At 64.2% G+C, this 115,343-nt stretch carries 105 protein-coding genes and 3 pseudogenes (2 of these 108 running past the window's edge); 70 read left to right on the top strand and 38 right to left on the bottom strand.

Translation table 11 applies throughout. The features are described 5' to 3' along the window. From IVB18_RS27620 to IVB18_RS27585, 8 genes and pseudogenes are all read left to right on the top strand, one after another. On the top strand, positions 1-47 hold the final stretch of the coding sequence (locus IVB18_RS27620) for a DUF2946 domain-containing protein (RefSeq protein WP_247983577.1). 340 nt of this gene lie to the left of the window's left edge; only the last 47 of its 387 coding nucleotides appear in the window; the start codon falls outside the window, past its left edge; its stop codon occupies positions 45-47. Positions 48-185: 138 nt separating this feature from the next. After that, positions 186-2,360 (top strand): annotated as a pseudogene (locus tag IVB18_RS27615) (TonB-dependent receptor). 139 nt (positions 2,361-2,499) lie between these two features. Next, complete coding sequence (locus tag IVB18_RS27610; protein ID WP_247983576.1) at positions 2,500-3,030, top strand: copper chaperone PCu(A)C; 531 nt, start codon at positions 2,500-2,502, stop codon at positions 3,028-3,030. Positions 3,031-3,062: 32 nt separating this feature from the next. Next, positions 3,063-3,581, top strand: coding sequence for a YcnI family protein (locus IVB18_RS27605; RefSeq protein WP_247983575.1), 519 nt, complete (start codon positions 3,063-3,065; stop codon positions 3,579-3,581). Further along, positions 3,581-5,143 carry a CopD family protein gene (locus tag IVB18_RS27600; RefSeq protein WP_247983574.1) on the top strand — a complete coding sequence of 521 codons (1,563 nt, stop codon included), beginning with the start codon at positions 3,581-3,583 and terminating at the stop codon, positions 5,141-5,143. The genes IVB18_RS27605 and IVB18_RS27600 overlap by 1 nt, the downstream gene beginning before the upstream one ends. Before the next feature lie 154 nt (positions 5,144-5,297). Continuing rightward, positions 5,298-6,617 carry a proline--tRNA ligase gene (proS, locus tag IVB18_RS27595; protein ID WP_247983573.1) on the top strand — a complete coding sequence of 440 codons (1,320 nt, stop codon included), beginning with the start codon at positions 5,298-5,300 and terminating at the stop codon, positions 6,615-6,617. 73 nt (positions 6,618-6,690) lie between these two features. Next, positions 6,691-7,971 (top strand): lipoprotein-releasing ABC transporter permease subunit, encoded by a 1,281-nt coding sequence (locus tag IVB18_RS27590; RefSeq protein WP_247983572.1) that lies wholly within the window; start codon positions 6,691-6,693, stop codon positions 7,969-7,971. 7 nt (positions 7,972-7,978) lie between these two features. After that, entirely contained in the window at positions 7,979-8,683 is a 705-nt protein-coding gene (locus IVB18_RS27585) for an ABC transporter ATP-binding protein (RefSeq protein ID WP_247991745.1), read from the top strand. A gap of 117 nt (positions 8,684-8,800) precedes the next feature. Here IVB18_RS27585 and IVB18_RS27580 read toward each other — a convergent pair whose 3' ends face one another. Then, the gene (locus IVB18_RS27580) at positions 8,801-9,880 is read right to left on the bottom strand and encodes a zinc-binding alcohol dehydrogenase family protein (protein ID WP_247983571.1); all 1,080 of its coding nucleotides are present in this window, start codon (positions 9,878-9,880) and stop codon (positions 8,801-8,803) included. A 108-nt stretch (positions 9,881-9,988) separates the two neighbouring features. Between IVB18_RS27580 and IVB18_RS27575 the strand changes: the two genes are divergently transcribed. The 3 genes and pseudogenes from IVB18_RS27575 to IVB18_RS27565 form a co-directional block, all read left to right on the top strand. Further along, positions 9,989-10,762 carry a helix-turn-helix transcriptional regulator gene (locus IVB18_RS27575; RefSeq protein WP_247983570.1) on the top strand — a complete coding sequence of 258 codons (774 nt, stop codon included), beginning with the start codon at positions 9,989-9,991 and terminating at the stop codon, positions 10,760-10,762. A 127-nt stretch (positions 10,763-10,889) separates the two neighbouring features. Further along, positions 10,890-12,650 (top strand): IS1634 family transposase, encoded by a 1,761-nt coding sequence (locus IVB18_RS27570; RefSeq protein ID WP_247983291.1) that lies wholly within the window; start codon positions 10,890-10,892, stop codon positions 12,648-12,650. Between the two features lie 97 nt (positions 12,651-12,747). Then, positions 12,748-12,921 (top strand): annotated as a pseudogene (locus tag IVB18_RS27565) (transcriptional regulator); the annotation flags it as partial. A 96-nt stretch (positions 12,922-13,017) separates the two neighbouring features. Here IVB18_RS27565 and IVB18_RS27560 read toward each other — a convergent pair. After that, positions 13,018-13,317, bottom strand: coding sequence for a hypothetical protein (locus IVB18_RS27560; protein WP_247983568.1), 300 nt, complete (start codon positions 13,315-13,317; stop codon positions 13,018-13,020). A 379-nt stretch (positions 13,318-13,696) separates the two neighbouring features. Beyond that, entirely contained in the window at positions 13,697-13,906 is a 210-nt protein-coding gene (locus tag IVB18_RS27555) for a hypothetical protein (RefSeq protein ID WP_247983567.1), read from the bottom strand. On the opposite strand from IVB18_RS27555, the gene IVB18_RS27550 reads away from it, so the two are divergent. After that, a complete protein-coding gene (locus tag IVB18_RS27550) occupies positions 13,905-14,654 on the top strand; it encodes a hypothetical protein (RefSeq protein WP_247983566.1) in 750 nt (249 codons plus the stop codon). The genes IVB18_RS27555 and IVB18_RS27550 overlap by 2 nt on opposite strands. 165 nt (positions 14,655-14,819) lie before the next feature. Then, positions 14,820-14,978 carry a hypothetical protein gene (locus IVB18_RS27545; protein ID WP_247983565.1) on the top strand — a complete coding sequence of 53 codons (159 nt, stop codon included), beginning with the start codon at positions 14,820-14,822 and terminating at the stop codon, positions 14,976-14,978. Between the two features lie 33 nt (positions 14,979-15,011). Here IVB18_RS27545 and IVB18_RS27540 read toward each other — a convergent pair whose 3' ends face one another. The 5 genes from IVB18_RS27540 to IVB18_RS27520 form a co-directional block, all read right to left on the bottom strand. After that, positions 15,012-15,473: a GNAT family N-acetyltransferase gene (locus IVB18_RS27540; RefSeq protein ID WP_247983564.1), complete on the bottom strand. Its 462-nt coding sequence runs from the start codon at positions 15,471-15,473 to the stop codon at positions 15,012-15,014. 38 nt (positions 15,474-15,511) lie between these two features. Beyond that, positions 15,512-16,837 carry an MFS transporter gene (locus tag IVB18_RS27535; protein ID WP_247983563.1) on the bottom strand — a complete coding sequence of 442 codons (1,326 nt, stop codon included), beginning with the start codon at positions 16,835-16,837 and terminating at the stop codon, positions 15,512-15,514. Between the two features lie 404 nt (positions 16,838-17,241). Then, entirely contained in the window at positions 17,242-17,511 is a 270-nt protein-coding gene (locus IVB18_RS27530) for a hypothetical protein (protein ID WP_247983562.1), read from the bottom strand. A 159-nt stretch (positions 17,512-17,670) separates the two neighbouring features. Next, the gene (locus IVB18_RS27525) at positions 17,671-17,922 is read right to left on the bottom strand and encodes a DUF3551 domain-containing protein (protein ID WP_247983561.1); all 252 of its coding nucleotides are present in this window, start codon (positions 17,920-17,922) and stop codon (positions 17,671-17,673) included. A 1-nt stretch (position 17,923) separates the two neighbouring features. After that, positions 17,924-18,208, bottom strand: a complete 285-nt coding sequence (locus tag IVB18_RS27520; RefSeq protein ID WP_247983560.1) for a DUF3551 domain-containing protein — start codon at positions 18,206-18,208, stop codon at positions 17,924-17,926. Between the two features lie 251 nt (positions 18,209-18,459). Between IVB18_RS27520 and IVB18_RS27515 the strand changes: the two genes are divergently transcribed. Continuing rightward, positions 18,460-19,188, top strand: coding sequence for an outer membrane beta-barrel protein (locus IVB18_RS27515; protein WP_247983559.1), 729 nt, complete (start codon positions 18,460-18,462; stop codon positions 19,186-19,188). Positions 19,189-19,625: 437 nt separating this feature from the next. On the opposite strand, the gene IVB18_RS27510 is transcribed toward IVB18_RS27515, so the two are convergent. After that, on the bottom strand, positions 19,626-20,861 hold the full coding sequence (locus IVB18_RS27510) for an IS701 family transposase (RefSeq protein WP_247983558.1): 1,236 nt from the start codon (positions 20,859-20,861) through the stop codon (positions 19,626-19,628). 252 nt (positions 20,862-21,113) lie between these two features. Between IVB18_RS27510 and dnaE the strand changes: the two genes are divergently transcribed. From dnaE to lpxB, 18 genes are all read left to right on the top strand, one after another. Next, complete coding sequence (gene dnaE, locus IVB18_RS27505; protein ID WP_247983557.1) at positions 21,114-24,617, top strand: DNA polymerase III subunit alpha; 3,504 nt, start codon at positions 21,114-21,116, stop codon at positions 24,615-24,617. A 141-nt stretch (positions 24,618-24,758) separates the two neighbouring features. Next, the gene (locus tag IVB18_RS27500; protein ID WP_247983556.1) at positions 24,759-25,250 is read left to right on the top strand and encodes a DUF2846 domain-containing protein; all 492 of its coding nucleotides are present in this window, start codon (positions 24,759-24,761) and stop codon (positions 25,248-25,250) included. Between the two features lie 146 nt (positions 25,251-25,396). Next, on the top strand, positions 25,397-26,137 hold the full coding sequence (locus tag IVB18_RS27495) for a carbonic anhydrase (RefSeq protein WP_247983555.1): 741 nt from the start codon (positions 25,397-25,399) through the stop codon (positions 26,135-26,137). 190 nt (positions 26,138-26,327) lie between these two features. Beyond that, positions 26,328-28,820, top strand: a complete 2,493-nt coding sequence (locus IVB18_RS27490) for a caspase family protein (RefSeq protein WP_247983554.1) — start codon at positions 26,328-26,330, stop codon at positions 28,818-28,820. Positions 28,821-29,036: 216 nt separating this feature from the next. Next, the gene (locus tag IVB18_RS27485; protein WP_247983553.1) at positions 29,037-30,029 is read left to right on the top strand and encodes a 30S ribosomal protein S2; all 993 of its coding nucleotides are present in this window, start codon (positions 29,037-29,039) and stop codon (positions 30,027-30,029) included. A 132-nt stretch (positions 30,030-30,161) separates the two neighbouring features. Continuing rightward, on the top strand, positions 30,162-31,085 hold the full coding sequence (tsf, locus tag IVB18_RS27480; protein ID WP_247983552.1) for a translation elongation factor Ts: 924 nt from the start codon (positions 30,162-30,164) through the stop codon (positions 31,083-31,085). 61 nt (positions 31,086-31,146) lie between these two features. Then, on the top strand, positions 31,147-31,863 hold the full coding sequence (pyrH, locus tag IVB18_RS27475) for a UMP kinase (protein WP_247983551.1): 717 nt from the start codon (positions 31,147-31,149) through the stop codon (positions 31,861-31,863). Positions 31,864-31,955: 92 nt separating this feature from the next. Continuing rightward, positions 31,956-32,519: a ribosome recycling factor gene (gene frr / locus IVB18_RS27470; RefSeq protein ID WP_247983550.1), complete on the top strand. Its 564-nt coding sequence runs from the start codon at positions 31,956-31,958 to the stop codon at positions 32,517-32,519. A gap of 10 nt (positions 32,520-32,529) precedes the next feature. Continuing rightward, a complete protein-coding gene (locus IVB18_RS27465) occupies positions 32,530-33,288 on the top strand; it encodes an isoprenyl transferase (protein WP_247983549.1) in 759 nt (252 codons plus the stop codon). Beyond that, on the top strand, positions 33,285-34,127 hold the full coding sequence (locus tag IVB18_RS27460) for a phosphatidate cytidylyltransferase (protein ID WP_247983548.1): 843 nt from the start codon (positions 33,285-33,287) through the stop codon (positions 34,125-34,127). Before IVB18_RS27465 ends, IVB18_RS27460 begins: the two co-directional genes overlap by 4 nt. A 4-nt stretch (positions 34,128-34,131) precedes the next feature. Then, complete coding sequence (dxr, locus tag IVB18_RS27455; protein ID WP_247983547.1) at positions 34,132-35,355, top strand: 1-deoxy-D-xylulose-5-phosphate reductoisomerase; 1,224 nt, start codon at positions 34,132-34,134, stop codon at positions 35,353-35,355. Between the two features lie 44 nt (positions 35,356-35,399). Next, positions 35,400-36,551 carry an RIP metalloprotease RseP gene (gene rseP, locus IVB18_RS27450; RefSeq protein ID WP_247983546.1) on the top strand — a complete coding sequence of 384 codons (1,152 nt, stop codon included), beginning with the start codon at positions 35,400-35,402 and terminating at the stop codon, positions 36,549-36,551. A gap of 176 nt (positions 36,552-36,727) precedes the next feature. Continuing rightward, a complete protein-coding gene (bamA, locus tag IVB18_RS27445) occupies positions 36,728-39,259 on the top strand; it encodes an outer membrane protein assembly factor BamA (RefSeq protein WP_247983545.1) in 2,532 nt (843 codons plus the stop codon). A 124-nt stretch (positions 39,260-39,383) separates the two neighbouring features. Beyond that, entirely contained in the window at positions 39,384-40,451 is a 1,068-nt protein-coding gene (gene lpxD, locus IVB18_RS27440; RefSeq protein WP_247983544.1) for a UDP-3-O-(3-hydroxymyristoyl)glucosamine N-acyltransferase, read from the top strand. Beyond that, positions 40,448-40,909: a 3-hydroxyacyl-ACP dehydratase FabZ gene (gene fabZ / locus IVB18_RS27435; RefSeq protein WP_247983543.1), complete on the top strand. Its 462-nt coding sequence runs from the start codon at positions 40,448-40,450 to the stop codon at positions 40,907-40,909. Before lpxD ends, fabZ begins: the two co-directional genes overlap by 4 nt. Positions 40,910-41,155: 246 nt before the next feature. Further along, positions 41,156-41,950 carry an acyl-ACP--UDP-N-acetylglucosamine O-acyltransferase gene (lpxA, locus tag IVB18_RS27430; RefSeq protein WP_247983542.1) on the top strand — a complete coding sequence of 265 codons (795 nt, stop codon included), beginning with the start codon at positions 41,156-41,158 and terminating at the stop codon, positions 41,948-41,950. A 20-nt stretch (positions 41,951-41,970) separates the two neighbouring features. Continuing rightward, positions 41,971-42,828, top strand: a complete 858-nt coding sequence (gene lpxI, locus IVB18_RS27425; protein WP_247991744.1) for a UDP-2,3-diacylglucosamine diphosphatase LpxI — start codon at positions 41,971-41,973, stop codon at positions 42,826-42,828. Beyond that, the gene (gene lpxB / locus IVB18_RS27420; protein ID WP_247983541.1) at positions 42,825-44,003 is read left to right on the top strand and encodes a lipid-A-disaccharide synthase; all 1,179 of its coding nucleotides are present in this window, start codon (positions 42,825-42,827) and stop codon (positions 44,001-44,003) included. The genes lpxI and lpxB overlap by 4 nt, the downstream gene beginning before the upstream one ends. A 112-nt stretch (positions 44,004-44,115) precedes the next feature. On the opposite strand, the gene gltA is transcribed toward lpxB, so the two are convergent. Beyond that, positions 44,116-45,420, bottom strand: a complete 1,305-nt coding sequence (gene gltA, locus IVB18_RS27415) for a citrate synthase (protein WP_247983540.1) — start codon at positions 45,418-45,420, stop codon at positions 44,116-44,118. A 156-nt stretch (positions 45,421-45,576) separates the two neighbouring features. After that, positions 45,577-47,001 carry a glutamate--tRNA ligase gene (gene gltX, locus IVB18_RS27410; RefSeq protein ID WP_247983539.1) on the bottom strand — a complete coding sequence of 475 codons (1,425 nt, stop codon included), beginning with the start codon at positions 46,999-47,001 and terminating at the stop codon, positions 45,577-45,579. Between the two features lie 142 nt (positions 47,002-47,143). Between gltX and IVB18_RS27405 the strand changes: the two genes are divergently transcribed. Continuing rightward, a complete protein-coding gene (locus tag IVB18_RS27405; protein ID WP_247983538.1) occupies positions 47,144-48,823 on the top strand; it encodes a glutamine--tRNA ligase/YqeY domain fusion protein in 1,680 nt (559 codons plus the stop codon). A 7-nt stretch (positions 48,824-48,830) separates the two neighbouring features. After that, complete coding sequence (locus tag IVB18_RS27400) at positions 48,831-49,223, top strand: nuclear transport factor 2 family protein (protein WP_247983537.1); 393 nt, start codon at positions 48,831-48,833, stop codon at positions 49,221-49,223. A gap of 276 nt (positions 49,224-49,499) precedes the next feature. On the opposite strand, the gene glnA is transcribed toward IVB18_RS27400, so the two are convergent. Together glnA and IVB18_RS27390 are read right to left on the bottom strand one after the other, a co-directional pair. Next, positions 49,500-50,930 (bottom strand): type I glutamate--ammonia ligase, encoded by a 1,431-nt coding sequence (glnA, locus tag IVB18_RS27395; RefSeq protein WP_247983536.1) that lies wholly within the window; start codon positions 50,928-50,930, stop codon positions 49,500-49,502. Between the two features lie 164 nt (positions 50,931-51,094). Then, on the bottom strand, positions 51,095-51,277 hold the full coding sequence (locus IVB18_RS27390; protein WP_247983535.1) for a hypothetical protein: 183 nt from the start codon (positions 51,275-51,277) through the stop codon (positions 51,095-51,097). A 244-nt stretch (positions 51,278-51,521) separates the two neighbouring features. Here IVB18_RS27390 and IVB18_RS27385 point away from each other — a divergent pair, with 244 nt between their 5' ends. Next, entirely contained in the window at positions 51,522-51,884 is a 363-nt protein-coding gene (locus tag IVB18_RS27385) for an SPW repeat protein (RefSeq protein WP_247991743.1), read from the top strand. A 64-nt stretch (positions 51,885-51,948) separates the two neighbouring features. Here IVB18_RS27385 and IVB18_RS27380 read toward each other — a convergent pair whose 3' ends face one another. Then, complete coding sequence (locus IVB18_RS27380) at positions 51,949-53,277, bottom strand: MFS transporter (protein WP_247983534.1); 1,329 nt, start codon at positions 53,275-53,277, stop codon at positions 51,949-51,951. A gap of 386 nt (positions 53,278-53,663) precedes the next feature. Here IVB18_RS27380 and IVB18_RS27375 point away from each other — a divergent pair, with 386 nt between their 5' ends. Beyond that, positions 53,664-53,897 (top strand): DUF2171 domain-containing protein, encoded by a 234-nt coding sequence (locus IVB18_RS27375; RefSeq protein ID WP_128925944.1) that lies wholly within the window; start codon positions 53,664-53,666, stop codon positions 53,895-53,897. Between the two features lie 94 nt (positions 53,898-53,991). Then, entirely contained in the window at positions 53,992-56,271 is a 2,280-nt protein-coding gene (locus IVB18_RS27370) for a ComEC/Rec2 family competence protein (protein ID WP_247983533.1), read from the top strand. 9 nt (positions 56,272-56,280) lie between these two features. On the opposite strand, the gene IVB18_RS27365 is transcribed toward IVB18_RS27370, so the two are convergent. Then, positions 56,281-56,556 (bottom strand): hypothetical protein, encoded by a 276-nt coding sequence (locus IVB18_RS27365; protein ID WP_247983532.1) that lies wholly within the window; start codon positions 56,554-56,556, stop codon positions 56,281-56,283. A 115-nt stretch (positions 56,557-56,671) separates the two neighbouring features. Here IVB18_RS27365 and IVB18_RS27360 point away from each other — a divergent pair, with 115 nt between their 5' ends. Continuing rightward, positions 56,672-57,334, top strand: coding sequence for a hypothetical protein (locus tag IVB18_RS27360; RefSeq protein ID WP_247983531.1), 663 nt, complete (start codon positions 56,672-56,674; stop codon positions 57,332-57,334). A gap of 106 nt (positions 57,335-57,440) precedes the next feature. On the opposite strand, the gene IVB18_RS27355 is transcribed toward IVB18_RS27360, so the two are convergent. From IVB18_RS27355 to IVB18_RS27325, 7 genes are all read right to left on the bottom strand, one after another. After that, the gene (locus IVB18_RS27355; protein ID WP_247983530.1) at positions 57,441-57,869 is read right to left on the bottom strand and encodes a hypothetical protein; all 429 of its coding nucleotides are present in this window, start codon (positions 57,867-57,869) and stop codon (positions 57,441-57,443) included. 191 nt (positions 57,870-58,060) lie between these two features. Continuing rightward, the gene (locus IVB18_RS27350; protein ID WP_247983529.1) at positions 58,061-58,261 is read right to left on the bottom strand and encodes a hypothetical protein; all 201 of its coding nucleotides are present in this window, start codon (positions 58,259-58,261) and stop codon (positions 58,061-58,063) included. Between the two features lie 171 nt (positions 58,262-58,432). Beyond that, positions 58,433-59,128, bottom strand: coding sequence for a transcriptional repressor LexA (lexA, locus tag IVB18_RS27345; protein WP_247983528.1), 696 nt, complete (start codon positions 59,126-59,128; stop codon positions 58,433-58,435). A gap of 175 nt (positions 59,129-59,303) precedes the next feature. After that, complete coding sequence (gene glp / locus IVB18_RS27340) at positions 59,304-60,515, bottom strand: gephyrin-like molybdotransferase Glp (RefSeq protein WP_247983527.1); 1,212 nt, start codon at positions 60,513-60,515, stop codon at positions 59,304-59,306. Positions 60,516-60,746: 231 nt separating this feature from the next. Continuing rightward, positions 60,747-60,941, bottom strand: a complete 195-nt coding sequence (locus IVB18_RS27335; RefSeq protein ID WP_247983526.1) for a hypothetical protein — start codon at positions 60,939-60,941, stop codon at positions 60,747-60,749. 160 nt (positions 60,942-61,101) lie between these two features. Further along, entirely contained in the window at positions 61,102-61,725 is a 624-nt protein-coding gene (locus tag IVB18_RS27330) for an HAD family phosphatase (RefSeq protein WP_247983525.1), read from the bottom strand. 9 nt (positions 61,726-61,734) lie between these two features. Next, a complete protein-coding gene (locus IVB18_RS27325) occupies positions 61,735-62,862 on the bottom strand; it encodes an alpha-hydroxy acid oxidase (protein ID WP_247983524.1) in 1,128 nt (375 codons plus the stop codon). A 305-nt stretch (positions 62,863-63,167) separates the two neighbouring features. Between IVB18_RS27325 and IVB18_RS27320 the strand changes: the two genes are divergently transcribed. Further along, positions 63,168-64,505, top strand: a complete 1,338-nt coding sequence (locus tag IVB18_RS27320; RefSeq protein WP_247983523.1) for a S41 family peptidase — start codon at positions 63,168-63,170, stop codon at positions 64,503-64,505. 7 nt (positions 64,506-64,512) lie between these two features. On the opposite strand, the gene IVB18_RS27315 is transcribed toward IVB18_RS27320, so the two are convergent. Next, positions 64,513-65,643, bottom strand: coding sequence for an IS630 family transposase (locus tag IVB18_RS27315; protein ID WP_247983522.1), 1,131 nt, complete (start codon positions 65,641-65,643; stop codon positions 64,513-64,515). A 38-nt stretch (positions 65,644-65,681) separates the two neighbouring features. On the opposite strand from IVB18_RS27315, the gene IVB18_RS27310 reads away from it, so the two are divergent. Continuing rightward, the gene (locus tag IVB18_RS27310; protein ID WP_247983521.1) at positions 65,682-65,963 is read left to right on the top strand and encodes a helix-turn-helix domain-containing protein; all 282 of its coding nucleotides are present in this window, start codon (positions 65,682-65,684) and stop codon (positions 65,961-65,963) included. A gap of 51 nt (positions 65,964-66,014) precedes the next feature. Here IVB18_RS27310 and IVB18_RS27305 read toward each other — a convergent pair whose 3' ends face one another. Continuing rightward, positions 66,015-68,735: an EAL domain-containing protein gene (locus tag IVB18_RS27305; protein ID WP_247991742.1), complete on the bottom strand. Its 2,721-nt coding sequence runs from the start codon at positions 68,733-68,735 to the stop codon at positions 66,015-66,017. 196 nt (positions 68,736-68,931) lie between these two features. On the opposite strand from IVB18_RS27305, the gene IVB18_RS27300 reads away from it, so the two are divergent. Beyond that, positions 68,932-69,096 carry a Flp family type IVb pilin gene (locus IVB18_RS27300; RefSeq protein WP_247991741.1) on the top strand — a complete coding sequence of 55 codons (165 nt, stop codon included), beginning with the start codon at positions 68,932-68,934 and terminating at the stop codon, positions 69,094-69,096. A gap of 1 nt (position 69,097) precedes the next feature. On the opposite strand, the gene moaC is transcribed toward IVB18_RS27300, so the two are convergent. From moaC to IVB18_RS27280, 4 genes are read right to left on the bottom strand one after another with little or no spacing between them, the layout of a single operon-like run. Continuing rightward, positions 69,098-69,616 (bottom strand): cyclic pyranopterin monophosphate synthase MoaC, encoded by a 519-nt coding sequence (moaC, locus tag IVB18_RS27295; RefSeq protein WP_247991740.1) that lies wholly within the window; start codon positions 69,614-69,616, stop codon positions 69,098-69,100. Between the two features lies 1 nt (position 69,617). After that, on the bottom strand, positions 69,618-70,439 hold the full coding sequence (gene trpC / locus IVB18_RS27290) for an indole-3-glycerol phosphate synthase TrpC (protein WP_247983520.1): 822 nt from the start codon (positions 70,437-70,439) through the stop codon (positions 69,618-69,620). A gap of 7 nt (positions 70,440-70,446) precedes the next feature. Further along, positions 70,447-71,460, bottom strand: a complete 1,014-nt coding sequence (gene trpD, locus IVB18_RS27285; RefSeq protein ID WP_247983519.1) for an anthranilate phosphoribosyltransferase — start codon at positions 71,458-71,460, stop codon at positions 70,447-70,449. An 18-nt stretch (positions 71,461-71,478) separates the two neighbouring features. Then, positions 71,479-73,377 (bottom strand): peptidylprolyl isomerase, encoded by a 1,899-nt coding sequence (locus IVB18_RS27280; RefSeq protein ID WP_247983518.1) that lies wholly within the window; start codon positions 73,375-73,377, stop codon positions 71,479-71,481. 231 nt (positions 73,378-73,608) lie between these two features. On the opposite strand from IVB18_RS27280, the gene tpiA reads away from it, so the two are divergent. The 3 genes from tpiA (at position 73,609) to IVB18_RS27265 (ending at position 76,703) form a co-directional block, all read left to right on the top strand. After that, positions 73,609-74,364, top strand: a complete 756-nt coding sequence (gene tpiA, locus IVB18_RS27275; protein WP_247983517.1) for a triose-phosphate isomerase — start codon at positions 73,609-73,611, stop codon at positions 74,362-74,364. Between the two features lie 154 nt (positions 74,365-74,518). Continuing rightward, positions 74,519-74,905: a preprotein translocase subunit SecG gene (gene secG, locus IVB18_RS27270; RefSeq protein ID WP_247983516.1), complete on the top strand. Its 387-nt coding sequence runs from the start codon at positions 74,519-74,521 to the stop codon at positions 74,903-74,905. Positions 74,906-75,071: 166 nt separating this feature from the next. Then, positions 75,072-76,703: a CTP synthase gene (locus tag IVB18_RS27265; protein WP_247983515.1), complete on the top strand. Its 1,632-nt coding sequence runs from the start codon at positions 75,072-75,074 to the stop codon at positions 76,701-76,703. Between the two features lie 4 nt (positions 76,704-76,707). Here the strand turns inward: IVB18_RS27265 and IVB18_RS27260 are convergent, their stop codons facing one another. The 3 genes from IVB18_RS27260 to IVB18_RS27250 form a co-directional block, all read right to left on the bottom strand. Then, positions 76,708-77,370 carry an rRNA adenine N-6-methyltransferase family protein gene (locus IVB18_RS27260; RefSeq protein ID WP_247983514.1) on the bottom strand — a complete coding sequence of 221 codons (663 nt, stop codon included), beginning with the start codon at positions 77,368-77,370 and terminating at the stop codon, positions 76,708-76,710. 100 nt (positions 77,371-77,470) lie between these two features. Beyond that, positions 77,471-78,847, bottom strand: coding sequence for a HAMP domain-containing sensor histidine kinase (locus tag IVB18_RS27255; protein WP_247983513.1), 1,377 nt, complete (start codon positions 78,845-78,847; stop codon positions 77,471-77,473). After that, positions 78,844-79,518, bottom strand: coding sequence for a response regulator transcription factor (locus IVB18_RS27250; RefSeq protein WP_247983512.1), 675 nt, complete (start codon positions 79,516-79,518; stop codon positions 78,844-78,846). The genes IVB18_RS27255 and IVB18_RS27250 overlap by 4 nt, the downstream gene beginning before the upstream one ends. A 199-nt stretch (positions 79,519-79,717) precedes the next feature. Between IVB18_RS27250 and IVB18_RS27245 the strand changes: the two genes are divergently transcribed. From IVB18_RS27245 to IVB18_RS27210, 8 genes are all read left to right on the top strand, one after another. Further along, positions 79,718-80,044: an NIPSNAP family protein gene (locus IVB18_RS27245; protein ID WP_247983511.1), complete on the top strand. Its 327-nt coding sequence runs from the start codon at positions 79,718-79,720 to the stop codon at positions 80,042-80,044. A gap of 120 nt (positions 80,045-80,164) precedes the next feature. Beyond that, the gene (gene kdsA, locus IVB18_RS27240; protein WP_247983510.1) at positions 80,165-81,013 is read left to right on the top strand and encodes a 3-deoxy-8-phosphooctulonate synthase; all 849 of its coding nucleotides are present in this window, start codon (positions 80,165-80,167) and stop codon (positions 81,011-81,013) included. Beyond that, a complete protein-coding gene (locus tag IVB18_RS27235) occupies positions 81,013-82,221 on the top strand; it encodes an MFS transporter (protein WP_247983509.1) in 1,209 nt (402 codons plus the stop codon). Before kdsA ends, IVB18_RS27235 begins: the two co-directional genes overlap by 1 nt. Positions 82,222-82,363: 142 nt before the next feature. Beyond that, positions 82,364-83,548, top strand: coding sequence for a hypothetical protein (locus IVB18_RS27230; RefSeq protein WP_247983508.1), 1,185 nt, complete (start codon positions 82,364-82,366; stop codon positions 83,546-83,548). After that, complete coding sequence (locus tag IVB18_RS27225) at positions 83,512-84,456, top strand: methyl-accepting chemotaxis protein (protein WP_247983507.1); 945 nt, start codon at positions 83,512-83,514, stop codon at positions 84,454-84,456. The genes IVB18_RS27230 and IVB18_RS27225 overlap by 37 nt, the downstream gene beginning before the upstream one ends. A gap of 161 nt (positions 84,457-84,617) precedes the next feature. Next, complete coding sequence (glsA, locus tag IVB18_RS27220) at positions 84,618-86,492, top strand: glutaminase A (RefSeq protein WP_247983506.1); 1,875 nt, start codon at positions 84,618-84,620, stop codon at positions 86,490-86,492. Positions 86,493-86,585: 93 nt separating this feature from the next. Beyond that, positions 86,586-87,041, top strand: coding sequence for a hypothetical protein (locus IVB18_RS27215; protein WP_247983505.1), 456 nt, complete (start codon positions 86,586-86,588; stop codon positions 87,039-87,041). After that, positions 87,034-88,266, top strand: coding sequence for a biotin/lipoyl-binding protein (locus IVB18_RS27210; RefSeq protein WP_247983504.1), 1,233 nt, complete (start codon positions 87,034-87,036; stop codon positions 88,264-88,266). Before IVB18_RS27215 ends, IVB18_RS27210 begins: the two co-directional genes overlap by 8 nt. 21 nt (positions 88,267-88,287) lie before the next feature. Here the strand turns inward: IVB18_RS27210 and queF are convergent, their stop codons facing one another. Continuing rightward, positions 88,288-88,749, bottom strand: coding sequence for a preQ(1) synthase (gene queF, locus IVB18_RS27205; protein WP_247983503.1), 462 nt, complete (start codon positions 88,747-88,749; stop codon positions 88,288-88,290). Positions 88,750-88,788: 39 nt separating this feature from the next. Further along, positions 88,789-89,766 carry a lyase gene (locus IVB18_RS27200; protein WP_247983502.1) on the bottom strand — a complete coding sequence of 326 codons (978 nt, stop codon included), beginning with the start codon at positions 89,764-89,766 and terminating at the stop codon, positions 88,789-88,791. 177 nt (positions 89,767-89,943) lie between these two features. Here IVB18_RS27200 and eno point away from each other — a divergent pair, with 177 nt between their 5' ends. From eno to IVB18_RS27125, 15 genes are all read left to right on the top strand, one after another. Then, positions 89,944-91,227, top strand: a complete 1,284-nt coding sequence (gene eno, locus IVB18_RS27195) for a phosphopyruvate hydratase (protein WP_247983501.1) — start codon at positions 89,944-89,946, stop codon at positions 91,225-91,227. Between the two features lie 33 nt (positions 91,228-91,260). Next, positions 91,261-92,400, top strand: coding sequence for a zinc-binding dehydrogenase (locus IVB18_RS27190; RefSeq protein ID WP_247983500.1), 1,140 nt, complete (start codon positions 91,261-91,263; stop codon positions 92,398-92,400). 112 nt (positions 92,401-92,512) lie between these two features. Next, positions 92,513-93,511, top strand: coding sequence for an MBL fold metallo-hydrolase (locus IVB18_RS27185; RefSeq protein WP_247983499.1), 999 nt, complete (start codon positions 92,513-92,515; stop codon positions 93,509-93,511). A gap of 181 nt (positions 93,512-93,692) precedes the next feature. Continuing rightward, complete coding sequence (locus tag IVB18_RS27180; RefSeq protein WP_247983498.1) at positions 93,693-94,244, top strand: NAD(P)H-dependent oxidoreductase; 552 nt, start codon at positions 93,693-93,695, stop codon at positions 94,242-94,244. A gap of 207 nt (positions 94,245-94,451) precedes the next feature. After that, entirely contained in the window at positions 94,452-94,769 is a 318-nt protein-coding gene (locus IVB18_RS27175; protein ID WP_247983497.1) for a septum formation initiator family protein, read from the top strand. Between the two features lie 217 nt (positions 94,770-94,986). Further along, entirely contained in the window at positions 94,987-95,949 is a 963-nt protein-coding gene (locus IVB18_RS27170) for a GAF domain-containing protein (RefSeq protein WP_247983496.1), read from the top strand. A 327-nt stretch (positions 95,950-96,276) separates the two neighbouring features. Further along, positions 96,277-97,794 carry an aldehyde dehydrogenase gene (adh, locus tag IVB18_RS27165; RefSeq protein WP_247983495.1) on the top strand — a complete coding sequence of 506 codons (1,518 nt, stop codon included), beginning with the start codon at positions 96,277-96,279 and terminating at the stop codon, positions 97,792-97,794. Positions 97,795-98,049: 255 nt separating this feature from the next. After that, complete coding sequence (gene pdhA / locus IVB18_RS27160; RefSeq protein WP_247983494.1) at positions 98,050-99,072, top strand: pyruvate dehydrogenase (acetyl-transferring) E1 component subunit alpha; 1,023 nt, start codon at positions 98,050-98,052, stop codon at positions 99,070-99,072. 29 nt (positions 99,073-99,101) lie between these two features. Beyond that, on the top strand, positions 99,102-100,493 hold the full coding sequence (locus IVB18_RS27155; RefSeq protein ID WP_247983493.1) for a pyruvate dehydrogenase complex E1 component subunit beta: 1,392 nt from the start codon (positions 99,102-99,104) through the stop codon (positions 100,491-100,493). Between the two features lie 3 nt (positions 100,494-100,496). After that, positions 100,497-100,799: a DUF5076 domain-containing protein gene (locus tag IVB18_RS27150; RefSeq protein WP_247983492.1), complete on the top strand. Its 303-nt coding sequence runs from the start codon at positions 100,497-100,499 to the stop codon at positions 100,797-100,799. Positions 100,800-100,801: 2 nt separating this feature from the next. Beyond that, a complete protein-coding gene (locus tag IVB18_RS27145; protein WP_247983491.1) occupies positions 100,802-101,254 on the top strand; it encodes a nucleoside deaminase in 453 nt (150 codons plus the stop codon). 61 nt (positions 101,255-101,315) lie between these two features. Continuing rightward, positions 101,316-102,665: a pyruvate dehydrogenase complex dihydrolipoamide acetyltransferase gene (locus IVB18_RS27140; RefSeq protein ID WP_247983490.1), complete on the top strand. Its 1,350-nt coding sequence runs from the start codon at positions 101,316-101,318 to the stop codon at positions 102,663-102,665. Positions 102,666-102,808: 143 nt separating this feature from the next. Continuing rightward, positions 102,809-104,230: a dihydrolipoyl dehydrogenase gene (gene lpdA, locus IVB18_RS27135; RefSeq protein WP_247983489.1), complete on the top strand. Its 1,422-nt coding sequence runs from the start codon at positions 102,809-102,811 to the stop codon at positions 104,228-104,230. Between the two features lie 227 nt (positions 104,231-104,457). After that, on the top strand, positions 104,458-105,699 hold the full coding sequence (locus IVB18_RS27130; RefSeq protein ID WP_247983488.1) for a threonine synthase: 1,242 nt from the start codon (positions 104,458-104,460) through the stop codon (positions 105,697-105,699). An 84-nt stretch (positions 105,700-105,783) separates the two neighbouring features. Continuing rightward, the gene (locus IVB18_RS27125) at positions 105,784-106,755 is read left to right on the top strand and encodes a tripartite tricarboxylate transporter substrate binding protein BugD (RefSeq protein WP_247983487.1); all 972 of its coding nucleotides are present in this window, start codon (positions 105,784-105,786) and stop codon (positions 106,753-106,755) included. Positions 106,756-106,849: 94 nt separating this feature from the next. Here IVB18_RS27125 and IVB18_RS27120 read toward each other — a convergent pair whose 3' ends face one another. From IVB18_RS27120 to IVB18_RS27105, 4 genes are all read right to left on the bottom strand, one after another. Next, entirely contained in the window at positions 106,850-107,236 is a 387-nt protein-coding gene (locus IVB18_RS27120) for a response regulator (RefSeq protein ID WP_247983486.1), read from the bottom strand. Positions 107,237-107,326: 90 nt separating this feature from the next. Next, positions 107,327-107,998 (bottom strand): response regulator transcription factor, encoded by a 672-nt coding sequence (locus IVB18_RS27115; RefSeq protein ID WP_247983485.1) that lies wholly within the window; start codon positions 107,996-107,998, stop codon positions 107,327-107,329. Next, positions 107,995-110,259 carry a PAS domain S-box protein gene (locus IVB18_RS27110; RefSeq protein ID WP_247983484.1) on the bottom strand — a complete coding sequence of 755 codons (2,265 nt, stop codon included), beginning with the start codon at positions 110,257-110,259 and terminating at the stop codon, positions 107,995-107,997. The genes IVB18_RS27115 and IVB18_RS27110 overlap by 4 nt, the downstream gene beginning before the upstream one ends. Positions 110,260-110,958: 699 nt before the next feature. Continuing rightward, positions 110,959-111,345 carry a hypothetical protein gene (locus IVB18_RS27105; protein ID WP_247983483.1) on the bottom strand — a complete coding sequence of 129 codons (387 nt, stop codon included), beginning with the start codon at positions 111,343-111,345 and terminating at the stop codon, positions 110,959-110,961. 68 nt (positions 111,346-111,413) lie between these two features. On the opposite strand from IVB18_RS27105, the gene IVB18_RS27100 reads away from it, so the two are divergent. Together IVB18_RS27100 and IVB18_RS27095 are read left to right on the top strand one after the other, a co-directional pair. Then, entirely contained in the window at positions 111,414-111,608 is a 195-nt protein-coding gene (locus IVB18_RS27100; RefSeq protein ID WP_247983482.1) for a hypothetical protein, read from the top strand. Continuing rightward, a complete protein-coding gene (locus tag IVB18_RS27095) occupies positions 111,605-111,970 on the top strand; it encodes a hypothetical protein (RefSeq protein WP_247983481.1) in 366 nt (121 codons plus the stop codon). The genes IVB18_RS27100 and IVB18_RS27095 overlap by 4 nt, the downstream gene beginning before the upstream one ends. Positions 111,971-112,044: 74 nt before the next feature. Here the strand turns inward: IVB18_RS27095 and IVB18_RS27090 are convergent, their stop codons facing one another. Further along, positions 112,045-114,246 (bottom strand): lytic transglycosylase domain-containing protein, encoded by a 2,202-nt coding sequence (locus IVB18_RS27090; RefSeq protein ID WP_247983480.1) that lies wholly within the window; start codon positions 114,244-114,246, stop codon positions 112,045-112,047. A gap of 324 nt (positions 114,247-114,570) precedes the next feature. On the opposite strand from IVB18_RS27090, the pseudogene IVB18_RS27085 reads away from it, so the two are divergent. Then, a pseudogene (locus IVB18_RS27085) lies at positions 114,571-115,343 on the top strand (adenylate/guanylate cyclase domain-containing protein) (it continues 957 nt past the right edge of the window).

The raw sequence follows: 115,343 nt of genomic DNA, 5'->3' as shown, positions 1-115,343 counted from the left end.
AGAGGGGTTCAGGCGCCCAGGCACGCGGGCCTCCTCGCTTTTCCTGATCTTGCGTCAAACTCGGGGCCCTTGGTGCAGCTCGCTGCCGCATCACGAGCGCTGTGCAATGGACCGGCTGGCTTGCCGGCGTCAGGAATTATTCCATGCTTTGTCTTCGTTTCTTGCGGACTGCGCGCGCGCGCGAAATGCTGATCGCCTCCGTATCGATTCTGCCCCTTCCACATGCTGCACTCGCCCAAGTCGGTCGCATGGAGCTTCCGCCAATTACTGTTGTGGCGCCGCAGGAGAAGCGTGCGCCGGCGGCCCGACCGCCGCGCAACGCTGTGCGATCGGCGCGCGTCACGCGAAGCGCGCTAACGGCTACGCCGCCGCAGCAAACCGGGAGCGAGCAGGGCACCAGGATCCCCGGTGCCCTGACGGTTCTGACTGCGCAGCAAGCGCTGGCAGAAATTAACCAGACTCCGGGCGGCGTGGCACTAGTCTCGGCCGAGGCGTACAGGAATTCGACGCCGTCCAATACGATCAAGAATGTTCTGGATTATGTGCCGGGCGTGTACGCCCAGCCTAAGTGGGGCGACGACACTCGTCTTTCGATTCGCGGGTCGGGCCTGTCGCGCAATTTTCATCTGCGCGGCGTGCAGCTTTATATGGACGGCATTCCGATCAATACTGCGGATGGCTACGGCGATTTCCAGGAGATCGATCCGAGCGCCTACAAATATGTCGAAGTCTACAAGGGCGGCAATGCGCTTCAGTTCGGCGCGAATTCGCTGGGGGGCGCGATCAACTTCGTGACCCCCAGCGGCCGTGACTCGTTTCCGAATGGCGTGTCGTTAGACGTCGGAGGTTTCGGCTTCAAACGGCTTCAGGCGAACGCAGGAGGCGTCGACGGGCCATGGGACGGTTTCGTTACCGCTTCCACACAGGCCGCAGACGGATTTCGCGATCACAGCTCCGGCTCCAGCAACCGTTTGAGCGGCAATGTCGGCTATCAGTTCTCTCCGGATGTCGAGACACGGTTCTACCTCAATGCCAACGAAGTGCGGCAGCGAATCCCAGGTACCGTGACCAGGACGTCCGCTTTGTCCAACCCGGAAGCCGCCGCTCCGGCCAATGTTGCGATGGATCAGCAGCGCAATATTGATACTGTCAGGCTCGCCAACAAGACGACCGTCCGTTTTGATGACACCAAAGTCGAATTCGGCGCCTTCGGCGTCGATCGTCATTTGATGCATCCGATTTTCCAGTGGCTGGACTATCGTTACAAGGACTATGGAGGGTTCGCGAAGGTCACGGATGACCGCATCATCGGTGGCTTCCGCAATAGGTTGGTCGCGGGCATCTACGTGCTGAACGGCAGCATCGACAACCAGCAGTTCGCCAATATTGCCGGGCAGAAGGGCGCACTGCTTTCTTCCTCGCTTGATCGGTCCGAGAATACCTCCGCCTATATCGAAGACAGCTTCTACTTCCTTCCGAACGTTGCCGTGATCGGCGGCACGCAATTTCTGTACGCGACCCGCAATCGGCAGGATCGTTTCCTCAGCGATGGGGATCAATCGGGGACAACGCGCTTTAACCTATGGTCGCCGAAAGGCGGTCTCTTGTGGCAAATCGATCCGACCTGGCAGGCCTTCGCCAATGTCTCGCGGAGCGCTGAGGTGCCAAGCTTCGGCGAAAGCGCGATTGGTCCCGGCATTCCGACCATCCCGTTCACCAGCATCCGCCCCCAGATTGCAACTACATACGAAATCGGAACGCGCATGAAACGGCCGGATTACGCCTGAGAGATGACGGCCTATCGAGCCAACATTCGCGACGAACTGCAATGCCTCTATAGCGCTTTCGGCAATTGCAACGTGACCAATGCGGACCGCACCATCCACCAAGGCATCGAGGCCGGTGCGGGCGCGGCAATTTTTCGTGACATCTTCGTCAATGGCTCCGCGCCGGACAAGATCTGGCTCAATGTCGCCTACACCTTCAACGACTTCCGCTTCGACAACGATCCGACCTTCGGGAACAATCAATTGCCGGGAGCCCCACGTCACTACCTGCGCGCGGAGCTCCTCTACAAGCACCCAACCGGTCTCTACTTTGGACCCAATATCGAATGGGTGCCACAGGCCTATTTTGTCGATAGCATGAACACACTGATGACAGAGCCCTACGCGCTGTTGGGATTGAAGGCGGGCTTCGACAACGGCGGCCCGTTGTCCGCCTACATCGAGGGACGCAATCTCACCAACAAGTCCTACATAGCCAGCGCGAGCATCATCGATCGGGCGACGGCGACGTCAGCTCTGTTTGAGCCGGGTTCGGGAAGAGCAGTGTACGTCGGGATGAGGTATCGATGGTGACGTGCGAGTGGCATTTGGGTCCATGCCGGGTCCACGGCAGGCCGGCGTTCCGAAGGTCGATGCTAATGGCGAGCGAAGGTCATCGTGGAAAAATGCAGGGCCATTCTCGGTCCGATTAATCATCAAAGAGGCAATCAACATGAAAAAAATCAAGCAGACCCTCCTCACGATTTCGCTGCTGCTGAGCGGCTGCGCCGTCGCACAGGCCGATGAAATCAAGGCCGGCGACCTCGTCATCTCGCAGGCCTGGAGCCGGGCGACGCCGGGCGGCGCGAAGGTCGCCGGCGGCTATCTCACCATCGAGAACAAGGGGACGGCGCCGGACAGGCTGATCGCGGTTTCGGCTGAAATCGCTGGCAAGGCTGAGGTCCATGAGATGGCGATGGACAACGGCGTGATGAAGATGCGCCTGCTCGACAAGGGCCTCGTGATCGATCCGGGCAAGACGGTGAAGTTCGCCCCCGGCGGCTACCATCTGATGCTCCAGGAGTTGAAGGGCGCCTTCAAGCAGGGTGACAAGGTGCCGGTGACGCTGCAGTTCGAGAAGGCCGGCAAGGTCGCCGTCTCCCTCGATGTCCAGGGCGTCGGCGCGCAGGCACCCGGCGATGCTGGCCATTCCGGCCACATGGACATGAAGAAAATGCCGGATCATTCGGGAATGAAGATGTGACGAGCATGATCTGGACTTCCGGGAGACCAAACATGGCAAAGACATCCTGGCTTATTGTTCTGGGCGTACTTGCGGCAACGCCGGCGAGTGCGCACGTCTTCCTCGAGAGCAAACAGGCCACGGTCGGTGGATCCTACAAGGCCGTCTTCGCCGTGCCGCACGGCTGCGCGGGCTCGCCCACGGTGAAGATCCGTGTGCAGATTCCGGAGGGCGTGATCGCGGTAAAGCCGATGCCGAAGGCGGGCTGGAACGTCGATGTCGTCGAGGGCAAATATGCCAGCGAATACGACTATCACGGCAACAAACTCGCCTCCGGCGTCAAGGAGGTGACGTGGTCCGGCGGCAAGCTGCCGGATAAGAACTACGACGAATTCGTCATGCATACCGTCCTGACCGACTCGCTCAAACCGAACGCGACCCTGTATTTCCCCGTCGTCCAGGAGTGCGAGACCGGCGTCAGCCGCTGGATCGAAATCCCGGCGGAAGGGGCCGGGCATTCGCGTGAGGGCAAGGCGCCGGCACCGGCCGTGAAGCTGTTGCCAAAACCCTGATGCGCCTGCTCGCCGCGCTCGCGACGCTGCTCCTCGTTGTCGGCTTCGCGACCGGCGCGGCGGCGCATGCGGCGCTGACCTCGGTCGAGCCGGCGAGCGGCAGCTTGCTTGCGACTGCGCCGAAGGCGGTAGTGCTGCACTTCAACGAGGCGGTGACGCCGGGCGCGATCCGGCTGATCGACGGTGCGGGCAGGGTGCGTGACGATGCGGCCGTCAGCGCATCGGGCGAGACCGTCTCGGTCGCGGTGCCGCCGGACCTGCCGCAAGGCACGGCGGTCGTGAGCTATCGCGTGATCTCGCAGGACGGCCATCCCGTCGGGGGATCAGTGATCTTTTCGATCGGCATGCCGACGGCGACGCAACCTCCCGGAAATGCGGACGGCGGACTGAACGCGCTGATCTGGCTTGCGCGGATCGGTCTCTATCTCGGGCTCTTTGTCGGCGTCGGCGGCGTGTTCTTTGCGCGCTGGATTGCATGGTCGATGACGGGCATGACCGTCCCACGCGTGGCGCTCGCGATCGGCCTTCCGAGCGCCATTGCCTCGCTTGGCATGCTGGGCCTCGATCTCCTCGGTCTTTCGCCAGCGGCTCTCGTGACCATTGCCCCCTGGAAGGTGGCGTTCGCGACCAGCGCCGGCCCCGCCTTGCTGGTTGCCATCGCCACGATGCTGTGCGGGCTGATGGCGCTGCGCAGCGACTGGTACGCGCGCGCTTTTGCCGCTATCGCTTTCGTCGGCGTCGGCCTGTCGCTCGCGATGACCGGGCACGCCGCAACGGCGCCGCCCGAGGCGTTGACGCGGCCTGCGATCTTTCTGCACGGCCTCGGCGTGGCCTTCTGGATAGGCGCCCTGGCGCCGCTTGTTGCGCTGGTGTCAAAGCCGACGGCGGCAGCGTTGCCGGTTGTGAACCGCTTCTCCCGCGTCGCCGTGCCAGCGATCGCTATGTTGGCGTTGACCGGTCTTGCGCTCGCGATCGTCCAGCTCGAAAAATTGTCTGCGCTGGTCGAGACCCGCTACGGCCTCATCCTCTCGATCAAGCTTGTGCTGGTCGTCGTGCTGCTGGCGCTTGCCGGGCTCAATCGCTTCCGCCTGACACCGGCCCTGGCGCGGAATCCGAAGGCCGCGACCGCGTTGAAGCGCTCGATCCTGCTGGAATGCGCGATCGCTCTCGGCATCTTCGCCGTCGTCTCCGGCTGGCGCTTTACGCCGCCGCCGCGGACCATCGTTCCGGAGACGCCGCTGGCGATCCACATCCACACCGACAAGGCTATGTTCCAGGTCCTGGTCTTGCCGGGCAAAGCTGGTGTCGACGACTTCGTGCTCCAGCTCATGACCGGCGAGGCGACGCCGCTGACGGCCAAGGAGGCGACGCTGACCCTGAGCCTGCCCGAGCGCGGCATCGAGCCGATGGAGCGCGCCGCGGAGCTCGGGCCCGACGGCTACTGGCATGTTCGCAAGGTCGAGCTTCCTTTTGCCGGTCGCTGGCACATGCGCGTCGACGCGCTGGTGACCGACTTCGAGAAGATCACGCTGGAGGATGAACTTGATGTGGCGCCGCCCTAAATCCGCCTCGGCCGGCAGCTCAAGCTGAACCTGAAGTCGACGGAAAAATGACAGGAATTCCGCCGCCTTAGCGGCTTTTCCTCACTCCCGGTCTTGTGTTTTCGCTCCCAATCCGGTTTCACTGCAAGCCGTCGCTGATTCTTCGAGTAATGCCATGCGGTTGTCGCGGTTCTTTCTGCCCATCCTGAAGGAAAATCCGAAAGAGGCGGAGATCGTTTCGCATCGCCTGATGCTGCGCGCCGGCATGATCCGGCAGGAAGCTGCCGGCATCTATGCGTGGCTGCCGCTCGGCTTTCGCGTGCTGAAGAAGATCGAGCAGATCGTGCGCGAGGAGCAGGACCGCTCCGGCGCGCTTGAGCTGCTGATGCCGACGCTCCAGCTTGCCGATCTCTGGCGCGAGAGCGGCCGCTACGACGCCTACGGCCCGGAGATGCTGCGCATCGCCGACCGTCACAAGCGCGAGCTTCTGTATGGGCCGACCAACGAGGAAATGATCACCGAGATCTTCCGCGCCTACGTGAAGTCCTACAAGAACCTGCCGCTCAATCTCTATCACATCCAATGGAAATTCCGCGACGAGCAGCGTCCGCGCTTCGGCGTGATGCGCGGCCGCGAGTTCCTGATGAAGGATGCCTATTCCTTCGATCTCAACGAGGCGGCGGCGCGGGTCGCCTACAACAAGATGTTCGTCGCCTATCTGCGCACCTTCGCGCGGATGGGGCTCAAGGCGATCCCGATGCGCGCCGAGACCGGCCCGATCGGCGGCGATCTCAGCCACGAGTTCATCGTGCTTGCCGAAACCGGCGAATCCGGCGTCTTCATCAATCGCGACGTGCTGGATCTGCCGGTACCGGGCGAGGACGTCGATTATGAGGGCGATCTGACGCCGATCATCAAGCAGTGGACGTCGGTCTACGCCGCCACCGAGGACGTTCACGACGCCGCGCGCTTCGAGCAGGAAGTGCCCGCGGACAAGCGGGTGAATACCCGCGGCATCGAGGTCGGCCAGATCTTCTATTTCGGCACGAAATATTCTGACGCCATGAAGGCGCTGGTGGCCGGGCCTGATGGCATCGACGTGCCGATCCATGGCGGCTCCTATGGCGTCGGGGTCTCGCGTCTGCTTGGCGCCATCATCGAGGCCTGCCATGACGATGCCGGCATCAAATGGCCGGAGGCGGTCGCCCCGTTCCGGGCCGTGGTGCTGAACCTCAAGCAGGGCGACGCCGCGGTCGATGCGGCCTGCGAGAAGCTTTATGCCGAGCTCAGCGCCAAGGGCGTCGACGTGCTCTACGACGACACCGACCAGCGCGCCGGCGCCAAATTCGCCGCCGCCGACCTGATCGGCATCCCCTGGCAAATCATGATCGGGCCGAAGGGGCTTGCCGACGGCAAGGTCGAGATCAAGCGGCGCAGTGACGGCGCGCGGGAGACGATGTCGCCGGCGGACGCGGTTGCTCGCCTGGTCGGCTGAATATTGTTCATCGCGCGATGTTGAGGCCGCCAATCCGGCCACATTTGACCCCGAATCATGGGACTATCGAGCGATGGATGAGACCATGACCGAAACCGCGAAAACCGCGCCTTTTGCGCCATTCGAGTGGATGCTGTCGGCGCGTTACTTACGGGCGCGCCGCAAGGAGGGATTCATCTCGGTGATCGCCGGGTTCTCCTTCCTCGGCATCATGCTGGGTGTGGCGACGCTGATCATTGTGATGGCCGTGATGAACGGCTTCCGCAAAGAGCTGCTCGACAAGATTTTGGGCCTCAACGGCCATATCCTGGTCCAGCCGCTGGAATCGCCGCTGACCGACTGGAAGGACGTGGCCGAGCGCATCAGCCAGGTCCAGGGCGTCCGGCTCGCAGCCCCCGTGGTCGACGGCCAGGCGTTGGCGTCCTCGCCGTGGAATGCCTCGGGCGTGCTGGTGCGCGGCATCCGTGCCGATGATCTGAACAACCTCACCTCGATTGCCAAGAACATCAAGCAGGGCTCGCTCGAAGGCTTCGACGACGGGCAGGGAGTCGCGATCGGCCGCCGTCTGGCCGACCAATTGTCGCTGCATGCCGGCGACAGCGTGACGCTGGTGGCGCCGAAGGGCGCGGTCACCCCGATGGGCACGACGCCGCGCATCAAGCCCTACAAGATCGTCGCGGTGTTCGAGATCGGCATGTCCGAGTATGATCTCGGCTTCGTGTTCATGCCGCTTGCCGAAGCGCAGGCCTATTTCAACCGCAGCAGCGACGTCACCTCGATCGAGGTGTTCACCACCAATCCCGACCGCATCGACGCGTTCCGCAAGGCGGTGACGGAGGCCGCGGGCCGCCCGGTCTTCCTGGTCGACTGGCGGCAGCGCAACTCGACCTTCTTCAACGCGCTCCAGGTCGAGCGCAACGTGATGTTCCTGATCCTGACCATGATCGTGCTGGTCGCGGCGCTGAACATCGTGTCCGGCCTGATCATGCTGGTGAAGGACAAGGGCAGCGACATTGCGATCCTGCGCACGATGGGCGCCTCGCAAGGCTCGATCATGCGGATCTTCCTGATCACGGGTGCTTCGATCGGCGTGGTCGGCACGCTGGTCGGTTTCTTCGTCGGCCTCGTGATCTGCCTCAACATCGAATCGATCCGGCAATTCCTGTCCTGGCTCACCAGCACCGAGCTGTTTTCGCCGGAACTCTACTTCCTCTCGAAGCTGCCCGCCGAGATCGACGTCGGCGAGACCACGGCTGTCGTCATCATGGCGCTGACGCTGTCGTTCCTTGCGACGCTGTATCCGTCGTGGCGCGCCGCGCGCCTCGATCCTGTCGAAGCGCTGCGGTATGAGTGAGGGGCTGATGGAGCAGCAGCAGGGGGCTGAAGATGTACCGGTCATTTATCTCCACGAGATAAAGCGGCAGTACTTGCAGGGCGAGGCGACGCTGACGATCCTGGATGGCGCCAAGCTCGCGCTGTGGCCCGGCCAGTCGGTCGCGCTGGTGGCGCCGTCGGGCTCCGGCAAGTCGACGCTGCTGCACATTGCGGGGCTGCTGGAGGCGCCGGATTCCGGTGAGGTCTATGTCGGGGGCAACCCGACCTCGCAACTGCCCGACATCGAGCGCACCCAGCTCCGCCGCACCGATATCGGCTTCGTCTACCAGTCGCACCGGCTGTTGCCGGAGTTCTCGGCGCTCGAGAACGTCATGATGCCGCAGATGATCCGCGGCCTGAAGAAGTCCGAGACCGTCAAGCGCGCCAAGGAGATCCTGTCCTATCTCGGCCTCGGCGACCGCATCACCCATCGCCCGTCCGAACTGTCGGGCGGCGAGCAGCAGCGCGTCGCGATCGCGCGCGCGGTGGCGAATGCGCCGCGGGTGCTGTTTGCGGATGAGCCGACCGGTAATCTCGATCCGCACACCGCCGACCACGTCTTCCAGGCCCTGATGCAGCTCGTCAAGGCGACCCGGGTCTCGATGCTGATCGCGACCCACAACATGGAACTCGCCGGCCGGATGGACCGGCGCGTGTCGCTGTCGGACGGCCAGGTCATCGAGCTCGAGTAAAAAACTCGAAAACAACCCCATGCACAGTAGCCGCCATTGCCGGCGTGATGCCTTCCAGCCATTTGAAACGTCGGGCAAAACGGCGGCGATCGTGCATCGCCGCCGCGTATGTGCAGATCAGGGCCGGATGACCGTCAATTTGAACGGCCCGGCATGGGCCGCGGCGTGAGCCACCGCCTCATTGGCGCGGTCGACGTCGAAGGCCGTCGTCTCGTATTCGTCGAGCCGCAACAGCCCCGCGCGCACCAGCGCGATCAGGCGGCTCGCGGCGTCCGGCGGGTACATCCAGACGCCGTGGATGGTGATGCAGTTGCGCATGATCCAGGGGTAGGGCAGGTCGAGCCCCGCGCCGCCCGCCATGCCGACGCCGCCCATCAGCACGACGCGCCCATAGGGCCGCACCGTCATGATCGCCGCGCGAACGACGGTGGTGCCGACCGACGGCGGCATGATGTCGAAGACGCAATCGATCGGGCCTTGCGCTACGCGCTTCATGGTCTCGCGGTCGTCGTCCTCGTTGCCGGACAGCTTGACCGGTTTCACGCGCGCGTCGAAGCGGCGGACGAGGTCGGCGAGAATCTTCTCGTTGCGGCCGGGCGCCACCACACGCGCGGCACCCATCGCGAGCGCGACGGAGACCGCCGCGCTGCCGAAATTGCCGGTGGCACCGCTCACCAGCACGGTCTCGCCCGGCTGAAGGTTGGCGGCGAGGAAGCCGCCATAGGGCACCAGCATCGTCCCCAGCGCGCACCATTGCGTGGCTTCGTCGGAGGTGATCGCGCCGAGCCGTTTCACGTTCTCCGTCGGCACCATCATCTGCTGCGCGAAGGAGCCATGACGAAAGTGCTTTTGCAGGCGCATGCCGCCTGCACCGGCGGCAGTGAGTCCTTGCAGGACGATGTCGGGCGCAATTGCGTCATCGCGCGAACGCACTGTCGGGTCGCAGAACACCCAATCGCCGATCGCGAGCTTCGTCGCGTCCGGGCCGATCGCACGCACCCGACCGATGCCGCCCGGGCCCGGGATGATCGGCAGATCGAGCGCATAGTTGCGCTCACCGCTGAAGACCTCGTTCATGTAAGACAGCACGCGGGTCGCGACGACGTCGACGATGACCTCGCCGGTGCCGGGCACCGGGTCGGGGACGTTCTCGATCGCAAGCGGCGATCCGAAGGATTTGAGTACGGCGGCTTTCATGATGTTCACCTCATATTCGGGTGAACGGCATATGGACCGGCCTTGAACGGCCGAGAAGGCCTGGTATTATCCTAGTATTCTATGGACCCTGCATCGGGGACTATCGTCATGGCCGACCCACGACGCGTCGAGTTCGGCGACTTCCTCAGGTCCCGCCGCGAAAAGCTATCACCGAAGACCGTCGGGCTTCCCGCGGGCCGGCGGCGGCGCACCGCGGGCCTGCGTCGCGAGGAGGTCGCGCAGCTCGCCGGAATCGGGGTCGACTGGTACATCCGGCTCGAGCAGGGCCGCACCGTCAGCCCGTCGGTCACCACCGTCGATGCGCTGGCCCGCGCGCTACGCCTCAGCAAGACCGAGCACGCCCATCTCAAGGTGCTGGCGCGCGACGGCGACAAGCGCGCCTTCACGCGCGAGATCGTGCCGCCGCCGATCCTGCGGATGATCGAGAGCTTGAATCGGCCGGCCTACATTGTCGGACGGCGCTGGGATGTGCTGGCCTGGAACGACGCCGCCGAGGAGGTGTTTGCGTTCGCCCGGCTGCGTGAGGAGGATCGCAACACCCTGCTCCTGATGATGACCAACAAGCAGACGCGTAAGGCTTACGGTGCGGGCTGGGCCGAAGTGGCCAAGGGCATGGTGGCGATGTTTCGCGCCACCCACGACGTCTGGGCGGGCGATCCCGCCTTCACGGAATTGCTGGCGCGGCTGCGGCAGGGCAGTCCGGAATTCGTCAAATGGTGGGAAGCCCACGAGATCCGCAGCACCGCGTCGGGCCTCAAGACCATGTCTCATCCGACCCTGGGCGTGCTGCATTTCGAGCACACGAGCTTTCAGGCCAATGACGATCCGGCGCTGAAGCTCGTGATTTACACGCCGGTCTAGCCCGAAGTTTGCGCTTGGTTTGACCTGAAAGACGAATCCTTTCGGGCGGATGGGCGGAGAGTAGTTTGCAGTTTGTATCCATGTAACGGGGATTCCCAAATCAGTCGAGATGTGATTCGATTTGGGAATGTTCATCGAGACGATTCCCAATCGAGGCTCGCCGCCTGCGGTGCTGTTGCGGGAGGCGTATCGCGACGAGCATGGCCGCGCGCAGAAGCGGACCTTGGCCAATCTGAGCAAGCTGCCGGTGGATTTGATTGGCGGACTGAAGGCTCTGCTCAAGGGCGGCACGGTGATTGGCACCGGACCGGACGAGATTCAAATCGAGCGCTCACTGCCTCACGGCCATGTTGCAGCGGCGCTCGGGACGATCCGCAGAATTGCACTGGATCGGCTGATTTTAAGCACGACGAAGGATGAGGCATCGCGACGCCATTACGATCTGGTGGTAGCCATGATCGTTGATCGGTTGATTGCGCCACGCTCGAAGCTTGGCTTTGTACGGGCGGTGGATCAGGAGACGGCAATCTCCAGCCTCGGATCGGTTCTGCGCCTGGGCAAGGTGAAGGAGCGCGAGGCCTATGAGGCGCTCGATTGGCTGGTCGAGCGCCAGGCGCGGATCGAGACCGGCTTGGCGCGGCGACATCTCCAGGACGGCGTGCTGGTGCTCTACGACGTCAGCTCGTCCTACTTTGAGGGCCGCTGCTGTCCGCTGGCGCGCTATGGCCATAGCCGCGATCACCGGGGCGACCGGCCGCAGATTGTCTACGGGCTGCTCTGTACGCGTGAGGGGCTGCCGATTGCGGTTGAAGTCTTCGACGGCAACACGGCCGATCCGAAGACGCTGAGTTCTCAAGTCCAAAAGATCAAGGATCGCTTCGGGATCAGCCGTATGGTGTTGGTCGGGGATCGGGGAATGATCACCTCGGCACGCATCCGCGATGATCTCAAGCCGGCGGGCGTCGATTGGATCACCTGCCTGCGCGCGCCGGCGATCCAGGCTTTGGCGGCGGAGAACGGGCCGCTGCAGCTGTCGCTGTTCGATGACCGCGATCTCGCCGAAATCAGCGCCCCTGACCTGTTCCCAGGCGAGCGGCTGATCGTCTGTCGCAATCGCGATCTGGCAGCCGAACGAGCGCGCAAACGCGAGGATCTGCTGGCCGCGACCGAGCACGAACTTGCCCGCGTTCAAGCGCAGGTCCAGCGCAAACACTCTGCGTTGCGCAGTTCCGCCCAGATCGGCATCGCGGTTGGTGCGGTTTTGGACCGCAAGAAGATGGCCAAGCACTTCGACGTCGAAGTGGCCGATGGCTATCTCTCATGGCAGCGACGGATCGAGCAGATCGAGGAAGAGGCTCGCCTCGACGGCATCTACGTCATCCGAACCAGCATACCCGCTGGGCATCTCGACGCTGCAGAGGCGGTTCAGGCCTACAAGGACCTGTCGCGAGTCGAACGCAGCTTCCGGTCCATGAAAACCATCGATCTCGAAATACGGCCGATCCGCCACTGGACGGCACAGCACGTGCGGGCCCATGTCTTCCTGTGCATGCTGGCCTATCACGTCGAATGGCACCTGCGAGAAGCCTTGGCGCCGCTGTTGTTCCACGACACCGACCTTGAGGCCGCCCGGGGAGAACGGACCTCTCCCGTCGCCAAGACCGAACCATCTGAGGCGGCGAAGGCCAAGAAGGCAACAAAGCGATCAGCCGACGGCCATCACGTCATGAGCTTCGATGCGCTCATCGCCCATCTCGGCACGCTGGTCCGAAACACGATGCGCGTGCCCCTTCACACCAAGCATCGCTTCATGCTCCATTCCACACCAACCTCCGTCCAGGAGGCCGCGTTCAAGCTGCTCGATCTTGACCCGCTGCGTGTCCAGTAATTGAAAACACCGACCGTCAACTTATCGAGTCGGATCAATCCCTTGCACACTTCCCAAGCGAAAACTTCGGTCTAGAGCGTAGAACGCAAAGGCCAAGACCATCGACGTGCTGGCCCGCGCGCTGCGTCTCAGCAAGACCGAGCATACGCATCTGAAGGCACTGGCGCGCGACGGCGACAGGCGCGCGTTCACGCCCGAGATCGTACCGCCGCCCATTCGGCGGACGATCGAGAGCCTGAATCAGCTGGCCTACATCACCGGGCGGCGCTTCTGACCGTGGGCGGAAGCGCGTGATCAGATTGGGAAGGCCGCCGGCATATGTCCAGCGGCCTCCATGCTTAATGTGGTTTGCGGGGCGGCGCCCCGACTAGAGATCGATGCTAACGGCGATGTTACGGCCCTGTAGTTCGGCAATCTTCATTCCGTCAGCCTGCACCTGCGCAAACTCCGGGTCGTTTGCCACGGCCTCCTGCACTTTGCCGTAAACTTCCCAACTGGAGTAGCGCGTCGCAACCAGCAAGTCTCCTGCCCACGGGCCAGTGTGGAAACGGGAGAGCCGAAGAAATTCGGCGCCATGTTTTTCAAAGATTTTCTTCGCCTGCCTGACAATCTTGACCATTTCCTCGGCCTTGTCGGTTTTGAAGCGAGTAAATTGAACGATCGGCATGGGGCTACCTCCATAGTTGTGTAAGATTTCCAAGAGGCATGTATCGAGCGACGTTTGAGGAGCGAACCTCCAATTCAATCTCGATGAAGGTTCGTCTTCAGCGGCTTGATCTTGGTTCAGGCTTCGCAAGCGGAAGCAACTCTGCCCTTTCTCGGCGGATGGGCTCGCATCGTCACTGGCAGGCAATGTTTCGCGCAGAGCGGTGTTTGCGGCGAACCTGAGAATCCCTGAGCTAAACCCACGCAACGCCTTCGAGTGCCAGTGGGGCTGTTCGGATGTCGCGATTGCGGCGAAGCGCGATATGGCCGGTCGCAATGCCCGCTGGCGGGCGTAGTTGCTAATTGAACCAACGGACTCGTGGTGCTACGTTTCAGCCTCATCATTCCCTTTTTGGTTTGATGCGGCGGGCGATCGGGCTTACGGACTGCCGCCCGTTCATTTGAAATTGGAATACTTGAGCCAATAGCGCCCCGCCTCCGGCCCCCTTTTGAGGTCGGTTGGACAATGTTTTTTCATTGGCCTCCGTTCTTCCCACGACTCGGAGGCGGGTTCTTTCGGTCGAATTTTGCAACAAGTCGATCTTCAACATGTCAATTCTGACAAGCCAAGCGGATCGCCGCGCACTAAATCACTCTCCGATCGCAGGGTGGGGCAGCCATTTCTTGATTGTTGCATTGCTCTGTGCCGCTCCCTTATTTCAGTTCACGCTCAAGGCGTGGGGACAATGCTCGGCTCGCGACGTCTTACAGAATCAACTGAAACTCGGCAAAGTTCGTGCAGTTGATTTGCCGCAAAAACTCATCGGGTCCGCCCGCGATGTTCCGAAATGGAAGACGATTGCGGTCGGCACCTTTGCCAACTCCATTGCGCTGCGTAACGCATTGGATGCGGTGGGTTGCGGCATCGGCGGGCTGGCCGCGGAAGTTCTCGCTCGACCGGCCTTCACTGTCAGTTCTAACAAGACAGACGTGGAGCTTGTGGCGGTATCCGCGGTCGAGCTTGGCTTTAACACTGATAGCGTGCCTCTGGCTGCCATTTACGCGCGGGCTCGGCAACTCGGCTTTGAACTTGCGACAGCGGAGGTCGGTCCGCAATTGCGCCTTCAATATCTTGATCAGCCCATGGGTGAATTTCTCATAGTGGGAATGGAGCCAGTCAAGACGTGGAGCGGAGAGCCGGTGGTTCTTAACGTGGCAAATGGCGGAGCCGGATTGATCCTAATCGGCCAAGACGGCAGGGATGACGCTGAAATATCGGTGACCTCTCGTTTTCTTTTCGTGCGGTCGCCGGAACTCAGCGACGGACTCGATAAGGCAGCCGCTCTCCTGCCACCATGAAGACGAACCACCGAAATTCGAGCAAGCACAGTGGGTGAGTCCGCTTTGGCCCAAAGTGGATGTAGCATTCGCTGACCACTTGTAATCTGGCTCACAGGCAAGCGCGCCCAATAGCGTTAAAGAAAATCAGGCCCCGTCCCCGCGCGGCCCGTTTCGGAGCTGGCGATGATGGCTGCACTGGCGAAGGCAATATCCCGCGCGACGAGAACCAACGTTGATGTCGAAACCTTAAAAGTGCTCGTGATTTTCTCGGGAGCAGGTTTATTGCTCTCGCTTGTGGCCGCGATGATCTACGGACAGGCTCTCGGCGCCGCGTTATTTTGAAATCGAGCGTCCGCAATTGGCCCCAAACCAGAACTACAGAGGGGCATTGAACGATCGCTCCATGATGATCGTGCGTTCATCACCATAGTAACTGTCGCGCACGGCTTTGAACCCGAGCCGCGCGTAGAAAGGTTCGGCGGTGACCGAAGAAGGGACGGTCAACGAAGGGATGTCTCGCTCACGCGCTGTGCGCTCGATCTCGGTCATCAGCAGCTTGCCAATCCCCTGGGCCTGAGCATCGGGAGCCACGAAGACGGTACGGACGACGCTTCCGTCAAGGCTCGCTGTGCCAACGACGCGACTGCCGACGGTTGCAACAAAGACCGCACGCTTGCCGATCAGCTGCAGCACGGCGCTCGGACTGAAGCTGCGCTCGACCCTCTCGATAATCTCGTCCGTATAGTCCTTCGCATTTGTTTCCCGCAGTGCGCGCAAAATGACCGCGCTTATTTCGGCGGCGTCATCTTCAAGCGCAGGGCGGATCGTGCATTCCATTGATCACCCCGATCGCCCGACAGTCGCGCCGGGAGACGTTATGCCACCGGATCCCTGGGAAGGTCCGCACGGCTACGGTAATCCGGCGCCAGCGGTGGCGCCAGTCTCGCGGGAGCGTTCTCCAGTGGAGCAGCGTCGCTTCCCGAGGTGGCCTCGACCGGAGCGGGTCCGGCGCTGCGATAGGCGACGATCCAGATCAGGAAACCCGCAAGCGCGAGCGCGGCGCCGACGGGACCGGTGGAGGTCCAGCCCAATCCCTCGCGAATGGCAAGGCCGCCCAGGAAAGGGCCGAGTGCATTGGCGGTGTTGAACGCCGAATGGTTGAGTGCGGCAGCGAGCGCCTGCGCATCTCCCGCGACGTCCATGAGCCGCGTCTGCAGGACGGCTCCGAGCGAGACGCCGGCGCCGATCGCGAAGACGTCTGCCGCGAGTGCCCACGGATTGCCGGCGGCAAGCGGAAATACCAACAGCGCGCCTGCCGAAAACAGGAGGATGCTGCCCGCCGTCGGCATCAGCGCGCGGTCCGCGAAGCGCGGCACGAACAAATTGCCGAGCGTGGCTCCGACGCCGAACACTGCCAGAAAAAGTGGAATGACCTCGGCGCTGACGTTGGTGACCTCGATCAGTGTCGTCGCAAGATAGGTGTAGACAGCGAACATGCCGCCGAAACCGATTGCGCCGATCGCCAGCGTGATCCAGACGCGTCCGCTCTTCAACGCCCCGAGCTCTCGCAGCGGATCCGACCTGCCGGCGTGGTCGCGCGGCGCGAACAGGGCGCAAAGCAGGACCGTGAGCAACGCCAGCAACGACACAAGGGCGAAGCTCGCGCGCCAGCCGACCATCTGTCCAACAAGATTGGCAAGCGGCACACCGATGATCGTGGCGGAGGTCAGGCCGAGCATCAGGCGGCCGACCGCCTGCGAGCGACGATGTTGAGGAACGAGTGACGCTGCGACCAGCGCGGCTATGCCGAAATAGGCGCCATGCGGCAATCCGGACAGGAAGCGGGCCGCGATCATCCAGCCATAGCTTGGCGCAAGCGCGGTGAGGGCATTGCCGAGCGCAAACACCGCCATCAAGACCAGCAGCTGCGTGCGCCGCGCGAACCGCGCGCCAAGTACGGCAATCAGAGGGGCGCCCAGCACCACGCCCAAGGCGTAGGCACTGATCACGTGTCCCGCGGTCGGCTCGTCAACCCGAAGGTCGGCTGCAAAAAAGGGCAGCAAGCTCATGGATGCGAATTCGGTGGTTCCGATCGCAAACCCGCCCATCGCAAGCGAGAAGAGGACGATACCGAGATGAGGGGGCGCCGAGGCCGCCGTCGAGTTCGCGCGGCGCGAGGTTGCGTGAGGCGAGGTCGTCATGTGTCCTGCATTGGTGGCGTCAACGGGATCCAGCCCAGCGAACGTCGCCACCCATGCAAGATTTGTCTGTCGTACTTAAACCCGGATCAGTCGGCGTCAACACGGAACCTCAACGCGAGGCACGCCGCATATCAGCGTCCCGATTTGCGTGTGGGGCCGCCGGAGCGTGCAGTCGTTAGGTACGCAACCGTCTTGACCGGTTTCAATGGATCGCACCTGTTCCCCGGATTGCGCCCCCGCACTTATGGCGACGGCGCGGCCGAAGGCGTTGAGCTGACGCTGGGTAGCGGAATTGCTGGCCAAGGGCTCTTCGGGTCGGTCGTCGCCGGCGGACACGACGACACAAGCTGCGTCCACACCGACGCCAAGCCCGTCAAGTATTGCGATACGTGTGCGACATTTGGTCAGTCAGCGGACGTGGTGGTCCACCGCAATTCCTCCTTCAACCGGGAAAAACATTCGGCACAGACCCACTCATTGCGAAGACCCGGCAGATGGTCGATTTCGGTTGTATAGCCTTCGCGCAAAGGGCTGGGAGTTTCGTCGGACAATTTGGCCCAACAGGCAATACGGTGATCGTGATCCCATCGCGGATTGTTGGGAGGCCGCATCCAACTGGAACGACGCCATTTCAAACCCTCGAAGCTGCGCAGATAGTCGAGTTTGTCTGTCATCGCGTTGGGCCAGGTACGGCAGCGTCAATTGCAGGCCTCTTCCATATCAAACCAAGTCTGCAATGTCGCCTGTTGGCCCAACGCAGACCGCTGGCGAGGTTCGCTTCTGTGCTGCTACAGCAAGCACAGCGAACCTTGCGAGCGTGATCAGGACGCGCCCTAATTGGCGCGCCTCGCCCGCCGGGCCGCCGGCTTCTTCCGCGGAAAGTACGGGTTCTCGACACACGCGGCTGAGCGGCCGACGGCGAGATATCTGCACTGTTGCAGCGAGGTGTAGCGGCAGTCGAAATAGCCCACTTGGCCGTAGATCTGCATGCAGACCGGATAGCTCGGATCATAGGTCTGGGCGCGCGCAGGTACGCTCGCGAGGAGTAGGCCGCTCGCAACCAGCATGAGGCCAGCGCTGCGCATCTCAGCGCGACCAATAGCCCGGCGTCTGCGCGCGCGGACGATTCTGATAGGCGTAGGGATCGTCGCTTTGCCCGGCGAAATAAGGATTGGCGATGCAGGTGAGGGCCCGGCCCGACGAACTCGCCTGACACTGCGCGTAAGTGTCGAACGTGCAGTTGCTGAGGCCCGGCCATTCGTCGCCCGTCAGGCAGAATGCATGATGAGTACCGAAGGCGCGCGCTGGCGTGCCTGCGCTCAGCGCGAGCGCAAATGTGGCGACAATGGGGAGAGCAAACAGTGCACGCATCTCGATTCTCCAATCACGCGATCGTGCGCGCGACGTTGTTACGCGCGCAGGCTGTGGATGTCGCGTAGTCGACATTGGAATTCATGAAAACTCTTGTTTCAAAGGGTTTCCAGAGCGCGCTGCTAAACCTTCGTTAATGAAGCAGGGCCCTTTGGAGCGAACTGTGGCGTTGAGGTTACAGCAATTCCGTCGATCGCTGCTAAGACGACGCAACGGCCCGGGGGCCTAACGACGAAACTGGAACGGGAAAAATGAAAAAGAGTTTGTTGCTTGTCACTGCCAGCCTCATCGCGCTCGGCGCGGCTGCGCCGGCGGTGGCTGCTGATCTCGCGGCGCGGCCGTACACCAAGGCGCCTGCGATGGTCGCCGCGATCTACGACTGGAGCGGGTTCTACATCGGCATCAACGGCGGCGGCGCTTCGTCGCACGCGACTTGGGATCTGATCGGCGTCGGCCGCGAAGGTTCGCACGATGCGACCGGCGGCACGGTCGGTGGCCAGATCGGCTATCGCATGCAGTCGGGCCAGTGGGTGTTCGGCGTTGAAGGCCAGGGCAACTGGGCCGACTTCTCCGGCAGCAACACCAGCGCGCTCACCGGTCTCACCGACCGTACCAAGATCGATTCGTTCGGTCTGATCACCGGTCAGGTCGGCTACGCCTGGAACAACGTCCTCGTCTACGTCAAGGGCGGTGCGGCTGTGATCGGCGCCAAGTACGACGTCCGCACCGCGGCCGGCGCGTTCGTCGCTTCGTCCGATGACACCCGCTGGGGCGGCACCATCGGCGCTGGCCTCGAATACGGCTTTGCCCCGAACTGGTCGGTTGGCGTCGAGTACAACCACATCTTCCTGGGTGGTCACGACCAGAACCTGACCAGCGCCGGCGTGCTGGTTCAGGCCGACCACATCAAGCAGGACGTCGACATGGGCCTCGTCCGCCTGAACTACAAGTTCGGCGGTCCGATCCTCGGCCGGTACTGAGCAAGTCCAGAGACAAGCCGCTCCACTTGAGCGGTTGACGAAAGCCCCGGCCTTGCGCCGGGGCTTTTTTGTTGTTTGGGTTCAGCGAGTTAACCATCGCGCTGCGAAATGGCCAAGATCGCTTGACTCCTGAGAACGAAATGAGAACAATGTTCTTCATACGTTCCAGCCAAGGGAGCAAGCCATGTTCAGGATTTTCGTGGAAGAAGCCGCCGCACTGGCGTCGATCACGCTGTTCGTCGGGATGATCGCAATCTGGGCCCAGGTGCTTCCGCAGCTCTAGCATTACAGTTGCCGTTTTGCTTTGAGATGCGCGCGCTGAGCGGCAGCCTGGTGAGCTCTGCGCCAGAATGACCATGCGATGACATGCGCGGGTTGGATCCGCTTTCGAGCAAGCCTGATGGCGATGCGGCGGATTTCCTGGATTGACCAACGGATCAGCGGCGGCGTGGGTGTGCTTTGGCTTTTGCCGGGGGGCGGCGTTTGGTTTTTTTGGGCGGTGGCGGATTGGCGCGATGGCGGATCGCCGCCATCATGGCGAAGGCGAGCATCACCAGGGACACGTGGCGATGCCAGCCATGCCAGGACCTGCTCTCGTTGTGATCGAGCCCGAACTCGTTTTTCGCGGTTTCAAAGCTGTCCTCGATCGCCCATCGATGGCCTTCGACCGCGACCAGCGTTTCAATTGATGTTCCCGCTGGGCACCAGGTGGTGAAGAAGGCGAGATCGCCATCGGCGATATGGCGACGGATCAGCAGACCGCGCGTCCATAAACCATCATTTGCGCTGTTGAACTGCTCGACCTCGAGATCGGCCAGTTCGAGATAACACCAGTCATGCAGCCTCGGTCCTTTGGTTCCGGCTCCCGCCGACAAGCGCTTCCAGTCGGACGGGCGCCGCGTCCGGGCGATGTCTTCGGCCTTGCCGGCGACCGGCTGTCGCTTGCCCCAGGATCGGAAGACATGAGAGCTGCTGACCCCGAGCACATAGCCTTTGCCTGCCCGCCGTAGCTGCTGTTCGATATCGCCAACACCGTAGACCGTGTCACCGGCAACCCACTTGAATGGTACAGACGCGGCTATCGCACGTGCGATCATTCTCGTCGCAAGCTTTGGTTTGGTCGCAAAGCCGACATCGGCAGGCACATATGCGGCTTCCAGACGATCTGGATCGTCAGTCCATTCCTTCGGAAGATACAACGCGCGATCGATGAACGCATGACCATGACGCGAAACGTAGGTAGCGAAGACGCCGATCTGGCAGTTCGTAATCTTCCCTGCCGAACCAGTGTATTGCCGTGCCACTCCGCATGAGGCCTTACCCTGCTTGAGAAAGCCGGTCTCGTCGATCACCAGCACCGCATCGTCATCCGCCAAATGCTCGATGACATAGTCGCGGACGATATCGCGCAGGGCATCAGCGTCCCAATCTCCACGACCCAGAATTGCCTGCTGACGCCATGGGCCAGGATCGCCAGCCGCCTCCGCGCGCATCCAGCCGGTCTTGCGCTGCTCATCTCCGAGCAGACCTTCCAGGAACAAGCCTGCATTCGTCGCCACACGCTCTTGCGTGAACAACGGACGTATCCGTTGCTTGATCTCTCGAAGCGACGCCGCCCACAACGCAAGCGTCTCCTCAACCGACGCGGCCCGCGTCCACGACATTCGAATCATGGTTGCCCATGGATTCAGAAGCCCGCAAACAAAGCAACTGTAATGCTAGGGCACCGGTTTACACAACCGTTGCTCGGGAACTCCTGAGTGCGCCTTGGGGAAAAGCGGGACGACGCGGCCGACCGGCCGCTCCGGCGTGGACTCTGGCGCGGCGACGCCCCACCATTGTGAGGCGAGTCGGCCGGGCGAGCACTTGATGCCTCCGGTGCCGGCGACCGCTCCATCTCACCTGCAAGAGGCCGTCACGCGACCATGCCGAGCGCCGGATTTGTCCACCTTCACGTTCACTCGGCCTATTCGCTGCTCAAGGGCTCGATCAAGATCGCCAAGCTCGCCGAGCTCGCCAAGAAGGACCACCAGCCGGCGCTGGCGCTGACCGACACCGACAACATGTTCGGTGCGCTGGAGTTCTCCGACAAGATGGCGGGGTCCGGCATCCAGCCGATCGTCGGCTGCGAGCTGGCGATCGACTTCGGCGACCAGGATCCGAATGCGCGCAACGCGCTTCTGCCATCGCGCGTGGTGCTGCTGGCAGCGCAAGAGCGCGGCTATCGCAGCCTGATGCGGCTGAACTCGCGGGCGTTTCTGGAGACGCCCGACACCCACGCCTCCCACATCAAGTTCGACTGGCTCGAAGGCGAGACCGAAGGTCTGATCGTGCTCACCGGCGGTCCGGACGGGCCGATTTCGCTGGCGCTGCAAGCCGGCCACGCCGAGCTTGCGGCCGCACGCTGCGAGCGTCTCGCCAGCCTGTTCGGCGACCGCCTCTATGTCGAATTGCAGCGCCACGGCCTGGACAAGGAGCGGCGCATCGAAGGCGGGCTGATCGACATCGCCTTTACGAAAGGCCTGCCGCTGGTCGCGGCCAACGAGCCGTATTTCGCCGCGGCCGACGATTACGAGGCGCACGATGCGCTGCTCTGCATCGCCGGCGGCCGGCTGATCGCGGAGACCGAGCGCGAGCAGCTCACGCCCGATCACCGCTTCAAGACGCGCGCCGAGATGGCGGTGCTGTTCGCCGACATTCCGGAGGCGCTGGCCTCGACGGTGGAGATCGCCGAGCGCTGCTCGTTCCGCCCGATGACGCGCAAGCCGATCCTGCCGTTCTTCACCGTCGGTGCCGCGTCGAGCCCGGACGCCGCCGCGGTCGAAGCCGCCGAGTTGAAGCAGCAGGCGGAGCAGGGGCTTGCCAACCGCTTGCGCGTGCACGGCCTGTCGCAGGGCACCACGGACGAGGACTACAGCCAGCGTCTGGCGTTCGAGCTCGACGTCATCATGCGCATGAAGTACGCCGGCTACTTCCTGATCGTGTCCGACTTCATCAAATGGGCGAAGGGCCAGGGCATCCCGGTCGGGCCCGGCCGCGGCTCGGGCGCAGGCTCGCTGGTCGCCTGGGCGCTGACCATCACCGATCTCGATCCGATCAAGTTCGGGCTGCTGTTCGAGCGCTTCCTCAATCCGGAACGCGTCTCGATGCCGGACTTCGACATCGACTTCTGCCAGGACCGCCGCGGCGAGGTGATCCAATACGTGCAGCAGCGCTATGGCCGCGACCAGGTGGCGCAGATCATCACCTTCGGTACGCTGCAGGCGCGCGGCGTGCTGCGCGACGTCGGCCGCGTGCTGCAAATGCCCTATGGCCAGGTCGACAAGCTGACCAAGCTGGTGCCGCAGAATCCGGCGGCGCCGGTGACGCTGGCCGCCGCGATCGAGAGCGAGCCGAAGCTTCAGGCCTTTCGCGACGAAGACCCGGTGGTGGCGCGCGCCTTCGACATCGCGCAGCGCCTCGAAGGCCTGACGCGCCACGCCTCGACGCATGCGGCCGGCATCGTGATCGGCGATCGTCCGCTGAGCGAGCTGGTGCCGCTCTACCGCGATCCCAAATCCGACATGCCGGTGACCCAGTTCAACATGAAATGGGTCGAGCCGGCCGGCCTCGTGAAGTTCGACTTCCTCGGCCTGAAGACGCTGACGGTGCTCGACGTCGCGATCAAGCTGCTCAAGCCGCGCGACATCCATGTCGATCTCGCGACGCTGCCGATCGACGATGCCGAAAGCTACCAGATGCTGGCGCGCGGCGACGTGGTCGGCGTGTTCCAGGTTGAAAGCCAGGGCATGCGGCGGGCGCTGATCGACATGCGCCCCGACCGCTTCGAGGACATCATCGCGCTGGTCGCGCTGTATCGCCCGGGCCCGATGGCGAACATTCCGACCTATTGTTCGCGCAAGCATGGCGACGAGGAGCCGGAATATCTCCACCCCGTGCTGGAGCCGATCCTGAAGGAGACGTTCGGCGTCATCATCTACCAGGAACAGGTGATGCAGATCGCGCAGGTGATGTCGGGCTATTCGCTCGGCGACGCCGACCTGCTGCGCCGCGCGATGGGCAAGAAGATCCGCGCCGAGATGGAGAAGCAGCGCGAGATCTTCGTCGCGGGTGCGGTGAAGAACGGCGTGCCGAAGGGGCAGGCCGACACCATCTTCGAGCTGCTGGCGAAATTCGCCGACTACGGCTTCAACAAGAGCCACGCGGCGGCCTATGCGCTGGTGTCCTATCACACCGCCTACATGAAGGCGCATTACCCGGTGGAGTTCATCGCGGCGTCGATGACGCTCGATCTCAACAACACCGACAAGCTGTCCGAATTCCGCTCCGAGGCGCAGCGCCTCGGCATCAAGGTCGAGCCGCCCAACGTCAACCGCTCCGGTGCGACCTTCGAGGTCGGCGACAAGACCATCTACTACGCGCTCGCCGCGCTCAAGGGCGTCGGTATTCAGGCGGTCGAGCAGATCGTCGCGGAGCGCACCAAGAACGGCCTGTTCACCTCGCTTGCCGACTTCGCCGCGCGCGTCAATCCGCGCGCGATCAACAAGCGCATCATCGAGAGTCTCGCGGCCGCTGGCGCCTTCGACACGCTGGAGCCCAGCCGCGCGCGCGTCTTTGCCGGCGCCGATGCGGTGCTCGCCGCCTGTCAGCGCTCCCATGAGGCGGCGACGATCGGGCAGAACGACATGTTCGGCGGCGCCGCCGACGCGCCGACGATCATGCTGCCGCAGGTCGAGCCGTGGCTGCCGGCCGAGCGGCTGCGCCGCGAATACGATGCGATCGGCTTCTTCCTGTCGGGCCATCCGCTCGACGATTACGCCACCGTCCTGAAGCGGCTGCGCGTGCAGAGCTGGGCCGAGTTTTCGCGCGCGGTGAAGACCGGCGCGACCGCCGGCAAGGTCGCGGCCACCGTGGTGTCGCGCATGGAGCGGCGCACCAAGACCGGCAACAAGATGGGCATCATGGGCCTGTCCGATCCGACCGGTCATTTCGAGGCCGTGCTGTTCTCGGAAGGCCTCGCGCAATATCGCGATGTGCTGGAGCCGGGCGCCGCGGTGCTGTTGCAGCTCGGCGCGGAATTGCAGGGCGAGGACGTCCGTGCCCGCGTGCTGCACGCCGAGCCGCTCGATGACGCCGCGGCCAAGACGCAGAAGGGCCTGCGCATCTTCGTGCGCGATACCAAGCCGCTTGAATCGATCGCCAAGCGTCTGGCCGGCCCCGAGATGGCATCCTCGAACGGCGCCGCGCCAAAAATCGGCAGCGCAGGCGTCGCGCCGCGCTCCAACGGCGACGGCGAGGTCTCGCTGGTGATGATGCTCGACCTCGAGACCGAGGTCGAGATGAAGCTGCCCGGCCGCTTCAAGGTCTCGCCGCAGATCGCAGGCGCCATCAAGGCGGTCGCGGGCGTGGTCGACGTGCAGCAGCTGTAGTACACGCACGACATTGCAGCCGATTGCATGTTTTGCAGCGGTAGCTGCCTCGCTCCTGTTGCAACCATGCGATGTTTTTGGCTAGCATGCCCTCGGGAATGAATTGGGGGCGTGATGTTACTGCGTGGGCTGGTACTGCTCATGGCTGCCGCATTGCTGTGCGGCTGTGAGACGGCGAGAAGTGGGCTCGACTATTCCGAGACGGTACGAAAGATAGGTCCGCCGAAAGCCGGGCAGGCGCGCGTCGTCGTGTTTCGCGAGAAGGGTTTTGGCGGCATTGGCGATCCGGACTGGGCATTTTCCCTCGATGGTACGCCGATCAAGGGTTTGAAGACCGGGACCTATGTCTATATCGATCGCCCGGCGGGCCAACACCAGTTCGTGGCAGAAGAAGTGGCGCTCGGCGTCACGCGCGTGGACTTCTCGGCTCAATCCGGCCAGACCGTGTTCTTCGTTACGCGCCTCAGTGAGCGCAAGACCGCCATGATCGCAAACGCGAGCACGGGATTGCTCGGCTGGGGTCTCACCCTTGCGATGACCTCCGGTTACAAGAATCAAGGGCCGCTGGATTTCCTGCCATTGGACGAACCGGCCGCAAGGACGACGATCGCAGAGCTTCGGCTGGCGGAATAGGTCCAGGTGAGATTCGGCGAGCGCATCGTTCGGGCTACGCAGACCAGTTCGGGCGCCGCCCGCACCATCATTTGTGGTTTCGTCACATCGTTGCGACTTTGATCGCGACCACGCAGTTCGTCCATCGCGCCGGGAGGAAACGTAACATGTGTGACAAATGCTCTGAATCACTACAGGACAGGATCGCACCATCGCGGCGTTCGGCGATGCTGTTTGCCGCCTCCGCGCTGGGCCTGGCCTTCGCCGGCAAAGCCGTCGCCAAGGAGGCCAAGGCGCCGCCCAAGCCGCAAAATGTGCTGTCGCCGGACGGGGCGCTGAAGCGGCTGGTGGAGGGCAATGCGCGCTACGTCGACGGCGTGTCGCGGCGCCACGATTTCAAGCACGAGCGCGAGGCCCTGGCCGGCGGCCAGAACCCGTTCGCGGCGGTGTTGAGCTGCGCCGACTCGCGCATCGCGCCGGAATACGCCTTCGACAGCGGCCGCGGCGATCTGTTCGTCTGTCGCGTTGCCGGAAATTTTGCCGGCACCGAGACCATCGCCAGCATGGAATATGCAGTGGCCGTGCTCAACACGCCGCTGATCCTCGTGCTCGGCCACGACAGTTGCGGGGCCGTCGATGCGACGCTGAAGGCGCTCAAGGACAACAAGCCGCCGCCGGGACACATTCCCTCGCTGGTCGACGCGATCGCGCCCGCCGCCAAGGCGGCAATGCAGCAGGGCGGGGAGGTGCTCGACAAGGCGATCCGGCAAAACGTGATCGACAACGTTGCGAAACTGAAGTCGGCCGCGCCGATCCTCAATGCTGCCGTGGAGCAGGGCAAGCTGAAGGTCGTGGGCGGCATTTACCGGCTTACGACGGGGACGGTCGATCTGATCGCGCAGGGCTGAACGGCCTGATGGCTGAAGGATCTGCCGAGATGCCCGCCGTTTCGCGGCCGTAAAGGTTACGCGGAGCTGACGTCTGAGTGGGCGCCATTCCGCCGCCTCAATCCAAGCTTTTCGTTCAAGCGCCGTTCAGCCGGCCGCGCGTCTCATGCGCGTTGGCTCTCAACACTCAACAATAGCGGGCAAGCAAGCCATGCGTGGGACACACAAGGCCTTCATCTGCTTCCTTCTGCCGATCCTGTTCTTTGCTGCGGGCGCGCTCGATCCGGCGCGGGCGCAGCAGCAGGAAAAACGCATCGCGCTCGTTGTCGGCAACGGCGCCTATGCCAAGTCGCCGCTGGCGACGACCGCGAACGACGCCGGCCTGATCGCGCAGACGCTGCAGGCGGCGGGCTTCGACGTGGTCGGCGCGCGCGATCTCGACGGCGACACGCTGCGCAAGAGTTTTCGCGATTTCATCCAGAAGGCGCACGCCTCCGGCCCGGGCACCGTCGCGATGATCTATCTGGCCGGATATGGCGTCCAGCTCGCCGGCGAGAACTATTTCATCCCGGTCGATTCCAACATCACGCGCGACACCGACGTTCCGACCGAAGCCTTGCGCCTCAGCGACTATCTCCGCCAACTCGCCGCCATTCCGCTCAAGGCCAACATCGTGGTGCTCGACGCGGCGCGCGCGCAGCCCTTCATCGAGGGCGGCCAGCAGATCGCAAGCGGGCTGGCGCTGGTCGAGCCTGATCCGAATATGCTGATCGCCTTCAACGCGGCGCCCGGCACCGTCGCGCCTGAGGAGCCCGGCCCCTATGGCATCTACGCCCAGTCGCTGGCGGAGATGATCCGCACCGGCGGCCTGTCGCTGCCGGAGGTGTTCGACCGCGTTCGCCTGCGCGTCAACGAAGCCAGCAAGGGCGCGCAGGTGCCCTGGGACGAGCAGAAGATCAGCGCGCAATTCTCATTCTTCGAGCGCGGGCCCGATGCGCCGCCGCCGCAGTCCACGCCGGATCAGGTCGCCGCGATCCGCAACAAGCCGATCCGCGATCTCGGCGCGCAAGATGCCTATGCGGCCGCGCTCGAGCGCGACACGCTGCCGGTCTACGAAGAGTTTCTCGCCGCCTATCCGAATGATCCCCTGTCGAAGCGCGTCATGGCGATCGTTGCGGCGCGGCGCGAGGCGATCACCTGGCGGCGGACCTATCGGAACGACACGCCGGAGGCCTATTGGTCGTATCTGCGCCGCTATCCGCGCGGGCCGCATGCGGCCGACGCGCACCGGCGCCTCGCGATCCTGACCGCGCCGGTCGAGCCGCCGCCGAGCTTTGCGATGATCGACTACGACGTGCCGCCGCCGCCGCCGGAGGAGATCGTCTATGTCGACCGTCCCGTGCTTCTGTTCGGCGATCCCGTGTTCGGCTTCGCGCCGCCGCCGCCGCCGCCGGTCTACTATTTGCCGCCGCCGCCGCCGGATTTCGTCGTGCTGTCGCCGCCGCTGCCTGTGGACGGCTTGTTTATCCTGCCGCAGCCGATGTTCGTGCCGATCCCGGCGTTCGTCAGGCCGCCAGTCTATGTCGCACCGCCGCCCAACAACATCATCTACCAGAACATCCACAACACCACGGTCATCAACACCGTGATCAATCGGCCGCTGGCACCGCCGGCGGGGACGGGCCCCGGACCGGGCAATCTGGCACCCGCGGTCGCCGGCCGCGCCAACCCGGCAGGTCCAGCCGTGCCACAGGCGGTCGCGCAGCGCGCTGCCCTGATCCAGCAAGGCAAGGCGCCGATGCCGCCGAGCGCCGCGATCAATGCGACGGCGAGGCCCGGGACGCCTCCCGCGACCCCGGCGGGCGTCGCGCCCGGCGCGGCGATGTCCGGCCCACAGAAGCTGCCGCAGGCCAACACACTGCCGGCGCCCGGTACGCCGCCGGTGCCTCCGGGGGCAGGGCCACCATCGGCCGCAGCTCCGAATGGCAAGCCGGCCGCGACGGCAACCGCACCTGCGGCCAATGTTCCGCCGGCGCACGCCAACGCGCCCGCCGCAGCTCCAGCGCCGGGGCAGCCCAACGCGCATGCACTTCCGGTTCCCGGTGCCCATGGAACGCCGCCGGTGCCCGGTCGGACCGGTCCGCTGCCGTCCGCGGCCCAAACGCCTGGTGGCCACGCTCCTGGCGGCCAAGCTCCTGGTGGCAAGCCTGGGCCAAGTGCGCCGGCGCCAACCGCTGCGGCGCCAGCCACCGCAACGCCGCCGGCCCCGGGAAGGCCGCCCGGACCGGGCCACGCCGTCGTGCCGCCTCCGGCGTCTGCGACCGCCAGGCCGGCCGCGACCTCGGTCAAACCGGCGGCTCCGCCGCCACCGCCGCCGGTCGCCCGGCAGCAGATGAGGCCCGAACCGCCGCGAGCCGCGGCTCCGCCGCCGCGTCCGCAGGTCACGGCACGCCCTGCGCCGGCGCCACCGCGAGCAGCTCCGCCACCGCCGCCGCGGATGGCTGCTCCGCCGCCACCCCGCCCGGCACCGCCGCCGGTTGCGGCCGCCCGGCCGGCGCCGCCGCCAGTGGCAAGGCCGGCTCCGCCGCCTCCGCCGCCACGGGTCGCGGTCGCCCCGCCGCCGCGTCCGGCCGCCCCGCCGCCACGCCCCGCTGCGCCGCCGGCCGCGGCCAAGAAATGCCCACCCAACCAGCCGAAGTGCTAGAGCGGGTGGCGTAAAACCACGGGAAAAGGGCCTGGAGCAGGGCAGTGAAAATGCCCTCGAAAGGCCCTTATTTCCTTGCTTCTGGCCGAAATCGCGCTATACAGCGCGCCATCTCACACGGAAGCATGGCTCACAAGGCCGTCCGGTGGCAGCCGGGGCGACAACGCTCCGTTTTGCTCACACGCTTCCGGAGGAACCAACCGGAGAATTATAACGATGGCACTACCCGAATTCACTATGCGTCAGCTGCTCGAAGCCGGCGTGCACTTTGGTCACCAGTCTCACCGCTGGAATCCGAAAATGGCGCCGTTCATTTTCGGGGCCCGCAACAACATCCACATCGTCGACCTCGCCCAGACCGTGCCGTTGCTGCATCACGCCTTGCAGGCGGTCAGCGACACCGTCGCCAAGGGCGGCCGCATCCTGTTCGTCGGCACCAAGCGCCAGGCGCAGGACGGCGTTGCCGACGCGGCCAAGCGCTGCGCGCAGTATTTCGTCAATTCGCGCTGGCTCGGCGGCACGCTGACCAACTGGAAGACGATCTCCGGCTCGATCAAGCGCCTGCGTCACCTCGACGACGTGCTGTCCGGCGGCGATGCCAGCTCCTACACCAAGAAGGAGCGCCTGACGCTTCAGCGCGAGCGCGACAAGCTCGACCGCTCGCTCGGCGGCATCAAGGACATGGGCGGTCTGCCCGACCTGATCTTCGTGATCGACACCAACAAGGAAGACATCGCGATCCAGGAAGCCCAGCGGCTCAACATCCCGGTCGCTGCGATCGTCGACACCAATTCGGACCCGAAGGGCATCACCTATGTGGTGCCGGGCAATGACGACGCCGGCCGCGCGATCGCGCTGTATTGCGACCTGATCGCGCGCGCGGCGATCGACGGCATCGGGCGCGCCCAGGGCGATTCCGGTGTCGACGTCGGCGCTTCGGTTCGGCCGGTGGCTGAAGAGCTTCCGGCGACGACGAGCGGCTTCCAGGGCCTCGCCGGTCCGCGCGGCACCGTCGACGATCTCAAGAAGCTCCCGGGCGTGTCGGGCGAAATCGAGAAGAAGTTCAACGACCTCGGCATCTTCCACTTCTGGCAGCTCGCCGAGCTCAATCACGACACCGCGCACAAGATCGGCGAAGAGGTCGGTCTGCCCAGCCGCGCGGACGCCTGGGTAGCCAAGGCCAAGGCGCTGACCGCGGAAGCGGAATAGTCAAAAAGAGCGACGGGTTGGCCGGATAAGATCCGGCCACCATTTCAGTTGACGCGAATTCCTGAGATGGACCGCGGCGGGCGCTTCGATGCCACGCCGCGGCAAACCGGCAGGCAAAAAGGATTTTCAACGATGGCTACGATCACAGCGGCGATGGTCAAGGACCTGCGCGAGTCGACCGGCGCGGGCATGATGGACTGCAAGGCTGCGCTCACCGAGACCAGTGGCGACATGGAAGCGGCGCAGGACTGGCTGCGCAAGAAGGGCCTGTCGAAGGCCGCCAAGAAGTCGGGCCGGGTCGCGGCCGAGGGCTTGATCGGTGCGCTGACCAAGGGCACCAAGGGCGTCGTGGTCGAGGTCAACTCCGAGACCGATTTCGTCGCGCGCAACGGCCAGTTCCAGGGCCTGGTCAAGATGATCGCCCAGGTTGCGTTCGACGTCGGTGCAGATGTCGAGAAGATCAAGGCCACCAAGGTCGGCGACGTCACGGTGGAAGCCGCGATCAATGACGCGATCGCGACCATCGGCGAGAACATGACGCTGCGCCGCGCTGCTTCGCTCGAAGTGAGCCAGGGCGTTGTGTCGAGCTACGTCCACGGCGCGGTCGTCGAAGGCGCCGGCAAGATGGGCGTGATCGTGGCGCTGGAATCGCCCGGCAAGACCGACGAGCTCGCAACGCTCGGCCGTCAGATCGCGATGCATGTCGCGGCCGCCAACCCGCTCGCGCTCGAGCCGTCCGGCCTCGATCCGGCGACCGTCAAGCGCGAAAAGGACGTGCTCGCCGACAAGTACCGCCAGCAGGGCAAGCCCGAGAACGTGATCGAAAAGATCGTCGAGTCCGGCCTGAAGACCTACTACAAGGAAGTCTGCCTGCTTGAGCAGGCCTTCATCCACGACACCGGCAAGTCGGTGGCGCAGGCGGTGAAGGAGGCCGAGGGCAAGGTTGGCGGTCCCGTGAAAATCGCGGGCTTCGTGCGCTATGCTCTTGGTGAGGGAATCGAGAAGCAGGAAAGCGACTTCGCGGCCGAAGTCGCCGCCGCCAGCGGCAAGAAGTAAGCGCCGGAACGTTCCTTCCGGCGTGCCGCCGGAAGCGGCGCCCGGACAAGGAAAAGTGCTCATGACTGATCCGGTCTATCGTCGCGTCGTGATCAAGCTGTCCGGCGAATATCTCGCGGGACAGCAGGGTTTTGGCATCGATCAGCCGACCGTCGACCGGGTCGCGGACGATCTGATCGCCGCGCGTCATCTCGGGACCGAGGTCGCCGTCGTGATCGGCGGCGGCAATATCGTGCGCGGCGTCGAGGTCTCGTCCCGCGGCGTGTCGCGTCCGACCGGCGACACCATGGGCATGCTCGCCACCATGATGAACTGCCTCGCGCTGGAGTCGGCGATCGAGCGCAAGGGCACGCCGGCGCGCACGCTGTCGGCCTTCGTCATGCCCGAGATTTCCGAGCTGTTCACCCGCGCCGCCGCACACAAATACCTCGCCGAGGGTCGAATCGTGCTGCTCGGTGGTGGGACCGGCAATCCGTTCTTCACCACCGACACGACCGCGGTGCTGCGCGCCGCCGAGATCGGCGCACAGGCGGTTCTGAAGGCGACCAATGTCGACGGCGTCTACTCGGCCGACCCGAAGAAGGATCCGACCGCCAAGCGGTTCGACCGGCTGACGCATTCGCAGGCCATCGAAGGGGACTACAAGGTGATGGATGCGACCGCCTTCGCGCTTGCCCGCGAGACGTCGCTGCCTATCATCGTGTTCTCGATCGCGGAGCCGGGTTCGATCGGCGCGATTCTGCGTGGCGGCGGCCACGGAACCATCGTCGCCGGCTGACGGCTCATCGGTCGCGCCTCAAAAGAAGGGGCGCGGAGACGTCGCTGGAATTTTGGCCGGGAGTTCGGCCGGGATTTTGAAGGAGAAGCGAGATGTCCACGGGTAATTTCGACATCAACGAATTGAAGCGCCGTATGCAGGGCGCCACCCAGTCTCTCAAGCACGAGCTCGGTGGCTTGCGCACGGGACGCGCGTCGGCATCGATGCTGGACCCGGTCCAGGTCGAGGCTTACGGCAGCCACATGCCGCTCAACCAGCTCGCCACCGTCAGCGTGCCGGAACCGCGGCTGATCTCGGTCCAGGTCTGGGACAAGGCGATGGTCAAGCCGGTCGAGAAGGCGATCGTCGATTCCAATCTCGGCCTGTCGCCCGCGACAGAAGGCCAGGTGCTGCGCCTGCGCATTCCCGAGCTCAACGAGGAGCGGCGTAAGGAACTAGTCAAGGTCGCGCACAAATACGCGGAAGCCGCCAAGGTCGCCGCGCGCCATGTCCGCCGCGACGGCCTCGACGTTCTCAAGAAGCTCGAAAAGAACCACGAGATGTCCGAGGACGACCAAGAGCGTCTGGCCGGCGACGTGCAGAAGGCGACCGACAGCACGATCGCCGAGATCGATCAGTTGCTGGCCGCCAAGGAAAAAGAAATCCTCACCGTCTAGAGCATCCTTCATGTCCAACGCCGCCGCGCCCGTCACGGAGGGACACGACCGGTCCGACGCGCCTGCGCATGTCGCCATCATCATGGATGGCAACGGGCGTTGGGCGGCCGCGCGCGGCTTGCCGCGGGCCGAAGGCCATCGCCGCGGCGTGGAGGCCCTGCGCCGCGTGGTTCGCGCGTCGCACGAGCTCGGCATCCGTTATCTCACCATCTTCTCCTTCAGCTCCGAAAACTGGTCGCGCCCGGCGAGCGAGATCGGCGATCTCTTCGGCCTGCTGCGGCGCTTCATCCGCAACGATCTCGCGAGCCTGCATCGCGACGGCGTCAAGGTGCGCATCATCGGCGAGCGAGACGGGCTGGAGAGCGACATCTGTGCGCTCCTGAACGAGGCCGAGGAACTGACGCGCGACAACACCCGCCTCACGCTCGTCGTCGCCTTCAATTACGGTTCGCGGCAGGAGATCGCGAAGGCGGCGCAGAAGCTCGCGCGCGAAGTCGCCGACGGCAGGCGCGATCCGGCCTCGATCGATGCCGAGACGCTTGGCGTCCATCTCGACGCGCCCGACATTCCCGATCCCGATCTCATCATCCGCACCAGCGGCGAGCAGCGCCTGTCCAATTTCCTGATGTGGCAGGCCGCCTATAGCGAACTGGTGTTCGTGCCGATCCACTGGCCCGATTTCGACAAGCCCGCGCTCGAAAGCGCGATCGCCGAATTTGCCAGGCGTGAACGCCGTTTCGGCGGCCTCGTCGCGAAAACCGCCTCGTGAGCGAACCCGACGCCGCACCGGCAGGCTCCGCGCCGGCCTCGAGCAATCTCGTGATGCGGGTGGCCGCGGCGGTCGTGCTTGCGCCGCTCGTCATTGCGATCGCTTATGCCGGCGGCTGGCTATGGGCATTTCTCGTCACGCTGGTCTCGATCGGATTGTTCGCGGAATGGCTCATGGTGGTGGGCGCGGGGTCGTTCGCGCTGACCGCGTCCGCGACGACCGTCGTCGCCATCATGGGGTTCTGCGTCGCCTTCGGCGCGCTCAAGACCGCTGTCATCACCGGCTTCGTCGGAGGCGCGATCGTTGCGCTGCTCGCGAGACGCAAGTTTGTCTGGGCCGCTTCCGGCTTCGCCTATGCATCGGCGGCGCTGTTGGCCTCGATCCTGGTGCGGCAGGATCCCGTGAACGGCTTCGCCGCGTTGATGTTCGTGCTGCTCGTGGTGTGGGCGACCGATATCGGCGGTTACTTCGCAGGCCGCGGCATTGGCGGACCGAAGCTGTGGCCGCGCGTCAGCCCCAAGAAGACCTGGGCCGGGGCGCTCGGCGGCTTTGCGGCGAGCCTTCTGGTTGCGGCCGGCTTTGCAGCCTGCGGGCTTGGAAAGGCGGTTCCGCTGCTGCTCGTCAGCGCCATCCTGTCGATGGTTTCGCAGCTCGGCGATCTCTTCGAATCCGCGGTGAAGCGGCGCTTCGGGGTCAAGGATTCCAGTCACTTAATTCCCGGCCATGGCGGGCTTCTGGACCGTCTGGACGGCTTTGTCGCTGCCATCCTGGTGGCATGGATTATCGGCTTTCTCCGCCATGGTGTGCATAGCGCCGGAAGCGGTCTTATGGTTTGGTGAGGATATGAGCGCGGTCCCATTGCGTAACAACAAGGCTGCGGCATCTGCCGTCCGCAGCGTCACGGTTCTCGGCGCTACCGGCTCGATCGGCGACAGCACGATGGACCTGCTGCGTGCTGCTCCCGAGCGCTACCGCGTCGAGGCGTTGACGGCGAACGGCAATGTCGACGCGCTGGCAAAGCTCGCCAAGGAATTTTCCGCGCGCTTCGTGGCGATCGCCGATACCTCCAAGTTCGCCGAGCTCAAGGCCGCGCTTGCCGGAACGAGCACCGAATGTGGCGCCGGCGAAAGCGCGGTGATCGAGGCCGGCGCGCGTCCGGCCGACTGGGTCATGGCCGCGGTCAGCGGTGCCGCCGGACTGAAGCCGGCCTTGGCTGCGGTCGATCGCGGTGCGCATGTCGCGCTGGCCAACAAGGAATGTCTGGTCTGCGCCGGCGACTTCTTCATGCAGCGCGCGGCGAAAGCAGGGGCCTGCATCCTGCCGGCCGATTCCGAGCACAACGCCCTGTTCCAGGCGCTGGGCTCGGGCAATCGCGACGAGCTGGTCCGTGTCATCATCACCGCCTCGGGCGGGCCGTTCCGGACCTGGAAGAGCGCCGACATCGAGCAGGCCACGCTCGCCCAGGCGTTGAAGCATCCGAACTGGAGCATGGGCCAGAAGATCACGATCGATTCCGCCTCGATGATGAACAAGGGGCTCGAGGTGATCGAGGCGTCCTATCTGTTCGCGCTGACGCCGGACGAGATCGACGTGCTGGTTCACCCGCAGTCGATCATCCACGGCATGGTCGAGTTTTCCGACCGGTCGGTCGTGGCCCAGCTCGGCGCGCCCGACATGCGTACGCCGATCGCGCACTGCCTCGGCTGGCCCGACCGCATCAAGGGCCCCGCGGCCAAGCTCGACCTGGCAAAGATCGGCCAATTGACCTTCGAGGCGCCGGATTTCGAGCGCTTCCCCGGGCTTCGCTTGGCCTTCGATTCGCTGCGGACGGGGAAGGGCGCGACCACCGTTTACAACGCCGCAAACGAGGTCGCAGTGGCCGCCTTCATCGCCGGCAAGATTCGGTTCGGCGCGATTGCGCGACTGGTGGAGGCGACGCTGGATGACTGGATCCGCGGTGGGAACCAGGCCCCTATGACCTCCGCCGATGATGCAATCTCTGTTGACCATGTTGCGCGAAATAGAGCTGCCGCCCTATTGCCTCAAATTGCCTTAAAGGCATCCTAGATGGTTCGCGGCCAGGGCCTTGCGGCGCTGGATAAGGGGTATCGATGTCTGACTTTTTCGTCCATAGTTTCAATACGTTGAGCCATGGGCTCCTCGGTTACGCGGTTCCCTTCCTGTTCGTGCTGACCATCGTCGTGTTCTTCCACGAGCTCGGCCATTTCCTGGTCGCCCGCTGGGCGGGCGTTCGCGTGTTAACCTTTTCGCTCGGTTTCGGCCCTGAGCTGGTCGGCTTCAATGACCGCCATGGCACCCGCTGGAAGATCTCGGCGATCCCGCTCGGCGGCTACGTCAAGTTCTTCGGCGACGAGAGCGAGGCCTCAACGCCATCGCCCGAAAGGCTCGCGGCCATGACGGCCGAGGAGCGCGCCGGCAGCTTCCATCACAAGAAGGTCGGCCCGCGCGCCGCCATCGTCGCAGCCGGACCGATCGCCAATTTCATCCTCGGCGCGCTGATCTTCGCCGTCATGGCGCTGTACTACGGCAAGCCGAGCACGATCGCGCGCGTGGACGGCGTTGTCGCCGACGGCGCCGCCGCCACGGCCGGCTTCAAGGTCGGGGACGTCGTCGTGCAGATCGACGGCAAGCCGATCGAGAGCTTTGCCGACATGCAGCGCATGGTCGCGATGAACGCGGGCTCGGCGCTTGTTTTCCAGGTGAAGCGGGACGGTGCGGTGGTTTCGCTGACCGCGACGCCGGCGCTGCTGGAGCGCAAGGACCCGTTCGGCAACAGCCACCATCTCGGCGTGCTCGGCGTCGAGCACAAGTCTCAGGCCGGTGAGGCCTCGACCGCGCCGGTCGGCGTGGGCGAGGCGCTCAAGATCGGGGTCGAGCAGGTCTGGTTCATCATCACCAGCACCTTCAAGTTCCTGGGCTCGCTGTTCGTGGGAACCGGTAATCCCGGTGAGGTCAGCGGCGTTCTGGGAATAGCGAAGATGTCGGGGCAGGCGGCCAGCGCCGGGTTCCAGTTCGTGATCAATTTGTGCGCCGTGCTGTCGGTCTCGATCGGCCTGTTGAATCTGTTCCCGATCCCGCTGCTCGATGGCGGTCACCTTATGTTCTATGCGGCTGAGGTGGTCCGGGGACGGCCGCTCTCCGAGCGGACACAGGAGATGGGGTTCCGAATCGGGCTCGGTTTGGTGCTGATGCTGATGGTGTTCGCAACCTACAACGACATCCTGCGAATGGCGGCGTCCTGATAGGGGCTTTTTTGTGACGTTGCTGATCGGCAACGTCTTGGATTGAAAATGAAATTACGGCGCGCGCGGCCGTTTGCGGCGTCGGGGAAATTGGCTACAAGCGGCGTGAACTTGGGGAATCTCCCAGACTGGCCTTGGGGTTGGGTCTGGTACGGAATGATAAGGGCGCGTTGCGCATGAAGTTTGGACTGCGACTCCGGGGCGGCTTGCTCGCCGCCCTGATCATGTTCGGCGCGCCGGTGGTTGCCCCGGTCGGGGCTGTTTTTGTGTCTTCGTCTGCGCTCGCTCAGACCGTTCAGTCGATTTCCGTCGAAGGAAATCGCCGTGTCGAGGTGGAGACGATCCGCTCCTATTTCAAGCCGGGCCCGGGCGGCCGCCTGGATCAAGGCGCTATCGATGACGGCCTAAAGGCGCTGATCGAGACCGGCCTGTTCCAGGACGTGAAGATCAATCGCGGCTCCGGCGGCCAGATCATCGTCTCCGTGGTGGAAAACCCGGTGATCGGCCGCGTTGCCTTCGAGGGCAACAAGAAGATCAAGGACGAGCAGCTCACCAGCGAAGTCCAGTCCAAGGCGCGCGGGACCTTCTCCCGCGCCATGGTGCAGTCCGACACGCTGCGAATCGCCGAAATCTATCGCCGCTCCGGTCGCTACGACGTCCGCGTCACGCCCGAGATCATCGAGCAGCCGAACAACCGCGTCGACCTCGTCTTCACGGTCAACGAGGGCGCCAAGACCGGCGTCAAGTCGATCGACTTCGTCGGCAACAATGCGTTCTCGTCCTACCGGCTCAGGGACATCATCAAGACCCACGAATCGAATCTGCTGAGCTTCCTTGCCAGCAGCGACATCTACGATCCCGATCGGGTCGAGGCCGACCGCGACCTGATCCGCCGGTTCTATCTCAAGAACGGCTTCGCCGACGTCCAGGTCGTGGCCGCGCTCACCGAATACGATCCGGAGAAGAAGGGCTTCCTCGTCACCTTCAAGATCGAGGAAGGCCAGCAGTACCGCGTCGGCGCGATCGACTTCCGCTCCAGCATTCCGAACTTCGACCCCACTTCGATGCGCGCCTATTCGCGCGTCAACGTCGGTTCGCTCTACAACGTCGAATCGGTCGAGAAGTCGGTCGAGGAGATGCAGATCGAGGCGTCGCGCCGCGGCTTTGCCTTCGCCGTGGTCCGCCCGGGCGGTGACCGCAACTTCGAAGCGCACACCGTGGCCGTGGTCTTCAACATCGACGAAGGCCCGCGCACCTATATCGAGCGCATCAACGTCCGCGGCAACACCCGCACGCGCGACTACGTTATCCGCCGCGAATTCGACATCTCCGAGGGCGACGCCTACAACCGCGCGCTGGTCGATCGTGCCGAGCGCCGTCTGAAGAACCTCGACTACTTCAAGACCGTGAAGATCACGACGGAGCCGGGCTCCTCCAGCGACCGCGTGGTTCTGATCGTCGATCTCGAAGAGAAGTCGACCGGCGACTTCTCGGTTTCGGGCGGCTACTCCACCACCGACGGTGCGCTCGCCGAAGTCTCGATCTCCGAGCGCAACCTGCTAGGCCGCGGCCTGTTCGCCAAGGCGTCGGTGACCTACGGCCAGTATGCGCGCGGCTATTCGCTGTCGTTCGTCGAGCCGTATCTGCTCGACTACCGCGTCGCGCTGGGCCTCGACCTCTATCAGCGCCAGCAGCTCTCCAACAGCTACATCTCCTACGGCACCAAGACGCTGGGCTTCAGCCCGCGCCTCGGCTTCAGCCTACGTGAAGATCTGGCGCTCCAGTTGCGCTACTCGATCTATCAGCAGGAAATCACCCTGCCGTACTACCTGTCGAACTGTAACAACGTCGTGGGATCGGCGGCATTCAACCCGAGCCCGGCCTTCGCCAACGCCAACGGTATCGACCTGAGCGCGACCAGCGGCCTTGGCTGCTACAGCGACGGCGAAGCCTCGCTGCCGGTGCGCAAGGAGCTCGCCAACGGCAAGACGCTGACCTCGGCGCTCGGCTACACGCTGACCTACAACACACTGGACAACAACAAGAACCCCACGGACGGTCTGCTCGTCGACTTCCGTCAGGACTTCGCCGGCGTCGGCGGCGATGTCACCTACCTGAAGTCCGTTGTCGATGCGAAATACTACGCTCCGCTGGTGTCTGACATCGTCGGCCTCGTCCACGTCCAGAGCGGCATGCTGACCAAGCTCGGCAGCGATCTGCGCATGCTCGATCAATTCCAGATGGGCCCGAACCTGGTCCGCGGCTTTGCTCCGAACGGCATCGGTCCGCGCGATTTGAATCCCTTTGGCACGCAGGACGCGCTTGGCGGCACCAAATATTGGGGCGCTTCGCTCGAATTGCAGATGCCGTTCTGGTTCCTGCCGAAGGAAGTGGGTCTGAAGGGCGCGGTCTACGCCGACGCCGGCGGCCTCTACGACTATCAGGGCCCGACGACGTGGTCGCTGACCAACGAAATGACCACGACCAAGAACTCGAGCTGTACGCCATCGACCGTCAACCCGGCCTCGGCCGGAACTTGCACCGGCTTGGTGTATGACAACGGCAATGTCGTCCGCTCGTCGGTTGGTGTCGGTCTGATCTGGCAGTCGCCATTCGGACCGCTGCGCTTCGACTACGCCGTGCCGCTCACCAAGGGCAAGAATGACCGCACGCAGGAGTTCCGGTTCGGCGGCGGCACGACGTTCTAATTCGATCAGCAGGGCACGATCCGGATCAGTGGAGCCGGTTTCCGAAGGGATCGTGCCGATCCAAGAGATGAGGCATGATGCGGCTTGACCGCTTCATGCCGAAGCCGGACCGCGACGGGGTGGAATGGCGCAGCCGATCTTCTTCACAAAGCCGCCAGCCTCAGCGCTGGCTGACATTGCCGCGCTGACCAAGGCGCAACTGGTCGACCCCACCCGGGGCGGCCACGTCATCACGGGCCTGGCTTCGCTCGACGAAGCCGGTCCGATGCACTTGGCGTTCTTCGACAATCTGAAATACGCCGACCAGCTCAAGGCGACCAAAGCCGGGGCCTGCCTGGTGAGCCCGCGCTTCGAGGCCCAGGTGCCCGCGCATGTGGCGGTGCTGCGGGTGGCGCAGCCGTTCCGCGCCTTCGTCAGGATCGCGCGGGAATGGCACGGCGACGCGCTGAGGCCGCAATCCTGGGTCGGCAATGACGGCATCGCGCCGTCGGCGATCATCGACCCCTCGGCGCGGCTCGAGGACGGCGTTGTCGTCGATCCCCTGGCCGTCATCGGTCCCGACGTCGAGATCGGCAGCGGCACGGTGGTCGGCGTGGGGGCCGTGATCGGCCCGGGCGTCAAGATCGGCCGGGATTGCAATGTCGGCGCCCGCACGGCGATCCAGTGCGCGCTGATCGGCAACAACGTCCTGATCCATCCCGGCTGCTCAATCGGCCAGGACGGTTACGGCTTCATCTTCTTCGGTCCCGAGGGCCATCTGAAGGTGCCGCAGACCGGCCGGGTGGTGATCCAGAACGACGTCGAGGTCGGCGCCGGCACGACGATCGACCGCGGCAGCTTGCGGGATACGGTCATCGGGGAGGGCACCAAAATCGACAATCAGGTCCAGATCGGCCACAATGTGACCATCGGCCGGCACTGCCTGCTGGCAGCCCAGATCGGGCTGGCCGGCAGCCTGACCATCGGCGACAACGTGGCGCTGGGAGCGAAGGTTGGCATCAATAATCACGTCAAGATCGGCGACGGGGCTCAGGTGACGGCCATGAGTGGCGTCAAGGACGACATCCCGCCGGGCGGACGCTGGGGTGGTTTTTTTGCCAAGCCGACCAGACAGTGGTTCAAGGAAATTTTGGCGGTGGAGCGCTTGGCGCGCGACAGCAAGGCCGATCCAAAGCAGGAGGAACGGGAGTGACGGAGGAAGCACCGGTCAGGTTCGAGCTTGTGGACATCAACATGATCCTGCAAACGCTCCCGCACCGCTTTCCGATGCTGCTGATCGACCGCGTGATCAACATCCGCACCGATTACAGCGGCATCGGCGTCAAGAACGTCACCTTCAACGAGCCGCAGTTTCAGGGGCATTTTCCGGATCGCCCGGTCTATCCCGGCGTCATGATGATCGAGGCGATGGCGCAGACTGCGGGCGTGATCGGCATCAAGTCGGTCGAGGGCACCGAGAAGCCGCGGGCGGTCTATTTCCTCACCATCGACAAGTGCAAATTCCGCAAGCCCGTGCTGCCCGGCGACACCATCGAGTATCACATGCGCTCGATCGGGCGCCGCAAGGCCATGTGGTGGTTTCACGGCGACGCCAAGGTCAACGGCCAGGTCGTGGCCGAAGCCGACGTCGGCGCCATGCTGACGGACTGAGAGCCGTTCAAGCTCTCGCGGATTCAGCTCGGCGTCATCTTGCGTGTCATCCGGGATGCGTAGCCGATATGTGTCGCGGCGGCTTTGCGGCACTTAAAGCGCTGGATGAGGTCGTTGACATATCGGGGCGGCTGCTTCGGCCGGCATCTGAAACAAGCCGAGATGATACGTCACTGGACAGATCGGGCACAGTCGCGCTAACGACCGGAAAACCAAGCAACTTCAACACATAATTAGACCTTTTTGATGAGTAAGATTGATCCCTCTGCGCGGGTGGAAGACGGTGCCGTGATTGGCGAAGGCACCGAGATCGGGCCCTATTGCATCATCGGTCCGCATGTCGTGATCGGCAAAAACTGCAAGCTGATCGGACATGTGCACATCACCGCGCAGACCTCGATCGGGGATGATTGCACCATCTATCCGTTCGTCTCGCTCGGCACGCCGCCGCAATCGCTCAGCTATCGTGGCGAGCTGACGAAGCTGACGATCGGCTCGGGCTGCACCATCCGCGAATCCGTGACCATGAATGCCGGCACGGTCGCCGGCGGGGGCATCACAGAGGTCGGCGATCGCAGCTATTTCATGAACTGCAGCCATGTCGGCCATGACTGCCATGTCGGCAGCGACGTGATCTTCGCGACCTCGGCGACGCTCGGCGGTCACTGCGAGATCGGCGACTTCGTCTTCATCGGCGGTCTCTCCGCGGTGCACCAGTTTACCCGCATCGGCCCGCAGGTGATGGTCGGCGGCGTCTGCGGCGTACGCGATGACGTCATTCCGTTCGGGCTGGTCAACGGCCAGTATGCGGTGCTCGAGGGCCTCAACATCATCGGCATGAAGCGGCGCAAGTTCACCAAGCAGCAGCTTGCGACGGTGCGTGCATTCTACCAAAAACTTTTCCACGGCCCCGGCATGTTCGCCGAACGGCTCGCGGCGGTGCAGCCGCTCGCCGGCGAGGATCCTGCGATCGCCGAGATCCTCGACTTCATCGGCAAGGGCAAGCATCGCCCGCTCTGTCTTCCTGCCATCGCGAAGTGAGTTCTGGGATGGCCGCGGGCGTGACATCGGCGGCTTCGGAGATTTCATCACCGGTCGGCGTGGTCGCGGGCGGCGGCGCGATGCCGTTCGCGGTCGCCGAGTCGCTCGCCGCGCGCGGCATCATGCCGGTGCTGTTTCCGCTGCGCGGCGCCTGCGATCCGGCGCAGGTGGAAAAATTCCGCCACCGCTGGATCTCGGTCGGCCAGCTCGGCCGCGCGATGCGGCTGTTTCGCGAGGAGGGCTGCCGCGACCTGATCTTCATCGGCACGCTGGTACGGCCTTCGCTGTCGGAGATCCGGTTCGACTTCACAACGCTGCGGCTGCTCGGCAACGTCATCCGCGCCTTCCGCGGCGGCGATGATCATTTGTTATCCGGCGTCGGGCGCATCCTCGAGCAAGGCGGCTTTCGCATGGTCGGCATCAAGGATGTCGCGCCCGATTTGCTGATGCCCGAGGGCTGCATCACGCGCGCCTGGCCGAGCGACAACAGTAAGACCGACATCGAGCGCGGCCGCGCAGTGCTGACCGCGCTCGGCCCGTTCGACATCGGCCAGGCCGCGGTCGTGATCGACGGCCACGTGGTGGCGGTCGAGGATATCGAGGGCACCGACGCGCTGCTCGCGCGCGTCGCGCGCTTGCGCGAGGAAGGGCGCATCCGCGCGGCCACAGGACGCGGCGTGCTGGTGAAGGCGCCAAAGAGCGGTCAGGATCTGCGCTTCGACCTGCCAACGATCGGCGCACGCACCATCGAGGGTGTCGCCGCCGCCGGCCTCGCCGGCCTCGCAGTCATCGCCGGCAACACCATTGCCGCCGAGCCGCAGGCGATGATCGCATTTGCCGACGCAAAATATCTCTTCGTCATCGGTCTGCCGGCGTGATGCAGGGGCGCGATCCAAAGCGGAAGATCTTTCTGATCGCGACGGAGGAATCCGGCGACCGGCTCGGCAGCGCGCTGATGAAGGTGCTGCGCCAGCGGCTCGGCGATGGCGTGCAGTTCGAGGGCGTCGGCGGCCGCACCATGACGCGTGAGGGGCTGGTTTCGCTGTTCCCGATCGAGGAATTGTCGATCGTCGGCTTCGCCGCGGTAGTGCAGCAACTGCCAAAGATCCTGCGGCTGATCCGCGAGACCGCGGGTGCGGTGACGGAGGCCGCGCCCGACGCGCTCGTCATCATCGACAGTCCCGATTTCACCCATCGCGTCGCCCGCCGCGTGCGCGCGCGCAATCCGGCGATCCCGATCGTCGATTACGTCTCGCCCTCGGTCTGGGCCTGGCGACCGGGCCGCGCGCGCGCCATGCTCGGCTATGTCGATCACGTGCTCGGCCTGCTGCCGTTCGAGCCGGAGGAATACCGCAAGCTGCGGGGACCGCCATGCAGCTATGTCGGCCATCCCCTGATCGAGCAATTGTCGTCGCTGCGGCCGAATGCCGAGGAGCAGACGCGCCGCACCGCCGAACCGCCGGTTTTGCTGGTGCTGCCGGGCAGCCGCCGCAGCGAGATCCGGCATCATCTCGAAGTGTTTGGAGCGACATTGGGCCGGCTGCAGGCCGAAGGCCGCGCGTTCGCCCCGATGCTGCCGACCATGCCGCATCTGGAGGCCACCATCCGCGAGGGGGTGGCGAGTTGGCCGGTCAAGCCGCAGATCGTGGTTGGCGAAAACGAGAAGCGCGCTGCTTTCCGGATCGCGCACGCAGCGCTTGCGAAATCCGGCACGGTGACGCTGGAGCTGGCGCTGTCGGGCATTCCGATGGTGACGGCCTATCGCGTCAGCGCGGTCGAAGCCTTCATCCTCCGCCGCGCGGTCAGCGTCTCCTCGGTCATCCTCGCCAATCTCGTGATCGGCAAGGAGGTGATCCCGGAGTTCTTGCAGGAGGACTGCACGCCGGAGAAGCTCGCGCCGGCGCTGTCCGAGGTGCTGACGGATTCGCCGCTGCGCCGGCAACAGGTCGAGGCTTTCGCCCAGCTCGACACGATCATGTCGACCGGCAACAAGTCGCCCAGCGTGCTCGCCGCCGATATCGTGCTGGCGACGATGCGCAAGGGCAAGCGGTAACCGGCGGATCGTAGAGTGAGCACGCTTCGCTTTGCCCCCAACAATAGCGGGCAAAAACGAAAACGGCGCCATCTCGCGATGGCGCCGTTCCGAAGGGCCGTGATGGCCGAACTTACTTCCGATCGCCGATCTGCACGTAGTCGCGGCGGGGGACGCCGGTGTAGAGCTGGCGCGGGCGGCCGATCTTCTGCTGCGGATCCTCGATCATCTCGCTCCACTGGCTGATCCAGCCGACGGTGCGGGCGACCGCGAACAGCACGGTGAACATCGAGACCGGGAAGCCCATCGCCTTCAGCGTGATGCCCGAATAGAAGTCGACGTTCGGGTAGAGCTTGCGGTCGATGAAGTACTGGTCGCTGAGCGCGATCCGCTCCAGCTCCAGCGCCACCTTGAGCATCGGATCGTCGCCATGGCCGGTCTCCTTGAGCACGGCGTGACACATCTTCTGCATGATCTTGGCGCGCGGGTCGTAGTTCTTGTAGACGCGGTGGCCAAAGCCCATCAGGCGGACTTCGCTGTTCTTGTCCTTCACCTTGGCGATGAATTCCGGAATCTTGTCGACCGAGCCGATCTCGGCGAGCATCGCGAGCGCGGCTTCGTTGGCGCCGCCATGCGCCGGGCCCCACAGGCAGGCGATGCCGGCGGCGATGCAGGCGAACGGGTTGGCGCCGGAGGAACCGGCGATACGCACCGTCGAGGTCGAGGCGTTCTGCTCGTGATCGGCGTGCAGGATGAAGATCTTGTCGAGCGCGTCGGCCAGCACCGGATTGATCTTGTACTCCTCGCACGGCACAGCGAAGCACATGTTGAGGAAGTTCTCGGCGAACTTCAGCGAGTTCTTCGGATACACGAAGGGCTGGCCGATCGTGTACTTGTAGGCCATTGCCGCCAGCGTCGGAATCTTGGCGACCATCCGCATCGACGCAATCATGCGCTGCTTCGGATCGTTGATGTCGGTGGAGTCGTGGTAGAACGCGGCCAGCGCGCCGACGGCGGCCACCATGATTGCCATCGGATGAGCGTCGCGGCGGAAGCCCTGGAAGAAGCGGGCCATCTGCTCGTGCACCATCGTGTGATGGATCACGCGGTCGTCGAAATCCTTCTTCTGCGCGGCGGTCGGCAGGCTCCCGTAGAGCAGGAGGTAGCAGGTCTCGAGGAAGTCGCCGTTCTCGGCGAGCTGCTCGATCGGGTAGCCGCGGTACTCCAGCACGCCCGCGTCGCCGTCGATATAGGTGATCTTGGACTGGCAGCTCGCGGTCGAGGTGAAGCCGGGATCGTAGGTGAAGAGGCCGGACTGGCCGTAAAGCTTGCCGATATCGACGACATCAGGCCCGACGCTGCCGCTGAGGATCGGGAGATCGAAATTCTTGTTTCCGACCGTCAGCGTGGCGGTCTTATTGCTTGGTTTTGCGTCCATCAGAGGTCCCCGATGTATGGTGAAACGGGCCGGATCCGGAGGCCCCGATGAAATGGTGGGGCAGGCCGGATGTTCCAGAAGGTACGGGTGAGATGGGTATATTATTGCTGTGTGCGCTGCAAGATGGCGCCGCGCATGGTCGACTTACGTCGTAGCCTAGTCCTTGGCCTGATCCTTAAGCCGGCCCAGGCTTTCCTGGCGTCCGAGCACGTCCAAAACCTCGAAAATCCCGGGCGATGTCGATCGTCCGGTGAGTGCTGCGCGCAGCGGCTGGGCAACTGCGCCGAGCTTGAGACTATTTTCCTCGGCAAAGGCGCGCAGCGCGGCCTCGGCAGCAGCCGCGCTCCAGGTCTCGACATTCTCCAGCGCGGAATGAAGCTGGCCGATCAGCTTGCGGTTTTCGCCCGTCAGCAGCGTCGCCGCCTTGGGATCGAGCTCCAGCGGCCGGTCGGCGAAGATGAAGTAGGCGCCGTCGATCAGCTCGATCAGCGTCTTGGCGCGCTCCTTCAGGGCCGGCATGGCCTTGAGAAGCTGCGCACGCGTGGTGTCGTTCAGCTTGGCCTTAAGCTCGTCGCGGCCGGGAACGTGGTCGAGCACGTCCTCGAACATCTTCACGAGTGATTGATCGTCGGCATTGCGGATGTAATGGCCGTTGAGGTTCTCCAGCTTGGCGAAGTCGAAGCGCGCCGCGGCGCGGCCGACGCCGGAGAGGTCGAACGCCGCGATCATCTCCTCGGTTGAAAAGATTTCCTGGTCGCCATGGCTCCAGCCGAGCCGGACCAGATAGTTGCGCAGCGCAGCCGGCAGGTACCCCATGGCACGGTAGGCATCGACGCCGAGCGCACCGTGGCGCTTCGAGAGTTTTGAGCCGTCGGGTCCGTGGATCAGCGGGATGTGCGACATGCTCGGCAGCGCCCAGCCCATCGCATCGTAGATCTGCTTCTGGCGCGCCGCGTTGATCAAATGATCGTCGCCGCGGATGACATGGGTGACGCCCATGTCGTGGTCGTCGACCACCACCGCGAGCATGTAGGTCGGGTTGCCATCGCCGCGCAGAAGGACGAGGTCGTCGAGGTTCTCGTTCTGCCAGACCACGCGGCCCTGGACCTGGTCCTCGATCACGGTCTCGCCGGTCTGCGGCGCCCGCAGCCGGATCGTCGGCTTGACGTCGGCCGGGGCCGTTGCCGGGTCGCGGTCCCGCCACAGGCCGTCATAAAGGCGGGTACGCCCTTCCGCGCGCGCCTTCTCGCGCATCGCGGTGAGTTCTTCTGCCGTGGCGTAGCAGCGATAGGCCTTGCCGTCGGCGAGCAACTGCTCGGCAACCTTGCGGTGACGGGCGGCGCGGCTGAACTGGTAGATGACGTCGCCATCCCAGCCGAGCTCCAGCCATTTCAGCCCGTCGAGGATGGCGCCGATGGCCGCCTCGGTGGAACGCTCACGATCGGTGTCCTCGATCCGGAGCAGCATCTTGCCCCCGTGCTTCTTTGCATAGAGCCAGTTGAACAGCGCCGTGCGGGCGCCCCCGATATGGAGGAAGCCGGTCGGGGAGGGAGCAAAGCGTGTGACGACGGAATCGGTCATTCTTGGCAGGGCCTATGCATTGGAGGCGGTGGTATATATCAGGACCGGAGCATAACTAAAGCCCGACAGCGGACCCGCCAGGCCTTGGCTCAGCCACGCGAATTTGGCAGAAGGACCGCTGATTTCCCTACAGGATTTTCGGATGAGCACAGAACCGGTGGCGACTGAGGTTGGACGCGATTTCATTCGTGATATCGTCCAGGCCGACCTCGATCAGGCCAAATACAAGGAAATCGTGACCCGGTTCCCGCCGGAGCCGAACGGTTACCTGCATATCGGCCACGCCAAGTCGATCGCGCTCAATTTCGGCATCGCCCAGGAATTTCCGGGCCGCTGCCATTTGCGCTTCGACGACACCAATCCGGTCAAGGAAGAGCAAGAATACATCGATTCCATCCAGGCCGACGTGCACTGGCTCGGCTTCGACTGGGGCAAGAACCTGTTTTTCGCCTCGGATTATTTCGACCGCCTGTACGAATGGGCGGAGAAGGCGATCCGCGACGGGCTCGCCTATGTCGACGACCAGACCCAGGAAGAGATCCGAACCTCCCGCGGCACCCTGATCGAGCCCGGCAAGAACTCGCCGTTCCGCGACCGCACGGTGGAGGAGAACCTCGACCTGTTCCGCCGCATGAAGGCCGGCGAATTCCCCAACGGCGCGCGCGTGCTGCGGGCGAAGATCGACATGGGTGCGGGCAATATCAACCTGCGCGATCCCGTGATGTACCGCATCCTGCATGCGCATCATCCGCGCACCGGCGACAAATGGTGCATCTATCCGAGCTATGACTACGCGCACGGCCAGTCGGATGCGATCGAGGGCATCACGCACTCGATCTGCACGCTGGAGTTTGCGGACCATCGGCCGCTCTATGACTGGTTCATCGAGAAGCTGCCGGTGCCCTCGCAGCCGCACCAGTACGAGTTCGCGCGGCTGAACCTGACCTACACGCTGTTGTCCAAGCGCGTGCTGACCCAGCTCGTCCGCGAGGGCCATGTCGCCGGCTGGGACGATCCGCGCATGCCGACCATGGCCGGGATACGCCGCCGCGGCGTGCCACCGGCCGCGCTTCGCGAATTCGTCAAGCGCATCGGAGTGGCCAAGGCCAACAGCGTGGTCGACGTCGGCATGCTCGAATTCTGCATCCGCGAGGAATTGAACCGCACGTCGCAGCGGCGCATGGCGGTGCTGCGGCCGCTGAAAGTCGTGATCGAGAATTATCCGGAAGGGCAGGTCGAGGAGCTCGACGCGATCAACCACCCCGACGATCCCTCGGCCGGCACGCGCAAGATAGCGTTCGGCCGCGAGCTCTATATCGAGCGCGACGACTTCATGGAGACCCCGCCCAAAAAGTTCTTCCGCCTGTCGCCGGGCAACGAGGTGCGGCTGCGCTACGCCTATTTCGTCAAGTGCACCGGCGTAATCAAGAACGATGCCGGCGAGGTGGTCGAGCTGCGCTGTACCTATGACCCCGCGACCAAGGGTGGCAATGCGCCTGACGGCCGCAAGGTCAAGGCGACCATGCACTGGCTGCCGGCAGCCACCTCCAAGCCCGCGGAGATCCGCATCTACAACCAGCTCTTCTCCAACCCGAGCCCGGACGCCTCGAACTTCGCCGCCGATCTCAATCCGCAGTCGCTGGAGATTCTTTCCGACGCGCGGATCGAGTCATCCGTTGCGGAGAGCAATTTTGCCGAGCCGATGCAGTTTGAGCGCCAGGGCTATTTTGTGCGCGACAAGGATTCGACGCCGGGCAAGCCCGTGTTTAGTCGCACCATCGGGCTGCGCGATACTTTTGCGAAGGAAGTCGCGAAAGGTTGAGGCGTGCATGAGCAACGAAGCCGACGACATCGTTTTCGCCATCATCGCGAAATGGTGCGCCGGCTTCGCGAAGCTCGACGCGGCAACGCTCGCCTCGCTCTATTCAAAAAACGCCTTCTTCTTCGGCTCGAACCCGAAACTCTATCGCGGCCAAGACGGTGTCGCGGCCTATTTCAATGGCCTGCCGCGCTGGCGTGCGCCGCGCGTCGGCTTCTCCGAGGTGGTGGCGGCGCCGGTCGCCCCTGAGGTGATCAATATGGCAGGTATCGCCTCGTTCGACTTCGGCGAGAAGGCCGCGCCGCTCTCGGTCAAGATCACCTGGGTGATCGTCCGCGAGGACAGCGACTGGAAGATCGCGAGCCATCACGTGTCTTCAAAGACCCCGCTGATCGAGCAATAGGCCGCTGTGCCCGCTCGCTGCGTCATTCCCCATTGCGCAAGCGCGCAATGGGGATGGCTCGAAGGGCCAGGCCCGGAATCCATGACCCCGATCGGTGGCTATGGATTCTCAGATGCGCAATTGCGCATCATAGCTCGCGACTTCGCGCCCCGGAATGACGATGAAGATCTACTTTTTTCGCTTACGCCCTGCTGCTGCGGCGAGGCCAGCTGTTGGCGTGTGCCGTGATGATCGCTGCGGTCGCCGCGGGCTTTGCGACCGCGCGGCCACCGCTGGCTAGATGTCGTAGTAGAGATGGAACTCGTAGGGATGCGGGCGCAGCCGAATAGGATCGACCTCTTTCTTTCGCTTGTAGTCGAGCCAGGTTTCGATCACGTCGGCGGTGAAGACATCGCCGCGTAGCAGGAATGCGTGATCGCGCTCGAGGGCGTCAAGTGCCTGATCCAGCGATCCCGGCGTCGACTTCACCTCCTTCGCCTCCGCGGGCGGGAGGTCGTACAGGTTCTTGTCGATCGGGCTGCCCGGGTCGATCCGGTTGTCGATGCCGTCAAGGCCGGCCATCAGCATCGCGGCAAAGGCCAGATAGGGATTGCAGGATGGATCTGGCGAACGAAACTCGACGCGCTTTGCGCGTGGATTTGGCGAATACATCGGAATCCGGCAGCAGGCTGAGCGATTGCGCTGGGAATAAACCAGGTTGATCGGAGCTTCATAGCCCGGAACCAGACGCCGATAGGAGTTCGTGGTGGGGGCGCACAGCCCGCACAACGCCCAGGCGTGGCTCAATAGCCCGCCGATGTAGTAGCGGCCGAGCTGGCTCAACTCGGCGTAGTCACCTTTGTCGTAGAACAGATTGGTCTCACCCTTCCACAGCGATTGGTGAACGTGCATGCCCGAAGCGTTGTCCTCGAACAGGGGCTTCGGCATGAATGTCGCGGTCTTGCCGTGCTGATGCGCGGTGTTCTTCACCACGTATTTGTAGATCATCAGGTTGTCAGCCATGCGGGTGAGGGTGTTGAAGCGCATGTCGATCTCGTTTTGGCCGCCGGTTGCGACCTCATGGTGATGGGCTTCGATCTGGATCCCCAGAGATTCCATCGTCAGCACCATTTCGGTGCGTAGCGCCTGCATGCTGTCGGTCGGAGGAACGGGAAAGTATCCCTCCTTCGGGCGCGGTTTGTGGCCTAGATTCGGCGCTTCCTTTGCGCCGGTGTTCCAGCTGCCTTCGCTGGAGTCGATTTCGTGCATGGCGTAGTTGATGCCCTGTCCGTAGCGCACGTCGTCGAATACGAAGAACTCCGCTTCCGGGCCGAAATAGCTCGTATCGGCGCGCCCGGTGCCCTTAAGGTAGGTTTCGGCTTTCTGGGCGATGTAGCGGGCATCCCGGCTATAGGATTGGCCGGTCACCGGGTCTCTGATGTTGCAGATGAGGACCAGCGTCTTTGCCTGACTATAGGGGTCGACGAAGGCCGACGCCGGATCCGCGACGACTAGCATGTCGCTTTCCTGGATCTCCTGGAAGCCGCGGATCGATGAGCCATCGAATCCAATGCCCTCATTGAGCGCATCGGCATTCACCGCGCTTGGCGGGACGGAAAAATGTTGCCACACCCCCGGCAGGTCTGTGAACCGCAAATCGATCATCTGGAAGTTGTCGTCCTTGATCGCCTTCACGAGATCTTCGGCTGTCGCACATTTCGCAACCATGGCTTCGCTCCCAGATCAGTGTCCTGAGATCGCGTTGCCGTTCGGCCGCAACCGAGCGGCTTGCGACGGACTGTGGTCCACGTTCAGCGTTGGCGTCGCGTCCGCCTCAATCCGGCATGGCGCGCTGCTCGCCGTCAGGCAGCTTCGCCCGACCGCCAGCAGTTTCAGCTTTGGTGTGGCCCGCGCATGAGCTTCATGGCGTCTTCGATATGCCGCCAGGTTCGTGCCCGTTCGAGCTCGCCCTTTGACGCGAGATCGATGGCGTTCTGGGCGGCTTCGGCAATGGCTTTGGGGCCATGTGCTTCCAGCAACTGCCGCGCATAGTCGTGGATTTCCATTTCTCGCATGGCGTCATCTCCTTCTTGTTCCGGGCGCGAACTGGGTGGGCCGAGAACGGTAGACATTGACACCTGTCAAGCTCCGACAGTCTGCATCCTGGTGCGCCGCACTCGCAAGGGCCCTTTCCAGGGCCTGGGCGGCCAGGATTGAACGCCGGTTCTGGACCGGCAGTCGCGGCAACACAACGCAGGCCGGACGGATGATTTTTCATCAGTACGTCCCCACATAAATACGAGAAGGGAGGTGAGCATTATGCGCATCCAACATTGGCAAGACGCTGCCAGCCTGTTGGTGGGCGTATGGCTGGTCCTGTCGTCCTTTGTCCTGGGTTTATCCGGGGCAGCTGTCTGGTTCACCATCGCACTCGGGCTCGGCGTCATGCTGTTTGCCGTAGAAGCCTTTGTGATTCCGTCCTACCTGGAAGAATGGGGCGAAATGCTGCTGGGCCTGGCTCTGGTGCTGGCGCCATGGTCCATTGGCTATGAGCCCGTATCGGCCACGGTCAGCAGCGTATTGTCGGGCCTATTGGTGATCTTGCTCGCTGCTTGGGAATTGATGACCGATCGCGACTTCAGTGCCTGGTGGCACGATCACTGGCCTCATCGCGCCCGCTGAGACGAGAGGTTGCCGGCTCTTCTCCGACCGCCATCGGCTGGCGGCCGGAGAAGAGGTGATCACGTTACGATGCGGTTCTGGGCTCGATCGGTTGCCAGATGCTGATCTTGCGAGTCTCCGGCATCAGGAAGACCGCAAGCACGAAGCACACCGCAGGTACCGCAATCGGGTAGATCAGGGCGTAGCCGATACTGCCGGTCGCCGCGAAGGCCGCCGATGTGATGAACGGCACTAATCCGCCACCCCAGCCGTTGCCGATGTGGTACGGCACCGATACCGACGTGTACCTGATCCTGGCCGGAAAGTATTCCGCCAGGAATGCGCCAACCGGCCCGTAGACCATCCCGACGTAGCAAACGAGGATGAAAATGATGAAGATCGCGATCGGATAGTTGATGTTGCCGGGCTGCGTCACCGTTCCCAGCCACAGATACAGCGGATAGTACGTGATCGCGGCGAGCAGCATGCCGCCCAAGATCACCGGCTTGCGGCCGATCTGATCCGACAGCCAGCCGAAGAAGATCAGGCTCGGTGTTGCGATCAGCAGCGCGGCTCCCACGATATAGGCCGAGGTCAGCGCATCCACCTTGGAGACCTGCTGCAGGAAGTACAGCGCCCAAAACTGGCCACTGTACCATACCACGCCCTGTCCGATCAGGACCACGATCGCGATCCCGATGTATTTGATGTTGGAGCTGAGGAAGGCCTCCTTCCACGGATTCGTCGTCATTTGGCCGCGGGCCCTGATCTCCTGGAAGATCGGCGTCTCCTGGAGCTGGAGCCGAATGTAGATCGCGATGGCCACCAGCAGGAAAGACACCAGGAATGGAACGCGCCAGGCCCATTCGTCGAAGACCTCATTGCTGAACCAAGTCCGTGTCAGGATGATCACGGCCAGTGACACCACGATGCCGAGAGTCGGTGAGGTCTGTAGCCAGCCGGTGTAGTAGCCGCGCTTGTCGTCCGGCACATGCTCCGCGACATAGGTGATGGCGCCGCCATATTCGCCGCCCAGGCACAGACCCTGGATCATGCGCAAGCCGAACAGCACGAACGCCGCCGTCAGACCGATGGACTGGTAGGTTGGGATCAACCCGATTGCCCCCGTACCCAGTCCCATTCCGCTCAGCGTGATGAGGAACGTATACTTTCGTCCGACCCTGTCGCCCATCCATCCAAAGAGGAAGGCTCCCAGCGGGCGGATCAGGAAGCCCGCAGTGAACAGCGCGATCGTGCTGAGGAGGGCTGCAACCGGGTGGGACTGCTCGAAGAACTTGACCGACAGAACTGCGGCCAGGCTGCCGAAGATATAGAAATCATACCATTCGATAACGTTTCCCACCGACGCAGCAACAATCACGCGGCGAAAATCGCTCGGTACTTGAACTGCCATGTGCTGCTCCTATCAAATTCAAACGCTACTCCTGGCGCTTTTCAGCGCCCATTTGCTCGCGGAGTACACTTGGTGCGCGACGCTACAGGCGAGAATTGCGAGTTGCGTCCGCAACGCCTGGTCTCAGGGACGCTTGAGCCACCTGAGAAAGAGCTCGCGGTCTCTTCGGTACCGCGAGCTATCACGACCTGCCCGTCTGCCGGGGAGGCGTAGAAGCAGTGTAATCCCGCCGGGGCTGGCGTCTTATGAGACTTTCGGCTCAATCGACCTGAACCGAGGCTGACCCGTCCTGCGATGGAACGGTCGCCCGTCGCGCCGGGCGGCTTTGTCACGAACGAACGGAAAGGCCTCTCAGGCGTTGTGTGGGTCCAACAAAGGATCCCACCATGCAGAACATCGCTGAGCATATGGAAGTCATCGGCGCCGACGGCGTCCATGTCGGCACGGTCGATCGTGTCGAGGGCAACCGCATCAAGCTGACCAAGAAGGACAGCGGCGAGGGCAGCCATAAGGGCCACCATCACTTCATCGACAAGGGGCTCGTCGCCGATGTCGAGGGCAACAAGGTGCGGCTCTCGGCCAAGGCGGATGTGGCCGTGACGATGGAAGAGGAAAAGTAGGGCCGTCACGGTTCGTTCCTGATCTGTACCGCTATTCGCGCAGCCGCACGTTCCGGTAGCCTCCGCTCCCGTCGCGTATCGTAAGGCGTAGGGAATGGCGGAGCCGGGCCGGCCAGTACGGTCCCAGGGTATCGCGGAGACTTGGCCCGTCGGCCGCACCGCGCCGGCCGGTGGCTTTGTGCCGGCGGGCTTTGGCATTTGGCCGTCGATCGTCGAGACCTTGCGCGCGTGGCTGAGCGCGGAAGCCGGCGCAGGGCGGCTGTTGCCTTGGGTGCCCGTCGCCTTCGGCTGCGGCATCGCGCTCTATTTCGCCGCCGATCATGAGCCGGTGCTCTGGGTCGTTGCCGCGACGGCGGTCGCGCTCACGCTTGGCGCCGTCCTGCTGTGGCGGAGCCGGCTGTTTGCTCCCGCCATCATGATCGCGGCGGTCGCAGCCGGTTTTGCGATGGCGACCTGGAAGACGGCGCGCATCGCCCATACCGTGCTGGCCAAGCCGCTCTATTCTGTATCGCTGTCGGGTTTCGTCGAGACCCGCGACATCCGCGAGCGCACCGACCGTTTCGTGCTGCGCGTGACCTCGATGGAGGCGCAGCGCAGCGACGTCAAGCTCGAGCGCGTGCGCCTGTCGGTGCGCAAGGGCACCGCGCCCGAGGTCGGCAGCTTCGTGCAGTTGAAGGCGCGGCTGATGCCGCCGCTCTCGCCGGTGCGGCCCGGCAGTTATGATTTCTCGCGTGACATGTTCTTTCAGGGTATCGGCGCCTCTGGTTTCGTGATGGGCGCGATCGCGGCATCGGTGCCATCAGATGCCGCCGGCTTGCGGCTGCGTTATGCCGCATTCATGCAGGGCCTGCGCGATGCGATCGACACGCGCATCCGCGCCACGCTCGACGGCGACAACCGCGCGATCGCGACCGCGCTGCTCACCGGCCGGCGCGATGCGATCACGACACCCGTCAACGACGCCATGTTCATCTCGGGCCTTGGCCACGTGCTCTCGATCTCCGGCTACCACATGGCGGTCGTGGCCGGCGTCGTCTTCTTCGCGGTGCGGGCGTTGCTCGCGCTCATCCCGGGACTGGCGGTCGGCTTTGCCATCAAGAAATGGTCGGCGGCGGCGGCATTGGTCGCCGCGGCGTTCTATCTGCTGCTCTCGGGCGCGGAGGTTGCAACGCAGAGATCGTTCTTCATGACGGCGGTGGTTTTGATCGCGGTGATAGTCGATCGCCGCGCCATCACCTTTCGCACGTTGGCCGTGGCCGCGCTGATCGTGCTTGCCGTCGCGCCGGAATCGCTGGTGCATCCGAGCTTCCAGATGTCGTTCGCGGCAACGCTCGGGCTGGTGGCGCTGGTGCAGGTCGGCATGCCGAACCTGTTCGCCTCGCCGGATCATTCCGCGACCGCGCGCATTGCCATGTGGGGCGGCCGCGAGATCGCGATGTTGTTTTTGGCCTCGCTGATCGCGGGGTTTGCGACCACGCCCTATGCCGCCTTCCATTTCCATCGCGTCACGCCGTTCGGCGTTCTCGCCAATCTCGCGGCGATGCCGGTGGTGTCGGCGCTGGTGATGCCGGCCGGACTGTTGGGATTGCTCGCGGCTCCCTTCGGGCTCGACGGCCCGTTCTGGTGGCTGATGGGGATCGGCATCGATTGGATGATCGCAGTCACGCGATGGGTGGCCGCGTTGCCCGGCGCGGTCGGGCGCATCGGCGCCTTCGGCATCGCGCCGCTGATCGCGGCAAGCCTCGGGATCATCCTGATGGGCCTGCTGCGCACACCCTTGCGCTGGTCAGGCGCGCTGGTGCTGCTGGCTTCGATCGCCTGGGGGCTTTCCGTCCGGCAGCCCGACATTCTGATTGCCGGTGACGGCCAGAGCATTGCTGTGCGGGGCAGGGACGGGCACCTGCACCTGATCAGGGCGAACAAGGATGGCTTTCTGCTGAAGGAGTGGCTTGCGGCCGACGCCGATTCCCGCGACGGCGGTAATGCCTCGCTTAGCGATGCAGTGTCGTGCGACGAGTCCGGCTGCGTGACGCCGCTCGCCGATGGGCGCCTGGTCGCGCTGGCGCTGCGCATCGACGCGCTGGCCGATGATTGCAGCCGCGCCGCGCTGGTGGTGACGGCACGACCGGCGCCGCCGGATTGTGCGGCGATGGTGGTTGATCGCCAGCGTCTCGCAACGCAGGGCGCGCTGGCGCTGACGCAGCGCGATGACGGGTTTGCGGTTCGGGCGGTGAGGGCGAGAGGCACAAGCCGCCCCTGGTTGCCGACCGCCGCCGGCGAAGGTGATTTCGACGGAAGCCTTGCGCCGAAGACGGCCGCGCCCCGCAGCAAGGACGCAACGCCCTCCGAGGCTGACTTGCAGGCCGAGGACTGAGCGGACGGGCTACAGATACCAGGCCAGCACGGCTTCGAGACTTGCGTTCCCGATCACCGGCAGCACCACCAGCCGGCTCAGTCCGGAGGCGCAGGCCTGCGAGGCTGCGATCGAGCAGTCATGCGCCAGATCGTCGTTGAGCGCGGGCATGCCGGTTGCCCACGCTCCGCCGATGCTGCCTTCGCCCCTGGCGATGGATTGTGTCGCGTAGAGCGCGGCGAGGTCGGTCTGCGCGCTGCAATCGCCGGCGCGAAAGACCAGCGCCGAACGGGCCTCGTTCGGCACCCAGATCTCGAAGCGTTGCGCAATCGGCGTTGCCTGCGCGGAGAGGAATGTCAGGACCCAGGTATGGTCGGCGCTGTGGTCGGCGCCGGTCCGGTAGGGAACGCCGACGCCGAGGTTGATCCCGACCTTGGAGGCATCCTCCCAGCGCAGGAAGCTCGTGGCGTCGTGGCGGCATGCCCGCTTTCCAGGTGCGTCCGGGCAGGCCGAAGCCGCGTGGAAATTTGGTGTGCCGCGAATTGAACTCGAACATGTCGGCGGTGCCGTAATAGCCGTCGACGAGGCCCATCTCGTGGGAGACCTCGGGATCGTTGTGCCAGAGCTCGACCGCGCCGACATGCGCCTCGTCGTCGCCGCAGAACAGCACCATGACGGCTTGCAGGAATTCTCCCGCAAACACCGGCACCGCCACGCCGCAGGTCAGTCCGGCCTCGATGGCCTGATCGGTCCGTTTGAAATAGGAGTTGGTGAATTTGGTGAGGATCACGGGGTGCCCGCTGGCCCAAGCCTTGCCCGGAAGGCCCTCGTCATATCCGAAGCGCAGATCTTCGCTCACGGCCTTGAACGCGGACAGCCCTTCGCTGTAGAGGCCGCCACCGAATTCCAGCCGCATGCGCGTCGGGTCAGGCACCCAGAGTTCAACGACGCGAATGAAGGTCTTCATCGAACAGGTCCGCCCCCTCAAACCGCAACAGCATCGGCCATTTGGCTGCGGAACGGACGTTCAAAATTCAGGCAGGACAGCGCAAACTTCGTGCGGTGGGGAGCTGCGGCGAGCTGATTTTCCCGATCGGATTTCGAGAGATACAAACCGCTCCACGTCGCCGGCCACAGCCGGCGATAGCGATTTCAATCCTGGTCTCGACCAGTCGGCCGGAGCGGCTGCGTCAGCCGATCGGCAGGCGGGTGACGGTCGGCTGCCTGTCGGCGATGATCTGCGGCTTGTGCTCGCCGAGCGGCTGGGTCACCGGCAGTTGCAGCACGGTTGCGCGCTGTCCTTCGACGAGCTGCGTCACCAGCACGTATTTGCCGTCGGGGAATTCGATCGCGTCGTGATGGCGATCGGGAATGTGCGGATCGGTTTTGCCGAATTTTCCGACACGGGAGTTGATGGTGCGGGTCCAGATCCAGCGATTGTCGTAGCGGACGTTGTCGGCGAAGGCGAGCTCCGTTCCCGGCAGCAGGCAGACCGCGACGGACATGTCGGCTTCGGAGGCGAAGCCGCGCGTCGAGGTGCCGCGGAAGTTTGTCGTGACGATCGTCTCGCCGACTTCGGCGGGACGCGTCGCGACGGCATGCAGGCTGTAGTCACACATCGGGCGCTCCTCATTCAGGATAGCAACCCGCGCCTCTCTCGGAGGCGCAGGCCTCTATCAGAGTGGAAACTGTGATCTTATGCTTGTTTGTGGGCAAATCTGCGGCTCACATCCGTAGAGCGCGATCACATTATCTTTTTCAAATGCGCTGGGAACAAAGTCTGCTCCAGTGCATTTAGCAAGCCTCGACGTCAGCGGCCGGCAGGCGCGGACCAGCCCGAATATTGCCAAGCCGGTTGCGACGGCTGCTCGACGGCGTTGCGGGCATTGCGGAATTGCTCGCTGACCGCCGCCTCCTTGCGGACATGATGACGCGACTGTGCGGCGAGGGCTTGCGACGCTGATGCTGCGATCAGCGCCACGGTGATTGTGCTTAAAGCGATCTTGCGCATGGTTGTCTCCTCGGTCTCTCAAGGCCGCGAAGCAGTGGGCGCTTCGTGCGGCGTGCCGAGGATGTAGCGCCGGAGGGGTGGCCGGATAATCTGTGCAGAACCAGAAAGACTATCCAGCCGGAGCGGACAATCCGTCCGCTCCAATGTGTATCGAATGACCGCCGGATAGGCTCAGTACTTCCGGTACAGCCCGATCAGCTTGCCCTGAATTTTCACCCGGTTCGGCGGCAGGATGCGCACCTCATAGGAGGCATTGGCGGGCTCGAGGGCGATCGAGGCGCCGCGGCGGCGGAAGCGCTTCAGCGTTGCTTCCTCGTCGTCGATCAGCGCCACGACGATGTCGCCGGTATCGGCGCTCTCGTTGCGCTGGATCAGCGCCATGTCGCCGTCGAGGATGCCGGCCTCGACCATCGAATCGCCGCGCACTTCGAGCGCGTAGTGCTCGCCAGAGCCGAGCATGTCCGGCGGTACGCTGATGGTGTGGCTACGGGTCTGCAAGGCCTCGATCGGCGTACCGGCCGCGATGCGGCCCATCACCGGCACCGCGACGGGGCGCTCGCCGTCGTCCGCCGGCGCGCTGGAGCGCACCTTGCCGAGATTGCCCTCGATGACGCTCGGCGTGAAGCCGCGGCGGCTACCGGCGGCGGCCTGGAGCTCGGGCAGCTTGATCACCTCGATGGCGCGGGCCCGGTTGGGCAGGCGCCGGATGAAGCCGCGCTCCTCGAGCGCGGTGATCAGGCGATGGATGCCCGATTTCGAGCGCAGGTCGAGCGCGTCCTTCATCTCGTCGAAGGAGGGCGGCACGCCGCTTTCCTTCAGACGTTCGCTGATGAACCGCAGAAGCTCGTATTGTTTGCGCGTTAACATCTTGACCAAATCCCCCGGTTGATGTCGTTCGATTCCGAGACGGTGAATTCAGCGGCGAACCGCCAGATGCTCGAAACAAATCATGAACGGACACTATATGTTCGATATGTGTTCCGCAACTGCTTAATTTACCGTGAACGCGACGAACTTCGCGGAACGCGTGTGGTCGACGCATTCAGACCGGCAGTCGCAGCACCTCGCAGGGCATGCCCGCCTCGGCCTTCGGCGCGAATGGTGCGCGCACGAGAAGTGCCTGTGCCGCAGCAAGATTCGCAAGCAGCGAAGAATCCTGATGGTTGACGGGAAGGGCCACCAGGGTGCCGTCCTCGCGCAGCTCCAGGCGCGCGCGAAGATAGTCCTCGCGCTGATCATTGGCACCGACATCGCGGCCGAGCACGGCGCGCTCGCGGCGGTGATGAATCACCTCGCGGCCCGACAGCGCGCGAATCAGCGGCACCATGAACAGGAAGCCGCAAACATAGGACGATACCGGATTGCCGGGCAGGCCGATCACGCGCATCGCGCCGAGACGCCCGTGCATCATGGGCTTGCCCGGTCGCATCGCGATCTTCCAGAACGCCATCGAAATGCCCTCGGCGTTGAGCGCCGGCCGGACCAGGTCGTGGTCGCCGACCGACGCGCCGCCGGTCGTGATCAGGATGTCGGCGCCGCTCTCGCGTGCGCTGCGGATGCCGGCGGTGGTGGCCTCCAGCGTATCGGCGGCGACACCGAGGTCGATCGTTTCGGCGCCCTCGCTGCGCGCCAGCGCGTGCAGGGCGTAGCCGTTGGAATAGACGATCTGTCCTGGGCCGGGTGCGGTGCCTGGCATCACCAGCTCGTCGCCGGTCGCGAGGATAGCGACCTTCGGTCGGCGGCGGACAGGCAGGGACGGGTGGTTCATGCCGGCGGCGAGCGCCAGGCCTCGCTCGGTAAGGCGGGTGCCCGTCCGCAGCAGCACGTCGCCCTCGCGAAAATCGACGCCCGCGGGGCGGATGTGCCGTCCGGCAATTGCGGTCTCCTTGATCGTGATGCGCTTACCGTTTGCGACCGTGTCCTCCTGGATCACGACGGCATCAGCGCCATCGGGAACGACGCCACCGGTGAAGATCCGCACCGCTTCGCCGGCGCCGACGGTTCCCGCGAACGGCCGGCCGGCCGCCACCTCGCCGATCACGGTGAGCTGGGCGTCGACCTTGGCCGCATCGGCCGCGCGCACGGCATATCCGTCCATCGCCGACATCGCCTGCGGCGGCTGCGTGCGCCGTGCCGCGACATCGCGCGCGAGCACGCGATGGAAGGCATCGGTGAGAGGGACCGCTTCCTCGGCCAGAGGCTCTGCGCCCGCGAGCACGGCAGCAAGCGCATCGGAAACCGGCATCAAGGCCACGGGCGAAAACTCCTGCTCGGCGCGTTCGGACGAATGGGCGGCGAGAGTTCTAACCGAGTGCGGGCGCAGAGGCAAAACGGCAGCGAGAGGGATTATTCATCCGGCGTCACCCGCTCTGCGTTGGAAGATTAGTATCAGCTCCGGCGCGGCATACTCCGAAGAACGAGACAGACCGGGAGGAGCGTGGCCATGGCAAGGACGAGAATGACGAGAGCCACGGCCAGCATTCGGTCAGCTCCCCGACAAGTTGCCCGGACTGACGTCAGGCGCCGCGGGGCCCTGATCCCTGTCGGGCAGCGGGTCGGCCTGCGACTTGAGGTCGGCAGCCTTGCTGATCAGCTTTGCAGAAAGATCAGAATCCGAGGTGGTTCTGGCGAATTCAAGAAGAAGAGAGGCCTGCTTGGTGAGGTAGGTCTTGCCCAACACGATGATGCGTCCATCCGTAAAAGTCCCAACGGACTCAAGAGTCCGGATGCGGGCATTCCGTTCCAGGAACTCTGTGCAAAAATGCACAAAGTGATTTGGTTCCCGATCCCGGTTCCCGGAACTTCCGGCTGCCGCTGCTAAAGCCGCCACGGGGCTGGTGTCAGATCCCCAGCGCTTTCAATGCATTGCCAACATCACGGGGCGAGGTCACATGCACCGCGGTCAATCCGCACGCCCGCGCTCCCTCGATGTTCTCAGCGAGGTCGTCGAAAAACACGATACGCCTTGCCGACACGCCGATCGCGGCCACGACATGGTCGAAGGCTTCCGCGTCCGGTTTGCGCAGACCGATACTGGACGACAGGTACAGCTCGCGGAAATGGCCGAGCAGATCGGCATATTTCTTCGAGAAATGGTCGACATGCGGCCGGTTGGTGTTGGAGAAGGCGTAGAGCGGCATCTGCTTGGCCGCGCGCGGTAAAAGCTCGGCGATGTCGGGCATCTCGCCGGCGAAGATCGCGTTCCAGCCCTCCAGAAACTCCGCATCCGAAATACCGATTCCGAGCGAAGCGCGTAACGACTGGAAATAATCCTCGTCACTGATCTTGCCGACCTCGTGCAGCCGGTAGGCCTCGTCACGCACATAGCGCGCGACGATGGCCTCGGGCTTGCAACCGGCATGTCCCGCCCAGCAGGCGATCGCCCTGGAGAAATCGATGTCGAGCACGACGCGCCCGAGATCGAACAGAAGCGCATCCGCGCTGCCGGGAGAGAGCGGTGTCATTGCATCCTTTCAGTATCGATAGGGCTCGATGTCGAACAGCGGGAACGCGCTGAACACGCTCGGCGCATTGGTGGCAGTCGCCGCGTGCAGGCAGGACTTGTTGACCTCGGCGAACGAGGTGGTTCCCAGCAGGCCGAGGCAGCGCAGCACTTCGTCCTCCAAGAGCTCCAGCATCCGCGTTACGCCGGCTTCGCCGGCTGCCGCCAGCGCCCAGCATTGCAGCCGGCCGATGCCGACGAGGTCGGCGCCTGCCGCGATCGCCTTGACGATGTCAGTGCCGCGGCAGAAGCCGCCGTCGACCATGATCTTGGCGCGGCCCTTCACGGCCTCGACGATCTCGGGCAGCACATGCATGGCGCCGCGGCCGTGATCGAGCTGGCGGCCGCCATGGTTGGAGACGTAGATCCACTCGACGCCGTGATCGACCGCGATCTGTGCGTCCTCGGCGGTCGCGATGCCCTTGAGGATCAGCGGGATATTGAACTTGTCCTTGATCATCTTCACGGTCCGCCACTCCAGACCCTTCTGGAAGTCGCCGCCTGTGGCGCGCAGCCGGCTCTCGCGAACGTAACGCTTGGCGATGTCACGTTCACGACGGCTGTAATGGGCAGTGTCGACGGTCAGGCAGAAGCCGGCGTAGGTGTGCTTCACGGCGCGGCTGACGACATCCGCGACGAAGTCGTCGTCGCCACGGACATAGAGCTGGAACAGGCGCAGCGCATCCGGCGCGGCTTCGGCGGTCTTCTCGAGACCGGGCTCGGACACCGAGCTCAGCATGTGCGCCGCCCCGAAGGCGCCGGCGCCGCGTGCCACGCTGGCCGCTCCATCCGGATCGAAGATCTCCAGCGCGCCGACAGGGGCCAGCACCACCGGCAGGCGCATCTTGCGCCCGAACTGCTCGACGGAGCCGTCGACCTTGCGGACGTCGCGCAGCACGCGGGGCCGGAAAGCGATCTCGTCCAGCGACAGGCGGTTGCGGCGCATCGTGGTCTCGGTCTCGGCGGCGCCGACGATATAGTCCCAGGCGTTCTGGTTGAGGTTGGAGCGCGCCTTCCGGATCAGTTCGTGCAGGTTCTGGAACGGCTCGTTGCTGGCGCCGAGTTCGACGTTCCGTTGCGGCCGGAGCGCTTCGTTCATTGTTGCCTCCCGAGAATTTGAAGTCTTATGCCATCGCCTATCCCGTCCGGCGCTCCAAAACTATCCTAAAATCGCATAGCTGCGAGGCGTGGGGCGGCCGACCGATTCCCGCTTTGCGCGAGGCGGTCCGCGAACGTTGCCAAAAGTTTAGGCCAGGGCGAAGGGATTTTTGCGGCATACCCACCCGACGGGTACGCCGGCCTTGAAGAAACCAGAATGGTATTGTGAGAAACAGGCTGGATCGCCATTTGCATGGCGGCTCCCAAGCCCCAAGAGAACCGCTAAGCAAAAAGGCAAGCCTACCCATGCGGAAAACCCTGCTGTTCCCTCTGGGCGCGCTCACCGGAGCGTGTCTGACCCTCCTCGTATCCGGTCCGCACGGCGGACTATGGGCGGCACGGGCGGCAGCGGGCGCGGACGACGCCTATTCCCAGCTCAATCTGTTCGGCGAAGTCTTCGAGCGCGTGAAGGCGAGCTATGTCGAGAAGCCCGACAATGCCAAGCTGGTCGAAGGCGCCATCACGGGCATGGTGACCTCGCTCGATCCGCATTCGCGCTACATGAACGACAAGGCCTGGACCGAGATGCAGGAGACCACCTCCGGCGAGTTCGGCGGGCTCGGCATCGAGGTCACGATGGAGGACGGCCTCGTCAAGGTCGTTTCACCGATCGACGACACGCCGGCTTCCAAGGCCGGCATCATGTCCGGTGACCTCATCAGCAAGATCGACGGCGACGCCGTGCAAGGCATGACCCTCGAACAGGCCGTCAACAAAATGAAGGGCCCGGTCGATACCAAGACCAAGCTCACGATCGTGCGCAAGGGGGCCGATGCCCCGCTCGACATGGCAATCACGCGCGAGATCATCCATGTGCGCCCGGTGCGATTCCACGTCGAAAACGGCGACATTGGCTATATCCGCGTCACCTCGTTCAACGAGCAGTCCACCGACGGCCTGAAGAAGGCGATTGCGGCGATCTCCAAGCAGGTCCCGCCGGAGAAGCTCGCCGGCTATGTGATGGATCTGCGCAACAATCCGGGCGGACTGCTCGACCAGGCGGTCTCGGTGTCGAGCGCGTTCCTGCAGCGTGGCGAAGTCGTGTCGACGCGCGGCCGCAATCCGGAGGAGACCCAGCGCTTCACCGCGCATGGCGGCGACCTGACCAAGGGTAAGCCGCTGATCGTGCTGGTCAACGGCGGCTCGGCTTCGGCCTCCGAGATCGTGGCCGGCGCGCTGCACGACCACAAGCGCGCGACGCTGATCGGGACGCGCTCGTTCGGCAAGGGCTCGGTGCAGACCATCATTCCGCTCGGCGCGGGCAGTGGCGCGCTGGCACTGACCACGGCGCGCTACTACACGCCGTCGGGCCGTTCGATCCAGGCCCAGGGCATCGCCCCCGACATCGAGATCCTCCAGGACGTGCCGGCCGAACTCAAGGGTCGCGTCGACACCATGGGCGAGGCCTCGATGCGCGGCCATCTCTCGGCCGCTGACGGCTCCGAGCAGACGGGATCGCAGTCCTACGTGCCGCCGGAAGAGAAGGACGACAAGGCCCTGCATGCGGCCTACGACTTCTTGCACGGCGTTACCGTGAATGCCGCGGCCGCCAAGCCGGCGCCGAAGGCTGCGGTGCCGAACTAGTGGCTCATCACAGTGATTTTGACTCTTTGGCGACGGCTGGATAGGCGCGGCCGAGTTTGGCGCGGGCCTTGTCGGTTGTGAACATCCATTTGATGCGGGCTCGGGTTTTATTCCGCCGCTTTTGCCATGCTGCGATCTCGTTTCGGAGCCTTTTGGGGTCGTCGATGCGGCGGCCGAGGCACTGGCGCTGGAGCACGCTGATCTCGCACTCGACCATATTGAGCCAACTGGCGTGTTTCGGGGTGAAGTGGAATTCGAGGCGGCGCAGGATGCGACGGGCCTCGGCAGGCGCAAATGCTTGATACAACGCGCCGGCGGTATGGATCGACAGATTGTCCTGCACGAGGCGGATGCAGTCGGCGTCGGGATAATGGACGTCGACGAGTTCGCGCATGCAGTAGGCGTAGTCCACGGCGGCGCGGTGCTCGGTGACCTTGACGTTGCGCCAGCCACGATGCGGGTCGAAGGTAACGAAGAGATTGACGGTGCCGTTGCGGCGGTACTCGTAATCGTAACGCTCGCGCTGTCCCGGCTCGGCTGGAATCGGCTGACGGACCTCGCCGATGAGCTGGACGGGGGTCTCGTCGAAGCAGACCAGCGGCCGGACGGGATCCGGCGCCTCGGCGTAGAGGTCGAGCACGTCCTCCATGCGGGCGACGTATTCGCCGTCGACATAGGGGATGCACCACATGTCCCTGCGCCATGGCTTGAGGTCGTTCTCGGCCAGCCGGCGACGCACGGTCTCGCCCGACAGGCTGTCATGATCGGTGAGCTTGACCATCGTGTCCGCCAGCAGCGTCAGCGTCCAACGTTTGCGGCCGGCGGGCGGCTTGGCGCACGCCGTCGCCACCAGCAGGGCCTCCTCCTTGCCGGTCAATTTGCGCTCTGCGCCCGGACGCGGTTCCTCGCTCAAGGCCCGCTCCAGATTGCCTTCCACGAAGCGGCGCTTGGTCCGGCCGATGCTGGACAGGCTGACCCGGACAGACCGGGCAATCTCCGCGTCGCAACTGCCGGCATCGGCCGCCAGCAAAATCTGCGCCCGCTTGAGCTTGCGGGCAGCATGCTTCCCGCCGCCCAGCATCGCCGTCAGTTCGTCCCGCTCGATTTGGCTCAATTCGACCCGATAACGTACATTCATGCTTCGCCTCCTTGTCGGAGGCCGGGACGAATCCAGCGATGAGTCAAAAATCAGGCACGCACTTCACGGAGAAGCAGGGACACTACCTGGCCTTTATCTACACCTACGCGCACATGTTCGGACGCCCACCCGCCGAAACCGACATGCAGCGCCATTTCCGCGTCAGCCCGCCTTCGGTCCACCAGATGATCGTCACCCTCGAACGAAACGGCTTCATCCGACGTCAACCTGGCGTCCCCAGAAGCATCGAAATCCTCGTGCCGCCGGAAAGCTTGCCGATCCTCGAATGGCTCGGTATCAAAACGTCAAAATCACTGTGATGAACCACTAGGGCATGATCCGGAAAAGTGCGAAGCGATTTTCCGGATCCTCTAGCCCGCCTCGCGACGGCGGCTCCCGGCGTGGCCGTGTTGGGCAAGCCGGCTGCGATGCAGCGCGAACAGCTCCATGACCTTGTCGGCCGGCTTCGCCGCGCTGAACAGATAGCCCTGCATTTCGGAGCAGCCGAGCGCGCGTAACAGGCGCTGCTGCTCCTCGGTCTCGACGCCTTCGGCCGTGGTGGTCATGCGGCGGGCGCTGGCGAGGTTGACGACGGCCTGCACGATGCTGGCGGAGCCGTCGGGGCCGGCGATGTCGCTGACGAAGCAGCGGTCGATCTTGATCTTGTCGAACGGGAAGCGGTGCAGATAGCTCAGCGATGAATAGCCGGTGCCGAAATCGTCGAGCGCGATGCGCACGCCGATGGCACGGAGCTGATGCAGGATCGCCAGCGCAGTGTCGTCGTCGCGGATCAGCACCGCCTCGGTGATCTCGAGCTCGAGCCGGCTCGCCGGTAGATTGGAGGCGGCGAGCGCCGCCATGATCTTCAGCGCCAGCGTGCCGCTCTTGAACTGCACCGGCGAGACGTTGACGGCGAGGCGGATATTATCGGGCCAGGCGGCTGCGTCTCGACAAGCGGTGGCCAGCACCCATTCGCCGATCTCGTTGATCAGCCCGGTATCCTCGGCGATCGGGATGAATTCGGCGGGTGAGACCATGCCGCGCTCGGGATGGCGCCAGCGCACCAGCGCCTCGCAGCCGGTGATGCGATCGTCCTTCAGGCTGAGGCAGGGCTGGTAATAGACTTCGAGGCCGCCATGGGCGATGGCGTAACGCAGGTCGATCTCCAGCTGCCGCCGCTCGCGGACCTTGGCGTCCATCTCCGGCTCGAAGAAGCGATAGGTGCGGCGTCCGGCGGCTTTGGCCGCGTACATCGCCATGTCCGCGTTCTTCAGGATCTGGTCCAGCGCCGTTCCATGTCCCGGTGCCAGCGCGATGCCAATGCTGGCGTCGGTAGTGACATGATGGCCCATGCAGTCGAACGGCGAGCGAATGGCTTCGAAGACCCGCGCGACGAGATCGGTAACCTGATCCAGCGAGGTCACCGCGCTCTGCACGATGGCGAACTCGTCGCCGCCGAGCCGCGCCACGAAGTCCGTCGGGCCTGCGCACCGGCTGAGACTCGACGCCACCGACCTCAGGAGCTCGTCGCCGACGAGATGTCCCAAGGCGTCATTGACGCCCTTGAACTCGTCGATGTCGATGTAGTGCACCGCGAGCTCCTCGCCGTGGACGATGCCCGCCAGCTCTTCGCGCAGGTGCTCGTGGAACATGGCGCGGTTGGGCAGGTCGGTCAGCGCGTCGTAGTGGGCGAGGTGGGTGATGCGCTCTTCGATGCGGCGCCGCTCGGTGATGTCCTCGTGCGTCGCCACCCAGCCGCCATCGGCGACAGGCTCGTTGACCACCTGGATCGAGCGGCCGTCGGAGGTATTGACCACCATGGAGTTGCGCACATGGATGTCGCGCAGCACGCGCGCGACGTATTGGTCGACATTGCCGGTGAAGGAACCGGTCGCCTTGCGATGCGCGATGATGTCGTGGAAGCTGCAGCCGGGCTTCACCACCTCGGCCGACAGTCCGTACATTTCGATATAGCGCTGGTTGCACACGACGAGCCGCTGCGAAGCATCGAACAGCAGGAGGCCCTGGGTCATATTGTTGACGGCGCGGTCGAGGCGCTGCTTTTCCAGCGTCAGCCGCTCCCGGGAGGCGCTGTGCTGCTCCAGCAGTTTGCGCACGATCGCGATCAGCACGCCGGCAATGGCGAGCGCGGACGCGCCGGCGACCGAGATCAAGATGCCGATCTGCTCGCGCCAGTCCGTTAGCGCTGCCGCGCGCGTTGTGGTGGCCATCATCAGAATCGGGAAGTGGGGCAGGGCCCGCGCGGAAATCAGCCGATCGTCGCCGTCGACCGGACTGATGAAGCGCCCGGCGAAGTGATCGAGCCCGAAGATCCTCTGCTGTGCGAACGCCCCCGTCTTGAAGTTCCGCCCCATCAAGTCGCTGGCGTGGGGATAACGGGCGAGCAGCGTACCGTCGCGATGCAGCATCGAGATCGTGGCGCCTTCGCCGAGCACAACGGACTCGAAGAATTTCTCGAAATTGGCCGGCTCGATGCCGCGCCCGACGACGCCCATGAACTCGCCGTTCGGTCCCACGATCTTGCGGACGATGAGGATGGTCCAAGCGCCGGAGATGCGGCTGTGCAGTGGCTCGATCAGGATGTCGGGCGAATAGGGATCATATCGGAAGGTGCGGAAATAGGCGCGATCGGCAACATTGACCTTCGGTGCCGGCCATGTCGTCGACGAATTGATCACGTTGCCTTCGGCATCGATGATGTTGACGCCACCAATGTAGGGCAGGGCCTCGATCTTCGAGCGCAGCATCCGGTGGACGTCCTGGCCCGAGAGGCGCTTGCGATAATCCTCCGCGGTGGTGATTCCGGTCGCGCGAACGTGGTCGACGAAGTCCTTCTGGATGACAGCGAAATCCTGCAATTGCTGATCGAAATGATGCGCGAGCAGCAGCACGGTGTTATCGAGCTCGCGGCTGCTGTTGCGCAGCGCGCGTTCGCGAAAGTTCTGCGCCATCAGCGTTGCGCCGATGGCGATCGCGGCGATCAGGAATATCCCACCCACCACCAGCCAGCGGATCGGCCCGCTGCGCACGAGCGCTGCCTGGTCGAAGAGGCGACTGCCGATTTTCGTCATGATCTCGATCGCTGTCGTGTACACGCCAGGATCAATTCTTGATCCCGGAAACACCCGCTGGTTTACGGGAACGATGTGGAGCAGAAGTTAGGAAGCGCGGTTAATGCAGGATGAATCGGCGCGCGCAAATGCAAGCGATGTGCGGAGCGCGAGACGTGCAGGGATTGCCGCAAGGTCTCGCGATGCCGGTCAGTTCCTGCCGGCCATCGTGCTGAATTTTCTCGCCGACGAATCCGGCGCAACCGCGATCGAATACGGCCCGATCGCGGCCGGCATCGCGCTTGCCATCATCACCGTGGTGAACGGCATGGGCAGCAAGCTCAGCGCAAAGTTCGGATCGATCAGCTCGTCGTTGAAGTAAATCAGGCGCGGTAGTGCCCCGACTTGCCGCCGAGCTTCTCGACCAGATGGATGCCTTCGATGTGCACGCCGCGTTCGACCGCCTTGATCATGTCGTAGATGGTGAGGCAGGCGACCGACACCGCCGTGAGCGCCTCCATCTCGACGCCGGTCGGGCCCGTAACCTTTACGCTGGCGCGAACCAGGCAACCCGGCAGTTTCGCGTCGGGCTCGATGTCGACCGTGACCTTCGACAGCGCCAGCGGATGGCAGAGCGGGATCAGCTCCGAGGTGCGCTTGGCCGCCATGATGCCGGCGATGCGCGCGGTGCCGAGCACGTCGCCCTTCTTGGCGTTGCCCGAGACGATCAGTTCAAGCGTCGCCTTGCTCATGACGACGCGCCCTTGCGCGACCGCGAGCCGCTCGCTCGCGGGCTTGTCCGACACATCGACCATCCGCGCCTCGCCGGAAGCGCCGATATGGGTGAGGGCAGATTTGGCCATTGTCTTCGCGGACTTGGTCTTCGATGGCTCGCGCGCCATGTCAGCGCGTGCCCGTCGCACGCGCGGCGTCCCCGCGCGCGAGCAGCATGAGGGTCGCCGCGGTCACGTCGGCCTGCCGCATCAGGCTCTCGCCGACCAGGAAGGTCGACATGCCGACGCGTTCGAGGCGGGCGAGGTCCGCCGGCGTGAAAATGCCGCTCTCGCCGACCATCAGCCGTTCCTGCGGAATCAGCGGCGCCAGCGTCTCGCTGGTCGTAAGCGTGGTCTCGAAGGTGCGCAGGTTGCGGTTGTTGACGCCGATCATTGGCGAGCGGAGCTTTAGCGCCCGGTCGAGCTCGGCGCGGTCGTGGATTTCGATCAGCACGTCCATGCCGTAGGCGAGGGCGGCGTCTTCGAGATCCCCAGCGGTCGCATCGTCGAGCGCCGCCATGATGATGAGGATGCAATCCGCGCCATGCGCGCGCGCCTCGACCACCTGATAGGTGTCGAACATGAAATCCTTGCGCAGCACCGGCAGCGATGTCGCCGCGCGCGCCGCCACCATGAAGTCGAGATGGCCCTGGAACGAGGGCGTATCCGTCAGCACCGACAGGCAAGCGGCGCCGCCGGCCTCATAGGCCTGGGCGAGCAGCGGTGGATCGAAATCGGCGCGGATCAATCCCTTCGATGGCGAGGCCTTCTTGACCTCGGCGATCAGCGCGTAATCACCATTGGCGTGCTTGGCCCGGATCGCGCGCACGAAGCCGCGCGGCGCGGGTTGTGCCTTGGCGTTCGCCTCGACAGCCGACAGCGGCTGCGCGCGCTTGGCGGCTGCGATCTCCTCGCGCTTGTAGGCTTCGATCTTGGTCAGGATGTCGGACATGGGAAACTCAGCCGTTGGAGACCGCGATCAGATGCTTCAGCCGCGCGCTCGCCGCGCCGGTGTCGAGCGACTTGGCGCCGATTGCAACGCCCTCCTTGAGGTCCTTGGCGCGCCCCGCCACGACCAGTGCGGCGGCGGCGTTCAGCAGCGCGACGTCGCGGTAGGGGCTCGGCTTGCCGTCGAGCACGCTCTGCAACGCGATCGCATTGGCGTCGGCGTCGCCGCCTTTGAGCGCACCCGCGTCGCAGCGCGAAAGGCCGGCTTCCTCCGGCGTCACCTCAAAGTTCCTGATTTCGCCGTTGTGCAGTGCGGTGACGAAGGTCGGGCCGGTGAGGGTGATCTCGTCGAGGCCATCGGAGCCGTGCACGACCCAGGCGGATTCGGAGCCGAGATTCTTCAGCACCTGCGCCAGCGGCTGCACCCATTGCCGCGAGAACACGCCGACCATCTGCCGCTTCACTCCGGCCGGGTTGGACAGCGGTCCGAGCAGGTTGAAGATCGTGCGTGTGGCGAGCTCGACCCGGGTCGGGCCGACGTTCTTCATGGCCGGGTGGTGAGCGGGGGCGAACATGAAGCCGATGCCGCATTCGCGCACGCAGAGTCCGACCTGCTCGGGCCTCAGATCGATCTTCACGCCGAGCGCAGCCAGCACGTCGGCCGCTCCCGAGCGCGACGACAGCGCGCGGTTGCCGTGCTTGGCCACCGGCAGGCCGGCGCCCGAGACGATGAAGGAGGCGCAGGTCGAGACGTTGACCGAGCCGGAGCCGTCGCCGCCGGTGCCGACGATGTCCACGGCCTCAGGCGGTGCCGTCACGGTCAGCATCTTGGAGCGCATCGCCGAGACTGCGCCGGTGATCTCGTCCACGGTCTCGCCGCGCACCCGCAGCGCCATCAGAAGGCCGCCCATTTGCGAGGGCGTGGCCTCGCCGGACATCATGGCGTCGAAGGCGGAAGCCGCTTCGTCACGCGACAGGCTGGCGCCGGTCGCCACTTTTCCAATGATCGATTTCAGGTCGTCCATCGCGTGCTTTCAACTGCTTTACTGGTTCGCGCCCGTCACCTGCGCGAAGGCGGCCTGATTAATGGTGGTCCCGATGTCGGTTTCAAGCTTGTTGACGTAGGAAGCGACCTGCTCCTCGGTCAGCGCGCGGTCGAGGCTGTCCTTCAGTTTCTTGACGGCGTCGGAGGCGGCGTCGGCCGCGGGATCGATGATGTCGGTGACGCGGAAGACGATGACTTCGCTGCCGCCGTTCACAGGCGTCTGTCCGACACCGCCCTTGGCGGTGCGGAAGGCGGCCGAAACGACGGCTGCGGGCACGCCGGCGGGCGTGTCGTCGCGCTTGAAGCCGGTGGTGGTCTCGACCTTGGTGCCGATTGCGGCGGCTTCATCAGCGAGCTTGCCGCCCGGCTCGAGCTTCTGCACCATCTCGGTCGCCTTGGTCTTGAGCTTGGCGGCGACCTGGTCCTGGCGCCAGCGCGCCTCGACCTGGTCGCGGACCTCATCGAGATTGCGGTCGCGCGAAGGCGTGATCGCGATCACGTCGTACCAGACATAGCCGCCGCGGAACGAGATCGGATCGTTGTCGATGCCGACGTCGCTGTTGAAGGCCTGCGAGACGACGTCGAGGCCCTGCGGGATGTTGGCGACGGGCTGGCCGTTGGGCGCGCGACCGGAGCGGTCGACCGCCTCGACGGTCACTGCCGTGAGCCCGAGCTTCTGCGACGCGTCGATCACGCTGGCGCCGCCGCCGCGCTCGTCTTCCATCTTGTCGCGGAGCTCCGCGACCTTGACGCGCGCGCGCTCGGTGGCGATCTCGCGCTTGATGTCGCCGACGAGGCTGGCGTAGTTCGCCTCGACACCCGGCTCGATCTTGTCGACCTTGACGATCGCCGTGCCGAGACCGCCCTGGATCGGCTGGCTGATCTCGCCCGCGGGAAGCGCGAAGGCGGCGTCTCCGACCGCAGGGTCGAGCGCGGACTTGGTCACGAGCCCGAGGTCGACGTCGGAAGCGCTCAGCCCACGCTCCTTGCCGAGATCCTCGAACGACAACCCGCCGGCGAGCCGTTCACGCGCGGTCTGCGCCTCGGTCGCGTTGGGGAATACGATCTGGTGGATCTGTCGCTTCTCCGGCGTACCGAGTCGGTCCTTGCGCTGGTCGAACAGCTTTTTCGCGTCGTCGTCGGAGACGTCAGTCCACTTGCCGATCTCCTCCGGCGAGATCACGACGAAGGCGATTTTGCGAAATTCAGGCGCGCGGAACTGGACCTTGTGATCCTCGAAATAGGCTGCCAGCGCCTCGGGCGAGGGCGCGTCGATCTGACCTGCCTGCGCGGCGTCGAGCCTGACAAACTCGATCGCGCGCCGCTCGTTCTGGAAGCGCGTCAGCACGTCGATCATCGCCTTCGGCGGCTCGAGGCCGGCACCGATCGTGCCGGTGATCTGCCGGCGCAGCGACACCTTACGCTGGTCGGCGACGTAACGCTGCTCGGTGTAGCCGAAATTGCGGATCACGGCCTGGAAGCGGTTCGGATCGAAGTTGCCACCGACGCCCTTGAAGTTCGGATCGCTCATGATGAACTGGCGGATCTGGTCGTCGGACTGGCCCAGCCTGAGCCGGCGCGCCTCTTCATCGAGGGCTGCTTCCGCGATCGCCTGCTGGAGCACCTGACGGTCGAGCCCGAACGAGCGGGCCTGGTCAGGGGTGAGGGGCCGGCCGAACTGGCGGCTGATCTGCTGAAGGCGGTCGGTATAGGTCTGCCGGAACTCGTTCAGCGAAATCTCGGTGCCTCCGACCTTGGCCACCGTGGACTGCCCGAAGCCTTTGAAGATGTCGGCGATGCCCCAAACGCCGAAACTGACGATCAACACGCCCATCACCACGGCCATAATGGTCTTGCCGAGCCAGTTTGATGAGGCCTTGCGCATTCCTCGAAGCATTTGGTCCAACTTGTTTGGCAGGAGGGGAACGGGAGCGCGTCTTAATGCAGATTCCGCAGAAGCGCGTCACCAAATTGATAGATCATCATAAAGTGGCGGCTTTCCCCCCGCAACCTCGGGTCAGGCGGCTCTCGATCCCTGCGGTTAAAAGCCCCTGGTCTCTGGAACTGCCGCGGCTCCTCTGCTAGCGCATGCACAAGCCAATCTCGCCCAATCTTGCTGGAAATTGACATGACCGACGCCATCCGACCGCTGATCGCCGGAAACTGGAAAATGAATGGCCTGAAAGCCTCGTCTGCCGAATTCGACGCCATGCTCAATGGTGCGGCAGAGGTGACCGGCAAGGCCGATCTGCTGGTCTGTCCGCCGGCGACCCTGATCGCGGCCTTCGTCGAGAAGGCGCGCGGCAAGGCGGTCGCGGTGGGGGCGCAGGATTGCCACCCCAAGGCTTCGGGGGCCCATACCGGCGATATCGCTGCCGAAATGCTGGCCGATGCGGGCGCGACCGCCATCATCGTCGGCCATTCCGAGCGCCGTGCCGACCACGGCGAGGGCGACGCCCTGGTGAAGCAGAAGGCCGAGGCGGCTTGGCGGGCCGGGGTCATGGCGATCGTGTGCGTCGGCGAGACGCAGACCCAGCGTGATGCCGGCCAGACCCTGGACATCCTGCGCGGCCAGCTCGACGGATCGCTGCCGGACGGCTCGACCGCGGCCAATCTGGTCGTGGCCTATGAGCCGGTCTGGGCGATCGGCACCGGCCTGACCCCTACCGCCAAGGATGTCGAACAGATTCATGGCTTTATCCGGGAACTTCTGACCTCCCGGTTTAGGGACGACGGCGCCAAGATGCGCATCCTGTACGGCGGCTCGGTCAAGCCTTCGAACGCAGCCGAGCTGATGGCGGTCAAAAACGTCGACGGCGCATTGGTCGGCGGCGCCAGCCTGAAGGCGACCGATTTCCTTGCGATTGCCAAGGGCTGCCCCTAGCTAGCCTGGGAGCGCGATGGGTCTGAGTACGGTCCTGCCGATCGGGGGTGGCAATGCCGTTTCCGATCGTGTAACACCGCGCAACTTCAGGAAAACCCGCGAAGCGCGATCGGCTGCCGGTACCGGCGCTGTCGGCTTGTGACGGAAGGACACTATGCAGACTGTTGTCATCGTCATCCACCTCATGATTGTTGCCGTGATGATCGGCGCGGTCCTGCTCCAGAAGTCGGAAGGCGGCGGCCTCGGCATGGGTGGAGGCGCGGGCTTCATGTCGAGCCGCGGCACCGCAAACCTTCTGTCGCGGACAACGGCGGTCCTGGCCGCCGGCTTCTTTCTCACCAGCCTGTTCCTGTCCTGGTATGCCGGCTACGACCGCAAGCCCGCGTCGATCATCGGCCAGCCGGCGTCGCAGACCCAGCCGGCCGGAGGGGCGCCGATCGCGCCGCCGACCTCGGGCGGCATCCTGGATTCGCTGAAGAAGGCGGACGAGCAGCAGCAGAACCAGGCGCCTAGCGGCCCGCAGGTACCGCGCTCGCAATAAAGCAGGGGGGCCATGCAGGGCAGCGGCTAGCGTCCTGCATCAACAATCCCCATCAAGGTTCTGTCACCACTCTTAGTTTTGGCTCACCCACAGGCCCGCAAAATCTTTCGGGCAGAATACGAATCGCTTTGGCGAATCGAATTCGAGGGATTAGAGGTTAAGCCCCATGGCGCGGTACATATTCATCACCGGCGGCGTGGTTTCTTCGCTCGGCAAGGGTTTGGCTTCAGCGGCACTCGGTGCTCTGTTGCAGGCCCGGGGCTACAAGGTCCGCCTCCGCAAGCTCGACCCCTATCTCAACCTCGATCCCGGAACGATGTCGCCGTATCAGCACGGCGAAGTGTTCGTGACCGATGACGGCGCGGAGACCGATCTCGATCTCGGTCACTATGAGCGCTTCACGGGGCGGCCTGCCACCAGGGCCGACAACATCACCACCGGGCGCATCTACCAGGACATCATCTCCAAGGAGCGTCGCGGCGATTATCTCGGCGCGACCATCCAGGTGGTTCCGCACGTCACCAACGCGATCAAGGAATTCGTCCTCTCCGGCAACGACGACTATGACTTCGTGCTGGTCGAGATCGGCGGCACCGTCGGCGACATCGAGGGGCTGCCGTTCTTCGAGGCGATCCGCCAGCTCAAGAACGAGCTGCCGCGCGATCACGCCGTCTACATCCACCTCACGCTGTTGCCCTACATCCCGAGCGCGGGCGAGCTCAAGACCAAGCCGACGCAGCATTCGGTGAAGGAGCTGCGCTCGATCGGCATCCAGCCGGACATCCTGCTCTGCCGCACCGACCGCGAGATTCCGAAAGAGGAGCGGCGCAAGCTCGGGCTGTTCTGCAACGTCCGCGAAAGCGCTGTGATCGAGGCGCGCGACGTCGACAACATCTACGCGGTGCCCGAGGCCTATCATAATGCTGGCCTCGACGACGAAGTGCTCGCCGCCTTCGGCATCGGCTCGCGGATTCCGCCGGTGCTCCAGAGCTGGCAGCGCATCAACGAACGCGTCCGCAATCCCGAAGGCAATGTCACCATCGCCATCGTCGGCAAATATACCGGCATGAAGGATGCGTATAAGTCGCTGATCGAGGCGCTCTCGCATGGCGGCATCGCCAACAAGGTGAAGGTCAATCTCGACTGGATCGAGAGCGAGATCTTCGAGAAGGAAGATCCCGCGCCGTTCCTCGAGCACGTCAACGGCATCCTGGTGCCCGGCGGCTTCGGCCAGCGCGGCGCCGAGGGCAAGATCCGCGCGGCGCAGTTCGCGCGCGAACGCGACGTGCCGTATTTCGGCATCTGCTTCGGCATGCAGATGGCGGTGATCGAAGCCGCGCGAAATCTCGTCGGCATCGAGGAAGCCAACTCCACCGAGTTCGGTCCCACCAAGGAGCCGCTGGTCGGCCTGATGACGGAATGGTTGCGCGGCAACGAGCTCGAGAAGCGCTCCAAGGCCGGCGATCTCGGCGGCACGATGCGGCTCGGGGCCTATCCCGCAGCGCTCAGTCGCGGCAGCCGCGTCTCGCAGGTCTATGGCGGCGCGACCGAGATTTCCGAACGCCACCGCCACCGCTACGAGGTCAACACCGCCTACAAGGATCGCCTCGAGCAGCACGGGCTGAAGTTCTCGGGCCTATCCCCCGACGGCGTGCTGCCCGAGATCGTCGAGTACGAGGATCACCCCTGGTTCATCGGCGTCCAGTTCCACCCCGAGCTGAAGTCGCGCCCCTTCGAGCCGCATCCGCTGTTCGCCTCGTTCATCCAGGCGGCGATGGTGCAGAGCCGGCTGGTGTGATGCCTCAGGGCACAGCGGTGTAGTCACGTTCGAGATGCATCGGCTCCGGCGCGGCCGGCATTGAAGCGTCGGGCGCTAGCGATCCTGTGACGAGCTTCATCAGCGGCCGCCGCGTCAGCTTGTAGACGGCGGCAGGCGGAACGTTCAGCAGGGCGCGATCCACCAGCTTTGCGCGCAAGCCCAGCCGGTCGAGCACCGGTCGCGGGATTGGGCAGCTCATGCCGTAGGTGAACTGGTAGAAGGCGCCGCCGGGGCGGACATAGCTGAACGCGCCACCGATGATCGAGATGACCTTGCGCGTTGACATGTTGAGCAGTGGCAGGCCGCTGACGACGGCGCCAACGGGCGCGCCGTCATAGAGCCGCTCCGTCGTGAGCCGTCCCGCATCCATCCACAAGACGCGCGCGCCGGGAAAGCGCATTTGCAGCAGCTTCATGAACTCCGAGCCGTATTCGATCAGCGTGAGGTCCTGCTGGCGCACGCCGCGTTTCAGGAGCTTGTAGGTGAACGCGCCGGTGCCGGGGCCAAGCTCGAGGATCGGACCGGTCGACGAGGTGATCTCGCGGGTGATGAGATCGGCTAGCGCGGCGCCCGATGGCGCGATAGCACCGACCCGACGCGGGGCCGACATCCAGGACAGGAAGAATGAGAGGAAATCGTTGGGCATGCGCACTCCAGCATTTTGGTTTGCGCCTCGCAAATCAGAAGCGAGGCAGCTCGCAATGTCGCGGGAGTGCATTGCGACAGCATTGCGTATGCTGATTAAATCAGCTCTGCCGGATCGGCGGCAGCGTGATCCGGAAACAGGAGGCACCGCTCGCTGTGTCCAGCACCGAGACGTGGCCGCCATGCAGGAGCACGATCTCGCGCACCATGTTGAGGCCAAGGCCGGCGCCACGATCGAGCGGTGTGAGTCGATAGAACGGTTCGAAGATCTGTTCGCGCTGATCGGCCGGAATGCCGGCGCCTTCGTCGGTGACTTCGATGGTCGCTGGCTTGCTGACGCGAATGCCGATGGTGCCGCGGCGAGGGCCGTGCTGGATCGCGTTCTGCACGAGGTTGGTCAGCGCGCGCTCCAACGCTGCGGCATCGCCGAGCGCCTCGATCGGCGTCGCCGGCGCATCGAGGGCCAGTTCATAGCCGGCGGCTATTGCCAGCGGCGCGAGGTCGGCCGCGACGCCTTGTGCGACGGAGACCAGGTCGACAGGCGCGAAAGGATGCCCGCAGCGATCGAGCCGCTGAATATCGAGCAGCTGCTCGGCGAGCGTTGCGAGCCGCGCGGCATCCTCGATCAGGCGGGTCTTGTCCGGTCCTGACGGAAGCGACTCCAGCCGCGTGCTCAGGATCGCGATCGGCGTGCGCAGCTCGTGCGCTGCGTCGGCGACGAACCGCTTATGGCGGGCGTAGCCCTGATCGAGCCGCGCCAGCGCGTCGTTGACCGCCGCCACGAGCGGCACGACCTCCACCGGAATGCGGTCGACCGACAGCCGCGCGCCGCGCTGATGGATATCGATGCGTCGCGCCTCGTCCGCCGTCATATCAAGCTCCTTGAAGGCACGCTTCAGGATCATCGGTGTCGCGATGAAGGTGGCGGTTCCCATCAGAAGCAGGCCGGGCAGGGCGATGCCGAGCAGCGCGAGCGACGTCGTGAGGAGCGCCTTGGTACTGGTGAGCCTGCCCTGCGTAGCCGTGATGACCTGCACATTGCCAGGCTCGGTGTCGATGCGCTTCAGCCGTGCCGGCGGCTTGCGCGGATCGTCCTCGAAAAGCTGCCAGCCGAGCCGCGCCTGGCCGATCTGGTCGAGGGCGCCGCCGATCGCGGCGAATTCGGCCGGTACCGGGCCATCGCTGAGCGAATGTCCCTGCCTGTCGCGGACCAGGAACCAGAGGTCGGGGGTCTCCTCGCGCAATTGTTTCAGCTCGGGCGTCGGCCGCAAGATGAGGTCACCTTGCGCATCGCGCGCGAGCGCGCGCTGTACCACATCGATCACGCGATCTTCGTCCCGCTCGGCGAGCACGAAGCCCGACGCGCACAGCGCGCCGACGACGACCGCAACCAGCGCCACCAGCAGCGCGGCCTGAAGCGATAGCAGGCGCCAGCTCAGCTGCGAGCGCAGGCAATAGGGGTCGGCATGCTTGCTCATGGCAGCTTCTTGAGGAGGTAGCCGACGCCGCGAATGCCATGGATCTCGATGCCCGCGTCCGCCTCGGCAAGCTTGCGGCGCAGCCGCGAGATATGCGTATCCAGCGCATTCGATTGAATCTCGTCGTCGAAATTGTAGACCGCCTCTTCCAGCGCCGAGCGAAGCACGGTCCGGCCCATGCGGCGGATCAGCGCTTCGAGCACAAGGAGCTCGCGGCGCGGCAGCTCGAACGGCTGCCCGTCGATGCTGGCTTCGCGATGGCCGACATCGAACGCGAGGCGGCCGGCGCCGATGACGTCCGCCTTGAGGCCGGCGGGCCGCCGCAACACCGCGCGCAGGCGCGCCAGCAGTTCCTCGACCGCGAACGGCTTTGCCAGATAGTCGTCGGCGCCGCTGTCGAGCCCGGCGACGCGGTCGGCGAGCTCGCCGCGTGCGGTCAAGACGATGATCGGCACCCCGCCGGCGCGTGCGCGCAGTTTTGGAATCAAGGAGAGGCCGTCCCCGTCGGGAAGCTGGCGATCGAGCAGGATGGCGGCATGGACATCGGCGGAAATGGCCTCCTCCGCCTCGGCGAGCGTGGGGGCATGGTCCACCACCATGTCGTAGCGCTTCAGCGCCGACGCCAGCGCGCCGGCCATTTCCGCCTCATCCTCGACGAGCAAAATCCGCATGGATCCGGCACCTCAACCTCAACCGCACCATTCTAGCGGCCGTATCATTGCGGCAGCATTGCGGGAACCGGTTGTGACGGAATGGTCGTGAGCGGGCCCCAGCCATGCGCGGAACGCCACCGGGGGCGGCCGGGTGGGGCTCAAGACACCGTCACGGCCAATCGTTATAACCCTCCGACGTCATCAGGGAGGAATAAGAATGATCTACGAAATGCGTCAGTATCGCTGCGTGCCCGGCCGTTTGCCGGCACTGCTCAAGCGGTTCGAGACGGTCACGCTGAAACTTTGGGAGAAGCACGGCATTCACCAGGCCGGGTTCTTCACCACGCTGATCGGCGAATCCAACCAGGAGCTGACTTATTTCCTGGCCTGGGAGTCGCTCGCCGAGCGCGAGAAGAAGTGGGGCGCGTTCATGACCGATCCGGACTGGATGGATGCGCGGGCCAAGTCAGAGGCGGACGGCCAGATCGTCGGCAACATCGTCAGCCAGCTCCTGACGCCGACCGCCTTCTCGTCGGTGAAGTAGGGCACTCCGGGAGCCTTGCGGAGAGCTTTGGCGCAACCCTGATATTCGAATGGCCGGGCCGAATAGGGTTGATCCGACCTGTTCGGCCGCTATGGTCGCGGCGAAACGAGGGAAATTGCCTTGAGCTCTTCGAATTCAGCGGCGCCGGTCGTCGCCATTGGCACGGTCAGTTTCGGCAACGATCTGCCGATCTCGATCATTGCCGGGCCGTGCCAGCTCGAAAGCCGCCAGCATGCGCTGGAGGTGGCCTCCGCGCTGAAGGAGATCGCCGCGCGGCTGAAGCTCGGCCTCGTCTACAAGACCTCATTCGACAAGGCCAACCGTACCAGCGCATCGGCTGCGCGCGGCCTCGGGCTGGCGCAGTCGCTGCCGATCTTCGCGGAGATACGTTCCACACTTGGCCTGCCGGTCTTGACCGACGTGCATGATGCCACGCAGTGCGCCGAGGTGGCGCAGGCGGTGGATGTGTTGCAGATCCCGGCCTTCCTGTGCCGTCAGACCGATCTGTTGCTCGCGGCGGCTGCGACCGGCAAGGTCGTCAACGTCAAGAAGGGCCAGTTCATGGCGCCTTGGGACATGGCGAACGTGGTCGCCAAGATCACCAGCGCGAACAATCCCAACGTGCTCGTCACCGAGCGCGGCGCGTCCTTCGGCTACAACACGCTGGTCTCGGACATGCGCGCGCTGCCGATCCTGGCGCGCACCACCGGAGCGCCCGTGATCTTCGACGCCACCCATTCGGTGCAGCAGCCGGGCGGGAACGGGAGCTCCTCCGGCGGCGAGCGCGAATTCGTCCCGGTGCTCGCACGCGCGGCCGTTGCAGTTGGCGTCGCCGGCGTCTTCATCGAGACCCATCCCGATCCCGACCGCGCGCCTTCGGACGGTCCCAACATGGTGCCGCTGCGCGAGTTCGAGGGGCTCATCCGCACGCTGATGGCGTTCGACGCGCTGGCAAAGAACCCGCGCTGATGCAGCAAGGCGAGGCGCGGCCGCAGGATCACGGCTTGCCGGCGGCGCTCTACGTCATCTCCGGTGCGAGCTTCGCCGCAGCGCTCTCGGCGCGGGCGCTCGATCCGGTGCTGCCGCACGTCGCCGAGGATTTTGGCGTCAGCATCGCAACCGCGGCGGGCTTTGCCGCGGTGTTCGCCTTCACCTTCTCGATCATTCAACCGCTGGTCGGCGCTGCCGCCGATCTCTTCGGCAAGACGCGGCTGATGATCGGCTGCCTCGCGCTGCTTGGGCTTGCCAACATTCTCGGTGCGCTCTCGACCTCGTTCTCGTTGCTGTTCGCCAGCCGCATCCTCGCCGGCATCGGCTCCGGCGGCGTGTTTCCGGTCGCGCTGAGCCTGACCAGCGATCTCGTCGGGCCGGAGAAGCGGCAGGTCGCGATCAGCCGCACGCTCGCCGGCGCGATGACCGGCAACCTGCTCGGCGCCTCGGCCTCAGGTCTGATCGGCGACTTCCTCGGCTGGCGCGGCGTCCTGGCGTTGCTCGGCGCGTTGGTGATCGTCGCATCGATCGCGGTGGGCGCCGGTTTTCATGGCGCCAAGGTCAAGCATCCGCCGACGACGAGCCTGTCGGCGCTGAAGGCCGGCTACCGCACCATCTTCACCAATCCGAACGCTTACGTGTGCTATTCGGCCGTGTTCATCGAAGGCTGCTGCGTGCTCGGCCTGTTTCCCTACATTGCCTCGTTCCTGTTCGACCTCGGGCAGACCTCGTTGTCGATCGCGGGCATCGTCATCGCGGGCTTCGCCGCCGGCGGCTTGTTCTACACAATGACGGTGTCACGCATGCTGCCGCGGCTCGGCGTCAAGGGCATGATGATCGCGGGCATGACGCTGGTCGCCTCGCAGCTCGTCGCCGTCGCCTTCGGGCCGCGTTGGGAGGTCCAGGCGCTGAACCTCATCGTGATGGGCTGGGGCTTCTACATGGCCCATGGCTGCCTCCAGGTCTTTGCCAGCGAGCTCTCGGTCGAGGCACGCGCCACCGCACTGTCGCTGCATTCGTTTTTCTTCTTTATGGGACAGACGGTCGGGCCGCTCGCCTACGGCTTCGGGCTTCAGCATGGCGGCAAGGCGCCGACCCTGCTCACGAGCGCCGCGATCATGGTGGTGCTTGGCCTGGTTTGCGCCCGGCTGCTTAAGCCGCGTGCACCCTACGACGCACAGGTCTGATGGAAGTATCGAATTACCGATTCCCCGTATTTCCCGTGGAGGAACGGTAGCGGAATCCCTTCGATCTTAATCAAATCTCACCCTTCGCTCCGTAGAGTGCCGGCAAGCCGTCGGTTGCGGCATCACTCCACCGGATTGTCAGATGCAAAAGCAACGCTCGGTCGCCCGCATTCTCGGAGCAGTGGTTGGTTCTCTCGGCATCGTCCTCGTTCTCATCTGCGCCTACAGCCTGAAGCAGGCGGTCAGCCGCTATGCCGACAGCAACCGTATCGTGTCGCTCGCGATCGCGAGCCGTGACATGACCAATGCGCTGGTGGTCTTCCGGCTCGAGCGCGGAGATACGCTGAGCAATCTGTCGGCGCCTGTGCCGACCCCTGAAAACACGCTCAACGCCATCGCCGACATGCGCGCGGCAGCCATCAAGAACTATGGGCAGGCGCTCCAGACCGTCGAGCAGCTCGATCTGCCCGGCCTTGCCGAGCGCGTGCAGAAGCTGCGTGGGACCTGGGAGCAGGTGGATGGCTTGCGGGTTCGCGCCACTGCGGCCCTGCGTCAGGACAAGGCGACGCGGGACGCGGCTCTCATTCCGGCATGGGCCAAGGCGACCGATGCCTATATGGATGCGATCGGTGACGTCACCGCGCATGTCGACAATGCCATGACCTTGATCGACCCGGTCGTCGACCGCCTGCTGCTGGTCAAGCAGTCGGCCTGGCTGGCGCGCGCTACGGTCGGCCAGACCATCCTCTCGCAGTTCAGCGCGATCCTCGCCAACAAGTCCTGGACCGCCACCGACGGCATCGATTTCGCCGATTTGCGCGGCCGCTCGCAAGCGGCCTGGAGCGTCGTGCGGAATTTGAGCGCGAATGCTGCCTCGCCCGGATTGATGCAAGCGATCCGCGACGCCGAGCCCGATATGTCCGGCGAAATCTATGACGAGCGCAACACCGTCGCGGCCCGCCTGTTGAAGGGCGAACCGGCCGGCATCACCGGTCTCGACTACCGCAATCGCCAGCTTGCCGGCGCCGACAAGCTCGTTGGCGTCACCCAGTCCGCGCTCGCCAACATGATTTCGCGTGCGGAAGAGGGCACAGCCCACGCGCGCAGCGGCCTGATCCTGTTCGGCCTCCTGGTGCCGGCCTCCCTCGCGCTGATGATCGGCGGTCTGTTCCTGATGCGCAATCGCGTCACCCGCCCGCTGACCGCAATCACCGGCGTCATGACCCGCTTCGCGGCGCATGATTTCGCCAGCAAGGTTCCGGGCCTCGACCGCAACGACGAATCGGCCGCATGGCCGCGGCCTTGCAGGTGTTCAAGGAGGCCATGATCAACGCCGAGCGCCTGTCGGGCGATCAGGCCGGCGAGCGTGCCGACAAGGAGAAGCGGGCGGGCGAGCTTGCCGGCCTCGTGCGGCAGTTCGAGAGCCGGATCGGCCAGATGGTGCAGACGCTGTCGAGCGCCTCAGGCGAGCTGGAGACGACGGCGCGTTCGATGTCGAGCACTGCGGCGGAAGCCCAGGACCAGGCCGGCTCGGCCTCGACCCTCGCCGACCAGGTCGGCGGCGGCGTGCAGACCGTGGCGGCGGCGGCTGAAGAGCTCAACGCCTCCATCCGCGAGATCAACCGCCAGGTCGAGCAGGCGACGCGCGCCACTGACCAGGCGGTCGATACCGTGAAGGAAACCAACACCACCGTGCGCGCGCTGGCTGAAGGCGCCGACCGCATCGGCGAGGTGATCGGGCTGATCACCTCGATCGCGGGCCAGACCAATCTCCTCGCACTGAACGCAACCATCGAGGCCGCCCGCGCCGGTGAATCCGGCAGGGGCTTTGCGGTCGTGGCGAGCGAGGTGAAGAATTTGGCGTCGCAGACCGCGAAGGCGACCGAAGAGATCAGCACCCAGATCACCCAGATTCAGGAAGCGACGCAGAAGGCCGTCTCGGCAATCGACGGCATCGTCAAGACCATCGAGGAAGTCTCCAGCATCAACCGCGTCATCGCCGCGGCCGTCGAGGAGCAGAACAAGGCCACCGCCGAGATCGCCCGCACCGTGCAGCACACGGCGGAAGCGACCTCGACCGTCACCCGCAACATCGCAACCGTCTCGTCGGCGGCGAACGAGACCGGCCGCGCAGCGTCCGGCGTGCTCAAGGCGGCCGCCAACCTGTCGAGCCAGTCGAGCTCGCTCACGGGCGAAGTGGACAGCTTCATCACCAAGGTCCGCGCGGTGGCGTAAGACGCCGGGTAGAGCGGCAAGTTCGAGGGACCGTCGCAGCGTCAGGCTGCGGCGGCCTTTCTCGTGGGGCAGGCGCGATCTCGCGTCACCGTGCCACGGTCCTCTCCAGTATACATGGCACGAGGATTGCTTCGATTTTGGGCGAATCGAGGTGAGATATTGTGGACGCCCAGCCCAGCCGTTCGCCCAGCGCAGCCGGCGCGACCCGATCGACCGGATATCCCACCAAGCCACCGCTCCGGCGCTTCCTGACCGATTGCTACGAGGAATTCAGGGCCGACCGTTCGGGAGAACTCGCCGACTACATTCCCGAGTTGAAGCGCGCCGATCCCGATCATTTCGGTGTTGCGCTCGTCACCATCGACGGTCACGTCTACGAGGTCGGCGACAGTGCCGTGCCGTTCACGATCCAGTCGGTCTCAAAAGCCTTCGTCTTCGCGCTGGCACTGGAGACGGTGGGCGAGGAACGCGTCGCGGCCACCATCGGCGTCGAGCCAAGTGGTGAGGCCTTCAACTCGATCCGGCTCACCAACGACAACCGTCCCTTCAATCCCATGGTCAATGCCGGCGCGATCGCCTGCTCCGGCCTGATCTACGAGGTGGACGGGAAGGGTGCCTTCGAGCGCGTCCGCTCAAAGCTCAGCCAGTTCGCGGGCCGCGAGCTCGGCGTGGACGGGGCCGTGCACGCCTCGGAGACCGCGACTGGCAACCGCAACCGTGCGATCGCGTGGCTCTTGCGCAATTACGCGGTGCTGCCGGATGACGTCGATGCGGTGCTCGACGTGTATTTCCGGCAATGCGCGATCCTGGTGACCGCGCGCGATCTGGCGGTGATGGCGGCAACCCTCGCCAATCGCGGCATCAATCCGGTGACGGGCACGCAGGTGATCACGCCGCACATCGTCGCCCGCACGCTGTCGGTGATGACGAGCTCGGGCATGTACGACTATGCCGGCGAGTGGACCTATCGCGTCGGCATCCCCGCCAAGAGCGGCGTGGGTGGCGGCATCGTCGCGGCGCTGCCCTCGCAATTAGGGCTCGGCACCTTCTCGCCGCTGCTCGACAATCATTTCAACAGCGTGCGCGGCCTGAAGGTCTGCGAGGCGCTGTCGGCGCGGTTCGACCTGCACATGCTCAACCGCAACGCCGACGTCCGCACCTGCATCATGGCGGATTACGACGTCTACGGCATCTCCTCGCGCCGCAGCCGCCAGCCGCACGAACAGCAGATTCTCGATGATCGCCACAGCGACATCCGCATCCTTGAGCTCGTCGGCGCGCTCAATTTCGGCACCATCGACTACGTCACGCGAAGACTCACCAGTGAGCCGCCGAACGCGCCGCTGCTGATCATCGATTTCCGCCGCGTCCCCGACATCACCGCGGCCGGTGCCGAGCTGTTGGGCGAAACGCTGACGGCGCTCGGCAACGCCGGTATCATCACCATCCTGTCGGGTTTCGAGGAGACCTCCGCGGTGTGGGCCGCGATCTCGGCGCGCACTGTGGAGCCGCGCCGGCTGCGGCGCTTCGCGCTGCTGGACGATGCCATCGAATGGGCCGAGGACCAGGTGATCTATCGCTTCGGCGGCTTCACCGACGTGAAGGAGAGCGCGCATCTCGGCGAACAGGCGCTGCTCGCCGAGCTCGACACCGACGAGATCGCCGCCATCGTCAAGCTCTCGACCACGCGCCACTATACTGCCGGCCAGCGCATCATCGCGGCCGGCGAGCCCGCCAATTCGCTGTTCTTCCTGCAAAGCGGCATGGTCAGCGTGAAATTGCGAAGCGGCGTGCGGCTGGCTTCGCTGGGCCCCGGCATGGAGTTCGGCGAGATGGCGATCCTGGAGAGAAGCCGCAGCGCCGACGTCTTCGCCGATACGCTAGTGACCTGCCTCGAACTGCCGCTCGACAGTTTTGCCGACTACCGCCGGCTGCATCCCGAAACCTCGCTGAAGATCATGCGCAACCTCGCCGCAATATTGGCGCGGCGGCTGGTGCTCGCAAATGCGAAGGTCGACCTGCTCAGCGCGTATTAGGGGCGCTTGCCGGCTTTGCGCTTGCCAAGCTCCCGCAATGTGAAAGGATGAATTTGGAGCGGTAGCTCCCAACGCAATTTCAGGGAGAGTCGCGTGAGTGAACCGCTTCATCCCGCTGCGCCCCATCATTTGCCTTCCTTCATTACGGCGCCCGGCGACACCGATGTCCTGATGGTTGTCGTCGGCATCGTTCTCGTGGTGGCCGTTCTCGCGGTCGGGAATCTCTATTTGCACCTGCACACAATGCCGGAGCGGATGGCCCACAAGTCGCAGAAATTCCAATTTGAGATCGTGGCCGTGCTGGGGCTGCTGGCGCTGTTTACGCACAACCACCTGTTCTGGGTGATCGGCCTGTTCCTCGCCATGATCGATCTGCCGGATTTCAGCACGCCGCTGCGCAAGATTGCCGGATCGGTTGAGAAGATGGCCGGCGTTGCGCCGGAGCAAGATCCGACCGAGCCGCCGCATGAAGCCGCTGCCGCGCAAGATTCTGCGGCCGGCGATACCAAGGGCGGCATCGCCAAGAGCGAGGTGCACAGCCATGCTTGAGCTTCTTCTCTGCTCCCTCCTGACGATATTCCCGGACTATCTCTATCGCCGCTATCGGCAGGGAAAGCGCATCGGGCACGAAATCACGCTCTATTCGGTCTGGTTCGAGCTGCGATTTGGCATCATCGCCTGCCTGATGCTGACGGTCTCGCTGATCACGATGATCTTCTATTATCATCCTTCGACCTCGTCGGCGACGCTGTTCTATCGGACCGTTCCGATCGTGTCCGAGGTCACCGGCCGCGTCGCGGAGGTTCATGTCGGTGTGAGCGCGTCCGTCAAGCAGGGCGACGTGCTTTTCAGACTCGACAGCGCCAAGCAGGAAGCGTCGCTCCTGACAGCCAAGCGCAAGATCGCCGAAGTCGATGCCGCCATGCTGGCGGCGCAAGCCGATATCACGAAGGCGGAAGGCCAGCTTCAGGAGGCAAAGGGCTCGTTGCAGCAGGCGACGGACGAACTCGACACCAAACGCGAATTGCAAAAGCGCAATCCCGGTATCGTTCCGCAACGCGATATCGAAAAGCTCGAAGTGGCCGCCGCGGGGCGCCAGGGCACGCTCGACGCTGCGACTGCTTCCAGACAATCCGCGATGACGCGACTGAGCGCTCTGCTACCGGCAGAGAAGGCAAGCGCAGAGGCGGCGCTGGCTGAAGCGCAGGTCGATCTGGACAAGACGTTCATTCGGGCCGGTGTCGACGGGCGGGTCGAGCAGTTCGGGCTGAGGCCGGGCGATATCGTCAATCCAATGATCCGGTCGGCCGGCGTCCTGATTCCGGAGGGGGCGGGACGGCGTGCCCTGTTGGCAGGATTTGGGCAGATCGAGGCTCAGGTCATGAAGGTCGGAATGGTGGCCGAAGCCACCTGCATCTCCAAGCCGTGGACGATCATTCCGATGGTCGTGACCAACGTGCAGGACTACATCGCGGCGGGGCAGTTCAGGGGCGGCGAACAACTGATCGAGGCGCAGCAGGTCGCGCGTCCCGGCACCATTCTCGTTTTCATGGAGCCGATATACAGCGGCGGGCTGGAGGGCGTGACGCCCGGCAGCAGTTGCGTCGCCAACGCCTACACCAGCAATCACGAATTGATCTCGTCGGGGAAGCTCGGTTCGTTCAAGAGCTTTGCGTTGCATGTCGTCGATGCGACCGGGCTCGTGCACGCAATGCTGTTGCGGATTCAGGCCCTGGTGTTGCCGATCCAGACGCTGGTGCTGAGCGGACACTGATCTGGCCGCATCCGCCAAAGATTATCCCCGCCCGCGGTACGGCGCCACGCCTTGCGCCGGCACCCACAATCCCTTCGGCACACGGCCGGTCTGCCAGAACACGTCGATCGGGATGCCGCCGCGCGGATACCAGTAGCCGCCGATGCGAAGCCATTTCGGCTTGATCTCGGAGGCGATGCGCTTGCCGATCATCACGGTGCAGTCCTCGTGGAAGGCACCGTGATTGCGGAAGCTCGCGATGTAAAGCTTTAGCGACTTCGACTCCAGTAGCCAGGGGCCGGGCGCATAATCGATTATCAGATGCGCGAAATCGGGCTGGCCAGTGACCGGGCAGAGCGAAGTGAATTCCGGCACGGTGAAGCGCACCAGATAGTCCGTGCCCGCCTGCGGATTGGGGACGCGGTCAAGCTGGGCTTCTTCCGGAGTGTGCGGCCATTCGACCGCGCGGCCGAGCTGGAGAGATTTCTTCGCCATCGTCGTCATCCTTTGCGGATGCCGAGATGGACGCAATTGTGGCTGCCGTCAACCTGAGGCAACCGTCTGAATCAGCACCACCCTGTCGTTGCCGGATTCGCAGCCCCAGAGCTCGCCCGGCCGACCGTCGAGCTGGCGGACGTTGGCGTTGGGTTTGTCGCTGGCGAAAACGTTGAACTTCTCGGTTGTGGGATCGAAGCGCACGATGGCGTTGGCCGAGAAATCCGTGAGCCAGACCTTGTCCTTGTCGTCGACATAGACCGCGTAGGCGCGGGGACGTTCTCCGGGCAGCTTCCAGGTCTTCCAGGAGCCGTCGGCGGGATCGTGCACCGAGACATGACCGCTGTTCCACTCGCTGACCCAGATCCGGCTCTTCGAATCCGACCAGACCCGCCGCGAACCCTGATTGGGCGGCGGCGGCTCGACGACGGTCGCGTTGCCGGTCGCCAGATCGATCTTCGCGATGTAGCTGCCGGCGAGCGAGGCGTACCAGATGTCGCCCGTGGGCGTCACGGCGATGCCGTAAGGACCGACGCCCTTCGGCGCCTTGAACACCGTCATCTCGCCGGACTTCGGCGCCAGCCGGCCGTAATAGCCGGACTGCCCGGTGAACCAGTAGGTGCCGGCCTTGTCGAACACGCCGGTGTTGAGATTGGCGGAGGCAAACTTTTCCGGCAGGCGGAACAATGTGACTTTCAAGTCCGCCGGGTCGACCCGCGCGATCGCGTTCTGGCCGCCCTCGGTGATCCAGGGGGCACCATCGGGGCCAATCGTCACGCCGTGCGGGGCGGCACCCTGGCCGAGGCTGACGGTCTTGAAACTGCCGTCCTTCGGATCGAGCCTGCCAAGCATGCCCTTGCCCTGCGCGGTGAACCAGACCGTGCCGTCCGGGGCGGGCGCAAGATCGTGCAGGCCGATGCCGGGGCTAATCGGGAAATATTTTGTCCGGAACGGTCCCTCCTGCGCAAAACTTGGGCGGATCGCGAGGAGGGCGGCGCTCGAGGCAAGAAACTGGCGGCGATTCATGGCGTTACCCCGACTGTTTCAGATGCAGGTTGGACGCGCAGACCAGACAAGGTCAAGCTTAGTCCGAGCCGCTTCACGCGTCAGTCGAAGGGCGCCGCCCAAGCGTTCACATTTGCTTGCGCTCCGTGTAAGACCCGCGACGAACCGATCAGCTCCAACGAACGGAAGTGCACCATCATGACCGCCATCATCGACATCATCGGCCGCGAAATCCTGGATAGCCGTGGCAATCCCACCGTCGAGGTCGATGTCGTGCTCGAGGACGGCGCGCTCGGGCGCGCCGCGGTGCCGTCCGGCGCCTCCACCGGGGCCCATGAGGCGGTGGAACTGCGCGATGGCGACAAGGCCCGCTATCTCGGCAAGGGCGTCTCCAAGGCGGTCGGCGCCGTCAACGGCGAGATCTTCGAGGCGCTGAGCGGCCTCGATGCCGAGCAGCAGGTCCAGATCGACCAGATCATGATCGACCTCGACGGCACGCCGAACAAGAGCCGGTTGGGCGCCAACGCCATCCTCGGCGTCTCGCTCGCCTGCGCCAAGGCGGCCGCGAACTCGCTCGACATGCCGCTCTATCGTTACGTCGGCGGCACCTCGGCGCGGCTGCTGCCGGTGCCGATGATGAACATCATCAATGGCGGCGTGCATGCCGACAACCCGATCGACTTCCAGGAGTTCATGATCCTGCCGGTCGGCGCGTCCTCCTTCGCCGAGGGCCTGCGCTACGGCGCGGAGGTCTTCCACACCCTGAAGTCCGAGCTGAAGAAGGCCGGCCACAACACCAATGTCGGCGACGAGGGCGGCTTTGCCCCGAACCTGCCATCGGCGGATGCCGCGCTCGAATTCGTCATGAACGCGATCGGCAAGGCCGGCTACATGGCGGGCACCGACATCGTGATCGGGCTCGACTGCGCCTCGACCGAGTTCTTCAAGGACGGCAAGTACGTCTACGAAGGCGAGGGCAAGACCCGCTCGGTGTCCGAGCAGGCCAAATATCTTGCTGACCTTGTCGGCCGCTATCCGATCGTCACCATCGAGGACGGCATGTCGGAAGACGACATGGACGGCTGGAAGGAGCTCACCGATCTCGTCGGCAAGAAGTGCCAGCTCGTCGGCGACGATCTCTTCGTCACCAACGTCAAGCGCCTGGCGGAAGGCATCAAGGCGGGTCGGGCCAACTCGATCCTGATCAAGGTCAACCAGATCGGCACGCTCACCGAGACGCTCGCCGCCGTCGAGATGGCGCACAAGGCCGGCTACACCTCGGTGATGTCGCACCGCTCCGGCGAGACCGAGGATTCCACCATCGCCGATCTCGCGGTCGCCACCAATTGCGGGCAGATCAAGACCGGCTCCCTTGCGCGTTCCGATCGCACCGCCAAATACAACCAGCTCCTGCGCATCGAGCAGCAGCTCGGCAAGCAGGCGCTCTACGGCGGCAAGGCGGCACTGAAGGCGCTGGCATAAGCCGGCGCTACGACAAAACAGGGGAGGATCGACATGAGCGACGGCAAGACCGGACTGCAACTGCGTTCGCTGATCAGGAAGAGCGGTGAGCTCGAGATCTCGCTGGTCGACGTGCCGACCCCCGAGCCAGCCGCGGACGAGGTCGTCGTCCGCGTCGAGGCGGCGCCGATCAATCCGTCCGATCTCGGGCTTCTGATCGGTGCCGCCGACATGAGCACGGCGAAGGCATCGGGCACGAAAGAGTCTCCCGTCATCACCGCGAAGGTGCCGGAAGGCGCGATGCGGGCGATGGCAGGCCGGCTCGACGAATCCATGCCGGTCGGCAACGAAGGCGCGGGCGTTGTCATCAAGACCGGCTCGTCCGATGCCGCGAAGGCGCTGATGGGCAAGACCGTCGCGATGATCGGCGGCGCGATGTACGCGCAGTACCGCACTCTGAAAGTGCGCGAATGCATGCCGCTGCCCGCGGGCACCACACCGGCGGAAGGTGCATCCTGCTTCGTCAATCCGCTGACGGCGCTCGGCATGACCGAGACCATGCGGCGCGAGGGTCACAAGGCGCTGGTGCACACCGCGGCCGCCTCCAATCTCGGGCAGATGCTGAACAAGATCTGCATCAAGGACGGCATCCCGCTGGTCAATATCGTGCGCAGCAAGGAACAGGCCGACATCCTGCACAAGCTCGGCGCCAAGTATGTCGTCGATTCCACCGCGCCGAGCTTCCTCGGTGATCTCACCAATGCGCTGGTCGAGACCGGCGCCACCATTGCCTTCGATGCCATCGGCGGCGGCAAGCTTGCCGGTGACATCCTCAACTGCATGGAAGTCGCGATCAACAAGACCGCCAAGGAGTACAGCCGTTACGGCTCCAACGTGCACAAGCAGGTCTACGTCTACGGGGGACTCGATGTCCGTCCGATCGAACTGCCGCGCGGCTTCGGCATGGCCTGGGGCGTCGGCGGCTGGCTGCTGTTTCCGTTCCTGATGAAGATCGGGCAGGCGGACGGCGCAAAGCTGCGCCAGCGCGTGGTCGACGAATTGAAGACGACCTTTGCGAGCCACTACACCAAGGTGGTGTCGCTTCAGGAGACGCTCGATCCGGCCAATATCGCGGTGTACGCCAAACGGGCCACCGGCGAAAAATTCCTCATCAACCCGAATAAATTTTCGTGATGTGCGACGGCGCGTCACCGAAAAGAGGACTTGCCTTCTGAGCGAAGCAGGAGATTATTCCGCCGCCATTGAAAGCGGAAAAATCGCAAGGCGCTCAGAAGGGGACATCTACATGACCGATCTCAATCGCCGTCACCTGCTCGCAGGCGCAGCCGCGGTGGGCGCTGCTGCCGTTACCGGGCTCGGGCCGACCATTGCCAATGCCTCAGTGCCGCAAAGCGGCGCGCAGGCGCCCGGCTTTTACCGCTACAAGGTCGGATCCTACGAGTGCACCTCGATCAACGACGGCGCGCGCACCTTCCCGATGCCGGACAAGTTCGTCGTCAACGCGCCCAAGGACGAAGCGCTCGCCGCGGGCGAGGCGGCCTACATGCCGAAGGGCATGGTCACGGTGCCGTTCAATCCGCAGCTCATTAACACCGGCTCGAAGCTCGTGCTGATCGATGCCGGCAACGGCGCCGCCAATCTCGAGCCGAGCAAGGGCGCGGTCGGCCGCACGCTGCAAAACCTTGCGGTCGCAGGCATCGATCCCAAGAGCATCGACATTGTGCTGCTCTCGCATCTGCATCCCGACCACACCAACGGCATCCGCCTGGCCGACGGCTCGCTCGCCTTCCCGAATGCGGAGATCATGGTGCCGGGCAAGGACTGGGAGTTCTGGACCAGCGAGGACAACACCGCCAAGGCCGAGTCCAACGGGATGATGAAGAACTATTTTGCCAACGTGAAGAAGACGTTTGCCGGGCTTGAATCCAAGGTGACGAAATACGAGTGGGGCAGGGAGGTCGCGCCCGGCATCACCTCGATCGCGACGCCGGGCCACACCCCCGGGCACACTTCGTTCGCGGTCGCGTCTGGCGGTGCCAAGGTGCTGATCCAGTCCGACGTCACCAACATCCCGGAGTTCTTCCTGCGCAATCCGGACTGGCATGTGGTGTTCGACACCGACGCCGCGCTGGCGCAGGAGACGCGTCACAAGTTCTACGATATGGCGGCGGCGGAGAAGGCGACGGTCATCGGCTTCCACTTCACCTTCCCCTCGGTCGGTCATGTCGAGAAGGACGGCGCCAAATATCGCCTGATCCCGTCGGCCTGGAATCCGACGATCTGATCGGTACGACATTTTATTCAATGATCAGGCCGCCTCTTGGCGGCCTGATTGTCTTGGGCAACTGTCTGCTTTCGTGAAACACAGCGTTTCCAAATCGGACCGGTTCATGCACTTGCATCCATCGGTCCGGATCGCTTAAGTGCCGCCCCGGCACTCCCGCTGAAGATTTCGAGGACAACCCATGGCCTACAACATCGTCACGATCGCCGGCAGCCTGCGCAAGGACAGCTTTTCGCTGAAGATCGGCAATGCGCTCGCCAAGCTCGCGCCGGCATCTCTCAAGCTTGAGGTCATCACGCCGGCGGGCATTTCGTTCTTCAACCAGGACCTCGAAGGCGCGCCGCCGGCCGACTGGTTGTCTTTTCGCGAAAAACTCCAGAAGTCGGACGGCGTCCTATTCATCACGCCGGAATACAATCGCGCGATCCCGGGCGTGCTGAAGAACGCCATCGACGTCGCCTCGCGGCCCTACGGCAAGAGCTCGTTCAACGGCAAGCCGGTCGGCATCATTTCCAACTCGCCGGGACCGCTGGGCGGCGTCAGCGCGGCAAAGACCTTGCAGAACATCCTGCCCGGCATTGCCGGCCAGATTATGCAGCAGCCCGAGATCTACCTGAACGCCGTCGGCGACGCCTTCGACGCAGACGGCAATCTGGTCAAGGACTCGCTGAAGCACGTGCTCCAGGCCTACATCGACGCGTTTGCAGCGCATGTGGCGAAGCATCACGGGTGATGCCCCACTCAAGTCTCCGTCATGGCCGGGCTTGTCCCGGCCATCCACGGCTTTCTCCGTAGCGACGAAGAACGTGGATGCCCGGCACAAGGCCGGGCACGACGATCGGCGAGGAGGGCTCAATTTCCTCGATCGGCCGAGCGGCCTGCGAGACGGAGCGGGCAGGGAATTAGCACTCCCTTAACCAACCTGTTCCATGTTGCCAAAATGGTCTCCCGCGCGCGCCTGAAATCGATCCTGACCGGTCTCGCCCTCTACGCGATGGCGGCCGCTATCGTCGGCTATTTCGGCATCAACGCCTATACTGGCAAGTACGGCCTCAACGCCCGCCAGGAACTCGATCAGGAGATCATCGCGCTGACCAGCGAACTGGCGCAGCTCAAGCGCGAGCGCGCCAGGAGCGAGCAGCGTGTGTCGCTGTTGCGCTCGGAGAAGATAGACCCCGACATGCTGGACGAGCGGGCGCGCTTTCAGCTCGACTATGCCAATCCGCATGATCTCGTTCGGACGAACCCGCCGAACTAGCGCTTCCGACCGTTCCGAAATCCGCTTCGAAAGCCTCTGTCGAATATCGGAAGCCATGTTCGTTGGTGCCGAAAGTCGTACGGCCGGGGCCATGTTGCCGCCTTGACGGTGGCGCGCTAACGGGTCCATGGCTGTCCCCTGCGCTGTCGTCCAAAGTTGACACAGATCAACCGGACCGCGCCGGCACCGCCTAGACTGTCTTCCGGAGGAAACAGTGATGAATGGGCAAGCCCCCCGGCATCACGCGGCCCGCGTCGAGGCCGCCATCGTGTCAGGCCAGGCGGCTCGCTCCGCGCTCGTGGCCTCGTGGCGCCGTTCGTCCCGGCTGCATCATCTCGATCCCGGCGGCCGTCACTCGCCGATGCGGCTGAGCGAAGCCCAGCTGCGACAGGCGCGCGAGCGCATCGCGCCGCTGCTGGCCGCCGCGCACGGGACAATGGACCGGCTCTACCAGGCGGTCGGCGCCGCCGGCTGTTGCGTGCTGCTCGCGGACGGCGACGGCGTGCCGGTCGATCGTCGCGGCACGCCGGCCGACGACACCACCTTTCAATCCTGGGGCTTGTGGACCGGCGCGCTCTGGAGCGAGCAGCATGAGGGCACCAACGGCATCGGCACCTGCCTCGTCGAGCAGCGTCCGCTGACGATCGATCGCGATCAGCACTTCTTCACCCGCAACACGTTACTGAGCTGTACCGCCGTCCCGATCTACGACCATGAGGCGGCGTTCGCGGGCGTGCTTGACGTCTCCTCTTGCCGCGCTGACCGCACCGACGCCTTCGCCAATTTGATCGCGCTCGCGGCGGGTGACGCGGCCAAGCGCATCGAGGCCGAACTGTTTCGGAAGGCCTTCGCCCATGCCCGCATCGTGCTGACACAGGCCGCGGACGGCCAGTGCGGCGGTCTGGTCGCGGTCGATGCGGATGATCTCGTGATAGGCGCGACCCGATCCGCCCGGGTGGGACTTGGGATCGCGCCCGGCCGCCCGTTGCAGCCGGTGCCCGCGGCCGATCTTCTCGGCGGCGATACCGCGCACGACCACCTTGCCGGCGGTCAGCGCGCGGTGTTGCAGCGGGCGCTGTTGCGCGCGGGCGGCAATGTTTCGGCGGCCGCCAAGGCCCTCGGAGTGAGCCGCGCAACCCTGCACAGGAAGCTCAATCGGTTTGGGCTGAATGCGCACTGAGTCCTGCTGTTTCCTCACTCGTCATTGCGAGCAGGCGAAGCAATCCAGAGTCCCTCCGCCGAAAGATTCTGGATTGCTTCGCTCCGCTAGCAATGACGATGCGGAAGGCGCGCATGACCCAACTTGCACCTTGCTTTGAGGAACCCGGGCAAGCGCGGCTCTCAGGATGAAACCCGTGTGTGTGGCCGCATCACCTGTCGCAGAACTGCGACAGGTCGGCTCAGCCATCGCTTCCGCCCGGGCTGACATAACACCGCTCCCGCGACATCGTCGGCGCAAATCGTGAGCACACGACGGATTGCGCAAACAGCAACATAGTGAGTGAACATGAACAAGGTCGAATTCCTCAGCGTCACCAAGCATCCCTTCGCCGCACGCTATGACAATTTCATCGGCGGTAAGTTTGTCGCGCCGATCTCGGGCCGTTACTTCGACAATGCTTCGCCAGTGAACGGCCAGATCGTCTGCAAGATCGCGCGCTCCGACCATCAGGACGTCGAAGCGGCGCTCGACGCGGCGCATGCCGCGAAGGCTGCCTGGGCACGCACCAGCGTCGCCGAGCGCGCCGCGATCCTGAACAAGATCGCCGACCGCATGGAAGAGAATCTCGAGCGGCTCGCCATCGCCGAGACCTGGGATAACGGCAAGCCGATCCGCGAGACCCGCGCCGCCGACCTGCCGCTGGCTATCGATCACTTCCGCTACTTCGCCGGCGTGGTCCGCGCCCAGGAAGGCTCGATCGGCGAGATCGATCACGACACCATCGCCTATCATTTCCATGAGCCGCTCGGCGTGGTCGGCCAGATCATCCCCTGGAACTTCCCGCTGCTGATGGCCTGCTGGAAGCTCGCGCCCGCGCTCGCAGCCGGCAATTGCGTGGTGCTCAAGCCCGCCGAGCAGACGCCGGCCTCGATCATGGTCTGGGCCGAGATCGTCGGCGACCTCTTGCCGCCCGGCGTCCTCAACATCGTCAACGGCTTTGGCCTCGAAGCCGGCAAGCCGCTGGCCTCGAGTCCGCGGATTGCAAAGATCGCCTTCACCGGCGAGACCACGACGGGCCGGCTGATCATGCAATATGCCAGCCAGAACCTCATTCCCGTCACGCTGGAGCTTGGCGGCAAATCGCCGAACATCTTCTTCAGCGACGTCACCGCCGAAGACGACGACTTCTTCGACAAGGCGATCGAGGGCTTCGTCATGTTCGCGCTGAATCAGGGCGAAGTCTGCACCTGTCCGAGCCGGGCGCTGGTCCACGAGGACATCCATGACCGCTTCATCGAGCGGGCGCTGAAGCGCGTCGCCGCGATCAAGCAGGGCGATCCGCGCGAGGCCGATACCATGATCGGCGCGCAAGCCTCGGGCGAGCAGCTGGCGAAGATCCTCTCCTACATCGACATCGGCAAGCAGGAGGGTGCGAAGCTGCTGGCCGGCGGAGGACGTGCCGAGCTCGCGGGCGATCTTGCCGGCGGATTCTATGTCCAGCCGACGGTGTTCGAGGGCCACAACAAGATGCGAATCTTCCAGGAGGAGATTTTTGGCCCCGTCGTCTCGGTCACGACCTTCAAGACCGACGAGGAGGCGCTCGCGATTGCCAACGACACGCCCTATGGCTTAGGGGCCGGAGTCTGGAGCCGCGATGCCAACCGCTGCTACCGCTTCGGCCGGGCGATCCAGGCCGGCCGGGTCTGGACCAACTGCTACCATGCCTATCCCGCGCATGCGGCATTCGGCGGCTACAAGCAGTCGGGTGTCGGGCGCGAGACCCACAAGATGATGCTCGATCACTACCAGCAGACCAAGAACCTCCTGGTCAGCTACAGCCCGAAGAAGCTCGGCTTCTTCTGATTGGGCAGGAGCGAGCGGCGCCGTTTTGGCGCCGTTCGTTCCAGCGAACGGGCGCTGACCGGCGCAGGGCTTCCAGGCGTAACCCCGCGAATCGCTTGTGATTAAATTTGTTGCCCCATCCGCGCCAAAGATTTTCCAATATTTCGATCACGTTGCAGTGCGGCATAATGAAAGTCGTGCCATGCCGCCGCGGTGCTTTCGCGCGCGTTTGACTTGGGTTAGAGAGGGCTGAAGTTTCTCTGACCCGGAATTCCCATGGCCGCACCCAAGAAAGCCGCCGTAAGCGCTCAACAGGACAAGACCGATGGCGGTTCGCCCCCGGAATTCACCAAGGAGCAGGAGCTCAAGGCGCTCCGCGACATGCTCCTGATCCGGCGGTTCGAGGAAAAGGCCGGCCAGCTCTACGGCATGGGCGCAATCGGCGGCTTCTGCCACCTCTATATCGGCCAGGAGGCCGTGGTCGTCGGCATGCAAATGGCGCTGAAGCAGGGTGATCAGGTCATCACCGGCTATCGCGATCACGGTCATATGCTCGCCACCGGCATGGAGGCCAACGGCGTCATGGCCGAGCTTACCGGCCGCCGCGGCGGCTATTCCAAGGGCAAGGGCGGCTCCATGCACATGTTCAGCAAGGAGAAGCACTTTTACGGCGGCCACGGCATCGTCGGCGCGCAGGTCTCGCTCGGCACCGGTCTCGCCTTCGCCAATCACTATCGCAGTAACGACAATGTCAGCGTCACCTATTTCGGCGACGGCGCAGCCAACCAGGGCCAGGTCTATGAGAGCTTCAACATGGCGGAGCTGTGGAAGCTGCCGGTGATCTACGTCATCGAGAATAACCGTTACGCCATGGGCACTTCGGTCTCGCGCGCCTCGGCGCAGCAGGATTTCTCCAAGCGCGGCGCCTCCTTCAACATTCCCGGCACGCAGGTCGATGGCATGGATGTCCGGGCGGTGAAGGCCGCCGGCGACGAGGCTGCCGCCTGGTGCCGCGCCGGCAAGGGGCCGATGATTCTGGAGATGCAGACCTACCGCTATCGCGGTCACTCGATGTCCGACCCCGCAAAATATCGCACGCGCGAGGAGGTCGAAAAAGTCCGCCACGACCAGGATCCGATCGAGCAGGTGCGCAATCGCCTGTTGGCCGCCAAGGTCAGCGAGCAGGATCTGAAGGCGATCGACGCCGAGGTCCGCGACATCGTCAATGCCTCCGCCGACTTTGCCCAGCATGATCCCGAGCCAGATGCCGCCGAGCTCTGGACCGACATTTATCGCTGAACGCGCGCAAGCTTTCTTTTGGAGCCGATATGCCAATTCAAGTGCTGATGCCCGCGTTGTCACCCACGATGGAGAAGGGCAACCTCGCCAAGTGGCTGAAAAAAGAGGGTGAGACGATCAAGTCGGGCGATGTGATCGCCGAGATCGAGACCGACAAGGCGACCATGGAGGTCGAGGCGACCGATGAGGGCACGCTCGGCAAGATCCTGATCCCCGAGGGTACCGCGGACGTTGCCGTGAACACCCCGATCGCGACGATTTTGGCCGATGGCGAAAGCGCGGCCGATCTTGCCAAGGCACCCGCGCCTGCTCGGCAGCAGAAGGCCGCCGAATCAGCGCCGCCTGCCGCCGCAAAGGCCGAGGCACCCGCGCCCAAGGCTGCACCGTCCGCGCCGCAGGCTGTCGCCGAACCAGATCCGGAAGTCCCTGCCGGCACCGAGATGGTGACGCAGACCATCCGCGAGGCCCTGCGCGATGCCATGGCCGAAGAGATGCGCCGCGACGCCGACGTCTTCGTGATGGGCGAGGAGGTCGCCGAATATCAGGGCGCCTACAAGGTGACCCAGGGCCTGTTGCAGGAGTTCGGCGCCAAGCGCGTGATCGACACGCCGATCACCGAGCACGGCTTTGCCGGCATCGGCGTCGGCGCCGCAATGACCGGGCTGAAGCCGATCGTCGAGTTCATGACGTTCAACTTCGCCATGCAGGCGATCGACCAGATCATCAACTCGGCGGCCAAGACGCTCTACATGTCCGGCGGCCAGATGGGCTGCTCGATCGTGTTCCGTGGCCCGAACGGTGCCGCCGCGCGTGTCGCGGCCCAGCACAGCCAGGACTACTCCTCCTGGTATTCGAACGTCCCGGGCCTCAAAGTGGTCGCGCCGTTCTCCGCGGCGGACTACAAGGGCCTGCTCAAGGCCGCGATCCGCGATCCCAATCCGGTGATCTTCCTCGAGAACGAGATGCTCTACGGCCACACCGGCGAAGTGCCGAAGCTCGACGATTTCGTGATTCCGATCGGCAAGGCGCGTATCGTGCGCTCGGGCAGCCATGTCACGATCATCTCATGGTCGAACGGCATGAGCTATGCGCTGAAGGCCGCCGACGAGCTCGCCAAGGACGGCATCGAGGCCGAGGTCATCGACCTGCGCACGCTGCGGCCGATGGACACCGAGACCATCGTCAACTCCGTCAAGAAAACGGGGCGCGCCGTCACGGTGGAGGAGGGCTGGGCCCAGAGCGGCGTCGGCGCCGAGATCGCCGCGCGCATCATGGAAAACGCCTTCGACTATTTGGATGCGCCGGTCGCCCGCGTCTCCGGCAAGGACGTGCCGATGCCCTATGCCGCGAACCTGGAGAAGCTCGCGCTGCCCTCGGCGGCGGAAGTGGTCGAGGCCGCCAAAGCCGTCTGCTACAGGTAGGCCATGGCGGGCCCGAAGGAGCAGCCATTGCCGCCCGACGTCCTCGCCCGCGACGACGCGGTTGAGATCTTGCGCGTGTTCGTGCTGGACGGCGGGCTGTCGATGGCGTTCCAGCGCGCCTTCGAGGAGCCCGACATGTGGGGCCTGTTGCTCGTCGATCTCGCCCGCCACGCCGCGCGCGCCTATGCGCGCGAGAGCGAATATACCGAGGAGGACGCCCTGAACCGGATCATCGAGATGTTCCAGGCGGAGATCGAGCGGCCGACCGATACCGGCACGACGACACCGCGGGGGAAGGGGCACTGACCGTGGCGATCGAATCCCATCACTACGATTTCATGCTGGAGGCGATCCGCGAGGCGGAGGCTTCGATCGCGCAGGGCGGCCTGCCGATCGGCGCGGTGCTGACGCGCGACAACAAGATCATCGCCCGCGGCCACAACAACCGCGTGCAGGAGAACAACGTCATCCTGCACGGCGAGATGAGCTGCCTGCGCGAGGCCGGCGTGATCTCGTTCCACGATACCGTCATGTACACCACGCTGTCGCCATGCTCGATGTGTGCCGGCGCGCTCGCTCTGTTCAAGGTCTCGCTGGTGGTGATCGGGGAATCCGTGACCTTCCCGGGCTCCAAGGACATTCTCGACAAGTTCGGCACCCCCTGGATCGATCTTGCGGACGACCGCTCCATCACCATGATGAAGAATTGGCGTTCAAATCCAGCCAATGAGCGCCTGTGGCAGGGCGACATCGGCAACTAAACCTTGGTCTGTCGTCTTCGCTCCGAGGACGACGTTTTTAGAAGTTCTTCGTGAGGTCAGCATGCCCATCAACATCCTGATGCCCGCTCTCTCGCCGACGATGGAGAAGGGCAACCTCGCCAAGTGGCTGAAGAAGGAAGGCGACAAGGTCAAATCCGGCGATATCATCGCCGAGATCGAGACCGACAAGGCGACCATGGAGGTCGAAGCGATCGACGAAGGCACGATCGCCAAGATCCTGGTGCCCGAAGGCACGCAGGACGTCCCGGTCAATGACGTGATCGCGGTGCTTGCCGGCGAGGGCGAGGACGTGAAGGCGGCTGGCGCCGGAGCGGCAAAGCCGAGCGCATCGGCTGCGCCGCCCAAGGCCCCTGAAGCTCCTGCTGCTACGCCGGCTCCCGCGGCTACTCCGAAAGCGCCGCCGCCTGCCGCCGCACCGGCGCCGCAGGCCGCGACTCCCGCTACGCAGAGCAACGGCCATGGCGGCCGCGTGTTCTCGTCACCGCTGGCGCGCCGTCTTGCCAAGGATGCCGGCATCGAGGTTGCGATGGTCACGGGCAGCGGCCCGCACGGCCGCGTCGTCGCGCGCGACGTCGAGCAGGCCAAGTCCGGCAAGGGCCTCAAGGCACCGGCCGCGAGCCCGTCCTCCGCGCCCTCGATCGCGCCGACCATGTCGGACAAGCAGATCCTGGCGCTGTTCGAGCCCGGCTCCTACGAGGTCGTTCCGCATGACGGCATGCGCCGCACCATCGCGCAGCGCCTGACCGCATCGATCCAGAACGTCCCGCACTTCTACCTCACCATCGACTGCGACATCGGCAAGCTGCTCGCTGCACGCGAGGAGATCAACGCCGCCGCACCGAAGGACAAGGAGAAGAAGCCGCTCTACAAGATCTCGGTCAACGACTTCGTCATCAAGGCGATGGCGGTCGCGCTGCAAAAGATCCCGAACTGCAATGTGAGCTGGACCGAATCCGGCATGGTCAAGCACCACCACTCCGACGTCGGCGTCGCCGTGGCGATGCCCGGCGGCCTGATCACGCCGATCATCCGCAAGGCCGAGACCAAGACTCTGTCGACCATCTCCAACGAGATGAAGGATTTTGCCGCGCGGGCGCGGAGCCGCAAGCTTAAGCCGGAAGAATACCAGGGCGGCACCACCGCGGTTTCCAACCTCGGCATGTTCGGCATCAGCCACTTCACCGCCGTGATCAACCCGCCGCATGCGACGATCCTCGCGGTCGGCACCAGCGAGGAGCGCCCCGTCGTGCGCGGCGGCAAGATCGAGATCGCGCACATGATGAGCGTGACCTTGTCCTGCGATCACCGCGCCATCGACGGCGCGCTCGGCGCCGAGTTGATCGGTGCCTTCAAGCAGCTCATCGAAAACCCCGTCATGATGATGGTGTGACGAGAAAAGAATTCGCGTCGTCATTGCGGGCGTCGCGAAGCAATCCAGGACGTGACCGGCAGACTGGATTGCTTCGTCGCAACAGCTCCTCGCAATGACGGTCTCGAACATTGAGGCCGGTTAAACGGGAACGAGCGCAGAGCATGGCCGACACATCCTTCGACGTCATCATCATCGGCTCCGGTCCCGGCGGCTATGTCACTGCGATCCGCGCCGCCCAGCTCGGTCTCAAGACCGCGATTGTCGAGAAGTCGTATCTGGGCGGCATCTGCCTGAACTGGGGCTGCATCCCGACCAAGGCGCTCTTACGCACCGCCGAGATCTACCACTACATGCAGCACGCCAAGGATTACGGCCTGTCGGCGGAGAACGTCTCGTTCGATCCCAAGGCCGTGGTGCAGCGCTCGCGCGGCGTCTCGAAGCGGCTGAACGACGGCGTCGGCTTCCTGATGAAGAAAAACAAGGTCAGCGTGATCTGGGGCGCCGCCTCGATCGACGCACCCGGCAAGGTCACCGTGAAGAAGTCCGACGTCGAGGGACCGAAAGGCGCGCTGGGCGAGGGCAGCTACCAGGCAAAACACATCATCGTCGCGACCGGCGCGCGCCCGCGCGTGCTGCCGGGGCTCGAGACCGACAAGAAGCTGATCTGGACCTATTTTGAGGCGATGGTGCCGGAGCGGATGCCGAAGTCGCTGCTGGTCGTTGGCTCCGGTGCGATCGGCATCGAGTTCGCTTCGTTCTTCCACACCATGGGCTCCGACGTCACCGTGGTCGAGGTGTTGCCACAGATCCTGCCCGTCGAGGACGCCGAGATTGCCGGCCTCGCCCGCAAGCGCTTCGAGAAGCAGGGAATCAAGATCTTGTCCTCGACCAAGGTGACGAAACTCGAGAAGAAGGCCGACAGCGTCGTCGCCACGATCGACGACGGCAAGGGCAAGCCGGTCACGACCGAGTTCGAGCGTGTGATCTCGGCGGTCGGCGTGGTCGGCAACATCGAGAATCTCGGCCTCGAAAAGCTCGGCGTCAAAACCGACCGCGGCTGTATCGTGATCGACGGCTACGGCAAGACCAACATCCCCGGCATCTACGCCATCGGCGACGTCGCCGGACCCCCAATGCTCGCACACAAGGCCGAGCATGAAGGTGTGATCTGCGTCGAGGCGATCAAGGGGCTGCACCCGCACGCCATGGACAAGAACCTCATTCCCGGCTGCACCTACTGCAACCCGCAGGTCGCTTCGGTCGGCCTCACGGAAGCGAGTGCGAAAGATGGCGGCCGCGAGATTCGCGTCGGCCGCTTCCCCTTCGTCGGCAATGGCAAGGCTATTGCGCTGGGCGAAGACCAGGGCCTGGTCAAGGTGATCTTCGACAAGAAGACAGGCCAGCTCCTGGGCGCCCACATGATCGGCGCTGAGGTCACCGAGCTGATCCAGGGCTACGTCGTCGCCATGAACCTGGAGACCACGGAAGAAGAGCTGATGCACACGGTCTTCCCGCATCCGACGCTGTCGGAGATGATGAAGGAAGCCGTGCTGGATGCCTACGGGCGAGTGCTGAATATTTGACCGCTGAGGAACCGTAGCGTCATGCGACGGTAGAAGTCCCGTCATCCTGAGGTGCGAGCTGCGCGGTGCACGGCACCGCGCAGCGAGCCTCGAAGGATGGACGGCCGAAATGCAGCCGGGCCGTCCATCCTTCGAGGCTCTCCATACGGCGCGGTGCGCCGCATGGCTCGCACCTCAAGGTGACGGTCTAATACCGAACGGATCAGAACAAGAAGAGGGCTTAACCCGTGCAAGACAACGACAACCTCACCATCGAACGCCCGACCTTCGTCACCCATCTCGAATGCGCGATGGAAGGCGATCACTACGCCGCTGACCAGGTCCACAACCTCTCCAAGGCCGGCAAGCCACTGCTCGTGCGCTACGACCTCACCAGCGTGAAGAAAGCGCTGACCAAGGATGCGCTCAGCCAGCGTCCCGCCGATATGTGGCGCTATCGCGAGCTGCTGCCGGTGCGCAAATGCAAGGACATCGTCTCGCTCGGCGAGGTCACGACGCCGTTGATCCGGCTGCCGAAGCTCGGCGCAAGACTCGGCGGTGGCGAGATCATCGTGAAGGACGAAGGGCGGCTGCCGACCGGCTCGTTCAAGGCGCGCGGCCTGGTGATGGCAGTGTCGATGGGCAAGGCGCTCGGCATCAAGCACATGGCGATGCCGACCAACGGCAATGCTGGCGCGGCGCTCGCGGCCTATGCGACCTCCTGCGGCATCAAGACCACGATCTTCTGCCCGGCCGATACGCCCGAGGTGAATGTCAGCGAGATCGAGCTCCAGGGCGCGACGGTCTATCGCGTCAACGGCTATATCGACGATTGCGGCAAGATCGTCGGCGAGGGCAAGACCAAGGTCGGCTGGTTCGACACCTCTACGCTGAAGGAGCCGTACCGGATCGAGGGCAAGAAGACGATGGGGCTGGAGCTCGCCGAGCAGCTCGGCTGGGACGTGCCCGACGTGATCTTCTATCCGACCGGCGGCGGCACCGGCCTGATCGGGATGTGGAAGGCTTTTGACGAGTTGGAGAAGATCGGATTCATCGGCTCAAAGCGTCCACGCATGGTCGCGGTGCAGGCCTCCGGCTGCGCGCCGATGGTGCGGGCCTATGAAGCCGGCGCCGAGCACGCGACGCGCTGGGAGGACGCCCACACCATCGCATCCGGCATCCGCGTGCCGCAGGCGATCGGCGATTTCCTGATCCTGCGCGCCGTGGGCGAGAGCAGGGGTTTTGCGATTGCGGTCGACGACAACAAGATCTCGTCCGCGCTGAACGAGGTCGCACGCGAAGAGGGGTTGCTACTGTGCCCGGAAGGCGCCGCCACCTACGCCGCCTACAAGGACAGCCTCGCCGACGGCCGCGTCAGCAAGAATGACCGCGTGATGCTGTTCAACTGCGCCACCGGCCTGAAATATCCGCTGCCGCCGGTCACGCGTACGCTGGACCGCCACAAGCCGATCGATTTTTCGCAGTTCTAGCGCGGCAATACGTTGCGAACGACCCCTCTCCCCGTGTGCGGGAAGAGGACAAAAAATAACAATGAGATCGTCGGGGAGAAGACAATGAAGAAGGCCGTCTGGGCCGCGCTGGTTGGCATTCTCGTGTTCGCGGGCGCCGCGCGTGCCGACGAATATCCTTCACGCCCGATCACCATCATCGTGCCGTTCGCGGCCGGCGGCCCGTCGGATGCGATGGCCCGGGTGCTTGCCGAGCGGATGCGGACGACGCTCGGCCAGCCCCTGGTGATCGAGAATGTCACCGGCGCCGGCGGCTCGATCGGCGTCGGCCGTGCCGTGCATTCGCCGCCCGACGGCTACACCATCTCCTTCGGCCATCTCGGCACGCACGTTGCCAACGGCGCCGTCTACAAGCTCAACTACGATCTCGTCGCCGATCTCGAGCCGGTGGTGCTGTTGCCGAGCAACCCGATGATCGTCGTCAGCAAGAACGCCGTGCCTGCAACCTCGCTGAAGGAGCTGCAGGCGTGGCTCAAGTCGCGGCCGTCGCCCGCGACTACCGGCACCGCGGGTGCTGGCTCCGGCAGCCACATCGCCGGTGTCTATTTTGAAAGCGTCAGCGGCATCAAGCTGCAATACGTCCCGTATCGCGGCACCGCTCCCGCGCTGAACGATCTCATCGCCGGCCAGATCGACGTCATCGTCGACCAGACCTCCAATTCCATCAACCAGGTCCGCGCCGGCACCATCCGCGCCTATGCCATCACCGACGACAAGCGCCTGTCGTCGGCGCCCGAGATTCCGACCGCGGAGGAGGCGGGGCTGAAAGGCTTCAACATGACGCTGTGGTCGGGCCTGTGGGTGCCGAAGGGGACGCCGAAGGAGGTCGTGACCAAGCTCAACGCCGCGGCCGTGGAAGCGCTGAACGATCCCGCGGTGAGGAAGCAGCTCGAAAGCCAGGGCCTGGAGATGACGCCGCAGGATCAGCTCACCCCCGAAGCCCTCGGCACCCGCCAGAGGGCCGAGATCGCGAAATGGTGGCCGATCATCAAGGCCGCCAATATCAAGGTGGATTGAGCCACGTCTGAGGCTTTTCCTATGCCGCCGCGCCATCCGACCTCATCCTGAGGAGGCCGCGAAGCGGCCGTCTCGAAGGATGGCCGCGGGAGAATCACGCCGTGGCCTCCCCACGTCCTCGCAGCGCCACCTCCAGGCATTGCATCAGCTCCGAGGTGGCGAACGGCTTGCCAAGAAAACAGATTGCGCCGGCCTCGAGCGCACGCGCACGCACGCTCTCCTCCGGGAAAGCCGTAATGAAGATGAACGGAGTGGCCGAGCCTTGGTCGCGCGTCTGCGCCAGCAGGTCGATCCCGCTCATGACGGGCATCTGCACGTCCGCGATCACGCACGAGGCGTCCCGCAAATCGGTCGATTCCAAAAACTCCTCCGCGGATGCAAATGTGTGCACAATGTACCCGCGCGACTTTAGAAGGTTGTTGATTGCGGCCCGCACATAGGGGTCGTCGTCAAGCACCGAAATTACCGAAGGTCCTGACAAGACGTTCGCTCCTCGCCTGGGAATGCGCCTGCCGTCGCACTCGCGGCCACGCGTAACGTGGGCCCGCCGGGCGAGATTTGAAACTCATACTTAGGTTTGTACATTCGGCTTGGTGCGCCGAATCCCCAGCGTCTCGGCCATTCTCACCAGGTCGGCCAGCGACTTCGCGCCCATCTTGCGCATGATCTGGCCACGATAGATCTTGACGGTTATTTCGGCCAGTTGCAGCTCGGAGGCCACCTGCTTGTTCATCAGGCCGGACGTCACCAGCGACAACACGTCCCGCTCGCGCGAAGTGAGGGACTCGAAGCGACATCTCACATCCGAGACCGTCTTCTCGAGGTCGCGGCGCTTGCGATCCCGCTCGATCGCGGCCTGGACTGCATCCAGGATGTCCTGGTCGCGCACCGGCTTGGTCAGGAAGTCGACCGCGCCGCTCTTCATGGCCCGGACAGTCATGGGAATGTCGCCATGGCCGGTGATGAAGATGATGGGTGTGTGGATATTTGCTCTGGTGAGATCGGCCTGCAAGTCAAGGCCGCTCAGTCCCGGCAGGCGGATGTCGAGCACCAGGCAGCTGGGTACTTCCGGCGGCCCGCTTTGCAGGAGTTGCGGCGCCGAGCCGAATGCCTCGACCCTGAGGCCGACCGATTCAAAGAGATTGGTGAGCGCCCGGCGCATCGACGCATCATCGTCGACGATGAAGACGATCGGCTGATCGTCGTTCGCCTTCGGTGGGGAAGGCTTGGCGCGCTCCGTCACGATGCTTCCTCTTGATGCGAGGGCAGGGTGATCTGAAATGTCGCGCCGCACCCCTGATTGGGCGAGGCCGAAAGCCGCCCGCCGTGAGCTTCGACGATGGAGCGGCAGATCGACAGTCCCATGCCCATGCCGCTGGCCTTCGTGGTAAAGAACGGCATGAACATGCGGTCGATCGCGTCTTCACAGAGGCCGACGCCGCGGTCCGTCACGGTCACCAGCACCGCCGCGCTTTCATCCGAGCCCGAGCGGATCACCAGCTCGCGCGGGCGATCGACGACGTCTTCCATGGCCTCGATCCCGTTCATGATCAGGTTGATCAGGATCTGTTGCAACTGGATTCGATCGCCGAAAATCCTGGGTAGCGCCGACGACAGCTCCATTCGTACCGATACTGCGTGGCTCGCCATCTCGCGCTGAACGAGCGCGACCGCCTCCCGGACGACCCGGTTGGCGTCGAGCGGCGCCATCTCGACGTCGGTTCTCTTGGCGAGCGCCCGGATGTGGCGGATCACCTCGCTGGCGCGGTTGGCGTCTTCGATGATCCATTCCACCGAGCGGCGCGCCAACCCGAGATTGGGTGGATCGCGCTGAAGCCAACCGATGCAGGCGTCGGCATTGGCGATCACGGCGGCGAGGGGCTGGTTGATCTCATGGGCGATCGAGGCGGTCAGCTCGCCGAGTGTCGTGACGCGCGTCACATGGGCGAGCTCGGCTTGCGCCTTGCGCAGCGCCTCTTCGGCCTGGTCGGCCCGGATGGCCGCGGTCACATCAGTGCAGACACCACGATAGCCCAGGAAGTCGCCGTTGGCATCGAAGAAGGGCTTGCCGCTGGTGCGGACATAGATCGGATGTCCATTCCGGTCTTTGCTCCGGTACACCAGGTCGCGGAACGGGATGTGGGCATCAAGTGCCGCCCGATGCTGTTGCCACTTTTCCGGCTCGAGCTCGGCGTCAGGAGTAATGTCCCAGCGCGTGAGCCCGACCACCCCCGATGGGGCCACGCCGGCTATATCGGAATGTTCCGAAATCTGGGTGACGCGATGGTCCGGCCCGGTCTCCCAAAACCAGTCGGACGCGGTCTCGGCGTAGTCGCGGAAACGCTGCTCGCTTTCACGAAGTCGTCGTTCTGTTTCCTTGGCCGCCGTGACGTCGCTCACCGAACCGACGAATTCCAACTGGCCGCCGGCGTCTCGCGTGGCGCGGGCCACCGCATGGACGTGCTTCACGAAGCCGTCGGGCATCACGAGCCGGTATTCGTGATCGTAGTCCTTGCCTTCGCGCGCCGCCCGACCGGTGGTCCGTTGCACCGCGAGCCGGTCCTCCGGATGGATGCGCTGGAGCATGAACGGGATCTCGGGCTTCGTCGTCTCGTCGCATTGGAAGATGCGATAGGTCTCCTTCGACCAGGTGATTTCGCCGGTCATGGACTTCCAGCCGAAGCTGCCGGTGTGGCTCAGTTCCTGCGCCTGCGCGAGGTACGCCTCGCTCTGCCGCAGCGCATTCTCCGCTTCCTTGCGCTCGGTAACGTTCTCACAGGCCACCAGCACGGTCGGTCTGCCATCGGCCCGCAGCATGGCCTTGGCGTTCTCGCGCACCCACAGCACCGAGCCGTCCTTGCGTACCTTCCGGATTTCCCAGGTGTGTGACTGATCGACGGTCTCAAGGCAGAGCGCTACACATTGGCGGACGAAGTCGCGGTCTTCCTCGAAGAACACGTCCAGCACGGATTGGCCGATCAACTCCGCCGTCGTATAGCCCAGTTGTGCGGCGCCGAACGTATTCACGTTCACCACGGTTCCAGCCGGATCGACCATGAAATACATGACCGGGTTGTGCTCGAAGATTTGCTGCCATTGCTTCACCGCCTCGCGCAAATCGGCATCGCCGGATCCGGAGCTCGGCTTGGCGCGGGTAACTTGCCGTTCGCTGCGGGCCTGCTGGATCACCCCCGACCCGATCAGGCACGCGAGCAGGAAGGGAACGATCACCAGGCGATCCTGCGGATCGGCGACACGGAAATCAAAGAGGGGCGGTGCCGAAAAATAGTCGAGCGCGGCAACAGCGAGGAGAGCCAGCAGACCTGAGGCCAGAAAATTGTCCGCGAGCGCGAACAGCAGGATCACCACGAGAAAACAGCAGGCGGTCGCTGCGAGCCCGATCTGGAGGAAAAAGCAGGCCGCGGTCACCACCGCCAGCCCGAAGCAGCCGAAGACGAACTGCGCGGCTGACTTCCCGAATGTCGTTGCCCGGCCAAGCTTCATCGCAGACGGTCCCGGCGGTCCCTGCGGTGAACAGAAGTAGAGCACGTTGCAACTGCATGGGCAATTCCTTCCGACCAAAGTCGGATGAGTCGCGTTTCAGCGATGTCTCACCTTTCGAATTTGCCGCTTGCCGCGCTGTTCGCCGCAGCGCATCGGGCGCGCCGCGCGAGCCGGGATTTCGCGGTCACCGTGCAACTTGCACAGCGTGCGCCGTCTCGTTGCGACTGGGCCCCGGCGCAAACCCCGGGCAACTACGGGACAAACCTAGGTATAGCTCCCGCATCCCTAGTCATGTCGGTCATTTACCTCCGTACAATTGAGCTTGGTGGTCGACGGAATAGCCTTATGACCAATCGGGAAGGGTCGATTGCGCGGTCAATTGCGGTCTCAAGCGCACGGTTCAGGCGATCTCACCGACGGGTGCGCGACGAAAGACGAAGCCGCGGTCCCGGCAATCCACTTACCCGCGTGATCTCGAGAATCGAACAAGCAACAGAGCAGCGACAGAATAAGGGAGAGAACGATGTGCGATAAATCGGAGCCGTCTGAGCGTCCTTCTTCAGACAAAGGCTGTGCCGTCTGTAGCGGAAAGTTTGGCCTGATACGTTACTATTCCTGGCGGACCCCGCTCTGCTCCAAGAAGTGCCTCGATCATTTCCGGACGCGCAGCGAACGCGACCGCCGATGGTTGTTCCGGGCTCAGGTCGCGTGAGGATCAACGGAAGAGCTGGCGCCGATCAATAATTTCGTTCGGGAGGCTGCGCGTTGAACCGTTCTTGCAAGCTCCTCCTCTCGATCGTTCTCCCCGGCCTGATTGCGACAGTCCAGGCGCAGGAGGCGGAACAAGGTGCCGTTCATCGCCAGCATCCGCCCCAGGACCAGGCGCTGCACGAGAAATTCTATTCGACCTGGCATATGCCGGACAATCCGACGCTGAGCTGCTGCAATAGCGCCGACTGTTATCCGACCGATATCAAGTATGTCGACGGCCACATCTATGCGCGGCGCAGGGAGGACGGGAAGTACATCCTGATTCCAGCGCAAAAAGTGGAGCGAAACAGGGATAATCCCGACGGTCGGAATCATCTTTGCGCTCCTCCACCCGCGCTCTCTCCGCTGGACAGCGTCTACTGTTTCGCTTTGGGAGGTGCCACATGAGATTCGCATTCGTACTGGTGAACGACAGGACTCCGTTCCGGCAAACTTGGTGCTTGCAGTGCTGCGAGCGCATTGGCGGCAGCTATCTGCGCGAGATTGGGACCCGTCTGCCTTACTGCGACTATGAATGTTATGCGCTGTTCTGCGAAACGCTCGCGGAGCAGAAGGATATCGTGAGGGCGGCGTCATGAGGTTCGTGGTGGTCAATCACGAACCTCCGTCGCGCGAGGCCGCGTGCTGCACCTGCTCGCAGCCACTCCGATCCGGCTATGTCCGGCATGCGCGGACGCAGCGCCGGTACTGCGACTACGATTGCTACCGCCGAAGCGAGGTCGTGACGCTGATGATGCGGTGGTCGACGCCCGGCCGCGCCGGGACGCAAGCGGCCGACAACCTTGCGGTCGCCGCCCGCAATGCCGTCGAGCTCCTTGCAGTCTTGAGTGCGGTCTCGTGCTGGAGCTCCACGATACAGATGTGGACTTTCGCAGGAGCGTTGACCGGCGCGCTTTTGGACGCTCGCGATCTGATCACGATGGAAGGAGGTGACATCTAGCTGCGCGACGGCGTCGCGTGGAAGCCGCAGCACCGCGACCTTGGTACCGCCGCGTCCAGCCCCGGCGGCGGCGACTAGGGAGCGGGTGCTGCGGCAGCCACAGGTAAGGTCGCGCCGACCGCCTGCGTCACCACGCGCTGCTCGCTCTTGCCGGCCACGGCGCCCGCGCCCTCGAAACGCGCGCGGTAGATCAGCACGTTCTCCATCACCCGCTGGACGTAGTTGCGCGTCTCCGACAGCGGGATGCGCTCGACCCAATCGACCGGATCGATCTTGGGATCCCTGGGATCGCCACGCGCCTGCACCCATTCGCGCACCCGGCCGCGGCCGGCATTGTAGCCGGCAAAGGTCATGATCTGGTTGCCGCGATATTCCGAAAGAAGTGCGCTGAGCTCGGCCGCGCCCATCTGCGTGTTGTAGACGGGATCTGAGACCATCTTGTCCCAATCGTAGGTCAGGCCGAAGCGCTTTGCGGTATCGCGTCCCGCTTCCGGCGTCACCTGCATCAGCCCGACCGCATTGGCGGCCGACTTGTCGCGCTGGTCGAACGAGCTTTCGGTGCGTGCCACCGAATAGATCACGCTGGTCTCGATGGCCGGCGCGACCTGCTTGTGCTCGGGGATGCCGATGGTCGGGAAGGCGTAGTTTTCGAGCGCGAGCCCGCGCGCCAGCGCCGATTTTCCGATCTCGAGCATCGCGCGCGCATCGATGCGCCGGCCGGCAAGCTCGCCGAGCGCTTCGAGCGCTGCGACGTCGGTGCTCTCCTTGGCAAAATCCTCGGCGAAATAGAAGGCGACGTCGCGTTCGCCGATGGCATAAAGCATCTCCGCCGCACGCACGCGCTCGTCCGCGGGCGGCGTGTCGGCCGCGGCCGGCACGGGCGAGGGTGGACGCAGCTCGATGCCGTCGAGGCCGAGCTTTGCGCGCGCGAGCTGGCCGTAATAGGCAGTCGGATAGCGGGCCGCAACCTGATAGCTCAGGCGCGCGTCGACCGTTGCGCCCATCGCCTCGGCCGCACGGCCGCGCCAGTAATGGGCCCGCGACAATGCGAGTGGATTGGCTGAGCCCTCGTCGATCGCCGCGAAGTGCGTCAACGCGGCTTTGGGATCGTCGAGATAGCGCAGTGCGATCCAGCCGCACATGAAGTGATAGTCGACGCGGTAGACCTCCATTGCCGGCACCGCGGCGGTGCGCACCACGTCGTAGGCGGTCTTGAACTTGCCCTGGTCGAGCAGCTTGCGCGCAAGCAAGCGCCGCTCGCGCCACCATGCATCGGTGTCCTGCGCCGCCATCGTGTCGGGCGCGGCGGCCAGGATTACCTCCGCCGCGTCGTCGATGCGGTCTTGCTGGAGATGCCATTGCGCGCGGCACAGGACATAGCCGAGATCGCGACGCGCTTCGGTCGAGACGTCATCGAGATAGTCCTTGGCCTTGTTGGCCTTGCCGGTGACCGCAGCGCAGGCCTTCACGATCGCGAGCGCATCCTCGCCGAGCCGCTTGGCCGCGCGCCGAGCACCAGCGTAGTCTTTCGCCCCCAGGCGCTTGTCCATGCGGGCGCGATGATCGTCAGCCGTCAGGAGATCGCGGAACGCTTCGTACGAATCCTCCTCGCTCCGATCGGACAATTCGTCGGTGCGCCAGGCTTCGCGCACGAGACGCGCGGCCCTGTCGCTGTCGCCCTCGGCGAGCAGCACGCGGGCCAGCGCGAACCTGCCCTTGGCGCTGGTCGGCCGGTCCATGGTGAATTTGTGCACGGTGGCCGCGTCGCTTTTTTCCTGCCACAGCCGCGCCTCGGCGCGGCGTCGCAACAGCGCACTGCTCGGCCAGTCCGGATTGGCGGCGAGGAAGGCGGCATAGCGTTTGAAATTCGCCGTGCTCTCGGAATGGCGCAGCATGAACCAATCGGCCAGCTTCTGTCCGGCGGGATCGGCGATCCGGTCGCGCGCCGCGCTCGCGTCGTCGTTCTTGCCCTTGCGTGTAAGATCGATTGCGTCCTTCAGCGCGGCGAGATCGCCGGTGAGTGGTGGCGGTGCCGGCTTGTCCGAAGGCTCGTCGTCCGGCTTCTTCGACTTGCGTTTGGCGTCGGCATGCTTGCCGTGGCGCGACTTGACCGTAGCGGCATGGCGTTGTTTGCCAGTCTTGTTGCTGTCCTTGGCCTCATGCGTCTTCTTCGACGCGGACGATTTGTGACTGCTCTTCGCCGCCAACTCGGTAGGGAGGAGGGCCACAGCGGCCATGGCAACGACACACGCGAGCGAGCGTAGGCGCTGGTTCATTGCGTGGTCCCCCTGCGAAACCAGTACAAACCAAGGTCCGCGACGACATGCGGCTCGAGAATCAAAACGACATCAAAAACGATGACACGGCATCGTTTCGCATTCCTCACGCTCACGCAACAATGCGGCAAAATACGGATTGGACGCGGGAACTTTCGAAGCGGAAGGACCATGTGAGGCCTTTAACCCTTTGTTAACGAATGGGGCTCGCGCGACGGTTGCGGACGGTTCAGGGCTACGGATTGCTAGATTGCGCGTGTTCCCGAGCCAGAATCCGGTGTATTGAGTTCCCAGACACGTTCTTGCAGCCCTTGCCCCACACCCATGCCGCTTTTCAACCAGTCGATCCGGCGCAAGATCGTCGGCATCGCTCTCGGATTGATCGTCCTGATGCTGGTCACCTCGATCCTGTCGATGGTGATGTCCAGCCAGGTCGGCGTCCTGCTCGACGAACTGACCAATCGCTACATCCCGGCCTATGGGCATCTGGCGCGCGCCAATATCCGCTCGCTGGAGCGCGCGCTGGCATTGCGACGCATGGTCATGACCAGGATGCAGTCGCCATCGGACGAAGAGGCCTATGCGGCGCGCCTTCGCGAGTTCGAGGAAACTGACCGCAAGATCGAGGAGGAGGCCGAGGGCGCGCGCAAGCTCATCAACGCAATCATCGATGATCCGAGGACGCCGTCGGACAACGCCGCACTGGCCCGGATCGAGGTTCGAATGGAAACCGCAGTCACCGAGCTGCGCCGCGATCTGAACGAGGACCACGCAAGACTTCTCAAGCAGGTCGACGCAAGGCAGATGCCCGAGGCCCGCGGCACGCTGGAGCATCTCGACATGCTGCGCGACCAGTTCAATCAGAAGATCGATGCGATCCGCGCCGACATGCTGAAGCAGGTCTTCGCCAGCACATCGCAGGTGATCGGCCGCCAGCGCCAGGCCATCATCATTTCGGGCATCGTGACACTGCTCGCGGCGATCGTCGGATTTGCCTTTGCGCTGTTGGTCTCCAGCGGCATCACGCGCCCGGTGCGGCTTTTGCTGGCCGGCACCCGCGAGGTCGAGGCCGGCCGCTTCGACAAGGCCATCACGGT

Source organism: Bradyrhizobium sp. 186, assembly GCF_023101685.1.
GTDB lineage: Bacteria > Pseudomonadota > Alphaproteobacteria > Rhizobiales > Xanthobacteraceae > Bradyrhizobium.
This window is presented reverse-complemented; position numbering and strand designations above follow the sequence as displayed.

Bases quoted from the DNA above. Each gene is read 5' to 3' on its own strand.
- IVB18_RS27610 (WP_247983576.1), top strand. From the start codon at position 2,500: ATGAAAAAAATCAAGCAGACCCTCCTCACGATTTCGCTGCTGCTGAGC.
- IVB18_RS27605 (WP_247983575.1), top strand. From the start codon at position 3,063: ATGGCAAAGACATCCTGGCTTATTGTTCTGGGCGTACTTGCGGCAACG.
- IVB18_RS27600 (WP_247983574.1), top strand. From the start codon at position 3,581: ATGCGCCTGCTCGCCGCGCTCGCGACGCTGCTCCTCGTTGTCGGCTTC.
- proS (WP_247983573.1), top strand. From the start codon at position 5,298: ATGCGGTTGTCGCGGTTCTTTCTGCCCATCCTGAAGGAAAATCCGAAA.
- IVB18_RS27590 (WP_247983572.1), top strand. From the start codon at position 6,691: ATGGATGAGACCATGACCGAAACCGCGAAAACCGCGCCTTTTGCGCCA.
- IVB18_RS27585 (WP_247991745.1), top strand. From the start codon at position 7,979: ATGGAGCAGCAGCAGGGGGCTGAAGATGTACCGGTCATTTATCTCCAC.
- IVB18_RS27580 (WP_247983571.1), bottom strand. From the start codon at position 9,880: ATGAAAGCCGCCGTACTCAAATCCTTCGGATCGCCGCTTGCGATCGAG.
- IVB18_RS27575 (WP_247983570.1), top strand. From the start codon at position 9,989: ATGGCCGACCCACGACGCGTCGAGTTCGGCGACTTCCTCAGGTCCCGC.
- IVB18_RS27570 (WP_247983291.1), top strand. From the start codon at position 10,890: ATGTTCATCGAGACGATTCCCAATCGAGGCTCGCCGCCTGCGGTGCTG.
- IVB18_RS27560 (WP_247983568.1), bottom strand. From the start codon at position 13,317: ATGCCGATCGTTCAATTTACTCGCTTCAAAACCGACAAGGCCGAGGAA.
- IVB18_RS27550 (WP_247983566.1), top strand. From the start codon at position 13,905: ATGTCAATTCTGACAAGCCAAGCGGATCGCCGCGCACTAAATCACTCT.
- IVB18_RS27555 (WP_247983567.1), bottom strand. From the start codon at position 13,906: ATGTTGAAGATCGACTTGTTGCAAAATTCGACCGAAAGAACCCGCCTC.
- IVB18_RS27545 (WP_247983565.1), top strand. From the start codon at position 14,820: ATGATGGCTGCACTGGCGAAGGCAATATCCCGCGCGACGAGAACCAAC.
- IVB18_RS27540 (WP_247983564.1), bottom strand. From the start codon at position 15,473: ATGGAATGCACGATCCGCCCTGCGCTTGAAGATGACGCCGCCGAAATA.
- IVB18_RS27535 (WP_247983563.1), bottom strand. From the start codon at position 16,837: ATGACGACCTCGCCTCACGCAACCTCGCGCCGCGCGAACTCGACGGCG.
- IVB18_RS27530 (WP_247983562.1), bottom strand. From the start codon at position 17,511: ATGACAGACAAACTCGACTATCTGCGCAGCTTCGAGGGTTTGAAATGG.
- IVB18_RS27525 (WP_247983561.1), bottom strand. From the start codon at position 17,922: ATGCGCAGCGCTGGCCTCATGCTGGTTGCGAGCGGCCTACTCCTCGCG.
- IVB18_RS27520 (WP_247983560.1), bottom strand. From the start codon at position 18,208: ATGCGTGCACTGTTTGCTCTCCCCATTGTCGCCACATTTGCGCTCGCG.
- IVB18_RS27515 (WP_247983559.1), top strand. From the start codon at position 18,460: ATGAAAAAGAGTTTGTTGCTTGTCACTGCCAGCCTCATCGCGCTCGGC.
- IVB18_RS27510 (WP_247983558.1), bottom strand. From the start codon at position 20,861: ATGATTCGAATGTCGTGGACGCGGGCCGCGTCGGTTGAGGAGACGCTT.
- dnaE (WP_247983557.1), top strand. From the start codon at position 21,114: ATGCCGAGCGCCGGATTTGTCCACCTTCACGTTCACTCGGCCTATTCG.
- IVB18_RS27500 (WP_247983556.1), top strand. From the start codon at position 24,759: ATGGCTGCCGCATTGCTGTGCGGCTGTGAGACGGCGAGAAGTGGGCTC.
- IVB18_RS27495 (WP_247983555.1), top strand. From the start codon at position 25,397: ATGTGTGACAAATGCTCTGAATCACTACAGGACAGGATCGCACCATCG.
- IVB18_RS27490 (WP_247983554.1), top strand. From the start codon at position 26,328: ATGCGTGGGACACACAAGGCCTTCATCTGCTTCCTTCTGCCGATCCTG.
- IVB18_RS27485 (WP_247983553.1), top strand. From the start codon at position 29,037: ATGGCACTACCCGAATTCACTATGCGTCAGCTGCTCGAAGCCGGCGTG.
- tsf (WP_247983552.1), top strand. From the start codon at position 30,162: ATGGCTACGATCACAGCGGCGATGGTCAAGGACCTGCGCGAGTCGACC.
- pyrH (WP_247983551.1), top strand. From the start codon at position 31,147: ATGACTGATCCGGTCTATCGTCGCGTCGTGATCAAGCTGTCCGGCGAA.
- frr (WP_247983550.1), top strand. From the start codon at position 31,956: ATGTCCACGGGTAATTTCGACATCAACGAATTGAAGCGCCGTATGCAG.
- IVB18_RS27465 (WP_247983549.1), top strand. From the start codon at position 32,530: ATGTCCAACGCCGCCGCGCCCGTCACGGAGGGACACGACCGGTCCGAC.
- dxr (WP_247983547.1), top strand. From the start codon at position 34,132: ATGAGCGCGGTCCCATTGCGTAACAACAAGGCTGCGGCATCTGCCGTC.
- rseP (WP_247983546.1), top strand. From the start codon at position 35,400: ATGTCTGACTTTTTCGTCCATAGTTTCAATACGTTGAGCCATGGGCTC.
- bamA (WP_247983545.1), top strand. From the start codon at position 36,728: ATGAAGTTTGGACTGCGACTCCGGGGCGGCTTGCTCGCCGCCCTGATC.
- lpxD (WP_247983544.1), top strand. From the start codon at position 39,384: ATGGCGCAGCCGATCTTCTTCACAAAGCCGCCAGCCTCAGCGCTGGCT.
- lpxA (WP_247983542.1), top strand. From the start codon at position 41,156: ATGAGTAAGATTGATCCCTCTGCGCGGGTGGAAGACGGTGCCGTGATT.
- gltA (WP_247983540.1), bottom strand. From the start codon at position 45,420: ATGGACGCAAAACCAAGCAATAAGACCGCCACGCTGACGGTCGGAAAC.
- gltX (WP_247983539.1), bottom strand. From the start codon at position 47,001: ATGACCGATTCCGTCGTCACACGCTTTGCTCCCTCCCCGACCGGCTTC.
- IVB18_RS27405 (WP_247983538.1), top strand. From the start codon at position 47,144: ATGAGCACAGAACCGGTGGCGACTGAGGTTGGACGCGATTTCATTCGT.
- IVB18_RS27400 (WP_247983537.1), top strand. From the start codon at position 48,831: ATGAGCAACGAAGCCGACGACATCGTTTTCGCCATCATCGCGAAATGG.
- glnA (WP_247983536.1), bottom strand. From the start codon at position 50,930: ATGGTTGCGAAATGTGCGACAGCCGAAGATCTCGTGAAGGCGATCAAG.
- IVB18_RS27390 (WP_247983535.1), bottom strand. From the start codon at position 51,277: ATGCGAGAAATGGAAATCCACGACTATGCGCGGCAGTTGCTGGAAGCA.
- IVB18_RS27385 (WP_247991743.1), top strand. From the start codon at position 51,522: ATGCGCATCCAACATTGGCAAGACGCTGCCAGCCTGTTGGTGGGCGTA.
- IVB18_RS27380 (WP_247983534.1), bottom strand. From the start codon at position 53,277: ATGGCAGTTCAAGTACCGAGCGATTTTCGCCGCGTGATTGTTGCTGCG.
- IVB18_RS27375 (WP_128925944.1), top strand. From the start codon at position 53,664: ATGCAGAACATCGCTGAGCATATGGAAGTCATCGGCGCCGACGGCGTC.
- IVB18_RS27370 (WP_247983533.1), top strand. From the start codon at position 53,992: ATGGCGGAGCCGGGCCGGCCAGTACGGTCCCAGGGTATCGCGGAGACT.
- IVB18_RS27355 (WP_247983530.1), bottom strand. From the start codon at position 57,869: ATGTGTGACTACAGCCTGCATGCCGTCGCGACGCGTCCCGCCGAAGTC.
- IVB18_RS27350 (WP_247983529.1), bottom strand. From the start codon at position 58,261: ATGCGCAAGATCGCTTTAAGCACAATCACCGTGGCGCTGATCGCAGCA.
- lexA (WP_247983528.1), bottom strand. From the start codon at position 59,128: ATGTTAACGCGCAAACAATACGAGCTTCTGCGGTTCATCAGCGAACGT.
- IVB18_RS27330 (WP_247983525.1), bottom strand. From the start codon at position 61,725: ATGACACCGCTCTCTCCCGGCAGCGCGGATGCGCTTCTGTTCGATCTC.
- IVB18_RS27325 (WP_247983524.1), bottom strand. From the start codon at position 62,862: ATGAACGAAGCGCTCCGGCCGCAACGGAACGTCGAACTCGGCGCCAGC.
- IVB18_RS27320 (WP_247983523.1), top strand. From the start codon at position 63,168: ATGCGGAAAACCCTGCTGTTCCCTCTGGGCGCGCTCACCGGAGCGTGT.
- IVB18_RS27315 (WP_247983522.1), bottom strand. From the start codon at position 65,643: ATGAATGTACGTTATCGGGTCGAATTGAGCCAAATCGAGCGGGACGAA.
- IVB18_RS27310 (WP_247983521.1), top strand. From the start codon at position 65,682: ATGAGTCAAAAATCAGGCACGCACTTCACGGAGAAGCAGGGACACTAC.
- IVB18_RS27305 (WP_247991742.1), bottom strand. From the start codon at position 68,735: ATGACGAAAATCGGCAGTCGCCTCTTCGACCAGGCAGCGCTCGTGCGC.
- moaC (WP_247991740.1), bottom strand. From the start codon at position 69,616: ATGGCGCGCGAGCCATCGAAGACCAAGTCCGCGAAGACAATGGCCAAA.
- trpC (WP_247983520.1), bottom strand. From the start codon at position 70,439: ATGTCCGACATCCTGACCAAGATCGAAGCCTACAAGCGCGAGGAGATC.
- trpD (WP_247983519.1), bottom strand. From the start codon at position 71,460: ATGGACGACCTGAAATCGATCATTGGAAAAGTGGCGACCGGCGCCAGC.
- IVB18_RS27280 (WP_247983518.1), bottom strand. From the start codon at position 73,377: ATGCTTCGAGGAATGCGCAAGGCCTCATCAAACTGGCTCGGCAAGACC.
- tpiA (WP_247983517.1), top strand. From the start codon at position 73,609: ATGACCGACGCCATCCGACCGCTGATCGCCGGAAACTGGAAAATGAAT.
- secG (WP_247983516.1), top strand. From the start codon at position 74,519: ATGCAGACTGTTGTCATCGTCATCCACCTCATGATTGTTGCCGTGATG.
- IVB18_RS27265 (WP_247983515.1), top strand. From the start codon at position 75,072: ATGGCGCGGTACATATTCATCACCGGCGGCGTGGTTTCTTCGCTCGGC.
- IVB18_RS27260 (WP_247983514.1), bottom strand. From the start codon at position 77,370: ATGCCCAACGATTTCCTCTCATTCTTCCTGTCCTGGATGTCGGCCCCG.
- IVB18_RS27255 (WP_247983513.1), bottom strand. From the start codon at position 78,847: ATGAGCAAGCATGCCGACCCCTATTGCCTGCGCTCGCAGCTGAGCTGG.
- IVB18_RS27250 (WP_247983512.1), bottom strand. From the start codon at position 79,518: ATGCGGATTTTGCTCGTCGAGGATGAGGCGGAAATGGCCGGCGCGCTG.
- IVB18_RS27245 (WP_247983511.1), top strand. From the start codon at position 79,718: ATGATCTACGAAATGCGTCAGTATCGCTGCGTGCCCGGCCGTTTGCCG.
- IVB18_RS27235 (WP_247983509.1), top strand. From the start codon at position 81,013: ATGCAGCAAGGCGAGGCGCGGCCGCAGGATCACGGCTTGCCGGCGGCG.
- IVB18_RS27230 (WP_247983508.1), top strand. From the start codon at position 82,364: ATGCAAAAGCAACGCTCGGTCGCCCGCATTCTCGGAGCAGTGGTTGGT.
- IVB18_RS27225 (WP_247983507.1), top strand. From the start codon at position 83,512: ATGGCCGCGGCCTTGCAGGTGTTCAAGGAGGCCATGATCAACGCCGAG.
- IVB18_RS27210 (WP_247983504.1), top strand. From the start codon at position 87,034: ATGCTTGAGCTTCTTCTCTGCTCCCTCCTGACGATATTCCCGGACTAT.
- queF (WP_247983503.1), bottom strand. From the start codon at position 88,749: ATGACGACGATGGCGAAGAAATCTCTCCAGCTCGGCCGCGCGGTCGAA.
- IVB18_RS27200 (WP_247983502.1), bottom strand. From the start codon at position 89,766: ATGAATCGCCGCCAGTTTCTTGCCTCGAGCGCCGCCCTCCTCGCGATC.
- eno (WP_247983501.1), top strand. From the start codon at position 89,944: ATGACCGCCATCATCGACATCATCGGCCGCGAAATCCTGGATAGCCGT.
- IVB18_RS27190 (WP_247983500.1), top strand. From the start codon at position 91,261: ATGAGCGACGGCAAGACCGGACTGCAACTGCGTTCGCTGATCAGGAAG.
- IVB18_RS27185 (WP_247983499.1), top strand. From the start codon at position 92,513: ATGACCGATCTCAATCGCCGTCACCTGCTCGCAGGCGCAGCCGCGGTG.
- IVB18_RS27180 (WP_247983498.1), top strand. From the start codon at position 93,693: ATGGCCTACAACATCGTCACGATCGCCGGCAGCCTGCGCAAGGACAGC.
- IVB18_RS27175 (WP_247983497.1), top strand. From the start codon at position 94,452: ATGGTCTCCCGCGCGCGCCTGAAATCGATCCTGACCGGTCTCGCCCTC.
- IVB18_RS27170 (WP_247983496.1), top strand. From the start codon at position 94,987: ATGAATGGGCAAGCCCCCCGGCATCACGCGGCCCGCGTCGAGGCCGCC.
- adh (WP_247983495.1), top strand. From the start codon at position 96,277: ATGAACAAGGTCGAATTCCTCAGCGTCACCAAGCATCCCTTCGCCGCA.
- pdhA (WP_247983494.1), top strand. From the start codon at position 98,050: ATGGCCGCACCCAAGAAAGCCGCCGTAAGCGCTCAACAGGACAAGACC.
- IVB18_RS27155 (WP_247983493.1), top strand. From the start codon at position 99,102: ATGCCAATTCAAGTGCTGATGCCCGCGTTGTCACCCACGATGGAGAAG.
- IVB18_RS27150 (WP_247983492.1), top strand. From the start codon at position 100,497: ATGGCGGGCCCGAAGGAGCAGCCATTGCCGCCCGACGTCCTCGCCCGC.
- IVB18_RS27140 (WP_247983490.1), top strand. From the start codon at position 101,316: ATGCCCATCAACATCCTGATGCCCGCTCTCTCGCCGACGATGGAGAAG.
- lpdA (WP_247983489.1), top strand. From the start codon at position 102,809: ATGGCCGACACATCCTTCGACGTCATCATCATCGGCTCCGGTCCCGGC.
- IVB18_RS27125 (WP_247983487.1), top strand. From the start codon at position 105,784: ATGAAGAAGGCCGTCTGGGCCGCGCTGGTTGGCATTCTCGTGTTCGCG.
- IVB18_RS27110 (WP_247983484.1), bottom strand. From the start codon at position 110,259: ATGAAGCTTGGCCGGGCAACGACATTCGGGAAGTCAGCCGCGCAGTTC.
- IVB18_RS27105 (WP_247983483.1), bottom strand. From the start codon at position 111,345: ATGATTCCGACCGTCGGGATTATCCCTGTTTCGCTCCACTTTTTGCGC.
- IVB18_RS27100 (WP_247983482.1), top strand. From the start codon at position 111,414: ATGAGATTCGCATTCGTACTGGTGAACGACAGGACTCCGTTCCGGCAA.
- IVB18_RS27095 (WP_247983481.1), top strand. From the start codon at position 111,605: ATGAGGTTCGTGGTGGTCAATCACGAACCTCCGTCGCGCGAGGCCGCG.
- IVB18_RS27090 (WP_247983480.1), bottom strand. From the start codon at position 114,246: ATGAACCAGCGCCTACGCTCGCTCGCGTGTGTCGTTGCCATGGCCGCT.